This window comes from Tatumella terrea (genome assembly GCF_039523755.1).
Classification (GTDB): domain Bacteria; phylum Pseudomonadota; class Gammaproteobacteria; order Enterobacterales; family Enterobacteriaceae; genus Tatumella; species Tatumella terrea.
Window position 1 is genome coordinate 1 of the sequence record NZ_BAAAFX010000018.1, and the last position, 115343, is coordinate 115343.

The 115343-nt window shown below is 53.1% G+C and carries 104 protein-coding genes, 1 tRNA gene, 1 other RNA gene and 1 pseudogene; 37 read left to right on the plus strand and 70 right to left on the minus strand.

Features of this window, described 5'->3' with window-relative positions:
* Positions 1 to 76 precede the first annotated feature (76 nt).
* Together dadX and ABD035_RS13235 are read right to left on the minus strand one after the other, a co-directional pair.
* Positions 77 to 1147, minus strand: coding sequence for a catabolic alanine racemase DadX (gene dadX, locus ABD035_RS13230; RefSeq protein ID WP_343870699.1), 1071 nt, complete (start codon positions 1145 to 1147; stop codon positions 77 to 79).
* Between the two features lie 16 nt (positions 1148 to 1163).
* Positions 1164 to 2462: a D-amino acid dehydrogenase gene (locus ABD035_RS13235; protein ID WP_343870700.1), complete on the minus strand. Its 1299-nt coding sequence runs from the start codon at positions 2460 to 2462 to the stop codon at positions 1164 to 1166.
* A 479-nt stretch (positions 2463 to 2941) separates the two neighbouring features.
* Between ABD035_RS13235 and ABD035_RS13240 the strand changes: the two genes are divergently transcribed.
* Positions 2942 to 4477, plus strand: a complete 1536-nt coding sequence (locus ABD035_RS13240) for a SpoVR family protein (protein ID WP_212712577.1) — start codon at positions 2942 to 2944, stop codon at positions 4475 to 4477.
* A gap of 31 nt (positions 4478 to 4508) precedes the next feature.
* Here ABD035_RS13240 and fadR read toward each other — a convergent pair whose 3' ends face one another.
* Positions 4509 to 5228, minus strand: coding sequence for a fatty acid metabolism transcriptional regulator FadR (fadR, locus tag ABD035_RS13245; protein ID WP_343870701.1), 720 nt, complete (start codon positions 5226 to 5228; stop codon positions 4509 to 4511).
* A gap of 259 nt (positions 5229 to 5487) precedes the next feature.
* On the opposite strand from fadR, the gene dsbB reads away from it, so the two are divergent.
* On the plus strand, positions 5488 to 6003 hold the full coding sequence (gene dsbB / locus ABD035_RS13250) for a disulfide bond formation protein DsbB (RefSeq protein ID WP_343870702.1): 516 nt from the start codon (positions 5488 to 5490) through the stop codon (positions 6001 to 6003).
* 35 nt (positions 6004 to 6038) lie between these two features.
* Here dsbB and ABD035_RS13255 read toward each other — a convergent pair whose 3' ends face one another.
* The 3 genes from ABD035_RS13255 to ABD035_RS13265 all read right to left on the minus strand — a co-directional run bounded on the left by ABD035_RS13255 (position 6039) and on the right by ABD035_RS13265 (position 7755).
* On the minus strand, positions 6039 to 6485 hold the full coding sequence (locus tag ABD035_RS13255; protein WP_212712645.1) for a YcgN family cysteine cluster protein: 447 nt from the start codon (positions 6483 to 6485) through the stop codon (positions 6039 to 6041).
* Positions 6486 to 6552: 67 nt separating this feature from the next.
* Positions 6553 to 7212 (minus strand): fumarylacetoacetate hydrolase family protein, encoded by a 660-nt coding sequence (locus ABD035_RS13260; protein ID WP_212712574.1) that lies wholly within the window; start codon positions 7210 to 7212, stop codon positions 6553 to 6555.
* A gap of 270 nt (positions 7213 to 7482) precedes the next feature.
* Positions 7483 to 7755: a YcgL domain-containing protein gene (locus ABD035_RS13265; RefSeq protein WP_212712573.1), complete on the minus strand. Its 273-nt coding sequence runs from the start codon at positions 7753 to 7755 to the stop codon at positions 7483 to 7485.
* Between the two features lie 157 nt (positions 7756 to 7912).
* On the opposite strand from ABD035_RS13265, the gene minC reads away from it, so the two are divergent.
* From minC to minE, 3 genes are read left to right on the plus strand one after another with little or no spacing between them, the layout of a single operon-like run.
* Positions 7913 to 8641 (plus strand): septum site-determining protein MinC, encoded by a 729-nt coding sequence (minC, locus tag ABD035_RS13270; protein ID WP_212712572.1) that lies wholly within the window; start codon positions 7913 to 7915, stop codon positions 8639 to 8641.
* Between the two features lie 33 nt (positions 8642 to 8674).
* A complete protein-coding gene (minD, locus tag ABD035_RS13275; RefSeq protein ID WP_025903025.1) occupies positions 8675 to 9487 on the plus strand; it encodes a septum site-determining protein MinD in 813 nt (270 codons plus the stop codon).
* Between the two features lie 3 nt (positions 9488 to 9490).
* On the plus strand, positions 9491 to 9760 hold the full coding sequence (gene minE, locus ABD035_RS13280; protein WP_212712571.1) for a cell division topological specificity factor MinE: 270 nt from the start codon (positions 9491 to 9493) through the stop codon (positions 9758 to 9760).
* Between the two features lie 53 nt (positions 9761 to 9813).
* Here the strand turns inward: minE and rnd are convergent, their stop codons facing one another.
* The 5 genes and pseudogenes from rnd to yoaA form a co-directional block, all read right to left on the minus strand.
* The gene (rnd, locus tag ABD035_RS13285) at positions 9814 to 10935 is read right to left on the minus strand and encodes a ribonuclease D (RefSeq protein ID WP_343870704.1); all 1122 of its coding nucleotides are present in this window, start codon (positions 10933 to 10935) and stop codon (positions 9814 to 9816) included.
* 319 nt (positions 10936 to 11254) lie between these two features.
* Positions 11255 to 11360 (minus strand): annotated as a pseudogene (locus ABD035_RS13290) (IS200/IS605 family transposase); the annotation flags it as partial.
* Positions 11361 to 11545: 185 nt separating this feature from the next.
* Positions 11546 to 12145 carry a Slp family lipoprotein gene (locus ABD035_RS13295; RefSeq protein ID WP_371813018.1) on the minus strand — a complete coding sequence of 200 codons (600 nt, stop codon included), beginning with the start codon at positions 12143 to 12145 and terminating at the stop codon, positions 11546 to 11548.
* A gap of 59 nt (positions 12146 to 12204) precedes the next feature.
* Positions 12205 to 12915 (minus strand): tRNA (adenosine(37)-N6)-threonylcarbamoyltransferase complex dimerization subunit type 1 TsaB, encoded by a 711-nt coding sequence (gene tsaB, locus ABD035_RS13300; RefSeq protein ID WP_212712569.1) that lies wholly within the window; start codon positions 12913 to 12915, stop codon positions 12205 to 12207.
* 160 nt (positions 12916 to 13075) lie between these two features.
* On the minus strand, positions 13076 to 15010 hold the full coding sequence (yoaA, locus tag ABD035_RS13305; RefSeq protein WP_343870705.1) for a DNA repair helicase YoaA: 1935 nt from the start codon (positions 15008 to 15010) through the stop codon (positions 13076 to 13078).
* Between the two features lie 125 nt (positions 15011 to 15135).
* Between yoaA and ABD035_RS13310 the strand changes: the two genes are divergently transcribed.
* Positions 15136 to 15480, plus strand: coding sequence for a RidA family protein (locus ABD035_RS13310; RefSeq protein ID WP_212712567.1), 345 nt, complete (start codon positions 15136 to 15138; stop codon positions 15478 to 15480).
* A 6-nt stretch (positions 15481 to 15486) separates the two neighbouring features.
* Here ABD035_RS13310 and ABD035_RS13315 read toward each other — a convergent pair whose 3' ends face one another.
* Positions 15487 to 15681, minus strand: a complete 195-nt coding sequence (locus ABD035_RS13315; protein WP_212712566.1) for a YoaH family protein — start codon at positions 15679 to 15681, stop codon at positions 15487 to 15489.
* A gap of 114 nt (positions 15682 to 15795) precedes the next feature.
* Here ABD035_RS13315 and pabB point away from each other — a divergent pair, with 114 nt between their 5' ends.
* The 3 genes from pabB to ABD035_RS13330 all read left to right on the plus strand — a co-directional run bounded on the left by pabB (position 15796) and on the right by ABD035_RS13330 (position 19255).
* Positions 15796 to 17172 (plus strand): aminodeoxychorismate synthase component 1, encoded by a 1377-nt coding sequence (gene pabB, locus ABD035_RS13320; RefSeq protein WP_343870706.1) that lies wholly within the window; start codon positions 15796 to 15798, stop codon positions 17170 to 17172.
* Positions 17165 to 17728: a CoA pyrophosphatase gene (locus ABD035_RS13325; protein ID WP_343870707.1), complete on the plus strand. Its 564-nt coding sequence runs from the start codon at positions 17165 to 17167 to the stop codon at positions 17726 to 17728. The genes pabB and ABD035_RS13325 overlap by 8 nt, the downstream gene beginning before the upstream one ends.
* Positions 17729 to 17890: 162 nt before the next feature.
* Positions 17891 to 19255 (plus strand): L-serine ammonia-lyase, encoded by a 1365-nt coding sequence (locus ABD035_RS13330; protein ID WP_343870709.1) that lies wholly within the window; start codon positions 17891 to 17893, stop codon positions 19253 to 19255.
* A gap of 61 nt (positions 19256 to 19316) precedes the next feature.
* On the opposite strand, the gene ABD035_RS13335 is transcribed toward ABD035_RS13330, so the two are convergent.
* The 6 genes from ABD035_RS13335 to ABD035_RS13355 form a co-directional block, all read right to left on the minus strand.
* Entirely contained in the window at positions 19317 to 20882 is a 1566-nt protein-coding gene (locus ABD035_RS13335; protein WP_343870710.1) for a TerC family protein, read from the minus strand.
* Between the two features lie 276 nt (positions 20883 to 21158).
* Positions 21159 to 21974, minus strand: a complete 816-nt coding sequence (gene rlmA, locus ABD035_RS13340) for a 23S rRNA (guanine(745)-N(1))-methyltransferase (protein ID WP_425579726.1) — start codon at positions 21972 to 21974, stop codon at positions 21159 to 21161.
* 133 nt (positions 21975 to 22107) lie between these two features.
* The gene (gene cspE / locus ABD035_RS13345) at positions 22108 to 22317 is read right to left on the minus strand and encodes a transcription antiterminator/RNA stability regulator CspE (protein ID WP_001062678.1); all 210 of its coding nucleotides are present in this window, start codon (positions 22315 to 22317) and stop codon (positions 22108 to 22110) included.
* Between the two features lie 42 nt (positions 22318 to 22359).
* Positions 22360 to 22473, minus strand: a complete 114-nt coding sequence (locus tag ABD035_RS17680; RefSeq protein ID WP_111678560.1) for a DUF2627 domain-containing protein — start codon at positions 22471 to 22473, stop codon at positions 22360 to 22362.
* Positions 22474 to 23620: 1147 nt separating this feature from the next.
* Positions 23621 to 23755 carry a hypothetical protein gene (locus ABD035_RS13350; protein WP_343870712.1) on the minus strand — a complete coding sequence of 45 codons (135 nt, stop codon included), beginning with the start codon at positions 23753 to 23755 and terminating at the stop codon, positions 23621 to 23623.
* A gap of 218 nt (positions 23756 to 23973) precedes the next feature.
* The gene (locus ABD035_RS13355; protein WP_212712559.1) at positions 23974 to 24261 is read right to left on the minus strand and encodes a YebO family protein; all 288 of its coding nucleotides are present in this window, start codon (positions 24259 to 24261) and stop codon (positions 23974 to 23976) included.
* Between the two features lie 215 nt (positions 24262 to 24476).
* On the opposite strand from ABD035_RS13355, the gene ABD035_RS13360 reads away from it, so the two are divergent.
* Positions 24477 to 24731, plus strand: a complete 255-nt coding sequence (locus tag ABD035_RS13360; RefSeq protein WP_343870713.1) for a YobH family protein — start codon at positions 24477 to 24479, stop codon at positions 24729 to 24731.
* A 25-nt stretch (positions 24732 to 24756) separates the two neighbouring features.
* Here the strand turns inward: ABD035_RS13360 and htpX are convergent, their stop codons facing one another.
* The 4 genes from htpX to ABD035_RS13380 all read right to left on the minus strand — a co-directional run bounded on the left by htpX (position 24757) and on the right by ABD035_RS13380 (position 30297).
* Positions 24757 to 25638 carry a protease HtpX gene (gene htpX / locus ABD035_RS13365; protein WP_343870714.1) on the minus strand — a complete coding sequence of 294 codons (882 nt, stop codon included), beginning with the start codon at positions 25636 to 25638 and terminating at the stop codon, positions 24757 to 24759.
* Positions 25639 to 26961: 1323 nt separating this feature from the next.
* Positions 26962 to 29001: a carboxy terminal-processing peptidase gene (gene prc / locus ABD035_RS13370; protein ID WP_343870715.1), complete on the minus strand. Its 2040-nt coding sequence runs from the start codon at positions 28999 to 29001 to the stop codon at positions 26962 to 26964.
* Between the two features lie 19 nt (positions 29002 to 29020).
* Positions 29021 to 29701 carry an RNA chaperone ProQ gene (proQ, locus tag ABD035_RS13375; protein WP_343870716.1) on the minus strand — a complete coding sequence of 227 codons (681 nt, stop codon included), beginning with the start codon at positions 29699 to 29701 and terminating at the stop codon, positions 29021 to 29023.
* Between the two features lie 95 nt (positions 29702 to 29796).
* Positions 29797 to 30297, minus strand: coding sequence for a GAF domain-containing protein (locus ABD035_RS13380; protein ID WP_212712554.1), 501 nt, complete (start codon positions 30295 to 30297; stop codon positions 29797 to 29799).
* Positions 30298 to 30518: 221 nt separating this feature from the next.
* Here ABD035_RS13380 and yebS point away from each other — a divergent pair, with 221 nt between their 5' ends.
* The 3 genes from yebS to rsmF all read left to right on the plus strand — a co-directional run bounded on the left by yebS (position 30519) and on the right by rsmF (position 35866).
* Positions 30519 to 31763, plus strand: a complete 1245-nt coding sequence (gene yebS / locus ABD035_RS13385; RefSeq protein WP_343870717.1) for a membrane integrity lipid transport subunit YebS — start codon at positions 30519 to 30521, stop codon at positions 31761 to 31763.
* A complete protein-coding gene (locus ABD035_RS13390; RefSeq protein ID WP_343870719.1) occupies positions 31732 to 34359 on the plus strand; it encodes a PqiB family protein in 2628 nt (875 codons plus the stop codon). The genes yebS and ABD035_RS13390 overlap by 32 nt, the downstream gene beginning before the upstream one ends.
* Before the next feature lie 79 nt (positions 34360 to 34438).
* Entirely contained in the window at positions 34439 to 35866 is a 1428-nt protein-coding gene (gene rsmF / locus ABD035_RS13395) for a 16S rRNA (cytosine(1407)-C(5))-methyltransferase RsmF (RefSeq protein ID WP_343870721.1), read from the plus strand.
* Positions 35867 to 36049: 183 nt separating this feature from the next.
* On the opposite strand, the gene ABD035_RS13400 is transcribed toward rsmF, so the two are convergent.
* Both ABD035_RS13400 and copD read right to left on the minus strand, forming a co-directional pair.
* A complete protein-coding gene (locus ABD035_RS13400) occupies positions 36050 to 36388 on the minus strand; it encodes a DUF2511 domain-containing protein (RefSeq protein WP_343870722.1) in 339 nt (112 codons plus the stop codon).
* 38 nt (positions 36389 to 36426) lie between these two features.
* Positions 36427 to 37299 (minus strand): copper homeostasis membrane protein CopD, encoded by an 873-nt coding sequence (gene copD, locus ABD035_RS13405; protein WP_343870723.1) that lies wholly within the window; start codon positions 37297 to 37299, stop codon positions 36427 to 36429.
* Positions 37300 to 37531: 232 nt separating this feature from the next.
* Between copD and ABD035_RS13410 the strand changes: the two genes are divergently transcribed.
* Both ABD035_RS13410 and exoX read left to right on the plus strand, forming a co-directional pair.
* Positions 37532 to 37765 carry a DNA polymerase III subunit theta gene (locus tag ABD035_RS13410; RefSeq protein ID WP_212712548.1) on the plus strand — a complete coding sequence of 78 codons (234 nt, stop codon included), beginning with the start codon at positions 37532 to 37534 and terminating at the stop codon, positions 37763 to 37765.
* Positions 37765 to 38439: an exodeoxyribonuclease X gene (exoX, locus tag ABD035_RS13415; RefSeq protein ID WP_343870724.1), complete on the plus strand. Its 675-nt coding sequence runs from the start codon at positions 37765 to 37767 to the stop codon at positions 38437 to 38439. Before ABD035_RS13410 ends, exoX begins: the two co-directional genes overlap by 1 nt.
* Positions 38440 to 38443: 4 nt before the next feature.
* Here exoX and ABD035_RS13420 read toward each other — a convergent pair whose 3' ends face one another.
* A complete protein-coding gene (locus tag ABD035_RS13420; protein WP_343870725.1) occupies positions 38444 to 40501 on the minus strand; it encodes a S9 family peptidase in 2058 nt (685 codons plus the stop codon).
* A 277-nt stretch (positions 40502 to 40778) separates the two neighbouring features.
* Here ABD035_RS13420 and purT point away from each other — a divergent pair, with 277 nt between their 5' ends.
* Positions 40779 to 41957 (plus strand): formate-dependent phosphoribosylglycinamide formyltransferase, encoded by a 1179-nt coding sequence (purT, locus tag ABD035_RS13425; protein WP_343870726.1) that lies wholly within the window; start codon positions 40779 to 40781, stop codon positions 41955 to 41957.
* 134 nt (positions 41958 to 42091) lie between these two features.
* Here purT and ABD035_RS13430 read toward each other — a convergent pair whose 3' ends face one another.
* Both ABD035_RS13430 and zwf read right to left on the minus strand, forming a co-directional pair.
* Positions 42092 to 42667, minus strand: a complete 576-nt coding sequence (locus ABD035_RS13430) for an Ail/Lom family outer membrane beta-barrel protein (protein ID WP_212712544.1) — start codon at positions 42665 to 42667, stop codon at positions 42092 to 42094.
* 487 nt (positions 42668 to 43154) lie between these two features.
* Positions 43155 to 44630 (minus strand): glucose-6-phosphate dehydrogenase, encoded by a 1476-nt coding sequence (zwf, locus tag ABD035_RS13435; RefSeq protein WP_212712543.1) that lies wholly within the window; start codon positions 44628 to 44630, stop codon positions 43155 to 43157.
* A gap of 562 nt (positions 44631 to 45192) precedes the next feature.
* Between zwf and pyk the strand changes: the two genes are divergently transcribed.
* Positions 45193 to 46635: a pyruvate kinase gene (pyk, locus tag ABD035_RS13440; RefSeq protein WP_343870728.1), complete on the plus strand. Its 1443-nt coding sequence runs from the start codon at positions 45193 to 45195 to the stop codon at positions 46633 to 46635.
* Between the two features lie 78 nt (positions 46636 to 46713).
* Here pyk and lpxM read toward each other — a convergent pair whose 3' ends face one another.
* The 3 genes from lpxM to znuA all read right to left on the minus strand — a co-directional run bounded on the left by lpxM (position 46714) and on the right by znuA (position 50113).
* Positions 46714 to 47676 (minus strand): lauroyl-Kdo(2)-lipid IV(A) myristoyltransferase, encoded by a 963-nt coding sequence (gene lpxM, locus ABD035_RS13445; RefSeq protein WP_343870729.1) that lies wholly within the window; start codon positions 47674 to 47676, stop codon positions 46714 to 46716.
* 118 nt (positions 47677 to 47794) lie between these two features.
* The gene (gene mepM, locus ABD035_RS13450) at positions 47795 to 49129 is read right to left on the minus strand and encodes a murein DD-endopeptidase MepM (protein WP_343870730.1); all 1335 of its coding nucleotides are present in this window, start codon (positions 49127 to 49129) and stop codon (positions 47795 to 47797) included.
* 15 nt (positions 49130 to 49144) lie between these two features.
* Complete coding sequence (gene znuA / locus ABD035_RS13455; protein WP_212712539.1) at positions 49145 to 50113, minus strand: zinc ABC transporter substrate-binding protein ZnuA; 969 nt, start codon at positions 50111 to 50113, stop codon at positions 49145 to 49147.
* Positions 50114 to 50190: 77 nt separating this feature from the next.
* Between znuA and znuC the strand changes: the two genes are divergently transcribed.
* Positions 50191 to 50943 (plus strand): zinc ABC transporter ATP-binding protein ZnuC, encoded by a 753-nt coding sequence (gene znuC / locus ABD035_RS13460; protein ID WP_212712538.1) that lies wholly within the window; start codon positions 50191 to 50193, stop codon positions 50941 to 50943.
* The gene (gene znuB, locus ABD035_RS13465) at positions 50943 to 51728 is read left to right on the plus strand and encodes a zinc ABC transporter permease subunit ZnuB (RefSeq protein WP_343870731.1); all 786 of its coding nucleotides are present in this window, start codon (positions 50943 to 50945) and stop codon (positions 51726 to 51728) included. Before znuC ends, znuB begins: the two co-directional genes overlap by 1 nt.
* 28 nt (positions 51729 to 51756) lie before the next feature.
* Here the strand turns inward: znuB and ruvB are convergent, their stop codons facing one another.
* From ruvB to aspS, 6 genes are all read right to left on the minus strand, one after another.
* Positions 51757 to 52764 (minus strand): Holliday junction branch migration DNA helicase RuvB, encoded by a 1008-nt coding sequence (gene ruvB, locus ABD035_RS13470; RefSeq protein WP_343870733.1) that lies wholly within the window; start codon positions 52762 to 52764, stop codon positions 51757 to 51759.
* An 8-nt stretch (positions 52765 to 52772) separates the two neighbouring features.
* On the minus strand, positions 52773 to 53390 hold the full coding sequence (ruvA, locus tag ABD035_RS13475) for a Holliday junction branch migration protein RuvA (RefSeq protein WP_212712535.1): 618 nt from the start codon (positions 53388 to 53390) through the stop codon (positions 52773 to 52775).
* Positions 53391 to 53483: 93 nt separating this feature from the next.
* On the minus strand, positions 53484 to 54005 hold the full coding sequence (gene ruvC / locus ABD035_RS13480) for a crossover junction endodeoxyribonuclease RuvC (protein ID WP_343870734.1): 522 nt from the start codon (positions 54003 to 54005) through the stop codon (positions 53484 to 53486).
* Between the two features lie 33 nt (positions 54006 to 54038).
* The gene (locus ABD035_RS13485; protein ID WP_212712533.1) at positions 54039 to 54782 is read right to left on the minus strand and encodes a YebC/PmpR family DNA-binding transcriptional regulator; all 744 of its coding nucleotides are present in this window, start codon (positions 54780 to 54782) and stop codon (positions 54039 to 54041) included.
* A gap of 78 nt (positions 54783 to 54860) precedes the next feature.
* Positions 54861 to 55307 carry a dihydroneopterin triphosphate diphosphatase gene (gene nudB / locus ABD035_RS13490; protein WP_343870735.1) on the minus strand — a complete coding sequence of 149 codons (447 nt, stop codon included), beginning with the start codon at positions 55305 to 55307 and terminating at the stop codon, positions 54861 to 54863.
* The gene (gene aspS / locus ABD035_RS13495) at positions 55307 to 57097 is read right to left on the minus strand and encodes an aspartate--tRNA ligase (RefSeq protein WP_212712531.1); all 1791 of its coding nucleotides are present in this window, start codon (positions 57095 to 57097) and stop codon (positions 55307 to 55309) included. Before aspS ends, nudB begins: the two co-directional genes overlap by 1 nt.
* A gap of 239 nt (positions 57098 to 57336) precedes the next feature.
* Here aspS and ABD035_RS13500 point away from each other — a divergent pair, with 239 nt between their 5' ends.
* From ABD035_RS13500 to cmoB, 3 genes are all read left to right on the plus strand, one after another.
* Entirely contained in the window at positions 57337 to 58158 is an 822-nt protein-coding gene (locus tag ABD035_RS13500; RefSeq protein WP_343870736.1) for a DUF72 domain-containing protein, read from the plus strand.
* A 150-nt stretch (positions 58159 to 58308) separates the two neighbouring features.
* Positions 58309 to 59037, plus strand: a complete 729-nt coding sequence (cmoA, locus tag ABD035_RS13505; protein ID WP_212712529.1) for a carboxy-S-adenosyl-L-methionine synthase CmoA — start codon at positions 58309 to 58311, stop codon at positions 59035 to 59037.
* A complete protein-coding gene (gene cmoB / locus ABD035_RS13510) occupies positions 59034 to 60002 on the plus strand; it encodes a tRNA 5-methoxyuridine(34)/uridine 5-oxyacetic acid(34) synthase CmoB (protein WP_343870738.1) in 969 nt (322 codons plus the stop codon). Before cmoA ends, cmoB begins: the two co-directional genes overlap by 4 nt.
* Before the next feature lie 699 nt (positions 60003 to 60701).
* On the opposite strand, the gene cutC is transcribed toward cmoB, so the two are convergent.
* Complete coding sequence (cutC, locus tag ABD035_RS13515) at positions 60702 to 61442, minus strand: copper homeostasis protein CutC (protein WP_343870739.1); 741 nt, start codon at positions 61440 to 61442, stop codon at positions 60702 to 60704.
* 94 nt (positions 61443 to 61536) lie between these two features.
* Between cutC and ABD035_RS13520 the strand changes: the two genes are divergently transcribed.
* Positions 61537 to 62694: a MalY/PatB family protein gene (locus ABD035_RS13520; protein WP_343870740.1), complete on the plus strand. Its 1158-nt coding sequence runs from the start codon at positions 61537 to 61539 to the stop codon at positions 62692 to 62694.
* Here ABD035_RS13520 and ABD035_RS13525 read toward each other — a convergent pair.
* Positions 62687 to 63256 carry a VOC family protein gene (locus ABD035_RS13525; protein WP_343870741.1) on the minus strand — a complete coding sequence of 190 codons (570 nt, stop codon included), beginning with the start codon at positions 63254 to 63256 and terminating at the stop codon, positions 62687 to 62689. The two genes, ABD035_RS13520 and ABD035_RS13525, sit on opposite strands and share 8 nt — an antisense overlap.
* Positions 63257 to 63526: 270 nt before the next feature.
* On the opposite strand from ABD035_RS13525, the gene argS reads away from it, so the two are divergent.
* Positions 63527 to 65257 carry an arginine--tRNA ligase gene (gene argS, locus ABD035_RS13530; protein WP_212712524.1) on the plus strand — a complete coding sequence of 577 codons (1731 nt, stop codon included), beginning with the start codon at positions 63527 to 63529 and terminating at the stop codon, positions 65255 to 65257.
* Here the strand turns inward: argS and ABD035_RS13535 are convergent.
* From ABD035_RS13535 to otsB, 16 genes are all read right to left on the minus strand, one after another.
* The gene (locus ABD035_RS13535) at positions 65235 to 65714 is read right to left on the minus strand and encodes a flagellar protein FlhE (protein WP_343870742.1); all 480 of its coding nucleotides are present in this window, start codon (positions 65712 to 65714) and stop codon (positions 65235 to 65237) included. The genes argS and ABD035_RS13535 overlap by 23 nt on opposite strands.
* A 3-nt stretch (positions 65715 to 65717) precedes the next feature.
* Entirely contained in the window at positions 65718 to 67796 is a 2079-nt protein-coding gene (gene flhA / locus ABD035_RS13540; protein WP_343870743.1) for a flagellar biosynthesis protein FlhA, read from the minus strand.
* Positions 67789 to 68928 (minus strand): flagellar biosynthesis protein FlhB, encoded by a 1140-nt coding sequence (flhB, locus tag ABD035_RS13545; protein ID WP_343870744.1) that lies wholly within the window; start codon positions 68926 to 68928, stop codon positions 67789 to 67791. The genes flhA and flhB overlap by 8 nt, the downstream gene beginning before the upstream one ends.
* Positions 68929 to 69699: 771 nt before the next feature.
* A complete protein-coding gene (cheZ, locus tag ABD035_RS13550; protein WP_425579731.1) occupies positions 69700 to 70344 on the minus strand; it encodes a protein phosphatase CheZ in 645 nt (214 codons plus the stop codon).
* 7 nt (positions 70345 to 70351) lie between these two features.
* Entirely contained in the window at positions 70352 to 70741 is a 390-nt protein-coding gene (gene cheY, locus ABD035_RS13555; protein ID WP_212712519.1) for a chemotaxis response regulator CheY, read from the minus strand.
* A gap of 28 nt (positions 70742 to 70769) precedes the next feature.
* Entirely contained in the window at positions 70770 to 71819 is a 1050-nt protein-coding gene (locus tag ABD035_RS13560) for a protein-glutamate methylesterase/protein-glutamine glutaminase (RefSeq protein WP_343870746.1), read from the minus strand.
* The gene (gene cheR / locus ABD035_RS13565; RefSeq protein ID WP_343870747.1) at positions 71819 to 72688 is read right to left on the minus strand and encodes a protein-glutamate O-methyltransferase CheR; all 870 of its coding nucleotides are present in this window, start codon (positions 72686 to 72688) and stop codon (positions 71819 to 71821) included. Before cheR ends, ABD035_RS13560 begins: the two co-directional genes overlap by 1 nt.
* 129 nt (positions 72689 to 72817) lie before the next feature.
* Entirely contained in the window at positions 72818 to 74485 is a 1668-nt protein-coding gene (locus ABD035_RS13570) for a methyl-accepting chemotaxis protein (RefSeq protein WP_343870748.1), read from the minus strand.
* Positions 74486 to 74618: 133 nt separating this feature from the next.
* Complete coding sequence (cheW, locus tag ABD035_RS13575; RefSeq protein ID WP_343870749.1) at positions 74619 to 75098, minus strand: chemotaxis protein CheW; 480 nt, start codon at positions 75096 to 75098, stop codon at positions 74619 to 74621.
* A gap of 28 nt (positions 75099 to 75126) precedes the next feature.
* The gene (gene cheA, locus ABD035_RS13580; RefSeq protein WP_343870750.1) at positions 75127 to 77085 is read right to left on the minus strand and encodes a chemotaxis protein CheA; all 1959 of its coding nucleotides are present in this window, start codon (positions 77083 to 77085) and stop codon (positions 75127 to 75129) included.
* An 11-nt stretch (positions 77086 to 77096) separates the two neighbouring features.
* Positions 77097 to 78434: a flagellar motor protein MotB gene (gene motB, locus ABD035_RS13585; protein WP_343870752.1), complete on the minus strand. Its 1338-nt coding sequence runs from the start codon at positions 78432 to 78434 to the stop codon at positions 77097 to 77099.
* Positions 78431 to 79315: a flagellar motor stator protein MotA gene (gene motA, locus ABD035_RS13590; RefSeq protein WP_343870753.1), complete on the minus strand. Its 885-nt coding sequence runs from the start codon at positions 79313 to 79315 to the stop codon at positions 78431 to 78433. Before motA ends, motB begins: the two co-directional genes overlap by 4 nt.
* Positions 79316 to 79435: 120 nt before the next feature.
* A complete protein-coding gene (gene flhC, locus ABD035_RS13595; protein WP_343870754.1) occupies positions 79436 to 79999 on the minus strand; it encodes a flagellar transcriptional regulator FlhC in 564 nt (187 codons plus the stop codon).
* A gap of 29 nt (positions 80000 to 80028) precedes the next feature.
* Positions 80029 to 80346: a flagellar transcriptional regulator FlhD gene (gene flhD / locus ABD035_RS13600; protein ID WP_343870755.1), complete on the minus strand. Its 318-nt coding sequence runs from the start codon at positions 80344 to 80346 to the stop codon at positions 80029 to 80031.
* Between the two features lie 798 nt (positions 80347 to 81144).
* A complete protein-coding gene (otsA, locus tag ABD035_RS13605) occupies positions 81145 to 82524 on the minus strand; it encodes an alpha,alpha-trehalose-phosphate synthase (protein WP_343870756.1) in 1380 nt (459 codons plus the stop codon).
* Between the two features lie 12 nt (positions 82525 to 82536).
* Complete coding sequence (gene otsB / locus ABD035_RS13610; RefSeq protein WP_343870757.1) at positions 82537 to 83301, minus strand: trehalose-phosphatase; 765 nt, start codon at positions 83299 to 83301, stop codon at positions 82537 to 82539.
* A 485-nt stretch (positions 83302 to 83786) separates the two neighbouring features.
* Here otsB and msrA point away from each other — a divergent pair, with 485 nt between their 5' ends.
* The 3 genes from msrA to ABD035_RS13625 all read left to right on the plus strand — a co-directional run bounded on the left by msrA (position 83787) and on the right by ABD035_RS13625 (position 84756).
* Positions 83787 to 84320, plus strand: coding sequence for a peptide-methionine (S)-S-oxide reductase MsrA (gene msrA, locus ABD035_RS13615; RefSeq protein ID WP_343870758.1), 534 nt, complete (start codon positions 83787 to 83789; stop codon positions 84318 to 84320).
* Between the two features lie 170 nt (positions 84321 to 84490).
* A tRNA-Ser gene (locus ABD035_RS13620) sits at positions 84491 to 84578 on the plus strand.
* Positions 84579 to 84630: 52 nt separating this feature from the next.
* Positions 84631 to 84756, plus strand: a non-coding RNA gene (locus ABD035_RS13625) — RtT sRNA.
* A gap of 435 nt (positions 84757 to 85191) precedes the next feature.
* Here the strand turns inward: ABD035_RS13625 and ABD035_RS13630 are convergent.
* Positions 85192 to 86124, minus strand: a complete 933-nt coding sequence (locus ABD035_RS13630; protein ID WP_343870759.1) for an alpha/beta hydrolase — start codon at positions 86122 to 86124, stop codon at positions 85192 to 85194.
* 422 nt (positions 86125 to 86546) lie between these two features.
* On the opposite strand from ABD035_RS13630, the gene ABD035_RS13635 reads away from it, so the two are divergent.
* The gene (locus ABD035_RS13635) at positions 86547 to 86669 is read left to right on the plus strand and encodes a hypothetical protein (RefSeq protein WP_256437040.1); all 123 of its coding nucleotides are present in this window, start codon (positions 86547 to 86549) and stop codon (positions 86667 to 86669) included.
* A gap of 80 nt (positions 86670 to 86749) precedes the next feature.
* Here the strand turns inward: ABD035_RS13635 and ABD035_RS13640 are convergent, their stop codons facing one another.
* The 6 genes from ABD035_RS13640 to putP form a co-directional block, all read right to left on the minus strand.
* Entirely contained in the window at positions 86750 to 87604 is an 855-nt protein-coding gene (locus ABD035_RS13640) for an SDR family oxidoreductase (protein ID WP_212712505.1), read from the minus strand.
* Positions 87605 to 87702: 98 nt separating this feature from the next.
* A complete protein-coding gene (locus tag ABD035_RS13645) occupies positions 87703 to 88248 on the minus strand; it encodes a hypothetical protein (RefSeq protein ID WP_343870760.1) in 546 nt (181 codons plus the stop codon).
* Positions 88249 to 88866, minus strand: coding sequence for a glycoside hydrolase family 19 protein (locus ABD035_RS13650; protein ID WP_343871023.1), 618 nt, complete (start codon positions 88864 to 88866; stop codon positions 88249 to 88251).
* A 474-nt stretch (positions 88867 to 89340) separates the two neighbouring features.
* On the minus strand, positions 89341 to 89808 hold the full coding sequence (locus ABD035_RS13655; RefSeq protein ID WP_343870761.1) for a nuclear transport factor 2 family protein: 468 nt from the start codon (positions 89806 to 89808) through the stop codon (positions 89341 to 89343).
* 118 nt (positions 89809 to 89926) lie between these two features.
* Positions 89927 to 90715: a phosphate starvation-inducible protein PhoH gene (gene phoH / locus ABD035_RS13660; RefSeq protein WP_212712502.1), complete on the minus strand. Its 789-nt coding sequence runs from the start codon at positions 90713 to 90715 to the stop codon at positions 89927 to 89929.
* Between the two features lie 1170 nt (positions 90716 to 91885).
* The gene (putP, locus tag ABD035_RS13665) at positions 91886 to 93370 is read right to left on the minus strand and encodes a sodium/proline symporter PutP (RefSeq protein ID WP_343870762.1); all 1485 of its coding nucleotides are present in this window, start codon (positions 93368 to 93370) and stop codon (positions 91886 to 91888) included.
* A 407-nt stretch (positions 93371 to 93777) separates the two neighbouring features.
* Here putP and putA point away from each other — a divergent pair, with 407 nt between their 5' ends.
* The gene (putA, locus tag ABD035_RS13670; RefSeq protein WP_343870763.1) at positions 93778 to 97731 is read left to right on the plus strand and encodes a trifunctional transcriptional regulator/proline dehydrogenase/L-glutamate gamma-semialdehyde dehydrogenase; all 3954 of its coding nucleotides are present in this window, start codon (positions 93778 to 93780) and stop codon (positions 97729 to 97731) included.
* Positions 97732 to 97750: 19 nt separating this feature from the next.
* Here the strand turns inward: putA and ABD035_RS13675 are convergent, their stop codons facing one another.
* From ABD035_RS13675 to ABD035_RS13700, 6 genes are all read right to left on the minus strand, one after another.
* Entirely contained in the window at positions 97751 to 98008 is a 258-nt protein-coding gene (locus ABD035_RS13675; RefSeq protein ID WP_343870764.1) for a hypothetical protein, read from the minus strand.
* A 72-nt stretch (positions 98009 to 98080) separates the two neighbouring features.
* Complete coding sequence (locus ABD035_RS13680; protein WP_343870765.1) at positions 98081 to 98605, minus strand: flagellar regulatory protein FliZ; 525 nt, start codon at positions 98603 to 98605, stop codon at positions 98081 to 98083.
* A gap of 32 nt (positions 98606 to 98637) precedes the next feature.
* Positions 98638 to 99357, minus strand: a complete 720-nt coding sequence (locus tag ABD035_RS13685) for an RNA polymerase sigma factor FliA (protein WP_343870766.1) — start codon at positions 99355 to 99357, stop codon at positions 98638 to 98640.
* Between the two features lie 114 nt (positions 99358 to 99471).
* Positions 99472 to 100281 carry a glycosyltransferase family 2 protein gene (locus ABD035_RS13690; RefSeq protein ID WP_343870767.1) on the minus strand — a complete coding sequence of 270 codons (810 nt, stop codon included), beginning with the start codon at positions 100279 to 100281 and terminating at the stop codon, positions 99472 to 99474.
* Positions 100278 to 104000 carry a glycosyltransferase gene (locus ABD035_RS13695; protein WP_343870768.1) on the minus strand — a complete coding sequence of 1241 codons (3723 nt, stop codon included), beginning with the start codon at positions 103998 to 104000 and terminating at the stop codon, positions 100278 to 100280. Before ABD035_RS13695 ends, ABD035_RS13690 begins: the two co-directional genes overlap by 4 nt.
* 77 nt (positions 104001 to 104077) lie before the next feature.
* Complete coding sequence (locus tag ABD035_RS13700) at positions 104078 to 104896, minus strand: flagellin N-terminal helical domain-containing protein (protein WP_343870769.1); 819 nt, start codon at positions 104894 to 104896, stop codon at positions 104078 to 104080.
* Positions 104897 to 105128: 232 nt separating this feature from the next.
* On the opposite strand from ABD035_RS13700, the gene fliD reads away from it, so the two are divergent.
* Genes fliD through ABD035_RS13715 form a run of 3 tightly spaced genes read left to right on the plus strand, consistent with a single transcriptional unit; the run spans position 105129 to position 107276 of the window.
* Complete coding sequence (fliD, locus tag ABD035_RS13705; protein ID WP_343870770.1) at positions 105129 to 106559, plus strand: flagellar filament capping protein FliD; 1431 nt, start codon at positions 105129 to 105131, stop codon at positions 106557 to 106559.
* 10 nt (positions 106560 to 106569) lie between these two features.
* Positions 106570 to 106980: a flagellar export chaperone FliS gene (gene fliS / locus ABD035_RS13710; protein ID WP_343870771.1), complete on the plus strand. Its 411-nt coding sequence runs from the start codon at positions 106570 to 106572 to the stop codon at positions 106978 to 106980.
* Positions 106977 to 107276 carry a hypothetical protein gene (locus ABD035_RS13715; RefSeq protein ID WP_343870772.1) on the plus strand — a complete coding sequence of 100 codons (300 nt, stop codon included), beginning with the start codon at positions 106977 to 106979 and terminating at the stop codon, positions 107274 to 107276. The genes fliS and ABD035_RS13715 overlap by 4 nt, the downstream gene beginning before the upstream one ends.
* Positions 107277 to 107312: 36 nt before the next feature.
* Here the strand turns inward: ABD035_RS13715 and yedD are convergent, their stop codons facing one another.
* Positions 107313 to 107786 (minus strand): lipoprotein YedD, encoded by a 474-nt coding sequence (yedD, locus tag ABD035_RS13720; RefSeq protein WP_343870773.1) that lies wholly within the window; start codon positions 107784 to 107786, stop codon positions 107313 to 107315.
* 184 nt (positions 107787 to 107970) lie between these two features.
* On the opposite strand from yedD, the gene ABD035_RS13725 reads away from it, so the two are divergent.
* The 3 genes from ABD035_RS13725 to proX all read left to right on the plus strand — a co-directional run bounded on the left by ABD035_RS13725 (position 107971) and on the right by proX (position 110159).
* A complete protein-coding gene (locus ABD035_RS13725) occupies positions 107971 to 108294 on the plus strand; it encodes a DUF6388 family protein (protein WP_343870774.1) in 324 nt (107 codons plus the stop codon).
* A gap of 130 nt (positions 108295 to 108424) precedes the next feature.
* Positions 108425 to 108529: a small membrane protein YniD gene (yniD, locus tag ABD035_RS13730; protein WP_249213400.1), complete on the plus strand. Its 105-nt coding sequence runs from the start codon at positions 108425 to 108427 to the stop codon at positions 108527 to 108529.
* A gap of 634 nt (positions 108530 to 109163) precedes the next feature.
* Entirely contained in the window at positions 109164 to 110159 is a 996-nt protein-coding gene (gene proX, locus ABD035_RS13735) for a glycine betaine/L-proline ABC transporter substrate-binding protein ProX (RefSeq protein WP_212712489.1), read from the plus strand.
* Positions 110160 to 111451: 1292 nt separating this feature from the next.
* On the opposite strand, the gene ABD035_RS13740 is transcribed toward proX, so the two are convergent.
* Entirely contained in the window at positions 111452 to 111655 is a 204-nt protein-coding gene (locus tag ABD035_RS13740) for an ogr/Delta-like zinc finger family protein (protein WP_212712641.1), read from the minus strand.
* A 1067-nt stretch (positions 111656 to 112722) separates the two neighbouring features.
* On the opposite strand from ABD035_RS13740, the gene ABD035_RS13745 reads away from it, so the two are divergent.
* Both ABD035_RS13745 and ABD035_RS13750 read left to right on the plus strand, forming a co-directional pair.
* On the plus strand, positions 112723 to 113373 hold the full coding sequence (locus tag ABD035_RS13745) for a LexA family protein (RefSeq protein WP_212712487.1): 651 nt from the start codon (positions 112723 to 112725) through the stop codon (positions 113371 to 113373).
* Between the two features lie 270 nt (positions 113374 to 113643).
* Positions 113644 to 113970, plus strand: a complete 327-nt coding sequence (locus ABD035_RS13750; RefSeq protein ID WP_343870775.1) for a transcriptional antitermination N peptide — start codon at positions 113644 to 113646, stop codon at positions 113968 to 113970.
* Positions 113971 to 114154: 184 nt separating this feature from the next.
* Here the strand turns inward: ABD035_RS13750 and ABD035_RS13755 are convergent, their stop codons facing one another.
* Positions 114155 to 114628, minus strand: a complete 474-nt coding sequence (locus ABD035_RS13755) for a phosphatase domain-containing protein (RefSeq protein WP_343870777.1) — start codon at positions 114626 to 114628, stop codon at positions 114155 to 114157.
* Positions 114629 to 115343 lie beyond the last annotated feature (715 nt).

A 115343-nucleotide genomic window follows, 5' to 3' on the forward strand; every position in this document is an offset into this window, starting at 1 on the left:
AGGCCCAAAAAGCCAAAATATCCCTTAAAAAACAATGCCGGTCACCTTAAGTGACCGGCATTAGGCTGTTGGCCGGTTAAAGGATACGAAATGGCACCCGGGGGGCGACTGCGCACATCAGTTCATACCCTACGGTATCGGAAGCCGCGGCCACATCATCGATATGCACCTGCTCTCCCCACAGTTCGACCTTCGAGCCAATATGAGCCTCAGGACAGGGAGTGAGATCCACCATAATCATGTCCATAGAGACACGGCCCACGGTGCGGGTCAGAATACCGTCGACGGCTACCGGGGTCCCGGTAGGTGCATGACGCGGGTAGCCATCGGCATAACCACAGGCCACCACGCCAATCCGTTGCGCACTTCCGGCATGGTAACGGTAACCGTACCCCACGCCTTCCCCTTGCTGTAACTGCTGGATACCGATGATCTCGCTGTGCAACTGCATGACCGGTTGCAATCCGGTATCGGCGATATCCTGCCAGCGACCCGAAGGCGATGCGCCGTAGAGAATAATGCCAGGCCGGACCCATTGATGATGGGTATGCGGGTGCCACAATGTCGCCGCCGAGTTGGCGAAACAGCGTGGCAGTGCCATCCCCTCTGCTGCAGCATCGAGCAGAGCCACCGGCTCTGTCACGCCGTCCGGCTCTTCACCGCGGGCGAAGTGCGTCATCAGGGTCATTTCGCCGACATTAGGCAGCGCTGCCAGCCGCCGCCAGACATCTTTCAGTTGTTCCGGACGAAAGCCCAGACGATTCATCCCGCTGTTAATTTTGACATAGATGTTCAGCGGCGCGGATAGCCGGGCATTCGCCAGAGCCTCAATCTGCCACTCACTGTGTACGCTGGTGGTCAGACGATAGCGGTCCAGCAAGACCAGGTCCTCAGCTTTAAAAAAGCCTTCCAGTAACAACACCGGTTTCTGCCAGCCCTGCTCACGCAGCAGGATGGCTTCTTCATAGTTCAGCAGCGCGAAACCGTCGGCAGAACTCAGGGCCTGATAACATCGGGAAATACCGTGCCCGTAAGCATTGGCTTTAACCACTGTCCAGATGTTGGCGTCCGGCGCTTTTTTTCTGATAATCGCTAAATTCTGTTCTAACGCCTGTTGATTTACCGTGGCGATAATCGGTCGGGACATCTTACTCTCCTGAAACTCAACTGACGGCTCTGATACCAGACAAGGATGACCGGCCATCAAAACCCGGCAAGTAGCGCATCACCGACAAGTCATCCACCGCAATATCCGGGGTATTACCGGAAATAATATCGGCAATCAGCTTTCCGGAACCACACGCCATCGTCCATCCCAGTGTACCGTGCCCGGTGTTCAGGTACAGATTCGTCAGCGGTGTCCGGCCAACGATCGGAGTACCATCCGGAGTCATCGGGCGCAAACCGGTCCAGAATGTTGCCTGTTCAACAAATCCGCCTTCAGGATAGAGATCCCTGACCACCATCTCCAGTGTTTCTCTGCGAGCCGGTAACAGTTTGGTGTTAAAACCAACAATCTCAGCCATCCCCCCGACCCGGATACGGTTATCAAAGCGTGTCACTGCGACTTTATAGGTTTCGTCCAGGATGGTGGATTCCGGTGCGCCGTCCGCGTTTTTCACCGGAATCGTCAGAGAGTACCCTTTCAGCGGATAGACAGGGACTGAAACGATGTCTTTCAGCAACGGGGTAGAATAGGAGCCACACGCCACAATATAACGATCAGCGGTAAGGATTTCCGCACCGCATTTCACCCCGCTGATGCTATTGCCGTCGCGCAGCAGCTGGTCGATCGTCACGTTATAGCGGAAGGTCACACCGGCCTGTTCGGCCATTGCTGCCAGCCGGCGGGTGAATAACTGACAATCTCCGGTTTCATCATTCGGTAACTGTAACCCGCCGGTCAGTTTATGCTGCGTGGCTGCCAGCGCAGGTTCAATGCAATGCAGCTCACCGGACTGCAGCAACCGGTAAGGAACACCTGCCTCCTCCAGGACTTTGATATCCTTAGAGGCACTCTCAAACTGCTGTTCGGTACGAAATAACTGCAGGGTTCCGCCCTGACGGCCTTCATAACGGATACCGGTGGTCGCCCGCAGATCTTTCAGGCAATCCCTGCTGTATTCTGCAATCCGCACCATACGGCTTTTGTTTTGCTGGTAATGTGGCAGGGTGCAGTTCTTCAGCATCTGCAACATCCATTGCAGCTGGAAGGTGGTCCCGTCCGGGCGAATCGACAACGGGGAATGCTTCTGGAACATCCATTTGACCGCCTTCAGGGGGATCCCTGGCGCTGCCCAGGGCGAAGCGTATCCGGGAGAGATCTGCCCGGCATTGCCGGCACTGGTCTCTTCTGCCGGTCCGCTACTACGATCGATGACCGTGACTTCATGACCTGCCTGCGCCAGATACCAGGCGCTCGTCACCCCGACGACACCACTTCCAAGAATCAAAACCTTCATACCACCCCCGCAGCATAATAAACCTGATAAAGACCTTTGGTGCAGTGTTATCAACTAACACTACCCCTATGACCCGATTCAGGCTATTTCACCTTTTTTTTACTTCTCTGGTAACTAAAATCAGCACTAAAGTGAATATTCAGTAGTTAAATCGGTTTAATATTAAAAATTAGTAGTTAATTATGCGGATATGCGCTTTACGAAAGGTTGCCAGAATTTTTAAATGTTGCCATAAACTTACCTTATATACAGGACATTATCCTGTTTTAATGACCAAAATTCAGCTTTCAGACACAAAAATAGTCCGTAAGCGGATTCAGCCTTTTTTTGTCGCCATTTTTCTCCTGCCATCGTTACTGCCCCGCTAAACTATCGACTATCCTTAAATGGTACCTGACAGGTACGCAACCGTTTCTTTCATCAGGATGATGGTGCCGGTTCGCCGGAAGATAATTCGCTGCAGAAAGACGAGGTGCGCTATGACAACCTTTTTTGACCGACCAGTCCTGCGGCCAGAGCGCCTGAGTGATGGCCCGGACTGGACGTTTGATTTGCTCGAACAATACCTGTCTGAAATTGACAGAGTCGCTAAGCATTACCGCCTGGAGACCTATCCTCATCAGATAGAAGTCATTACCTCAGAACAGATGATGGATGCCTACTCCAGTATCGGTATGCCGATCAATTACACCCATTGGTCCTTCGGCAAAAAATTTATTGAAACCGAGCAACTCTACAAACACGGACAGCAGGGGCTGGCCTACGAAATCGTCATCAATTCCAATCCCTGTATCGCGTATCTTATGGAAGAAAACACCATGACCATGCAGGCCCTGGTGATGGCCCACGCCTGCTACGGACATAACTCTTTCTTTAAAAATAACTACCTGTTTCGTAGCTGGACGGATGCCGGATCGATCGTCGACTATCTGCTGTTCGCCAGAAATTACATCGCAGACTGTGAAGAAAAATACGGTATCGATACGGTGGAGCGCTTACTGGACTCCTGCCATGCCCTGATGAACTATGGCGTCGACCGCTATAAGCGCCCCCAGAAGATATCTCTGCAGGAAGAGAAGGTGCGCCAGCAGAGCCGGGAAGCCTACCTGCAGAGTCAGATAAATACTCTGTGGCGCACCTTACCGCGCAAAGAAAAAGAGACGGCAGAAGCCTCTGTCCCCCGTTATCCGACAGAACCTCAGGAAAACCTGCTATATTTCATGGAAAAAAATGCCCCGTTGCTCGAGCCCTGGCAGCGCGAGATTTTACGCATCGTCCGTAAAATCAGTCAGTATTTCTATCCGCAGAAACAGACCCAGGTCATGAACGAAGGCTGGGCAACGTTCTGGCACTATACCCTGCTGAATCATCTGTATGACGAAGGTAAAGTCACTGACCGGTTTATGCTGGAATTTTTGCATAACCATACCAATGTGATCGCGCAACCGCCCTACAACAGTTCGTGGTATAGCGGAATTAATCCTTATGCGCTTGGATTTGCCATGTTTCAGGATATCAGGCGCATCTGTGAACAGCCGACGGAGGAAGATAAGCGCTGGTTCCCGGATATCGCCGGTAAAGACTGGCTGGAAACACTGCATTTCGCCATGCGGGAATTTAAAGATGAAAGTTTTATCAGCCAGTTTCTGTCGCCGAAACTGATTCGGGATTTCAGGTTATTTGCGGTGGCCGATGACTATCGAAAGAACTATCTGGAAATTTCCGCCATCCATGACGACGAAGGGTATCAGACCATCCGTCAGCAATTGTCAGCACAATATAATCTGAGTCAGCTGGAACCCAATATTCAGGTATGGAATGTGGATTTGCGGGGTGACCGGTCATTAACACTGCGCTATGTACCACAAAAAAAAGTCTCTCTGGCGGAAAGCAGGACAGAAGTCATGAAGCATATCCACCGGTTATGGGGATTTGATGTCCTGCTGGAACAGGAAAATGAAGACGGTAGTGTGGAATTACTTGAACGCTGCCCTGCCCGTGCCCCTCATCAGTAATGTCAGCGCCGGGAGGACCGGCGCAACGCATTCACGGAGACTCTGCGGTACTCTTCTGCAGGGAGGACTGCAGCGCGTGCCAGATTTCCGCGCTGCGCCGGCCGTAATCGCGGATCGTCTCCGCCACCTCTGATTTATTCACCCCGGCCAGGCTCAGTTCATAAAGCTTATGATAAAAACTGTAGGCCTGCTGTCGCGCTTCATCCAGCGAGAAATACTGACGTCCTGCCCGGGTGAACAGCCCTTTCAGGCCGTTAATGATCAGACCATAGATAGGATTGCCGGAGGCAAAAGCAAGCCCCTGGAACAGCTTATAGTCGATGTCGGTATACTCTGCGCTGTCAGCCGCTGCATTCAGGGCTTCGCTCAGCACCTGTTGTGCCTGCTGCGGGTTTTGGGTAAATGCCCGGCTGATAAAAATACTCGCCATACTGGTGCGCACCGCAAAAAGATTATCGATCATTTGCGGAACACTTTCATGGTCAAGGTGTGCCAGCGTCTCAAGCAGATTAAGACCGGACGTTTCCCAGAAATTATTCACCCGCGTCGGTTTCCCGTGGCGGATAGTCAGCCAGCCATCCCGGGATAAGCGTTGCAGAACTTCACGGAGCGTTGTTCGGGTCACACCGATAAGTTCCGACAATTCGCGTTCGGCAGGCAAATAAGTTCCTGGCGGAAAACGACTGTTCCAGATGCTTTCGATAATATATTCTTCAGCAAATCCTGCAGGAGTCTGCGCCTTAATCACCATAACGTTTCTTTCTCTTCACCTGACGTGCTTTTGACGAAAAAAATATCATAGCAAAAGCCTGTCCGGCGACATAGCATCCGGATAACTAAAACGGGATCAGCATCATCAATTCACAGGGGGTCTGATCATTGCGGAGTCGTTTGTCAGAAAAAGTGGTCGTCCTCTGACAACTTCTGTTGATACTATCCTCACAGAAAGATGGCATATCTGAAGTTTTGGTTTACACTTCCGGACATCCGGATTAAATAAGGAAAACAGTATGTTAGTAATGTTAAATCGCTGTTCCAGAGGCCGCAGCGCCTGGCTTCTGCTGGCCCTGACAGCGCTGGCGCTTGAACTCACCGCGCTCTGGTTCCAGCATGTCATGGGTCTGAAGCCCTGCGTGATGTGTATTTATGAGCGCTGTGCATTATTAGGCGTACTGCTGGCAGGCATTGTGGGTGCTATCGCCCCGGCAACTCCGCTACGCTTTGCCGGGATCATTATCTGGCTGGTGGGTGCGACTGAAGGACTCAGGTTATCCTGGGAACATACCATGCTGCAGATCCATCCCCCGCTGTTCGCGACCTGTGACTTCAAAGCCCGTTTTCCTTCATGGCTGCCACTGGATCAGTGGGTGCCGGGAATGTTTGTCGCAAACGGTAACTGCCTGGATCGTAGCTGGACGCTTTTCAACCTCAGCATGCCTGAGTGGCTGGTCGGTGTGTTTGCCGCCTATCTGCTGGTCGCGGTTGTGGTGTTAATTGCCCAGATAAGCCTGTTCAGAAGGAAATAAGCCGGGCGGGACGTCCCGGCCAGGGTGCAGTCATGTTAGCAACCCCTGTCGGGACGTTCGATGATATGATCTTCCCAGTTCTGCACTTCACTTTCCCGCACGGCAATATATCTGACCGAAATACGATTCGCATGCATCTCTTTTGCAGACCCGGTACGCAACGGATGCCAGGCGGGTAAGGGTTTCCCTTCAGCCAGTAACCGGTACCCGCACGTCCGTGGGAGCCATGAAAAGGTCGGCAGATTTTCACGCGTCAGCTTGATGCAATCGGGTTCATATTCGAAACGATTTTCATAGTGCCGGCAACGACAGCTTTTGATGTTCAGTAAATTACAGGCCACGTTAGTGAAGTAAATTTCATCCGTATCGGCGTCCTGTAATTTATTCAGACAACACTGTCCGCAGCCATCACAGACGGATTCCCACTGCTCATCGGTCATGTCTTCAAGGCGCCTGGTTTCCCAGAATGGGGCGTTTGTCATCATTAGCAATTTCTCTTTATCCGTTTCAGGCGCCCGTTATAAAGAGTCATCGCCCGATATGCAAGCCCTACGCGACCCGCGTCGTTATCGCATGTCCGGCGAATGAGACTGTCAGCGCATCGCCGGCAGTCAGTGGTCCGACGCCCTCCGGAGTCCCGGTGAGAATAATATCGCCGGGCCGCAGAGTGAAAAAACGTGACATATAGGCGATCAACGGCACTATCTTGTGGATCATGTCGCGGGTATTCCCTGACTGACGGACTTCTCCGTTGATCTCCAGCTGCAGCGCGGTGTTTTGCGGATCACTCGCAAATTCCGCCGCAGGGACGAACCCGGAAACGGGGCAGGAATTATCAAAGCCTTTTGACTTTTCCCACGGCTGCCCTTTCTTCTTCAGACCTGCCTGCACCGAGCGCAGGGTCAAATCCAGCGCAACACCGTAACCGGCAATCGCCGGTAAGATCTGTTCTTCGTCAGCCTGTTGTAAAGTGCTACCTATCAGCACGGCCAGCTCGGTTTCATGGTGGATCTCGCCAAAACCGGTAAGCAGATGTAGCGGCTGCCGTAAATCACAGAGTGCAGTTTCCGGTTTAATAAAGACAACCGGCTCTTCCGGGGTAATACTGCCCATTTCACTGATATGCTTCGCGTAGTTACTGCCAACACAAACGACTTTGCCTGCCGGAAGATCCAGTAACTCTCCCTGCCAGTTCCGATGCTGATACATGTCGAGCCCTCGTTACAAAAAGTGAACAATTAGCGGACTATAATTATCAGGAAAACATAGAAAAGAAAATAGTTCTCAACCTGCTAAGCCAATCTTTGCCGGAGAAACCGGTAACAAACTCTTATCCCGGATTACCGTTAATGAAAATCTGCTGCCCGGTGAGAGATAAAAATACGGGGTAACGATGGGGTTCATACAGAAAATGTGAAACGGGATGCAAGGCACACCCCGAAAATAATACTGGTTATAATTACAGAGTAATCTTAATAATTAATTTTTCGCAGAAGCCAGATGTGTTTTAAGTAAGTTTTCAACCGGCGGCGGCACCTGTAAATAATAGCCTTTTTCCTGCAACTCCTGCTTCACTTTATGGATATCTGCACTGCCTAATTTTTCCCGTCCGGCCAGGGATAGCACCATTGCCAGCACTGGCTTGCCAAAACCTTTCAGGAGTTCCTCAGGGACACGGGAGAAGTCATCTTTTTTTTCAATATACAGATAGGTCTGATCCCGTAATGAACTTCTGTAGATGGCACATAACATATTTTTCTCCGAATTAATCTCTGTGGTGACTTGCCCTAATAATAGTGTAACTATAACATGACAAGAGTCATTCGAATATTGAACCTTCTGGGCCAATGGCGGATATTTAAACGCCTGTTCAGAAATGAAACTGTAAAAACAGGACTGGTCAGGACAGATGTCGCAAACGCCAATTGAACTTAAAGGAAGCAGTTTTACTTTATCTGTTGTACATCTTCACCACACACAGCCCGAAGTGATCCGTCAGGCGATTCAGGAAAAAATTGATCAGGCTCCGGCATTTCTTAAAAATGCCCCGGTCGTGCTGAATATTTCCTCGTTAACCGCCGACGTTAACTGGCCGCAAATCCAGTCTGCGATCACCTCGACGGGCTTGCGTATTATGGGTGTCAGCGGTTGTAAAGATGAACAGCTAAAGCAACTGATTCAGGCTGCAGGTCTGCCGGTATTGACCGAGGGAAAAGATGTACGCAAGGCCCGTGAGAGCGAACCGGCACCTGCCCGCGCAGAACCCCCGGTGGTAGCCCCTCCTGCGGTGAGTGAGGGAGAGAAATTTACCCGTACGCGGATTATTAACACTCCGGTACGCTCGGGCCAGCAAATTTATGCTAAAAATGCCGATTTGATCGTCACCAGCAGTGTCAGCGCCGGTGCAGAACTTGTAGCAGATGGTAATATTCATATCTACGGAATGATGCGGGGCCGCGCCCTGGCGGGAGCCAGTGGTGATCAGAGCGCCGAAATTTTTTGTACCCATTTAGCGGCAGAACTGGTGTCCATTGCCGGTGAATACTGGATCATGGACCAGATACCGTCAGAATATTCCGGACAGGCCGCACGCTTGTCGTTAACTGACGGTGTACTGTCGATTAAAACACTTAATTAGACCCCTTTTCTATTGTTAAGGAAATCATCATATATGGCACGCATTATTGTAGTTACATCGGGCAAAGGGGGCGTTGGCAAGACCACGTCAAGCGCGGCCATCGCTACCGGTTTAGCGCAGAAAGGGAAAAAAACCGTCGTTATCGATTTCGATATCGGTCTGCGTAATCTGGACCTGATCATGGGATGCGAACGCCGGGTTGTCTATGACTTTGTTAATGTTATCCAGGGTGATGCCACGCTGAACCAGGCATTAATCAAAGATAAACGTACCGAAAATCTGTTTATCCTGCCCGCCTCCCAGACCCGCGATAAAGATGCCCTCACCTATGAAGGTGTCGAGAAAGTACTGAACGAACTCTCTGACCTTGATTTCGACTTTGTGGTGTGTGATTCGCCTGCCGGTATCGAAACCGGAGCGCTGATGGCTCTCTATTTCGCCGATGAAGCTATCATCACTACCAACCCTGAAGTCTCTTCTGTCCGTGACTCTGACCGTATCCTCGGGATTATCGCCTCTAAGTCACGCCGTGCAGAAAAAGGTGAAACACCTATCAAAGAACATCTGCTGCTGACCCGTTACAACCCGGGCCGTGTCAGCCGTGGCGATATGTTAAGCATGGAAGACGTACTGGAAATTCTGCGTATCCCGCTGGTAGGTGTGATCCCTGAAGACCAGTCAGTGCTGCGTGCTTCAAACCAGGGGGAACCTGTGATTCTGGATACGATTTCAGATGCAGGTAAAGCCTATGCTGACACCGTCGATCGCTTACTCGGCGAAGAACGTCCCTTCCGCTTTATTGAAGAAGAGAAGAAGGGTTTCCTAAAACGCCTGTTCGGGGGATAAGACATGGCATTACTTGATTTCTTTTTATCCCGGAAAAAACATACTGCAAATATTGCTAAAGAACGCCTGCAGATCATCGTCGCGGAACGGCGTCGTGGAGACAGTGAACCCCATTACCTTCCGCAATTGAAACGCGATATTCTGGAAGTGATTTGTAAGTATGTGAAGATTGATCCGGAGATGGTTACCGTTCAGTTGGACCAGAAAGGGGATGATATCTCGATTCTTGAGCTTAACGTGACATTACCGGAAGCCGAAGAAGCCGCGAAATGAGTCTCTGCAACCGATAGTGAATGCCGCGCTGACCTGCGGCATTCACCGGTTTATTATTTACCGTCGATAATGGCGGTAATTTCCTGTCCCATCAGTTTACCCCGCCAGCCTTTCAGTAACTCCGGCGTACGACTCACAGGTTTAATTTTCCAGTGTTCACTCAGTACCTGGTTTATCTGCCGGCGCGAGGCCAGCAGTTCCTGGCTGAAACCAGTGCGGTCACTGACCGATTTAATGCAGGCTTTCAGATCCTTAAACAGGACTTTATAGCCAGGGCATTCGATCAGATTTTTCAACGGTAACGGATAGCTCTCTTCCGGGGCTTCTTTGGCCGCGGCGACCAGACGAAGCAGCGTTTCACCATGGAAACGTATTTCAGGGCCAGCGAGCCCCATCTGTTGTAACTCTCCCAGTGAACCCGGCAGATAACGGGCGACTTTCCAAAGGTTTTCCTCTTTGACGACGAAATTAACCGCCATATCTTTACGCCGTGCATAATTCAGTCGCCATTCTGCCAGCTTCTGCAGCGCCGCCAGTTGTAACGGCCGCAACTGCCAGGCCTGACTGATATCAATCCATGCCTGATCCGCAGGCAGAATATCTCTGCGTCTGTCGCACAGCATCGTGCATTCACTGAGCGCATCCGCCAGGACCTGTTTTTCTTCGGCCTGCTGATGCAGTTTCTGCGCGATCGGCAACAGATACCAGACATCTGCCGCCGCATAATCGCACTGGCGTTCACTGAGAGGCCTGGCCAGCCAGTCAGTACGTGATTCACTTTTATCCAGCGTCACGCCCTCGAACTCTGACACCATCGCTGCAAACCCCAGTGACATCGGGAAGCCCAGGAACGCCGCCAGGATCTGGGTATCGACCATAGGTTCAGGCAAAACGCCGAAACGGTTCAGGAAGACTTCCAGATCTTCTCCGCCGGCATGCAGATATTTCACCACCTGAACATCACTCAGTAAGGCTTTAAAGGGCGTCCAGTCGCTGATATCCAGGGGGTCAATCAGCGTCAGGGCATCGCCGTCAAACAACTGGATCAATCCCAGTTGCGGGTAATAGGTCCGGGTCCGGACAAACTCGGTATCCAGGGCAACGGCAGTTTTCTGTCTGGCAGCGGCACAAACCTCTGCCAGTTGCTGGCTGGTATGAATTAATTGATAGTTCAAAGCAACATTCTCTCTTACTGTGGAAATGCATCACAGCGATAATGAAAAAACGCCAGACTGATCCGGCGTTGATATAAAATAGTCCGGGATCCACCGAAGGGGGTATTGGCGGGGCCTGTGCCTGACCGGCGGAACCGTGCCGGCCAGCCGAAGAGTCCGGCATCCGGGGTCAACATTCTTCGGCGTCTGTATACCCTGTCAGATTATTACAGTCAGGGTCAAGTAACACTTTGCACGTCTGCCCATTATCTGTTGTGCAGCACCCGGTCTTATCAATTTTTTGCCATCCCGGGGGAGAAATATCACGCATTAGCTGGACCCGGCGAAGCTCTCCATAAAAAAACCGGTCTTCGGTACTTAGGCGCGAAAATTCTGTGATATTTACAGTTCGATCGGGCAGGCGCTAAGCTCTTTTCGGCCCTCATCGGGACCCCTTTTGATTTCCTGTTAAACCTTTGCAGTGGCCAGACCGCAAGGTGTTTTAACAAATCAATAGGGGTTTTTATCCGCGACCCAACGCTGAAAGCTTTACGCCCCCCCGGCCTGCCCGGGGGATTTCCAAAGACAGAAGACCGTGGCCGGCAGGCCACGGTCTTTATCACCGAATCACTTATTCCGTCAGATAAGACTGAACCGTGGCCGGCCCCGGGTTATAAAATCCCCACCAGGGGTTCGCGACCCAGTAACCATGACGATACCGTCCGGGGCCAGGGCCATAAACAAACCACGGATCCATCGGTTGCGGCGGAGTCATCACCTGTCTGACCAGATGCCAGCGCTGATAACCTGTGACATCAATGACCAGGAATTTATAGGAGGCATTACCGACTTTACCTTCATCGGTACCGCGGATATTCCCCAGAACCGTCAGATACTGGTTATTCAGGTTCACCGGGTCGACAAAGGCAGGTACGTCCGCGTAAATCCGGCCGATGGATGCCGCCCCCAGTACCGGCCGGGCAGTATCATCCAGGGGTTGTACGGCCAGCTCGATGCGTGTCAGGCCATTGGTATTGTTCACGCTGACCACTTTACCGCCGAACCGTGACTCCTGACCGACATAGAGCTGAGGCGCATTCATCACCTGTACCAGATTCTGCTGAGGCAGCGCTGAATGACCGCGGATGCTCTGCGGCACCGTAGCACATCCTGACAACAGTAATACCGAGGCCAGCATCATTGCCGGGCAATGTTTAATCAGTTTCATCATGATTATCTCCTGAATGTTAGCCGTTGCCGCACATCATCCGAATACCTCTGCTACCGGCATTATCTGCCGGGCAATTTTTTCCATGTCACTTCATTACGCAGATACACCGGTTCAATGTCTGCTGCCTGTGACACTTCCCCCCGCTGAAGGAGCACGGTGGCCAGGGGCAGCATATCTTCTGCCGCCGGTAATTCACTGGCACCGTCTGTCAGTTGCAGGGTATGCCCCTGCTGTAATTCCGGATAGGCCTGCCACCCTGTACCTGCCATTGCCCAGCGGCCTGAAAGTGACTGCATGCGCAGAATGGCCTGAGCCGGGCTTAACACGGCTTCGCTATCGCCGCCCTGCCACTCACCGGAGGCATCACGCTGATACTCTGCCCAATAGACCTCACCCATGCGGGCATCGATAGCGGCCAGCACTCTGTCCGCCTGACAGCGTCTGAAGGCTCCCTGTGCCAGAGTGGCCAGGGTAGAGACGCCGACCATCGGCAGGCCGGCACCGAGCGCCAGCCCCTGAGCAATACCAATGCCAATACGGACACCGGTAAAACTGCCTGGCCCCCGACAGAACACCAGGGCATCCAGAGCATTCAATGCCAGATCCTGTCCCGCCAGTAATTCCGCCACCAGCGGCAGGATCTTCCGGGTGTGGTCACGGGGAGCGATCTCAAACCGTGCATCCTGCTGCTGTTGATTCAGGATGGCTGCCGAACAGGCTTCTGTCGCAGTATCCAGGGCTAAAAGTTTCAGTGTTGAGATATCTTGCATAATTTTTCGTTATTAATAAGTGTGAACAACCGGCGAGGATCGCTAAGGCATTTCTCCTGTCCGCCCTCTTCCGGTAAGACTATTCTACACCGCTGCGGTGCAGGGATACATTGCTGTAACATCAGGGAATGCCAATGATTCGCAACAAAATAAGACAGGCTTAAGTTTCACCGCTCTCCTCCGTGACCTGCGGAGCCCCGGCCGTAATAAAGGCTTCCGCCCGGGCGAGATCCCGGGTGCGGGGTGTGTCGGGCAGGCTATTAAGGAAAAGCTCACCGTAAGGTCTCGACACCAGTCTCGCATCACAAATGACCAGCACTCCGCGATCCGTCACATCACGGATCAATCGTCCGGCCCCCTGCTTCAGCGTAATGACCGCATCCGGCAGTTGTACTTCATCAAAAGGATCCAGCCCCCGGTGACGTGCATCTTCCATCCTCGCCTTCAGTAATGGGTCTTCCGGTGAGGTAAAGGGGAGCTTATCGATAATGACCAGAGACAACGCATCACCACGGACATCCACCCCTTCCCAGAAACTGCTGGTCGCCACCAGCAAGGCATTGCCTGCCTCAATGAACTGCTGCAGGATCCTGCCTTTACTGGTTTCTCCCTGCAACAATACCGGCAGGGTCAGTAACTCCCTGAATTCTGCCGCCAGTTCCCGCATCATCTGATAGGAGGTACATAAAAAGAAGCAGCGCCCCTGGTTAGCCTCAATTAACGGCGCAAGCATGGCGGCCAGTTGTTTCGCCGCACCGGGCCGCTGGTTTTCGGGCAGATTTCGTGGCACACACAGCAGTGCCTGCTGACGATAATCGAAAGGACTGCTGAGGATCAGTTGCCTGGCACCGCTTACCCCAAGCCGGTCGGCGAAGTGGTCCATTTTACCGTTAACCGACAGGGTAGCAGAGGTAAAAATCCAGGCGGCTTTACGGGCATCCATCACCTCACGGAAGCGTTCTGCGACCGAGAGCGGTGTCAGTGCCAGCGTAAAATGACGGGCATTACATTCATACCAGTAACTGAACCCTGCCTCACTGGTCTGACTGATGCGTTTAAGCCGCGTCCGGTATTGCGCCGCCCGTTCAAAAGCGGCATCGAGTAAGGCTGAACGGCCAAGGCTGAGTTTGATGACGTCGTAGCATAGCTCCAGCGCATCATCCAGCAAGACCAGCATGCGTGAGACATCGGGACGCTGTAACACCTCCCGCAGATTACCGCGATAGCCAGGATCTCCCAGCATCAGGCGAAAGTCCTGACTGGCCTGTACCAGCCGGTCGGCGGCTTTCTGTAACTGCTGTACATCCCGCACCTCGGTACGATACGCAATGGTGATATCGCGCGACAGATCCTGCAACTGGCGTCCGGAAATTTGCTGCCCGAAATACTGGCTGGCAATATCAGGAAGCTGATGTGCCTCATCAAATATCATCACATCGGCCTCGGGGATCAGCTCGGCAAAGCCGCTCTCTTTGACCACCAGATCAGCAAGGAAGAGATGATGGTTAACCACCACCACATCTGCATCCATCGCCCGCTGACGCGCTTTGACCACGAAGCAGTCACTGTAGCGCGGACAGTCGCTGCCCAGGCAGTTATCATTGGTACTGGTCACCAGCGGCCATAAGCTGCTGTCTTCTGCCACACTGCCGCAACTGCTGATATCCCCGTCGATAGTCAGGGACGACCAGCCGCGGACACTGGCTAAATCACTTAATGCCTGTACCGGCAGGTCGCCGCCGGAGAGGTTTTGCTGATCCATCCTTTCCAGACACAGGTAATTCGACCGTCCTTTCAGAAGCGCGGTTTTACCTTTATAGGACAGGGCATTGACGATGGTCGGAAGATCCCGGGTATAAAGCTGGTCCTGTAATGCACGGGAACCGGTAGAGACGATCACTTTTTTACCGGAGCGCAGGGCCGGAACCAGATAAGCGAAAGTCTTGCCAGTACCGGTACCGGCCTCCGCGACCAGCTCCTTCCCTTCGGTAATTGCGGCAGTGACAGCCTGAGCCATTTCCCGCTGGGCCTCGCGGGGCCGGAAACCCGGAATGGCATCGGTCAGGACCCCTCCCGGGGAAAAATCTTCAGTCACATCGCCTCTCTCGTCATTCGGTTGCACCCCGCAATTATGTCAGTAATCCCGCCTGCTCACCACCAGGGATGACATATTCCTCCTGATATGGCAGGCTGACGGACATTGTTACTAAGGAGTTGTCAATGACCATTACACGAATCGATCCCGAACACCGTATGTCCGAAGCCGTAATTCACGACCAGACGGTGTATTACACCAGTGTCCCGGAAGATCTTGACGGCGATGCGCTGGCACAGACCGCCGATGCGCTGGCCGTTATCGATAAGATACTGACCCGCGTCGGTAGCGATAAAAGCAAAATCCTCGACGCCACTATTTTCCTGACCGATAAGGCCGATTTTGACGCCATGAACCAGGCCTGGGATGCATGGGTCTCTCCGGGTAATGCCCCGGTCCGCTGCACCGTACTGGCCGGCCTGATGCATCCGAAATACAAAGTAGAAATTAAGGTGATCGCCGCGTTATAACCGGCACTATTCCTGTTCGTCTTCTTCGTCTTCATCTTCGAAACGCGCCAGGCTGATCCCGCCCTGGTGCGTTTCACGAATTTCTGCAGCAACCTGTGCGATAGCCTCACCACTGGACATGCCATCGGCAATCAGTTGATGAATGCGTTCGACGGCCTGTTGTTGCTGTTCAACCGAAAGTGCCGGTAATCCTTTAAACATAATAACCTCTGTCAGACAACGGCCCGGTGCAGGATGCACCAGATAACGGATGTCAGTGATAAAAAAATATGTCAGGCTATAGTCAGTTTAGTTTCTGACAACGCCCTGACACTTATGACCCTGAAAACAATTTCCCTGCCATACACTCCGGATGCGCTCACCGGCTGGTTTTCGCGTGTTGCTGAATTGCCGTGGGCTATGCTATTAAGCTCTTCCGCGGCCGATCATCACGACAATCGCTTTGATATTTTCAGCGCTGACCCGCGACTGACACTGACCACCCGTGGCACTGAAACCACGATTGAAGACGCTGAGGGCCGCCGGCTATCCGGCCGGGATCCGCTGACGCTGGTACAGGAAGCCCTCGAACAGTTACCGGCTATCGACACCCCCGATGCAGATCTTCCTTTTACCGGCGGGGCGCTGGGTCTGTTTGGCTATGATCTGGGACGACGCTTTGAACACCTTCCCCGACGGGCGATCAACGATCTGCAGACACCCGATATGGCGGTCGGCATTTATGACTGGGCGATGATAGCAGATCACCATCTGAAACGCCTTACTCTGCTCAGTCTGGGCGATGTCAGTCACCGTCTGCACTGGCTAAATGAACGCCCCTCGTCCGCCCGGCCTGCGTTCCGTTTACTGAGCGAGTGGGAAAGTAATTTATCGGCTCCGGACTATGCCCGATGTTTCGGCCGGGTAAAAGAGTATATCCATGCCGGTGACTGTTACCAGATAAATCTGGCACAACGGTTCAGTGCTGCTTATGAAGGCAGTGAGTGGCAAGCCTGGGAACATCTGAGTCATGAAAACCGTGCACCTTTCAGTGCCTTTATTCGTCTTGAGTCGAGCTGTCTGCTGAGTCTCTCCCCGGAACGCTTTCTTAAGGTCTCGGGGAGTGAGATAGAAACCCGGCCGATTAAAGGAACGCGCCCCCGGATGAGTGATCCGCACGAAGATGCCCGGCAGGCCGCAGAACTCGCTATCGCAGAGAAAGATCGGGCAGAAAACCTGATGATTGTCGACCTGCTGCGTAACGATATCGGCCGTATTGCCACACCAGGCAGCGTCACCGTGCCTGAACTGTTCGTCGTAGAACCTTTCCCGGCGGTGCATCATCTGGTCAGCACGGTTCGCGGAACCCTGCCGGCCGGGCTGCACCCGACAGATCTGCTACGGGCCTGCTTTCCTGGCGGTTCGATTACAGGAGCACCGAAAATCCGGGCCATGGAAATCATCGATGAACTTGAACCGCATCGGCGCAATGCCTGGTGTGGCAGCATCGGTTATCTCAGCCGCTGCGGTACGATGGACACCAGTATCACTATCCGGACACTGACCGCAGAAGGCGGAAAGCTTTACTGTACGGCAGGCGGAGGTATCGTGGCCGACAGTGTGCTGGAACAGGAGTATCAGGAAACCTTTCATAAAGTACAACGGATCCTGCCGGCACTGCAGCGTTTGTCCGCAACGGCCGGCAATGAATAGCGCGGAGTTCCGTCAGCGGTTCCTGTTGCTGTTACCTCCGGAAAGTCCACCGCCCTCCCCGGTGGGCCGTGAGGCGGCCGTCTTAGTGCCGGTGGTGACCTATCCTGAACCGCGCCTGTTGCTGACCAAACGAGCCACACATTTGCGACATCATCCGGGACAGGTCGCCTTCCCCGGCGGTAAACGGGATCCGGCTGACCGATCACTGATGCAGACCGCCCTGCGGGAAACCGGTGAAGAACTGGGGCTGTCTCCCTCTCAGATCGAGATTATCGGCACCCTCCCCGCCGTCAGCAGTCAGACCGGCTTCCATGTGACCCCGTTTGTGGCGTTATTAAGTCCCGGCACCCCGCTGACACCCGAACCGGGGGAAGTAGCACTGAGCTTTGAAGTACCGTTAGCCGCCCTGCTTTCGCCTGCGAACTTTTTCCGGCTGGAGGTGTTGCGTAACGGACATCCCCATAGGGTGTGGGTGGTGGATTACCAAAAGCATTTTATCTGGGGCATGACTGCAGGTATTATTCGCAGCCTCGGAAAACAGATAACCGGTGAATAACCGTTTTCAGCGATAATCCCTGTCTTTATCTCCCTTTTCCGCCGATAATTATTCCGGGTGCCACACCCGGAACACATTTTACTGTGCTGATGTGCGGATCTGCCTGCAAAGCGATCGCGATCAGCCGGATATCGCCAGTTTGACCAGAGTACGGGAGTTTTTGTGATAAGTGTCTTCGACATGTTTAAAGTAGGTATCGGTCCTTCCAGTTCTCATACGGTAGGGCCTATGAAGGCGGGCAAAGAATTTGCTGATGCGCTGATTGCCGAAGATAAACTTACCCTGACGACCCGCATTTCAGTGGATGTCTATGGTTCACTCTCCCTCACCGGACACGGACACCATACGGACATTGCCATCATCATGGGGCTGTCCGGGGCGGCCCCGGATACCGTGGATATAGATGCCATTCCGGCGTTTGTAGCCGATGTCGGCCAGCGACAACGCCTGCCGATGGCCGGCGGTACACATGAGGTGGATTTCCCGCGGGAAGGCGGCATGACCTTCCGCAGCGATAATCTGCCGCTGCATGAAAACGGGCTGACCCTGACCGCCTGGCAGGACGACATGTGCCTGATGAAGAAGACCTACTATTCCGTGGGCGGCGGTTTTATCATTGAAGAGGCGCAGTTCGGACAACCGGTTCTCGATGAGGTTGAAGTGCCCTATCCGTTCAACACCGCCCGTGAATTACTCGAAAGCTGCCATCGCACCGGTCAGTCCGTTTCCGGTCTGGTCCTGAAAAATGAGCTGGCGCTGCATAGCCGCAGCGAGATTGAAGACTATTTTTCTACCGTCTGGCAGACGATGCAGGCCTGTATCGACCGCGGCTTAAATACCGAAGGTGTATTGCCGGGGCCGTTGCGTGTTCCGCGCCGTGCCGCCTCTCTGCGACGCCTGCTGGTTTCCGGCAGTCAGCATTCCATTGACCCGATGAATGTGATCGACTGGGTGAATATGTTCGCCCTGGCGGTGAATGAAGAGAATGCGGCCGGTGGCCGGGTGGTGACCGCTCCGACCAACGGGGCCTGCGGGATAATCCCGGCGGTGCTCTCATACTACCATCAGTTTGTCTCGCCGGTCAGTCAGGAAGTGGCCTTGCGCTATTTTCTTGCCTCCGGGGCTATCGGGATCCTGTATAAAATGAATGCCTCTATTTCCGGCGCCGAAGTCGGTTGCCAGGGCGAAGTTGGTGTGGCTTGCTCGATGGCGGCTGCCGGTCTGGCGGAGCTGTCAGGGGCCAGTCCGGAGCAGGTCTGTATCGCGGCTGAGATAGGTATGGAACATAACCTCGGACTGACCTGTGATCCGGTGGCAGGCCAGGTTCAGGTTCCCTGTATTGAACGTAATGCTATCGCATCGGTGAAGGCCATCAATGCCGCACGTATGGCACTGCGCCGTACCAGTGCCCCGCGGGTTTCGCTCGATAAGGTGATCGAAACGATGTATGAGACCGGAAAAGATATGAATGCAAAATATCGTGAAACTTCCCGTGGCGGGCTGGCGATAAAGGTGCAGTGTGATTAACGACGCAGCATAAGCCGCAACAGACGATGAAAGGCCCCGGGAGTATACCCGGGGCCTTTTTTCAGGCCGCCACCTCGTCCGGGTCGACCGGACGAGTGCGGGTGACACGAACCAGATCAATCCGGTAGTCCGTGGCTTCTGCGATAGTAAAGCTGAGGTCATCGAGGGTGATCACCTCTCCGACCTGCGGGATCTGCCCCTTCAGGTCGATAAGCCGTCCCGCCAGAGACGCATGGTCTTCCCCCTGGACCACCAGGCAATGAACATCCAGCAACTGTTCTAGCGAGTGCAGGTCCGTCCCGCCTTTCACCAGCCATCCGTCACCGTCGGGAATAATATCCGGCGTTTCGTCTTCGTCCGGGAACTCACCGGCAATCGCTTCCAGCACATCCAGCGGCGTGATCAGTCCCTGAACCACCCCAAATTCGTTGCTGACAATCACACAGCTTCCGCGGGCTCTGCGCAGCACACCGAGCAGATTTATCGGGTCCAGCGTTTCCGGCACAATGATAGCCGGCGTCGCTGCCGCAAACTGAGCCACATCGACCCCATGATCCAGCGCTACCAGCAGTTCTTTCGCCCAGACCACACCAATAATTTCATCCAGCTCTCCCCGGCCGACCGGGAACAGGCTGTGCGGGGTATCCAGTAGCTGCTGACGAATGTCATCGATCGGACTTTCCGCATTAACCCAGGAGATTTCGCCGCGTGGCGTCATCAGGCTACGGATCGAACGCGAGGCAAGGGTCAGTACGCCGGTGATCATATAGCGTTCTTCATCCTTAAACGCTTCGGTCCCGGCGGGTCTGACTTCCGGACGGGCATCCTCATCTGTCGGGTGCTGGCCCCGGTTCCCCCCCATCAGACGTAGGATCACCTCTGCAGTACGTTCCCGCATCGGTCTGCGCGCCTGATGACGGATAAAATTACGCCGTGATATCTGGTTAAAGAACTCAATGATTATCGAGAAGCCGATGGCCGCGTAGAGGTAGCCTTTCGGAATATGGAAACCAAAACCTTCCGCCACCAGGCTAAGACCAATCATCAGCAGGAAGCTGAGGCACAGTACGACCACCGTCGGATGCGCATTGACGAATCGTGTCAGAGGCCGTGAGGCCAGCAGCATGATGCCCATGGCGATGACCACTGCCGTCATCATTATCCACAGATGACTCACCATCCCCACGGCGGTGATCACCGCATCCAGTGAGAATACCGCATCCAGTACCACTATCTGAATAACGACGACCCAGAAACTGGCATAGCTCTTGTTACCGTCATCGGTTTCCGGCCGGTTCTCCAGCCTTTCATGCAATTCTGTGGTGGCCTTGAACAGCAGGAAGATCCCGCCAGCCAGCATGATTAAATCGCGTCCTGAGAATCCGAAACTGCCCACATGGAATAAGGGCTTTGTCAGCGTCACCAGCCATGACATCAGTGACAGCAAAGCCAGTCGCATCACCAGCGCCAGACTCAGGCCGATGATCCGGGCCTTGTCGCGCTGCTTCGGCGGCAGTTTATCGGCAAGGATCGCGATAAAGACCAGGTTATCGATGCCGAGAACAATCTCCAGCACGATTAAGGTCAGCAGCCCTGCCCAGACAGAAGGATCGAGAAAAATTTCCATTAGTGGCTCCTCAGGGACATTAATGTCCTGACCACAGCAGGTCGCCGGCAAACAACCGGTGTTAGCGAAAACTGAACGGGAATTTGTGAGAAAAGAGAACCGGAGGTGTTGCAGTGCAACCCTGAGATGAACATTGAACGACGTCGGTGACGATCCATAACCCGGGCTAAGCCCATTACTCCTGAATAATAAACAGGGTGTTAATGTATCAGTTACAGCAACGCCGTCAAAAATAATTTTTACATTTACAAATTTACTGACATTTATATACGCTTTTCAGCGTTTACGTTGCCATAACCGCAGACGGAAATCCGCCTCGCAGGTAAAGTCTTCAGAGGCAGCCAAAGTTTCACGTACCGTTTCTGTCGCCCGCCAGGCAAAAGGGGTCATTTGTAACAGGTCCAGCGAGGCTTGTGGTTGCAGAGACATCGGATAACTGAGCCGTTGCTCCTGCACACAGTCAAAGGCGTCCAGCGGATGTTCATTTTCCTCATGCAATTTAACGTCCTGATAGATGAGGGCTTTGAGTTGCATCAGATGACGCGATGCCGGAGTCACCGTCAGCAGATAGCCGCCGGGAGTCAGGGTTCTGGCGAGTTCTTCGTCTTTGCAGGGTGCATAAATGCGTAATACCGCGGAAAGACTGTTATCGGCGAAAGGCAGACGATAACTGGAGGCGACACAAAAACGAATCGCTTTATAGCGTTTAGCGGCCGATTTTATGGCAATTTTTGCCACATCCAGGCCATAGATTTCCGCGCCGGGGCGGGATTCAAATGCCGCAGCCATACCGGCGGTATAATAGCCTTCGCCACACCCGATATCGAGGATCCTGACGTCGGGGCCGGGCAAATGTTCTGTCAGCATCGCCGTGACGGCATCACGCAGCGGCTGATAATAGCCGGCATCCAGAAAATTACGCCGCGCCTGCATCATCTCCGGACTGTCGCCAGGAATTTTGGAACCTTTATGTTGCACAGGGAGAAGATTCACATACCCTTCCCGGGCCTGGTCAAACTGATGATTACCGGCGCATCGCCATCCACCCTGCTGCTTTTCAAGCAACTGCTGGCACAACGGACATATAAACACTGCTGTTACCCCACTCATAAAATCAGCGGGCAGTGTACCTGTTCATTGCCGGACTCAAAAGAAAAAACCCCGCTCATTGAGCAGGGTTTCGCAATTCATCCTGTCAGGGGTGACCCTGAAAGAGTGTCGCTTATCAGATTGCAGTAACGTTTACTGCAGCAGGACCTTTCTGACCGTCCTGGATTTCGAACTCAACGTTCTGGCCTTCAGCCAGAGTTTTGAAGCCGTTACCCTGGATTGCAGAGAAGTGTACGAACACGTCTTTGCTGCCGTCAGCAGGAGTAATGAAACCAAAACCTTTAGACTCGTTGAACCACTTAACCTGACCTTTAATCTTTGCCATTTTGCAAATTCCTTAAAATGTTTATTTTGCCCGAAGGCGATATTACAGAAAAACGCGGGACTCACTGAATGAGGCACTAATATTAGGTTCGGCAAAGGAAGCAGTTCTAACGATAACGTCTTTACTCATAACTTCTTTACTGATAATGCCATACATATACAGAATCGTACCTCGATTAATCTATCAATTGTTATCACATATCCTTTAATTAATGGCAAGCCATTTTTAATCCTGAGAGGGAACAATGACGATAATTATTGATATGAGGCACAATTTAGTCTTCCGGAGGTTGCCGCGCTCCCCTGTCAACCGGCGACTTAGCGTCATTCAGTCGCCGGAAACCTCAGCGGATAATACCCTGACGATACTATTTCAGTGATTTTAACAGTGTAATATTATAAATATATAACCGCATCGCCTAATCGCAGTAAAGTGATAGTAATCACTGACATACATTTTTTCTATTGATCTGCAGATTATTCACTCCAAAAATTAACAAAAATAATACCTCTGCAAAACTGTCAGCACGGTTATATTCTTTTTTTATGAAGTAATCATAAATAAAACTTAGTATCACTGACCTGTGAGCGATATTGATTCATTGGTGGACGCCCTTCACCGGGGAAGCAAACTGCCTTGCAGTCAGTCATTCATCAGCCGGGGTATATTGGCATTCTGTTCATCTATGCGGCGTTTCGCTGAGCCTTGTTCACGCGCCGGCTGAATAACCGGTCATTCCGGCGGCCCTTAAGACACAATAATCCGCCGTATTGCGTGGAAAAAATGAGCGAAATGGCAGACTCCCGGCGGTCCGTTTCGCGGATATTTGATAATAATCCGTTGCTCGCCACGAATACCGGCTGCTGCTTCCCCTCGTCAGGACAAACCGCCTCCGTCAGCCTGCTGGCTGCCCGTCTCTCCCTATCACTGAAGCCGGTCAGGCCTGGCCCGGACGATAATTCCCTGATGGAGCGAGCCCCCGGGGTATTCATGGCAGGAGTGATAGCTGGCAGACCCCGTGTCGTAGCCTGTGCAGACCCGCTCTGCCGCTTTTCACGGGGAGGTTGATGCCTGCAAAAGCGCGAAAGCTTGTCGGCTGCGTCGCCGGCCCCAACGGCAGAGGAATGTAAATGAATGATAGTCGCTTTACTGTACAACATGTTACAGGTGTACATAGCGAGGGTACGTGCGGGCCTGTGATTGCCGGATTAATGATAACTGAGTGGTGGCAGGTGGGCCCGAACCGTGGAGATGGACAGAGCGACAGGAAATAAAGAGTGAGCCGCACAGCCGGACAGAGGACTCACGACTCAGGGCTCCACAGGCTCCACAGGCTCCACAGGCTCCACAGGCTCCACAGGCTCCACAGGCTCCACAGGCTCCACAGGCTATTTTCCGGTAAGGCCTGCGCCGGGCAAAGCGTTTTCCGGCAGAACATCGTACATCCGCAGTCTCTGCCCGCCCCGCACAGACAAGGGAGGGATAATGACGGCAGGCGACTGACGCAAATCACCGCCGGTAACGTTGATTACCTGCCCGGGGAAAGAGAACGCCAGAGATAACCGGCAATGTCTGTTCCGGTTATCTCCTTCCCGCTTCCGGTGGCCCCTGGTCTGTTGCGATCAAGGGGTCACCATTGATATTGATTTCGGCTGATTAGCGTTCCGGTACAAATTGCAGGTATTCATTGCCTTCCGGCTCAGCCACCACGGGCGGTTCCCCGGCAACATCCGGTACCACAGGCATATGATATTCAACCAGCCGCTTTAACAGCGCATTCTGCTTTTTTTGTTCCCTGAGCAGTGCCTCGAGCAATTGTATCTTGTCATTGGCTCGAACGCTGGCACGGTTAACAAAGAACCAGATAATCAGCGCAAAAATAACCGCTAACGCGATTAATGCCGGCAGAACAAACGGCCCCGGTCCCGACGTAAAATCATTCATACATTTGCCTCAAAACACCCTGTGTTACTTCATGAGAAACTGAGCCGACATTCTACTCTGCAATAAAAAAATGATCATCCGATGTTATGCACAATTGCGGGAGGGTCTGAAACACTTTCAGTGTTCTCTGATCCCTTTCAGGGAGGGCTTCGCCCATGCTAAAGGTGAGTCAGCAAAGAGTGGATACGGTTCAATCTTTCGGGGATGGAAATGAAATGCTCATACGCAGTCTGCTAATTCTGGCCCTTCTGTGGCTGATCATGTTGTTCTCCGGTTACGGGGTGCTGACCGGGAGCCATAAAATTGCTTTCGGGTTAGGTCTCAGCTGTCAGTACCTGACGGCAAAGGGCATGACGGTATCGCGTTATCTGCACTCGGAGGGAGGGGTCACTGGCAAAGCGGAGTGTCCGCTGTTCAGGAAATATGAGGATGCTCCCCTGTCCGGCGGCGGTTCCCTGAACATCAACTGACCGCCGGCGAACCGGCGGACGAGGGTTACTTCAGATAATCACCACGGCGCAGTGCTTCGATACGCTTGTCCAGTGGCGGGTGAGACATAAATAACTCACTCAGCGACTTCCCTTTCCCGTTAATGCAGAATGCCATCATATTACCAGGCTCCTGTGGCTCATAGCTGGTTTTCAGACGCTGAAGTGCGGCAATCATTTTTTCACGCCCGACCAGTTTTGCAGAGCCGGCATCAGCATGAAACTCACGATACCGCGAGAACCACATGGTGATCAGACTCGCCAGCATACCAAATACCAGTTCCAGGACCGTTGCCACCGCAAAATAGACCAGCGGATTGCCATTACCGTTCTCTTCAGAATCCCGGTCAGAGGACATAAAACCGGAAGCCAGCTGGGCAATGATACGGGAAATAAAGATGACAAAGGTATTCACAATCCCCTGAATCAGCGTCATGGTCACCATATCACCGTTTGCGATATGACTGATTTCATGGGCCAGCACGGCTTCGGCTTCATCGCGGTTCATATTTTGTAAAAGACCGGTCGAGACCGCCACCAGAGAGGCATTCCGGCGTGCACCGGTAGCAAACGCATTAATATCGGGTGCATGATAAACCGCGACCTGCGGCATGGCGATGCCGGCGGCGCGCGCCTGCTGTGCCACCGTATTCATTAACCAGTTTTCGGTTTCATTGCGCGGTTGTTCAATAACTTCACCGCCTACAGAACGTAATGCCATCCATTTAGACATCAGCAGCGAAATAAACGAACCGCCAAAACCAAACAGGCCCGCCATGATCATTAGCCCCTGTACACTGGCGGAGCGGATGCCCGTCAGGCTCAGTATGAGTCCGAACACCAGCATGACGGCCAGGTTCGTTAGCAAAAATAGCGCGATACGCATCATAAACGTTTATTTTCCTCATTATTTACGCAGGTTATCTGCCCCATATCCTATGTGCATTAGCGGGCATTTCAAGCGGCGATTGAGTGTAGCTCCCTGAAAAGACATAACTTTACATTCTGACAGACATATTACGTCAATACTCCCGTCGTTCCTGACAATACACGGGTGAAGTCGTCGTTATTTTTATCTTTGCCAGACGGTTTACGGGCGTCTTACCTGCCCTTCCGTAAAACGTTATCCGTGATAGCCTGTCTCTTCTGAGAGGCTTTACCCGGGGCAGACGTTACTGCCCGAAGCAGCCCTGATTAACCGTCACCCACGGCCGCCCCCGCGAGCACTTAACACCACGACAGGTATTTCGTTACCGCACGTGTCACTCCGGAAAAGCGTTACTGACTGCCAGTAGTCCTTCATAACAATCACTGATAACACAGGGAGCCTCTTGTTAAAGTCACCGCAGGATTTTTCGTTGACCGGTAAATCCCCCAGGCGTTAACGCCCGGGAACTGCCCTGATTAATCGTCATCTACGGCCGCCCCCGCGAGCACTTAATATCACGGCAGGTATTTCGTTACCGCACGTGTCACTCCGGCAAAGCGTTACTGACTGCCAGTAGTCCTTCATAACAATCACTGATAACACAGGGAGCCCCTTGTTAAGGTCACCGCAGGATTTTTCGTTGACCGGTAAATCCCCTAACAGGCGTTAATGCCCGGGAACTACCCTGATTAATCGTTACCCACGCCCGCCCCCGCGATCACTTAATATCACGGCAGATATTTCGTTACCGGACGTTTCATCAGGGCCGGGGACGGCGCTGATTACCTTCCCTGCTCCCCGCTTATCATGTCCCCGGGGCTAAACCGGTCATACTGAGGGCTGTCAGCAGACGAATATTAACTTCCCTGTGGTTTCGTTCCGGAAACTAAAGGCGGCATTAACAGGGGCACAATAGCCGGAGTATGATGGAATACGGGAGCCGGCATTGGGGAAATCGGGTCAGGCGGGTAGTGATGTTACCGGTACAGCGATAACAGAAATAAGTGAGGCGGATCCGACGATAACAGGACCAGAAATGCAGCCGTCGCTGTGGCCAGGCACCACTGAGCAGAACCAGGCCGACGGCCGATGATGTCACGACTAAAAGCAACGGACCTGTTTCCTGTGACTTAACCGGTATCATCAGCCTGCTGACCCGCCAGTGAGTGCAAAAAACTATCGCCGGACTGTCCCTGGTTCCTGCCCTTTCTTCCCGGAACCGAACGGGCTCTGAGAATATAAAAAAAACACCGGATAACCGGTGTTTTTTCAGGCTGACTGCGCTTACTCGCTCGCTTTGGTCGCAGGTGATGCGTCTTCAAGCTGCGCAAGATCGTTGGCAATATCCACCGTCTCATCCAGGTAAGGATCAGGTTCTTTGTAGTCTTTTGGCAACTGATCAAGACTCGCCAGCGGTTTCTTACCTTCTGCCTGCAGACGGGCATTAATGCGGTCCAGACGCAATGCATCATCTTCTTTGTTTTCTTTATCACGCTTAGCATAATTCAGAGAAACAATATCAATTTTGTCCTTCATACTATCGAACCGCTTAATATCCTGCAGGATGTACTGGAATTCGCGATCTTTAGCGATACGGGCATTATGATCGGCCAGCAGTGCCGGCAGATAAGGCTTCAGGTCACCGTATTTCTGGTATTTAGCCGCCGGGATGCTATCCCATGGCAAGGCATTATCTTCGTACTTTTCACCGGTTTTTACCGTTTCAACACCGGTCGGCATCAGCAGATCCGGGGTAACCCCTTTCAGCTGGGTACTGCCACCGTTGATACGGTAGAATTTCTGGATGGTGTACTGGACAGAGCCCAGGGCAGGCCATTCAGGGCGCAGCATCTGGTCATAGATACGGTTCAGTGAACGGTATTGCTGGACGGTCCCTTTACCGAAGGTCGGCTCACCGACAATCAGCGCACGGCCATAATCCTGCATTGCGGCTGCAAAAATTTCAGATGCCGACGCACTGAAACGGTCGACCAGAACCACCAGCGGGCCTTTATAGTAGACAATGCCATCGGTATCACTGTCCTGACGGATCTTACCGGTATTATCACGCACCTGGACGACAGGTCCTGACGGGATAAATAACCCGGAAAGTGACACCGCTTCTGTCAGTGCCCCGCCACCATTGGTGCGCAGATCAATAACAATGCTGTCAACATGCTGTTTTTCCAGTTTCTGCAACTGGATCTTCACATCATCGGTCAGGCCGACATAGAATCCGGGAATATCCAGCACACCGACTTTATGCGTGCCCACGTTGTGCACAGACATCTGCACGGCACGATCTTCCAGACGGATCTTTTCGCGCGTCAGGGTGATGATGCGGGTTTTAGTCCCCTTACCGGCCGGTAGAATCTCCAGGCGAACGCGGCTGCCCTTAGGTCCCTTGATTTTCTCAACCACATCATCAAGGCGCCAACCGATAATATCTTCCATCGGTTTGCCTGGCTCACCAACGGCAACAATACGGTCACCGACCGACAGCAGTTTACTCCGTGCCGCAGGACCGCCGGCAACCATCGAGTTGATCATGACGGAATCATCATCGTCAGACTGCAGAACCGCACCGATACCTTCCAGAGAAAGGCTCATTTCGGTATTAAATTGTTCGGTGTTGCGTGGCGACAGATAGTTAGTATGTGGATCTATCTGATGCGCGAAAGCATTCATCGCCATCTGGAACACATCTTCACTGTTGGTTTGTGTCAGACGACGAATGGCAAATGTATAACGCCGGGTCAGCGTTTCCCGGATTTCCGCCTCGGTCTTACCGGCCAGCTTAAGATTCAGCTCGTCAAATTTGACGCGGGCATCCCACAGACTGTTCAGTTCAGCCTCTGAGACCGGCCACGGTGCCTTGCTGCGGTCCAGGTTGATGCTGTCATGCCCGGTAAAGTCCATCGGGCGCTTCAGGACTTCCAGTGCATACTCATAACGTTCAAAGCGACGTTTCTGCGAAAGATTGAACAGATCGTAGAAAATATCCAGTTTACCGGTTTTAAGCTCATCCCCGACCGTTCCTGCTTTGTCAGAAAATTTAGCAATATCGGACGCCAGTAGCACGTTATGGTTGTAGTCCAGCATGTTCAGATAGCGATCAAAGATTTTTTCTGAAAAAGCACTGTTCAGGTCGATCTGCCGGTAGTGGGATTGCGTGAAACGCGTAGTCACACGTTCACTGACCGTCACATGCTGAGGTTCCTCATGCAATACCGGGATCTGATCTTCGCGGGTAATGGTATCTGACGCGAAGGTCTGGCCTGCAAAAAGCAGGCCAGCAATCATACTTAACTTAAAGGTGTTCATGCCCTGGTCATTCTCCGTTTCAGAACTGCAAGTGTTCTGCGCGTACTATCATTGCCATGCCGGATGCAAGCTGAACCCGAACACCCTCTTTTGATACTTCAAGGACAGTGGCATCCATTGCGTTTTGCCCGGCCTTGACTTTAATAGGCTGGCCTGCGTGCAGTGCAGAAGTATCTGTTACCGGTTTCAGCGGTGCTGCAGCCGGTTTGGCTGAACGAGGGGTAGCAGATTTCTTAGCATTATCGCGAGGTTTGCGTGGCGCATCTGCCGATGGGGTCGCACGGGATGCTGCTTTACGTGGCTTACGGGGTTCGCTGTCGGTTTCACCATTTTCCGCTTTACGGACACGCTGCTGTGCGCGGTGGGCCTGTACACGGGCTTTGGCTTCTTCCAGCTGTTTACGTGCGTGCTCGACATGTTGCTCATCAAGCTCACCGCAGGCGTTGCCATCCAGGTCAACGCGTTTCGCACCGGCTTTGATACCGTGCAGGTAACGCCAGCTGGAGGTATATAAGCGCAGTGCTGAACGCAGCCGGGTTTTACTGATCTGCGATTCTGCCGGTACACGTTCAACAATATCCTGAAAAATACCGATTTTCAGGGGCTTCGCTTCACCTTCAATGCAGAAACATTGCGGGAAACTCTCGGCCAGGAAGGCGATGACTTCTTTACTGCTATTCAACTTAGGTTGATTTTCCATGAAATTTCCTGATTACAACGGTTTTGCCGACCAACGCGGACATGAACAGGCGTCATTATAATGACAACGTTGCTAAATGCTATGCATCCTGTCAATTAGCTGCCGTTCTGTTGCAAAAATCTTTCGATTTCTGTCCCGGGCAGTGCCGCCGACAGGCTTTCGGCCAGCTGACACAGCCCTTTTTCGTCTTCCGCATCGAAGCGGTCATATTCCGTACTATCGATATCCAGTACTCCAATCACCCGGCCATTAACGGTGACCGGCAAGACGATTTCAGAATTACTGGCTGCATCGCAGGCAATATGACCGGCAAATGCATGGACATCTGCCACCCGTTGAACCGCATTTTCGGCCACAGCCGTGCCGCAGACCCCCCGGCCGACAGGAATACGCACGCAGGCAATTTTTCCCTGGAACGGTCCGAGTACCAGTGTGTCAGGTTCACTCAGCAAATAAAATCCGGCCCAGTTAACCCCTGACAACCGCTCAAACAGTAAGGCACTGCAGTTTCCCAGCAGGGCCAGGAATGATGTTTCACCGGAGGTCAACGCGTTGAAATCCCGGTTAAGCTCATCATAAAATGCTTGTTTGCTCATAGACCAACCATATACATTAACAAAGTATTACTTTCTTCCGTATGTTTCTGAATAGCACAAAAACATACACAGGCATAATGAATCAATAGCAGAGTTACTATACTCTTAGCAATCCGTTGTCCGGGAAATCTCTTCACTATCGTCCGCAGTAATATAGCAGACTACCCCTGGGATAATTCAGGATTTTTAACAACTCCACCGGATAACCATAAATTTCGTTTATGAAAATTAACACAATCAGGCCGGCATTATCCCCTGTCGCCGCCCACCGGTGCCCTCAATGTGATCTGGTTTTCAACCTGTCACCGTTAAATGCGCACGAAAGTGCTTACTGCCCCCGGTGTCTGGCTAAAATTGTCAGCGGCAATGCCTGGCCCCTCTCCCGTCTGGTGATCCTGGCCATTGCGATGATGATCCTGATGCCATGTGCTTTCAGCTGGCCATTGATCAGTATCCGTTTGCTGGGCATGAATATCAATGCCAGTGTGCTCGGGGGCATTTATCAGATGGTCTCTGCCGGCAATGTCCTCACCGCGGCAATGGTCACTTTCGGTGCGATTGGCGCCCCCGTCACCCTGGTACTGGCCATTCTCTATCTGCGTATCGGTCACTGGCTTGGCATGAATCTGCGGCCGGTCTTACTGATGCTGGAAAAACTGAAAGAATGGGTGATGCTGGATATTTATCTGGTCGGGATCGCCGTTGCCGCCATCAAGGTGCAGGATTACGCCGCACTGAATGCCGGCTACGGGTTGGCTGCTTTTATTACACTGACCGTACTGAGCCTGCTGACCCTGATCAATCTGAACCCTCAGTCACTGTGGCAAACGTTTTACCCGCAAACGCCCGTCGCTGCCGCCCCGGATAAGATAAGCATCTGTCTGCATTGCCATTTCAGCGGGTTACCCGATCACCGTGGCCGTTGCCCGCGCTGCCATACGCCGCTGGATAAACGTCGCCCCTACAGCTTACAGAAGACCTGGGCGGCACTGATTGCCTCGATTGTGCTGCTTTTCCCGGCCAACCTGCTACCGATTTCGGTGATCTACCTCAACGGCTCTCAGCAGGCCGATACGATCTTTTCCGGTATTTTATCCCTCGGCGCCGGGAACCTCCCGGTGGCGATGGTGGTATTTATCGCCAGTATTCTGGTGCCGTTCAGTAAAGTTTTAATTATGATTTCTCTGCTACTCAGTATCCATTTTCGCTGTGTTCAGGGGCTGAAAACGCGGATCCGCCTGCTCAGAGCCATCAAATGGATTGGCCGCTGGTCAATGCTCGATCTGTTTGTCATTTCGCTGACGATGTCACTGGTCAATCGTGACCAGTTATTAGCTTTTACTATGGGGCCGGCCGCTTTCTATTTTGGCTCCGCCGTTATACTTACCATACTGGCCGCCGAATGGCTTGACAGTCGATTACTCTGGGACGCCCATGCAACAGGAAACGCCGAATATGCCGATTAATTCAGCGGTGACAAAGAAACGCAAGATCTCCCCCTTCTGGTTACTGCCGCTGATTGCCCTGCTGATCACTGGCTGGCTGTTGTGGCAAAACTATCAGGACCGGGGAACGACCATTACCATTAATTTCCAGTCTGCGGACGGTATTGTCCCGGGGCGCACGCCAATCCGCTATCAGGGGGTGCAGATTGGTACGGTCGAAGGGATTATCCTGAGCGATGATTATCGCACCATCCGCATTCGGGCCAGCATCAAGAACGATATGAAAGATGCGTTGCGCCAGAACACCAAATTCTGGCTGGTCACACCGCAGGCTTCACTCGCCGGGGTTTCCGGACTGGATGCCCTGGTCGGCGGAAACTATATCTCGATGATGCCGGGCGACGGTAACCGTCAGGAAAACTTTACCGCGCTCGACTCTCAGCCCCGCTTCAGTACCAACACCACCGGTTTGTTACTGCATCTGAATGCACCGGATCTTGGCTCACTCTCCACCGGCTCTGTGGTCTATTACCGCAAAATCCCGGTCGGTAAGGTGTATAACTACAGCATCAATAATGATAATCACGGTGTCGTCATCGACCTGCTGATTGAACGCCGCTACAGCTCGCTGGTGAAAAAGGATAGCCGGTTCTGGAATGTGTCAGGCGTTGACGCAAGCTTCAGCCTCAGTGGCGTAAACGTAAAAATGGACAGCCTGCCGGCCCTGATCAATGGCGCTATTGCCTTTGATTCACCGTCGGACAGCCAGCCTGCCCGTGCCGATGACCGTTATCAGCTTTATCCGAATCTGGCAGAGAGCCACAGAGGGGTAAAAATTCAGCTGGATCTGCCGGATGGCAACAATCTGACGGCCGGATCTACCCCGCTGATTTATCAGGGCTTACAGGTAGGTACCCTGACCCGTCTGAACCTGGCTGATCCGCAACATGTCAGCGGCGAACTGATTATTGACCCTTCAGTGGCCGGACTGATGCGCAGTGAAACACGTATCGAACTGCATAGCCCGAAACTCGGCCTGACGGATACCTCACTCAGCAGTCTGCTGACCGGAGATACCCTCGAACTGGTGCCTGGAGGGGGACAGCCGCAAACGCGTTTCAGTGTCTATCCCGCCACCCAGACTCTGATGCATACCCCGGGCAGCCTGAACATCCGTCTGAAGGCCTCCGACAGTTATGGCATTGCTCCGGGTCAGCCCGTGGTGCTGAATGGTGTCACTATCGGGACGGTCTCCGAACGGCAACTGACCAATGACGGGGTCAGTTTTATCGTCTCCATCGCGCCGGATTATCGCCGCTTTGTCCATGGCAACAGTAAATTTGTTGCCGACAGTCAGATCCGCGTGAATGTCAGTCCGGACGGTATCCAGATGGTCGGTGCTACCCCGGGCCAGTGGCTGCAGGGAGGCATCCGGCTGGAAGCGGGTGACCGTGGGGCTCCGGCGGCCAGCTATCCGTTGTATGCCGATGCCGGTAAAGCCGCCGAAGGTGTGACCGGTGATAACCCTTCCACCACTCTTACACTGACGGCCAGCAGCCTGCCGGATATCCAGGCCGGGTCGGTTGTGCTTTACCGCCGCTATCAGGTCGGCGAAATTGTGGCCGTGACCCCGCATGCCGATAACTTTGAGGTGGCGGTACATATTTCCCCGGCATACCGTAAGCTGATCACCCGCGATACCGTGTTCTGGGCTGAGGGCGGAGCCCGCGTGCAGATCAATACCAGCGGTATTACCGTGCAGGCGACCCCGCTTAACCGGGCCCTGAAAGGGGCGATCAGCTTCGATAACGTACCGGGCGTCGTACATCAGCAGGGGCAGACACGTACCCTGTTCCCTTCAGAGACAGCCGCCCGCGCCATCGGCAGTCAGATCACCCTGAAGACCTATGACGCCAGCAAACTCTCCAACGGAATGCCCATCCGGTATCTGGGCATTACTATCGGTCAGATAGAATCCCTGTCTCTGAGTGCCGATAATAACCAGGTGCTGGCAAAAGCCGTGTTGTACCCGGAGTATGTGAACGATTTTGCCCGGACCGGCAGCCGGTTCTCGGTGATCAGTCCCGAGATCTCATCCACGGGTGTCAGTCATCTGGATTCCCTGTTACAACCTTACGTTAACGTGGATCCGGGTAAAGGCGCATCAATGCGTACCTTCGAACTGCAGCAATCAACGATCACCGATTCACGGTATCTGAACGGGAAAACCTTCTTCGTCGATGCGCCGGAAGCCGGTTCGCTGACCATCGGTACGCCGGTTCTGTTCCGTGGTGTGGAAGTCGGGACGGTCACCGGTACCTCACTGGGAGCCATGGCAGACCGGGTACAGATTGCGATGCGTATCAGCCAGCACTATCAGTATCTTGTACGCAATAATTCTGTGTTCTGGCTGGCATCCGGCTACTCGCTGAACTTCGGTTTAACCGGCGGTGTGGTAAAAACCGGGACCTTCCAGCAATTTATCCGCGGCGGCATTCAGTTTGCTACCCCGCCAACGGTACCGCTGGCACCGGAAGCCACAGCCAGCAAGCATTTCCTGCTGCTGAGTGAGGCACCGAAAAACTGGCAGCAATGGGGGACTGCAATCCCCCGCTAAGCCGGTGTGATGATAACGGGAAGCAGCGCTTCCCGTTATCATGTTACACTGCGGCATTATTTTCTGACGGAACTCCGCTGTGTCCGATTCATCCCTTTTTTTACCTGACGATTTCCTGGCGCAGATGCAACAACTGCTCGGTGACGGGGCATCTTTTGAAGATTTCAAAACCTATTGCCGGTTACCGCTGCGCCGCAGCATTCGCGTTAATACCCTGAAAATCTCTGTCGCTGCATTTCTGGATAAGGTCGCCGGTTATGGCTGGCAACTGACGCCGGTTCCCTGGTGTGAAGAGGGATTCTGGATCACCCGTGAAGATGAATCCCTGCCACTGGGCAGTGTGGCTGAGCATCTCAGCGGACTGTTTTATATTCAGGAAGCCAGCTCAATGCTGCCGGTTTCCGCCCTGTTTGCCCATTGTGAACGCCCTCAGTCGGTTATCGATATGGCGGCCGCTCCCGGTTCCAAGACCACCCAGATCGCTGCACGAATGGGCGACGATGGTATGATCCTGGCGAATGAGTATTCGGCCAGTCGGGTCAAAGTACTGCACGCAAATATCAGTCGCTGCGGTGTCACCCGTGCGGCTATCACACATTTTGATGCCGCCGTCTTCGGGCCGGCCTTGCCGGAGTATTTTGATGCTGTACTGCTGGATGCCCCCTGTTCAGGCGAAGGGGTTATCCGTAAAGATCCGAAGGCCCTGAAAAACTGGAGCCCGCAGAGCTGTGAGCAGATAGCCGGCACTCAGCAGGGACTCCTGGAAAGTGCTTTTCAGGCCCTGAAACCGGGAGGAACACTGGTCTATTCGACCTGCACCCTGAACCGGCTGGAAAACCAGCAGGTGATCGACTCACTGCTCGCCCGTTATCCGGATGCGGCAGAAGTTGTCCGGCTTGATACCCTTTTCCCTGGCGCAGAACAGGTCGCCACCCCGGAGGGTTATCTGCATGTCTTTCCGCAGATATTTGACAGTGAAGGTTTCTTTGTTGCCTGCCTGCGCAAAACCGGCAGTGTTCCTCCGCTGCCGGCACCGACTTATAAAGTCGGCAAATTCCCGTTTTCCCCGTTATCCCGTAAACAGGCAGAAGAAGTACGTCAGCTGGCGGCCGCTTCCGGGCTTATCTGGCCGGCAGACCTGGAACTCTGGCAACGGGATAAAGAAATCTGGCTTTTTCCTCAAGCGACCGTCCCTTTGTTTGGCCGGATCCGCTTTTCGCGTATCGGAGTGCGGCTGGCAGAAACGTTTGCCAAAGGTTACCGCTGGCAGCATGAGGCGGTGATCGCGCTGGGAAACCCTGACCATTCACTGATCTACACCTTCTCTGATGAAGAAGCAGAAGAGTGGTATCGGGGACGGGATATTCATCCTGACGGTCCGTTACCGGGTAATGAAATGCTGGTGATGCATCACGGACAGCCACTGGGCCTGGCTAAAAAGGTCGGCAACCGGATTAAAAACAGCTATCCGCGGGATTTAGTCAGGGACGGACGTCTGTTCCGCTGACAGTGCCGAAAAAAAGACCGGACACAACTCCAGTGACCGGTCCAGGGAAATGGCTCAGAGAGCCGTGCGCTAAAAAATGATGAGCGGTAACCTATGGCAGTTGCATGGGTTAGTATCAGTAATCATAGTTCAGATCCTGATAATTTCCAGCGCCCCCCTTTTTCAGGCCATCCGGGCAGTCAGTTAATGACCGCACAGCCCGCCGGCTTTATCAATCAGCGGCTGCAGGCTCATCTTTTGCCCGCTGTGTGCTTTATCGTCCAGCACCAGCGGCGCAATAGACTCCCCGCTCGCCAGTCCCTGACTGACTTTCTGTTCCGCCTTTGCATTCAGCGGATAGTTCATCAGAGTGGATGGATTGATCGCAAATAACGACCCATCTTTTTCACAGGTCAGCATGATTTCTTCGCGGTTAAGCGGCCAGGTGGCCTTTCCGGTTTCAAAACGACTCACGGTGATGACCTGGGTCGCCAGCACAGGCGTGCTCAGTGCCAGCAGCAGCCAGGGTAATTGTTTCTTCATTTCAGTCTCAGCCTTTAATATCACATAATAAAACAGAATCAGCCCGGTGACAGTGTAGCAAACAGGCTGACGACCGCGATGGCGCCCAGCGCCAGTCCCATTTCGGCCTGTGTCAGACGAATAAACCGGCGCCGACTCTCTGCCGGAGAGTGCCTGAACCGGGGAACCAGCCAGTAGCGATTCAGTAATGCCAGCGTCACCATACCCGCCACCAGCACACTCTTAACCAGCACCCCCGTTAGCCAGAACGAAAAATGTCGGGGGATCCCGGAGATTAGCAGGGTATTACTTACGCCACTGAGAATAACCAGCGCGACCGCCCAGTGACCATAGCGGGAGAATTTCATCATGGTTAAAACGGCCGTGTTATCTTGCGGGTCCCGCTGTCCTTGCTGCATCAGCAATAAGAGCGGATACAGGCCGCCACACCAGAAAGCGGCGGCGAGCACATGCAGGCTCTGGCTTACCTCTCCTGCCACACCACGCCAGCCATCATGCATCGCGGCATGGCCTGTCATTGCTGTCAGGATCAGTTGCAGTATCAGGGTGACCAGCAGCAGATAACGGGCGGCCTCCCCGCCGGCCCGCAACAGCATGACCGACACGGCGGCAAGGATCATCTCCGGCAGCCAGGCATGGCCGAAACGCGTACCCGCCACCGCTGACCAGATATCAGGCTGACTAAGGGCGGTAATTTCACCGCTCATCATGACCGTCTGCAGTGCAAACAGGGCGATGGCAGAGAACAGTGCCACCCCTGCACTGCTCCGCAGGGCTGGCGATAAGCGTTTTTCCAGGCGGTTTCTGTAACCGGCTGGCGTCAGCAGCATCAGATATGTCAGACATCCGGTCAGCAGCAACAGACTACTGAAATGAAAAAATCGCAGCAAAATGTTTAAAAAATTAGTCACCGTCACTCCGGCTACGGGGTGTAATGAAGCTATAATAACCTGTCTGTATCCACGGATAAAATTCGTTTTTACTGCCTGAGACACCGGATCCCACAGGTAATTTGCCGCCGGTGCGCCGGTTTTCGTCAGGAACACGCTGCTGCCCTGTGCGTATCGGCTTTGCGGAGGCAGGAAAGGGTTGATCGCCCCGACAGAAAACATTATTTTTGCGGCTGATAACATGGAGTCTACGATGAGCTTTAATTTAGCCCTACTCAGTGCAGAAGAAAAAGATCGCATTAATACTGACTTAGCCGCCTCCGGCGTGGCGTTCAAAGAGCGCTACAATATGCCGGTAGTCGCAGAGATTGTTGAGCGGGAACAGCCGGAAGCCCTGCGTGAATATTTCCGGCAGCGGCTGGGCGTTTATCGTCAGACGGCGCTGACCCTTTCCCGCCTGCCTTACGAACCTAAACAGAGAAGCTGATGTTCAGGGTCATTGATACGGAAACCTGTGGGTTAGAGGGCGGCATTGTTGAAATTGCGTCGATAGACGTCATCGACGGAAAGATGATGAACCCGATGAGCGATCTGGTCTGTCCTGACCGGCCCATCAGCTCCCGGGCGATGGCTATCCATCGGATAACCCCGGCAATGGTTGCCGGAAAACCCTATATTGAGGATGTCATCGGTCGTTATCAGGGAAGCCCCTGCTACGTGGCACATAATGCCAGCTTTGACCGCCGGGTGCTGCCTGAAATGGGCGGCGAATGGCTGTGCACGATGAAAATGGCACGGCAACTCTGGCCGGGCCGGAAATACGGTAATCAGGCACTGCGCCACAGTCTGCAACTTGATGTGACGCCACCTGCCGGACTGCATGCCCACAGAGCCCTGTATGACTGTTATGTCACCGCGGCACTGCTACTGCGCATTATGGAAGAGTCAGGCCAGCAGTTAACTGGCCTGCGTACGCTGTCTCAGCCCGCCTCCCGGGACGTGGCCGCCGATATTTTCCCGTTCGGGAAGTACCGGGGTCAGCCGGTCGCCCTCATTGCACGCAAAGATCCCGGCTATTTACGCTGGATGCTGGATAACCTGACAGATCTGCGTCCGGCGTTTCGCCAGACGCTGCAACGCTATCTGAAAGGACAACCCTGAGCCCTCAGTGGCCCAGAGTGCCCTCCGCCAGCCCCAGCAGGAATGCCATTTCCAGCGCAATATCTTCATAGGCTTTAAAACGGCCTGACTTCCCGCCGTGACCTGCCTCCATATCGGTCAGCAGCAATAACAGCCGATCATCCTGTTTAATCTCACGGAGTTTTGCTACCCATTTGGCGGGTTCCCAGTATTGCACCTGTGAATCATGCAGTCCGGTGGTCACCAGTAAATGCGGATAACTGGCCGGGGCAATATTATCGTACGGGCTGTAGGCGCGGATGGTCGCATAATCTTCCGCCCTGTTCGGGTTACCCCATTCATCATATTCACCGGTGGTCAGCGGAATACTCTCGTCCAGCATGGTGGTCAGCACATCCACAAACGGCACCTGTGCAACAACGCCATGATAGAGCGACGGTGCCTGATTGATCACCGCGCCCATCAGTAACCCGCCTGCACTGCCGCCCATAGCGTAGCAGCGGGTAGCCTCCCCGTACCCCTGCGCCAGCAACTGCCGGGTGGCACCGGTAAAATCGCTGAAGCTGTTCTGTTTATTGGCCAGACGTCCGGCGTCATACCAGGCCTGTCCCAGCTCCCCGCCGCCACGGATATGTACCAGCGCATAAACGAAACCACGGTCCAGCAGGCTCAGACGACTGCTGCTGAAATCTGCCTCCATACTGCTGCCATAGGCCCCGTACCCGTATACCAGTAACGGATTTTTACCTGGTGAGAACAGGGATTTCCGATAAACCAGGGAAACCGGAATACGACAGCCATCTTCCATGGTCAGCCACAGATATTCACTTTGATAGTGTTCACTGCTGAAGCCTTTGACCGCCGATTGTTTCAGGATCTGGCGTTCACCGCTGTCCAGATCCAGCTGATAAGTGGTGGCCGGGGTGGTCATCGACGAGTAACCGTAACGTAATTGTGAGGTTTCCGGTGACGGGTTATACCCAAGCCAGGCTACCCGCGTAGGGTCATCGAAGGTAATCTCCCGTGTTTCATCCCGAAAGCGGTGATACTGTGTCAGGCAACTCAGTCCATTTTCACGTTCCCCGGTGACCAGCCAGTCACGGAAGATCTGAAAATCTTCCAGCACCCGATGTTCACGGGCAGGCAGCAAGGTTTGCCAGTGTGATTCCTGAGGTGTCGCCTCTTCTGCCATAAACAACGCAAAGTTGATCCCTGCCGAATTTGAACGGATATAAAAATGGTTCTGATAGTGGTCAAGGTCATACTCATGGTCTTCCCGGCGCGGCAGGAAGCAACGGGCGGGTGCGGACGGCTGTCCTGCATCCACCAGCCAGATCTCGCTGGTCGTCGTGCTATCGATAATGATTTCAATAAACGCTTCGGACGTGGTTTTCCCCAGGCTGACATAAAAACTATCATCCGATTCCTCATACACCAGCTGGTCATCGGTGACCGGGGTATCGGTCTCGTGACGCCACACCTGCCACGGCAAAAGTGTGTCGGGATCCTGCCGGACATAGAATAAGGTTTTGCCGTCATTGGCCCATATCAGCGAAGGCGACACCCCGGTCAGTACCTCCGGCAGCCAGCAGTTTTGCTGTAAATCATACAGGCGGATCTCATACTGACGTCGGGACAGAAAATCTTCAGCCACCGCCATCAGCCGGTTATCAGAGGTAATATCCAGCGCCCCGAGATTATAAAACGGATGATTTTTCGCCCGCTGATTACAGTCAATCAGACATTGCCAGTCCGGCTGTAATCCCTCTTCATCGGCCGCACGGAACCAGAGTGGATACTCCCCCCCTTTTTCGTAGCGCTGCTGATAAAGATAACCATTCTTGCAATAAGGCACCGAGTGATCCTTTGGCGGGATCCTGGACACCATTTCTTCATAAAGTTTCCGCTCCAGCGGCGCCACGTCGGATAGCTGTTGCCGGCAGTAGCTGTTCTCAGCCTGCAGATAAGCCAAAACGTCAGGATCCGAGCGCTCGTCATCCCTGAGCCAGTAATAATTATCGACACGGGTTTCGCCATGAAGGGTCATGGTATGGGGGTGTTTCGCTGCTTTAGGTATTGTCATTCTCTTTTCCTGGTCATCGTATGGCCTGTCCACCGGGGCCAGCCATTCAGGGAGGGTCCCGGGCTGCGTGTGACTGGCTATGACGGTATCATTCTGGCGATTTCTGCGCGCCGCCGGGTGCCTGTCTGCCCGTTTATGTGACAACGTCACCTGGATACGCACGGCCCTCTGCTGCTGAATGTAGCATTATAAAAAAGAAATCGCCCGTTAATGCCTGCGCAATCGTTTTCGTTTATACTGCCCGCCGTGTTTATGATCAGATTTAATGGGTGGAACAATGGTAACTCTTGGCACGGCACTGCGTCCTTCAGCTACGCGCGTAATGTTATTAGGCTCAGGTGAACTGGGAAAAGAAGTGGCGCTGGAATGCCAGCGACTGGGAGTGGAAGTGATTGCCGTCGATCGCTATGCGGATGCCCCGGCAATGCATGTGGCGCACCGTAGCTATGTCATCAATATGCTTGATGGTGCAGCACTGGCGGAGATCATCGCTAAAGAGAAGCCGGATTATGTAGTACCGGAAATTGAGGCAATTGCCACCGATACTCTGCTGGAACTGGAACAGCAGGGACAGCGCGTGGTGCCGTCGGCACGGGCGGCAAAACTGACCATGAACCGTGAAGGGATCCGTCGTCTGGCAGCCGAAGAGCTGCAACTGCCAACCTCCGGTTACCGCTTTGCCGACAGTAAAGAGGCCTTTTTTGCCGCCGCACAGGACATCGGTTTTCCCTGTATTGTCAAACCGGTAATGAGCTCCTCCGGTAAAGGTCAGAGCTTTATTCGTGATGCTGCCGGACTAGAAAAGGCCTGGGATTATGCACAGGAAGGCGGCCGCGCCGGGGCCGGACGGGTGATTGTGGAGGCGGTTGTCGCTTTCGATTTTGAAATTACGTTACTCACCGTGCAGGCGTCAGACGGGATCCATTTTTGTGACCCCATCGGACATCGTCAGGAAGACGGCGATTACCGGGAATCCTGGCAGCCTCAGGCGATGAGCCCGGCAGCCCTGCAACGTGCTCAGACAATCGCCGCTTCTGTGGTCGGCGCACTGGGAGGTTATGGACTGTTTGGTGTGGAACTGTTTGTCTGCGGTGATGAGGTTATCTTCAGCGAAGTCTCTCCGCGGCCACATGATACCGGTATGGTAACGCTGATTTCCCAGGATCTATCAGAGTTTGCCCTGCATGTCCGTGCTTTCCTTGGCCTTCCGGTCGGCGCCATCCGTCAGTATGGTCCGGCGGCTTCCGCCGTGATCCTGCCTGAACTGAACAGTAGTGACGTCCGCTTTGCCGGGGTAGATCAGGCCCTGTCTGCCGGGGGACAACTCCGTTTATTCGGAAAACCGGAAGTGGCCGGCCGGCGTCGTATGGGTGTGGCACTGGCCTGTGCCACCACGACCGACGAAGCTGTCAGCAAAGCCATTGCCGCCGCCCGGGCGGTAACCGTCAACGGCTGATCCGCTCCCGGGGCCCGGGAGTCGCCGTCCGGCCGGAAATTTCCGGCCGGCACCTCACCCTTTCCTGCCTGCCTGCCAGTAATGGCTTGTTAAACCGTATCAGACAAATTTCTGTGTCCGCAGGGTCGCACCGGTCAGAATGCCACCCCGGCTCCGAGATTAAAGCTACTGAAGGTCTTCGTCTCTCCCGATACCTTCGGCCGGGCAATGTCATAGGACAGGTCGAGGACGATACGGTTAAGCGGGTTAATCTGCGTCCCCAGGCTTACCATCGGCACCGTTGAGCGACTTTGTTTGTGGAACATATAGGCCAGCCCTCTGTTTAACGGAGGAGTAAACACATTCAGCCAGTTAACTTCCGTTTTATTGACGGTGATCCCTGCCTGACCGTAGACACTGAAGAATTCATTAAACCGCCAGGCGGGACCTGCCAGGAATGAATATTCCCGGATGCGGGTTTTGCTCTCATAGGACTGGTACAGGCGATGATGTTCATAGTAGGTCGTGGATTTCAGGTAACTGGCTGAAACAATGAGGCTGAGCGGGGTATTCCATTCATAACGGTATTTCAGGTTAAGACCGCGCAGATTATTCACATCTGCAACCTTCGCACCGGTATAACCCAGAGAAACGCTATGCCGGGCCGCATTTACCGGCATCGTCACCAGTACGCCGGCTACCAGCGTCAACAAGACAGAGTATTTTTTCATTCGTTATCATCCATAATCCTGAATACATCAGGCCCGGCGTCGGGCTTCCTTTAACGCAGGCAATTGCTCTGGCTCTGACCGTGGTCAGGCCGGACGGGCTGGCATACTGTCACTCCCCTTACCCCGTCCGGGGATAACGCGCAATCGCTGCATTGCGCTCATTATATAAAGCTGACTCCGGGAGTCATTAGCTAACCTGCTAATAACAATGAAAATAATTTTATCGTTACCGGAGTTTCTCCGTTTAACCGGTTAACGGTGGCCCGCAGAACCGCGATCCGTATGGCGGAGGTTCCCACTGGGGCCGGTGCGGTAAAGGCGAATGACGATACCCTCAGGTCGTGGAGAACAGAACATCGTCTTCTGACTCCAGAGAAACCGAAGAGGCCGGGTCTGGCAGTCAACCCTTCGGGAGAGTCTTCATAGGCTTAAATAAAAAACGGCCTGCTTAGCAGGCCGTCAGTGAAATCATACGCAGAGGCAGATGTTATTCAAATTCGTTCCAGGAACGTCCGTCACGGGTGATCATCGCGACTGAGGCTACCGGCCCCCAGGTGCCAGCCTGGTAAGGCTTCGCACTGTCGCCATCGGTTGTCCAGGCATTGATGATGGAGTCAACCCAGGTCCATGCGGCTTCCACTTCATCACGGCGGACAAACAGCGCCTGAATGCCACGCATGCTCTCCAGCAACAAACGCTCATAAGCATCCGCCAGGTGAGATTCGTTGAAGGTTTCTGAGAAGCTGAGATCCAGTTTGGTGGTCTGCAGTTTATGTTTATGATCCAGACCCGGGACTTTGTTCAGGATCTCGATATCCACCCCCTCGTCCGGCTGCAGGCGAATGGTCAGTTTGTTCTGCGGCAGCTCTGAATAGGAATCTTTAAACAGATTCATTTCCGGATTTTTAAAATACACCACTACTTCCGAACACTTAGCTGGCAGACGTTTTCCTGTTCTCAGGTAGAAAGGGACCCCGGCCCAGCGCCAGTTATCGATATCCACACGGATAGCGGCAAAAGTCTCTGTGCTGCTGGTTTTATTCGCGCCCTCTTCTTCCAGATAGCCCGGTACTTTCTTGCCCTGTACAAAGCCCGCAGTGTACTGACCACGTACCGTTTTCTCACGGACGTTGGTTTGATCAATCGGACGTAACGAACGCAGGACTTTCACTTTTTCATCACGAATGCTGTCCGCACTGAGATCAGAAGGCGGAGACATCGCAATCATGGTCAGGATCTGCAGCAGATGGTTCTGGATCATATCGCGCATCTGACCGGCTTTATCAAAATAGCCCCAGCGCCCTTCAATGCCTACCTCTTCAGCGACCGTGATCTGTACATGATCGATCGTCCGGTTATCCCAGTTATTCACGAAGATGGAGTTTGCAAAGCGCAGCGCCAGCAGGTTCAGCACCGTTTCTTTACCCAGGTAATGGTCGATACGGAACACCTGACTCTCATCGAAATACTCGCCCACGCTGTCATTGATTTCACGCGAGGTTTCCAGTGAGGTCCCCAGCGGTTTCTCCATAACAACACGAGCCGGTTTTGCATTCAGTTTTGCCTGACCCAGGCCCTGACAGATGGCGCCAAAGGTCCCCGGCGGCATCGCGAAATAGTTGATGGTGACACGTTTTTTCTGGTCCAGCATTTTACCCAGACGGGAGAAGTGTGCGGCATCGTTCACATCCAGATTACAAAAATCGAGACGACTGCTGAGTTTATCCCACAGCGCTTCATCGATTTTTTCTTTCATGAAGGTTTCCAGTGCTTCACGCACTACTGCGACATACGCTGCTTTATCCCAGTCTGCACGGCCTACGCCGATAATGCGGGAATCGTCATGGATCTGACCGGCTTTTTCCAGCTGATACAGGGAAGGCAACAGTTTGCGGCGTGCGAGATCGCCTTTGGCACCGAAGATGACCAGATCACATGCCTGGGCCTGATGGGTTACCGCCATTCTACTCTCCTCATTGCAGAGTTACCGTCACGGTCTGCTGATAGTGCCGGTCTCTTTTCACTTTTAATTTATTTGCGTGACACTGTACTTCTTTTTAGGCCATCAGGTAAATACACAGATAGTTACCTGGTGTGTGAGTCTGTTCAGCCAGTCGGATAATCTTAACACACTGACCGCACTGAAAATTAACTAACGTACACCGCCACCTGTCGAGCGCGTCCTGTACCGGAGTTTACCATCATCCTTGCAGGGTGGCTTTCAAGGGAACACTGTTATTCCCTTTTTGAATAATAGACGAGGACATTCAATTGCGGAGAAATTGCCGTTATTTTCCATTTTTAGCGCCTGTTCCGCACGAATCCTCCCCTATCCACCGATATGTTGTACCGTATCAAAGAACTCATGCGGAAATGGAGTTGAGATAAGTACTAAGAATACTGCGCGAAATGTTAACAAAATAACAACATTTAAGCTCGAAACAGCACTTCCGGATCAGTTAGAATGTGATCCGGTTGCCCGGCGCAGACCACTCATGCTGCTTTATTCGCCAACGGAGTCTTTCATGCCAAGACGTCTCAGAAGAACCAAAATTGTTACTACCCTCGGCCCCGCCACTGACCGCGATAATAATCTGGAAAAGGTCATTGCTGCCGGGGCGAATGTTGTGCGTCTTAATTTTTCTCATGGCAGTGCCGTGGATCATCAGACACGGGCTGATAATGTGCGGGCAATTGCCCGTAAGCTCGGCCGTCATGTGGCTATTCTTGGCGATCTCCAGGGCCCTAAAATTCGCGTCTCGACCTTTAAGGATGGCAAAGTTTTCCTGAATATCGGCGATGATTTTGTGCTGGACGCCACGCTGGACAAAGGGGAAGGCAATCACCAACAGGTCGGGATAGATTATAAAGATCTGCCACGGGATGTGGTGCCTGGAGATATCCTGCTACTGGATGATGGCCGTGTGCAGCTTAAAGTGACACAGGTGAACGATGTTCAGGTCTTCACCCGCGTGACCGTTGGCGGCCCGCTGTCGAATAATAAAGGCATTAATAAACTGGGTGGCGGACTGTCGGCGGCAGCACTGACCGAAAAAGATAAAGCCGATATTCATACGGCCGCCCTGATCGGCGTCGACTATCTGGCGGTATCGTTTCCACGTACCGGAGAGGACCTGCGCTACGCACGTCAGCTGGCGGAGGCGGCAGGATGCGATGCCCAGATAGTGGCAAAAGTTGAGCGTGCCGAGGCGGTTGCCAGCCAGCAGGCCATGGACGATATTATCCTTGCCAGCGATGTGGTGATGGTGGCCCGTGGCGATTTGGGGGTCGAAATCGGTGACCCGGAACTGGTTGGTATTCAGAAAACACTGATCCGACGCGCGCGCCAGCTCAACCGGACCGTCATTACGGCCACTCAGATGATGGAATCGATGATCACGAACCCGATGCCGACCCGCGCCGAGGTGATGGATGTGGCTAATGCGGTACTGGATGGCACCGATGCGGTGATGCTCTCTGCAGAAACCGCCGCAGGACAGTACCCGGCGGAAACCGTCAGCGCGATGGCGAATGTCTGCCTGGGGGCAGAGAAGATCCCCAGTGTGAACGTCTCCCGACACCGGCTTGACGTACAGTTTGATAATATCGAAGAAGCCATCGCCATGTCAGCGATGTATGCAGCCAACCACCTGAAGGGGGTGACGGCTATTATAACGATGACCGAGTCGGGCAGAACAGCGCTGATGACCTCCCGGATCACCTCCGGATTGCCGATTTTTGCGATGTCGCGTCACCCGAAAACGCTGAGCCGGACGGCATTATACCGGGGGGTGACGCCGGTAGAGTTTAAGAGTTATACCGATGGTCTGGCTGCCGTGCATGATGCCATCACTCTGTTGCGCGAAGAAGGGTATCTGATGTCCGGCGATTTAGTCATTGTAACTCAGGGAGATGTGATGGGTGCCAGCGGGACGACAAATACCAGTCGGGTACTGCGGGTGGAATAATTTCCGGCTACCGTGCTCCACGCAACGCTAAGCGTCCGGGAGCACGGATCCTGATCAGAGACTCAGGTTCAGGCCGGGTTATAAATCCTTGCGGACATAAGGTTCAATGTCCCCTTCCCGCCGCGTTTTCAGCAGCTTCAGTATCCAGGTATATTGTTCCGGATTCGGACGAACAAAAACTTCAACCTCTTCATTCATCCGGCGCGCCAGCGTTTTATCATCGGCGTCCATCAGGTCATCCATCGGCGGGCGGACATAAATATCCAGCTGATGTGTCTTGCCGTTGTAAACCGGAAATAACGGGACGACCCGGGCGCGACAGACCTTCATCAGCCGCCCGATAGCCGGCAGGGTCGCTTTGTAGGTCGCAAAGAAATCCACAAACTCACTGTGTTCGGCGCCATGATCCTGATCGGGAAGATAATACCCCCAGTATCCCTGACGGACTGAACTGATAAAGGGTTTTATTCCGTCATTGCGGGCATGCATCCGGCCGCCATACACCCTGCGCAGACGGTTCCAGACATAATCCATTAACTCATTTTTCTGGTTATGGAACATAGCGGCCATTTTTTGGCCTTCAGAGGCCAGCAGCATCGCCGGAATATCAACACCCCAGCCATGCGGTACCAGAAAAATGACATTCTGCTGTTCATCCTTCATCTGCCGGATAATGTCATAACCATGCCACACGACGCGTTTGCGGATCGCTACCGGATTTTTGATTGCCAGTTCGGCCATCATCACCATCGCCTGGGGGGCGGTGGTAAACATCTGGTCGATGATCTGCTCACGCTCCTGTTCAGGGAGCTCCGGCAGACAGTAATGCAGATTAATACGCGCCCTGCGCCGGGCACTCTTCGCCACCCGACCAACCCATTTGCCCAATGTCCCCAGCACCGGGTCACGCACGGTCACCGGCAATAATGCCATCGTGCCTAATGCGGCTATCGCCAGCCAGTTACCCCAGTAGACGGGTTTCAGAAATGCCGGTCTGAAAACCGGAATAAATTCTTTCGCGTTTTTCTTATCATTCTTCATGCACTGACCTCTGTTTTGACCGGCTTATGATAGTGCTGAAGGGATTATTTGCAATATTCATCTGCACAAATGCAAAAAGCCGGGTAAAAATACACCGGCTTTTCAGTGAGTCACAGGATCAGTTCAGGGTTAGGCGCGACTGCCAGTCATTCACCTGTGCCAGATACGCTTTACGGGATTTACCGCTGAGACCTTCCATTTCCGGTAAACGCGCGGTCAGCGGATTGACCGCCTGGTTATTGATCCAGACCTCAAAATGCAGGTGCGGGCCGGTCGAACGTCCCGTATTACCCGAAAGCGCGATACGATCTCCGCGCTTTATCTTCTGGCCTGGTTTTACCAGCAGACGACTAAGATGCATGTAACGGGTCATATACTGCCTGCCATGACGCAAGGCTATATAGTTGCCGGCCGCGCCGCCATTCTTAGCCACCATGACTTCACCGTCACCGACGGCCAGCACCGGTGTACCTATCGGCAGGGCAAAATCCACTCCCCGGTGCGGTGCAATACGACCGGTGACCGGGTTCAGCCGGCGCGGGTTAAATCCGGATGAAACCCGATACTGTTTCACCGTCGGAAACCGCATAAAGCCCCGCGCCAGGCCCGACCCGCTCCGGTCATAATATTTGCCATCGTCGGCCCGGAACGCATAATAATCCTTACCGCCGGAACGCAAACGTACGCCGAGTAACTGGCTCTGCATCGATTTTCCGTCGAGGTTTTCCCGTGATAACAGAATGCTGAATTTATCGCCGGCACGCAGTTTACGGAAGTCCAACTGCCACTGCAGCGCCTTCACGACGGCACTGGCTTCGGCAGGGCTCAGCCCTGCTTTCTGCACACTGGCCCCGAAACTCCCCTTTACCGCGCCCTGCAGGACCGTATCCTGCCAGACACCCTTCTGGACAGACGGGGTCATAGTAAAGCCACCCCGGGCATCCCGCTCATAATTACGGGTTTCCCGGCGGGAAATTTCCCAACTCAGCGACTGTAACTGCCCCTCGGTATTCAGTGACCAGCTCAGGTTTTGGCCGACGTTCAGATTACGCAGATCCTTATCGCTGGCCACCAATGCATTGATATCCTGCAGATCGATGCCATACTGATTAAGTACGCTACTGAGGGTATCACCGGATGACACGGTATAGTCGCGGGTCGCCGGGACATCATTGTCCTCCGGCGTATCCGGCGGAACATCGTCTTCCGGAGCCGGTGTACTTTGATCTATGGGCTCACTGGCCTCCGGTAACATGGTGCGTAAGCGATCGGTATCGCTTTCAATATTCCTGACAATCGTTCCTGTGACATCAGTGGGTTCCTGATGATGATAAAACGGTGGCCGCCAGACGGCGACGGCCAGAGTCACCACGGTCAGCGACCCCAGAATAACACGATGGGGACGCGGCAAATTATTAAATGCCAGGGCGACAGAACGGGCAATCTGTTGCACTTATCTGATTTCCTTCTATGCTCCTTTCAGGCAGCTCTCATACTGGCCGGACAATTGGGACAGGAACCTGACGTAACTATCCTGTGTCAGACTGATGCCCATACCCAGAGGATCCAGCGTGCCTTTGCGGACATGAGTACCTCTGGCTACCGCATCAATGACGGCTGGCCTGAATTGTGGCTCAGCAAAAACGCATACCGCTTTCTGCTCAACCAGCTGTGTTCTTATCTGATGTAATCGCTGGGCTCCGGGCTGTATTTCCGGATTCACGGTAAAGTGGCCCAGCGGTGACAAGCCAAAGGTGTGTTCAAAATAGCCATAGGCATCATGAAACACAAAATAACCTTCCTGCGAAACCGGCGACAGGCGCTGACGGATTTGTTTATCTGTCAGCGACAGTTGTTGCCTGAATAATTTCAGGTTCGCATCCAGTTTGTCTCTGCGATCCGGCATAAGTTCCGATAATTTATCGTGAATAGCAACCGCCGACGCTTCAGCTATCTGCGGAGACAGCCAGATATGCATATTATATTCACCATGATGGTGATGACTATCAGAGTTCTCCCGGCCTGCTTCTTCGCCGTCATGGTCATGATGTTCATGTTCATGCCCGTGATCTTCGTCATCATCCCCTTTCATCAGCTGGCTTTGCACAGACGGTAACGCCGCCAGTTGCAGGGTGTTTTCCGCCGGGAGAGAAGCAGACACCGGGGTGATAAAGCTTTCCATTTCCGGCCCCACCCAGACCAGTAAGTCTGCGTTTTTTATACGTTTTACGTCAGAAGGCCGCAGTGAATATTCATGCTCAGAGGCGCCGTCCGGCAGGACCACTTCTACCGGTGTCACCCCGTCCGCGATGGCTGCAGCAATAAAGCCCAGCGGGCGGATGGAGGTCACTACCGCACTGTTCGCCATAGCCGGTAAAAATGAGCCGATTCCGGCCGCCAGCAGAGCCGGTAAATATCGCCGCTTAAAATGTAACATTTTAATTCAATCCTTCGTAGAACCGTAAGAAAGTGTGATATTATAACATAATGTTTCTGTTGCAAACTGTAAATACTATGTCTGCCTTAGTCGCACTGGATAATATCTCTGTTTCTTTCGGACAGCGTAATGTGCTCAGCCACATTTCCTTGTCCCTCGCGCCCGGACGTATTCTGACCCTGTTAGGTCCTAACGGCGCGGGTAAATCGACACTGGTTCGTATTGTGCTCGGGTTACTTACGCCGGATGAAGGCAGGATAACCCGAAGTCCCGGGTTACGTATCGGCTACGTACCACAGAAGCTTCATATCGACCCGACATTGCCGCTGAATGTCACCCGTTTTATGGCGCTATCCCCGGGCGTGAGTAAATCCGAAATACTGCCCGCCCTGGAACGGGTTCAGGCCGGTCATCTGGCCCGTTATCCTTTACAGAAGCTTTCAGGCGGCGAAATGCAGCGGGTACTGCTGGCCCGTGCCCTGCTGGGTAATCCGCAGTTACTGGTGCTGGATGAGCCCACTCAGGGCGTGGATGTGAATGGTCAGGTCGCACTCTATGATTTGATCAATCAGTTGCGCCAGCAGATGAACTGCGGCGTGCTGATGGTTTCTCACGATCTCCATCTGGTGATGGCCAGAACCGATGACGTCCTGTGCCTGAATCACCATATCTGCTGTTCCGGGAAACCGGAGGTCGTTTCACAGCATCCTGAATTTATAGCGATGTTTGGTCCGCGTGGCGCACAGGAACTGGCCATCTACCGGCATGACCATAATCACCGTCATGACCTTCACGGCAGGATCGTACTGAAAAAAGGGAACAATCACTGATGCTGGAATTACTGCTTCCGGGCTGGGCAGGTGGCATGCTGCTGGCACTGGCCGCCGGCCCGCTCGGCTCGTTCGTCGTCTGGCGCAGGATGTCCTATTTCGGGGACACGCTTGCCCACGCCTCATTACTGGGCGTCGCGTTTGGTTTACTGCTGAATATTAATCCGTACTACGCGATTATTGCCATTACCCTGTTACTGGCTCTGCTGCTGGTGCTGCTGGAACACCGGCAGCATCTGGCGATCGATACCCTGCTGGGGATTATGGCGCACAGCTCACTCTCGCTGGGTCTGGTGGTTGTCAGTCTGATGTCGAATATCCGCGTGGATCTGATGGCCTATCTGTTCGGTGACTTACTGTCGGTCACCCCGCAGGATCTCTGGCTTATCGGTACCGGCGTGGCGGTTGTGGTGGGGATCCTGCTCTGGCAATGGCGCTCACTGCTGTCGATGACTATCAGCCAGGAACTGGCTCAGGCAGACGGGATCAATTTACAACGTTGCCGTTTGTTGCTGATGCTGGTCACCGCACTGACTATCGGGGTGGCCATGAAGTTTGTCGGCGCGTTGATTATTACCTCATTGCTGATCATACCGGCCGCGACCGCACGCCGCTTTGCCCGCTCCCCGGAACAGATGGCAGGTTATGCCGTACTGTGCGGAATGCTGGCGGTTACCGGCGGAATGGCATTTTCAGCGGGTTATGATACACCGGCCGGCCCTTCGGTCGTGCTCTGTGCCGCCGCCCTGTTTGTGCTGAGTATGATGAAAAAAACGGCCAGCTAGGGCTGGCCTGCGGGCGCGTCGCCGGTGATCAGGTTTCATCCCGGACGATACTAAAATGGCGATAGGCATGTTGTGTCGCCATTCTTCCCCGGGGGGTACGCTGAATAAAACCCTGCTGGATCAGGTAGGGTTCAATCACATCTTCGATGGTTTCCCGCTCTTCACCAATCGCTGCCGCCAGGTTATCCAGTCCGACCGGACCGCCGGTAAATTTATCGATGATCGCCAGCAGTAACTTCCGGTCCATAAAATCAAACCCTTCGCTGTCAACATCCAGCATATCCAGCGCACTGCCGGTGACAACACCGCTCATCTCACCGCTGGCTTTCACTTCGGCATAATCCCGTACCCGGCGTAAAAGCCGGTTAGCAATACGCGGGGTACCCCGCGCCCGGCGGGCAATTTCCAGTGCGCCTTCACTGCTCAGTGGCAGCCCCAGACAGGCCGCACTGCGACCGACGATATGCTGCAGATCACTGACCTGGTAAAACTCCAGACGCTGAACGATCCCAAAACGGTCCCGTAACGGCGACGTCAGAGAGCCAGCCCGCGTCGTCGCACCAATCAGGGTAAACGGCGGCAGGTCGATCTTGATAGAACGTGCTGCTGGGCCTTCACCGATCATAATATCCAGCTGATAATCTTCCATTGCCGGATACAGTACCTCTTCCACCACCGGCGACAGCCGATGGATCTCATCGATAAACAGCACATCATGAGGTTCCAGGTTGGTCAGCATCGCCGCCAGGTCGCCGGCTTTTTCGAGCACCGGTCCGGAGGTGGTCCGCAGATTCACGCCCATCTCATTGGCAACAATATTGGCCAGAGTGGTTTTCCCGAGCCCGGGAGGCCCGAAAATCAGCAGGTGATCCAGTGCATCATTACGCATTTTGGCAGCCTGGATAAAAATTTCCATCTGCTCACGGACCTGCGGCTGCCCGACATACTCTCCGAGTAATTTAGGCCGGATAGCACGATCCAGACTCTCTTCTTCGGTCTGAGGTGTCGCAGAGATCAGTCGGTCAGCGTCAATCATAACGATCCTTATATCGCAGCACGTAATGCTTCACGGATTAATGTTTCGCAGTCAGCGCCCGGCTGACCCACCTTACTGATCATACGGCTGGCTTCCTGAGGTTTATAGCCCAGCGCCACCAGCGCCGCCACCGCTTCTGATTCCGCATCATTATTACCTGCAGGGGCCGATGAAGGTGCCGATAACTCAAAGGGGGTTTCCCCGGAGAACAGATCGCCGTGCAGACCTTTGAAACGATCTTTCATTTCGACCACCAGACGTTCCGCCGTTTTCTTGCCGACGCCCGGTAGCTTGACCAGCGCACCGATTTCCTGATGCTCAACCGCCTGAACAAACTGTTGTGCCGACATCCCGGAAAGGATAGCCAGCGCCAGTTTCGGCCCGACGCCGTTCACTTTGATCAGTTCCCGGAACAGGGTCCTCTCCTGCTTGCTGTTAAAGCCAAACAGCAGCTGTGCATCTTCACGTACCACAAAGTGGGTAAAGATGGCAGCTTCCTGATGCAGTTCCGGCAATTCATAAAAACAGGTCATTGGCATATGGACTTCATAGCCGACACCATTGGCTTCAATCAGAACCAGCGGCGGTTGTTTTTCCAGAATGAGACCCCGTAGACGACCAATCACTGTGCATATCCTTCTGTTATCTTCACTGAACAGGGTTATAACATAAAAAAGGCTGGATGAATATCCAGCCTTAATCACTGACGTGCGACAGACTCAGCGTAACCGTCCCCTCGCCATCAGCAGAGGATTCTCACTGACCCGCAGGCTGTTCTGACTGATATGGCAATGGGTAATGGCTATCGCCAGGGCATCGGCGGCATCCGCTTGCGGATTCGCAGGCAGTTTCAGCAGGTTACGGACCATATGCTGCACCTGCGATTTTTCCGCTGCCCCGGTGCCGGTGACAGTTTGTTTCACCTGCCTGGCCGCGTACTCAAAGACCGGCAGCGCCAGATTGACCGCCGCCACGATGGCGGCGCCGCGGGCCTGTCCCAGTTTAAGTGCCGAATCTGCATTCTTCGCCATAAACACCTGCTCGATGGCGAAGTAATCCGGGGAGAATTGCGTGATAATTTCGCTGACTCCCGCATAGATAAGCCGCAGTCTTTCCGGTAACTCAGTGGTATTGGTCCGGATACAGCCACTGCCAAGATACGTGAGTTGTCTGCCCGTCTGGCGGATAACACCATACCCGGTGATCCTTGACCCCGGATCGATACCCAGAATTATCGCCATACATACTCTCGCTCGGTCAACGCCTCAGACCGGTTACAGCGTCGCCGCAACCTCATCAGAAATTTCACCGTTATGGTAAACTTCCTGTACATCATCACAATCTTCCAGCATATCCACCAGACGCAGCAGTTTTGGTGCCGTTTCGGCATCCATTTCCGCTTTGGTCGACGGGATCATGGTGACTTCAGCGCTGTCTGCCGTCAGACCGGTCGCGTCCAGTGCATCACGGACTTTCCCCAGTTCTTCCCAGGCAGTGAAGACATCGATAGCGCCATCATCGTAGCTGACAACGTCTTCCGCACCGGCTTCGAGTGCCGCTTCCATTACGGTATCTTCGTCCTGGCCCGGCGCATAAGAGATCACCCCTTTCCGGCTGAACAGATAAGCGACAGAGCCGTCGGTTCCCAGGTTACCGCCGGTTTTGGTGAAGGCATGACGCACTTCAGATACCGTACGGTTACGGTTATCACTCAGACATTCCACCATGATCGCACTGCCGCCCGGACCATAGCCTTCATAAACGATGGTTTCCATGTTGGCATTGTCTTCGCCACCGGCACCCCTGGCAATCGCACGATCCATAGTGTCACGGGTCATGTTATTAGATAATGCTTTATCCATCGCCGCACGCAGACGCGGGTTGGAGGAAGCATCCGCGCCCCCCAGTTTGGCTGCAGTCACCAGCTCACGGATAATTTTGGTGAAAATTTTACCCCGTTTAGCATCCTGAGCCGCTTTACGGTGTTTGGTGTTAGCCCATTTACTATGTCCAGCCATATTAATTCTCTCACTATCTCGTTATTAGATAATCGGGTACAGCGCGCTCTGCAGAACCACAGGGACTTTATCCCGGCATCATGGCGGATCCATCAGGAATCTTTCGATAGCCTCACGGTTACTCCAGGATTTTGTCAGCACCGCCGCCTGTTCCGCAGGTAACCACTGACAGGATAAATGTTCGGTCAATGTCACCGGTAAGCCGGTGGGTAACGGTAACAAAAACCAATGCTCCTGATTATGAGTCACCCCGGGGGCATAACGGTGCCGGTAGTGGGGGAAGATCTCAAAAGTAATCTCCTGCCGGCAATCCACCAGCGGAAACCCTTCGGCATCGATATCGAGGCCTGTCTCTTCCCGCACTTCACGGCGGGCCGCCTGCGCAGGGCTCTCCCCTGGCTCCAGGCTGCCGGTGACCGACTGCCAGAAACCGGCGTCATCCCGGCGCTGTAACATCAGCACCCTGCCGGTATCCTGCGCATAAATGACGACCAATACCGAGACCGTGTGCTTATAATTTGTCATCAGTGACCGGCCGGTTCCGCGGGTTTTTTCTCTTTTTTCACTACCTGCAATGCCAGCTCTTCCAGAGCCTCCGGATTTGCTTCGCCCGGAGCATCGGTCAGCAGACAGGCAGCAGCCGTGGTTTTCGGGAAGGCAATAACATCACGGATGTTATCTGTTCCGGTCAGTAGCATGGCCAGACGATCCAGACCGAAGGCCAGACCGGCATGCGGTGGTGCACCATATTTCAGCGCATCCAGCAGGAAGCCAAATTTCTCCTGCTGCTGTGCTTCATCGATGCCCAGCAACGTAAACACAGCCTGCTGCATGCTGCCATCGTGGATACGGACCGAACCGCCCCCGACTTCATAGCCGTTGATGACCATGTCATAAGCATTCGCGATCGCTTCTGCTGGCGCAGCCATCAGCGCCTGTGGCGACAGATCACGCGGTGCGGTGAACGGATGGTGCATGGCCGCCAGGTGCCCTTCACCATCATCCTCGAACATCGGGAAGTCAACCACCCACAGCGGCGCCCAACGGGAAGTTTCGGTGATCTCCAGATCACGGCCGGTTTTCAGACGCAGCGCGCCCATGGCGTCGGCTACCACACCGGCTTTGTCTGCGCCGAAGAAGATCAAATCGCCATCGGTCGCTCCGGTACGTTGCAGGATAGCTTCGAGGATCTCTGCACTCAGGAACTTCGCCACCGGGCTCTGAATACCTTCCGGCAGCGCATCACGCTGGTTCACCTTCATCCAGGCCAGGCCTTTCGCACCGTAGTTACCGACAAATTTCGTATATTCATCAATCTGTTTACGGGTCAGCTGAGCACCGCCTGGCACACGCAATGCCGCCACACGGCCTTTGGTATCATTGGCCGGTCCGGCAAAGACAGCAAATTCAACGTCTTTCAGCAGGTCAGCCACATCTGTCAGTTCCATCGGGTTACGTAAATCCGGCTTATCAGAACCGTAACGGCGCATGGCTTCTGCGTAAGTCATCTGCGGGAAATTGCCCAGATCGACGTTGAGAATTTCCTGCCACAGTTCACGGATCATACGCTCCATGATTTCACGAACCTGAGGCGCCGTCATAAACGAGGTTTCCACGTCTATCTGAGTGAACTCAGGCTGACGGTCTGCACGCAGGTCTTCATCACGGAAGCATTTCACTATCTGGTAATAACGGTCGAAGCCGGAGATCATCAGCAATTGTTTAAACAGCTGAGGAGACTGCGGCAGCGCGTAGAACTCACCTTTATGAACACGGCTCGGCACCAGATAGTCACGTGCGCCTTCCGGTGTGGCTTTGGTCAGCATCGGAGTTTCAATGTCGAGAAACGCATTATCGTCCATAAAGCGACGTACGAAGCTGCTGATACGGGCACGGGTCTTGAAACGCTGAGCCATTTCAGGACGACGCAGGTCCAGGTAGCGATATTTCAGACGGGCTTCTTCAGAATTGACGTGGTTTGAGTCCAGCGGCAGAGGTTCAGAACGGTTGATAATGGTCAGGCCGGTAGCCAGCACTTCCACTTCACCGGTCGCCATTTCGCTGTTTTTATTACGCTCATCACGGGCACGAACCACACCTTCCAGCGAGATGCAGAACTCGTTACGCAGTTCTGACGCCAGAGAAAAAGCCTGTGCATAGTCAGGGTCGAAGAAGACCTGAACGATACCTTCACGATCGCGCATATCGATAAAAATCAGGCTTCCCAGGTCACGGCGGCGGTTTACCCAGCCGCAAAGAGTGACTTTCTGTCCTACATGGGACAGGTTGAGCTGTCCGCAATATTCTGTACGCATTACGCTATCCTTTTTGACCTTGCCGCAGCGGTCTGAAAATGTGTCCGGAGTGTGTGCCGGCAAATCAGCCGGCTACAAAATGGGGCGTATTATACTGGAAAATCTGCCCGAGGATAAGTAGAGGCGCGTGAAAGCGGTTGATTCCTCGCCATTCGGTCGCAGCCCGTTTCGCTGCCGGCAGGATCCGGGCTATTCTTGCGCGATATTTTATCTGGTCAGTCACCGAAGAAGGATGCCCCGTGAGTCTGCGCATCGGATTACCTCAATGGCAACACCCGAACTGGAAACGGGCGGGCCTGCATACTTTGGAAGAGTATGCCCGGCATTTTAACTGTGTGGAAGGGAATACCACGCTTTATGCTCTGCCGGAGGCAGAAACCGTCCTGCGCTGGAAAGCCATGACGGGAGAGGACTTCCGCTTTTGCTTTAAGTTTCCGGCCTCCGTCAGTCACCACGCACAATTACGTCACTGTGACGATTTGCTCAGTGAGTTTTTACGTCGCATGGATCCGCTCAGCGAGCGTATTGCTCAATACTGGTTACAGTTACCGGCGAGCTTCGCTCCTGCTCAGTTACCGGATTTATGGCAGTTTCTGTCTGCCCTGCCCGGGGCGTTCAGCTACGGGGTGGAAGTCCGTCATCCGGAGTTCTTTGCCCGGGGAGAGGCCGAACGGATGCTGAACCGGGGACTGGCCGATCGCGGTGTCAATCGGGTGATCCTCGACAGCCGGGCGGTACATGCGTCACCCTCCCAAACCGCAGCCGCACGGGATGCCAAAGCCAAAAAGCCGAAAGTCCCGGTTCATGCCGTACGGACCGCCGACGCCCCGATGATCCGCTTTATCGGCAGTGATGATGTCAATGATTCCGCCGCTCTGTTTTCTGACTGGTCCGCACGGTTACAGGAGTGGCAGGCAGCCCACTCGCCGCTGCTGTTTATCCATACCCCGGAGATGGGTGACGTTTTTCCGCTACTGCACCGTTTATGGCCGCAGATCCAGCCATACAGCGACGGGTTACCGCCCCTGCCCGAATGGCCGGACCAGGCGACCCTGTTCTGAGACGTGCCCGCTACAGCCCGCGATAAAAGCGCTGTTTTTATTCGCTGCAGCCTGAATTGACGCTGAGATGCGTGAAAAGTCACGCAGGTGGGTGCAGGCTGCGCCAGTTTCTGCGAGAATAGTCGTTTTCTGGACCTTGCGGATAGTGTGATGTCTGACCGTGATACCCTTTTTTCAGCACCTATTGAACGATTAGGTGACTGGACTTTTGATGAACGGGTTGCCGAAGTCTTCCCGGATATGATCCAGCGCTCAGTGCCCGGATACTCAAATATTATTTCCATGATTGGGATGCTGGCAGAACGTTTTGTCCGCCCGGATAGCCGTGTCTATGACCTGGGCTGTTCGCTGGGGGCCGCCACCCTCTCCGTCCGCCGTAACATTCACCATCCCGGGTGTGAAATTATCGCCGTGGATAACTCCCCCGCCATGGTGGAGCGCTGTCGTCGTCATATCGATGCTTTCAGGGCAGAGACACCGGTACAGGTGATTGAGGACGATATTCGTTCTGTCGATATCAGTAATGCGTCGCTGGTGGTGCTGAATTTCACTCTGCAGTTTCTTGACCCCGCAGAGCGTCTGCAACTGCTGGAAAAAATTTACCGGGGTCTGAATCCCGGCGGTGCGCTGGTGTTATCAGAAAAATTCAGTTTTGATGATCAGAAGACCGGTGAGCTGTTGTTCGATATGCACCATGACTTTAAACGTGCCAACGGTTACAGCGAACTGGAAATCAGTCAGAAACGCAGCATGCTGGAAAATGTCATGCTGACAGACAGCGTCACGACACATAAATCACGGCTGGCACAGGCCGGATTCCGTCATGCGGAACTGTGGTTTCAGTGTTTTAATTTTGGTTCACTTGTGGCTTTAAAATGATTGATTTTGGACGTTTTTATCAGCAAATCGCCACGGGGCCTCTGGCACCCTGGCTGGAAGTGCTGCCGGCTCAACTGAGCCAGTGGCAGCGTGAAAGTTTACATGGTCATTTCCGTCACTGGAAAAAAACCATTGACCACTTACCGTTGCTGACACCACAACGCCTGGATCTGGTCAACGGCGTCACGGCGGACCGCGATGACCTGACACCACGTCAGCGCCAGGGGATCGAGACGTTACTGCGCCAGCTGATGCCCTGGCGCAAAGGTCCTTTCGCGTTGTACGGCACCGATATTGATACGGAGTGGCGTTCAGACTGGAAATGGGATCGGGTACTGCCGCATATTTCCCCGCTGGAAGGACGGATGATTCTGGATGTCGGTTGCGGCAGCGGTTATCACATGTGGCGGATGCTGGGCGCCGGCGCTTCGATGGTGGTCGGTATCGACCCGATGCAGCTGTTTTTATGCCAGTTTGAGGCGGTGCGTAAACTGCTGGGTGATGACCCGCGTGCGCATCTGTTACCGGTGGGTATCGAGCAGTTACCTGAACTGAATGCCTTCGATACCGTGTTCTCGATGGGCGTACTTTACCACCGCCGATCTCCGCTGGAGCACCTGTGGCAACTGAAGAGCCAGTTGGTCAGCGGTGGCGAACTGGTGCTGGAGACGCTGGTCATCGAAGGTGATGAAAATGCGGTCCTGGTACCGGGTGAGCGATATGCACAGATGCGAAACGTCTATTTTCTGCCCTCCGCCGCAGCGCTGAAGCACTGGCTGGAGAAATGTGGTTTTGTGGATGTGCGGATTGCCGACCATGCGCTGACCTCGACCGATGAGCAGCGCCGGACCGGATGGATGACCAGCGATTCACTGGCAGAGTTTCTTGACCCTGAAAACCCGCAACTGACCGTTGAGGGATATCCTGCGCCGTTACGTGCAGTGCTGATTGCCCGTAAACCCTGATACTGTTAACGGAGCCCGTCTGGCGGCTCCGGACGGGTTGCCGGTGAGGTGACCCGTCGTTCGTCAGGCTGTTACCCGGCAGTTTCCGGACGTATTGGTACAAACCCCGGTCGAACTTTCTTGGCCCGCGCTCACCCTCCCGTCTTTCGGCAATCACGGTGCCTCCATTCTTTCTGCGTGACACCGGCAAATAAAGTGACAACGTCACCACCACCCCGGCCTCTTCTCACTCTGTCGTCACAATACCCGCCTTGCAGCGTTATTCCGCCCGTACTGCGGGGAGAGGCCTGCCGGATGACAGCGCTATCACCCGCGGGATCCACCACAGCAGAGCGTTAGACGATAAGACAGCAAGACAGCAAGACAGCAAGACAGCAAGACAGCAAGACAGTAAGACAGTGAATCGGTTTGCTACACACGGTCAACCGCAAACGTCACCGGACGACCGTCAGCCATACTGTGAGTGCTTTACTCAACCCCGTAGCACCTATGCAGCCGGACCCTTTGCCCTGCCCGCCAATATAAGTGACGCTGTCACGTAAATGCTCAGAAATATCCTCCCTGCCCGTGCTTTCAGCGCCGTCGGCAGAACGGTCAGACTGTCTTTGCTGATAACCTGTCGCCAGCAGATCAGTGAAGGATTACATTCAGGTAAACCGCCATCGCCGGCAACCCGCTGTTCGATGGCCGGAGACAGCTTTACTGCAGCATACTCTTCATCGCCGACACCATCTCTTCATCAACGACATAGCGGGTAAATTCATCGGCCGGCCCCAGGGCACTCATGCTGACCCCCGCTTTACGATAATGCATCGGTGAACTGACCGGTTTCCCGGCTGAACTGTGAACTTCGGTCAGTCCGGCATCCACAAACCGTTGCAGGTTACTGAGCCTGACGCCGGCACCGGCCATAATCACCGGTCCGCCCATGGCCTGACTCCACTGGTTCAGCGCGGTTAACAGCACCAGCCCGTTTTCGGCACACTCCTGCTGCCCGGAGGTCAGTATCCGGTCCACACCCAGTCCGGACAACTCTTCCAGTGCGCGGTAAGGGTTATGACAGAGGTCAAAAGCCCGGTGGAACGTGACCGAAATCCCGTCGCAAAGAGTCATTACCTCTTCCATCCGTTGCAGGTCGATATGCGCGCCGGCATCGAGCAGACCAATCACCAACCCCGGGAACCCCATTTCACGCACCAGTGCGATATCTGCTTTCATCACGCGGAACTCCGTTTCGCTGTAACAAAAATCGCCCCCCCGCGGGCGGATGATAGGGTGTACCGGGAGGGTCACCTGAGAAATGACCGTCTGCAGAAGGCCATAGGAGGGTGTGAGGCCACCCTCCGGCGGGGCTGCACATAACTCGATACGATCAGCGCCAGCCTGCTCAGCATTCAGGGCACACTCCGCACCGTAGCAACAGATTTCCAGCGTAGCCATGACATTCTCCTTATAAAAGTTCGGGCTGATTGTTACAGTGTGATATTGATGCGAGGAATAACGTTTAGCCGTCCTGTAAACGGGAGGAGTAATAATGACATTCAATTTCAGGGAAAGGATCGACCGGGTTCACAGTGATAGCGTTAAATGGGCGAAATATGCCGGAAAAGATATTCTCCCCCTGTGGATCGCCGACAGTGATTACCGGACCGCTCCCTGCGTCATTGAAGCCTTACAACAACGGGTCGCGCACGGTATTTTCGGCTACCCGGTCGCGCCGGAAAAAGTGGCTGAGGCCTGTATGGCCTGGCTTGCCCGGCATCACCAGTGGCAGGTGCCGCGGGAATGGCTGGTCGTGCTGCCGGGGACACAATGCGCGATTGAGATAATTCTGCGCTATCTGAGTCGTCCCGATCAGGCGTCAATCACAACCTCCCTGCACTACCCGCCTTTTAGTCAGTTCGCACACCGCCTTCAGCGACGGCAATCTCTGATGCCGGTCAGGCAATCGGGTCAGCACTGGCAGATGCCGGTCTCTGTTCCGGAAACAGAGATGCGGGGTGACGAAAAATGGCTGTTCCTCTGTAATCCGCACAATCCCGGCGGCTATGTGTATGAGCGCGAAGAATTACTGCAGCTGCAAGCGTTTGCCCGCCGCCATGATCTGCTGGTGTGCAGCGATGAAGTTCATGCTGACCTGGTACTGACCGCGGGTAAAAAACATCAGCCGTTTGCTGCGCTGAATGAAGATGCCGCACAACGGACCATTACCCTGTTCTCGCCGGCAAAAACCTTTAATATTGCCGGGCTGGGGCTCTCGGTCGCCATCATCGCTGACCCGCATTTACGTGGCCGCTTTTTACAGGCTACAGAGGGCCTGTTGGCGCCGCCGGCAATCACGGGAATGATTGCCGCCGAAGCCGCCTGGGAGCACGGCGATGACTGGTTACAGGCTCAGCAGGAGTTTCTGCGTATTAACCGTGACCAACTGGCCGATGCGGTCGGGAAAATCCCTGGCATTAACATGATCACCCCGCAGGCCACCAGCCTGGCCTGGATTGATGCGCGCGGTCTGGCGGTGGACTTTCCGGCACTCTGGTTCGAACAGCACGGGCTGGGGTTTAGCGCCGGTGGCCCCTTCGGTGACCCGCAATGCGTTCGGATGAATTATGCCTGCCACCCGCAAACCCTGGCACAGGCTATCGGGCGGCTTGCCCTCGCGGCACAGGCGGCAACCGGCTGCATTAGTTAGCCTGCTCGCTGGCGACGATGGCTTCCAGCGTATGCGGATGGAATTTGAGGGTGGTTTTACCATCCGTCACCGCCAGGGTGGGATTAGGCAGCACATCCTGATCCCCTGCCGGGCGACTGGTTTTAAACGAAATCCCCGGGGCGGTCAGCCCGTGATCGGCAATCAGAGCCATCGCCCGTTGCCCCAGAGTCTCAGGATCGCCCGGCAGGACCACCTCAATATGTTCCCACCCTTCATGCGGGTAACGTTTATTGCCGGGCCAGGGTAATTCCACCACCCGAATCTGCCAGCCCAGTAAACTGATCGGTTGGTGCAGGCGGAACAGACAAATCGGCCGCTGATTAATTTCAGCCTGTGAAAACATCTCCCCCAGTTGTGAGAATCCCGCAGCCCAGCGTTCTGCGGTCGTGTTCTGATGGCAACGCACAGAAATATGATCCGGCTGTAATTCTGTCAGGGATAATCCCAGTCGCTCCGCAAGCGTGGTCAGGTCACTGGAAAAACGGGTTAAATCGGCTGCCAGGTCCGGCAGGCATTGGGAAAAAGTTGGCTTGTCAGTCATCGTCGTTTATCAGAATAGGATCCGGGGCGCTATTTTTGCGGCTTACCCGCCGTATGTAAAGCCACCGGATAAAAATCGTGTCGTCCCGGCGACAGGCCGGTACAACGCGGCGCGGCAGGAAGACACCATCAGACTACTGACGTCACCCGCGGTTTCACGTATACTGCCGCACTAAATTTCGATTAACACCCTTTGCGCTTTTTTGCATGCGTGCGCCTGCCAGTCTTTTGCTGTCGGGTCAGGGGTTTAACAGCTTATGAAGGTAATTCGGTGAATATTCAGGCTCTTCTTTCAGAAAAAGTCAGTCAGGCAATGATCGCAGCAGGAGCTCCTGCTGACTGTGAACCGCAGGTACGTCAGTCTGCCAAACCACAGTTCGGTGATTATCAGGCCAACGGTATTATGGCTATTGCTAAAAAACTGGGTCAGGCACCGCGACAATTCGCAGAGCAGGTTCTCAGCCATCTGGATCTGAAAGGTATCGCCGGAAAAACTGAAATCGCCGGTCCGGGCTTTATTAATATTTTCCTGGAGCCTGCCTTCCTGGCAGAACAGGCGGAGCTGGCACTGAGCCACGATAAACTGAATATTTCTCCGGTAGCCACACAACGTATCGTTGTCGACTATTCTGCGCCGAATGTCGCCAAAGAGATGCATGTCGGTCATTTACGTTCCACCATTATCGGCGATGCTTCCGTACGGACGCTGGAGTTTCTCGGCCATGACGTGGTCCGTGCCAACCATATCGGTGACTGGGGAACTCAGTTCGGTATGCTGATCGCCTTCCTGGAAAAGAAACAACAGGAACAGGACACAGAAATCGCCCTCGCCGACCTGGAAGCATTTTATCGTGAAGCCAAGCAGCTTTACGACCAGGATGAGGCCTTTGCCGAACGTGCCCGCGGTTATGTCGTTAAACTGCAGGGTGGCGACGAATACTGTGCGCAGATGTGGAAAAAGCTGGTGGATATCACCATGGCTCAGAACCAGCACAACTATGACCGTCTTAACGTCAGCCTGACCCGTGACAATGTGATGGGTGAAAGCCTGTATAACCCGATGCTGCCGGGAATTGTTGCTGACCTGGAAGCAAAAGGCCTGGCCGTGGAAAGTGAAGGTGCCGTGGTTGTTTTCCTTGATGAGTATAAAAATAAGGAAGGCGAACCGATGGGAGTGATCATCCGTAAAAAGGATGGCGGCTACCTGTACACCACCACGGATATTGCCTGTGCCAAATACCGTTATGAAACGCTGAAAGCGGACCGCGTGCTTTACTATATCGACTCCCGTCAGCATCAGCACCTGATGCAGGCATGGACCATTGTCCGCAAAGCCGGGTATGTACCGGAAAATATCCCGCTTGAACACCATATGTTCGGGATGATGCTGGGCAAAGACGGGCGTCCGTTTAAAACACGTGCCGGCGGTACCATTAAACTGGCTGACCTGCTGGATGAAGCACACGATCGCGCACTGACGCTGGTCAGAAGCAAAAACCCGGAAATGGGCGAAGACGAACTGCAGAATCTGGCGGAAGTCATCGGGATTGGTGCGGTAAAATATGCTGACCTGTCGAAAAACCGTACCACGGATTACATTTTCGACTGGGATAATATGCTGGCCTTTGAAGGCAATACGGCCCCTTACCTGCTGTATGCCTATACCCGGGTGCTGTCCGTGTTCCGTAAAGCCGGTGCCGATGTGCAGACCGTGGAAGGTGATATTCTCCTGACCGAAACCCGCGAAGCTGCGCTGGCGACCCGCCTGTTACAGTTCGAAGAAACTCTGTTGCAGGTAGCCCGTGAAGGGACTCCGCATGTGATGTGTTCTTACCTGTATGACCTGGCTGGCCTGTTCTCCGGGTTCTATGAGCATTGTCCGATCCTGGCCGCCGCCGACGAGAAAACCCGTCAGAGCCGCCTGAAACTGGCAAGCCTGACCGCGAAGACCCTGAAGTGCGGTCTGGAGACTTTGGGCATCAGAACGGTTGACCGGATGTAACTGCCGTCGTCGCCCCGGCCTTTACCGGGGCTGACTGCTGACCGGCAGCCGATCGCTGCCGGTAACTGATCGTCACCCCTGCACTGATCACCCGCAATTGCGGACGGATAGCCTCACCACTGAGGACCCGAAAGCTGAACCGGAAGCTTCCCGATACCGGAGCATCGGTAAAATACCCCGTATTTCCCCGTCCACTGTCCAGTGCGATACATACCGTCCCCCTGCATAACTGCGCCTGAAACCCCGCGGGGATCGGGCCATTTAACCGGTAAAACCAGCGGGTCTGTTGTATTCGGCCCTCCGGTGGGCCCCTGAAAACCAGCGGCTGTGACGTGGCCCATTGTCCGCGCACACTTAATGCCGGCCCGGCCAGTGTCTTGCTGAGTGTGATATCGGCCGCCAGCGCTGGCGCAACGGCCAGTAACCCCGCCGACAGCCACCTGCTGAGCCGTCTCATCCCTTAGTCCCCCAGTGATGCGGTCTGACGGATAGGTCGCCGGGCGTTCAGTTCCGCGACCGACAGCACGACCAGTTGCGGATAGCTCCGGCGCAGAGAGCGGGATAACATCGCCCGTAGCGGATGCTGAACCACCAGTACCGGAGTCACCCCCAGCGTTTCCTGGTGTTCGATCGCTATCGCCGCGCGGCTGTCAAGTTGTCCGGCCAGCCCCGGCTCCAGAATCCCGCCATTCTGTTCGATTTGCAGCAGTAAAGTTTCCATGTTCGGGCCCAGCCCGATGATCTGCATTTCATCCTGGCCCGGAAACCAGTGCTGGGTTATCGCCCGTCCCAGGGCAATACGCACCACGGCCGTCAGTTGTTCAGCATCGGTGGTCAATGGGGCATGTTCTGCCAGGGTTTCCAGAATAGTACGCATATCGCGTATTGAGACCTGCTCCTGCAGCAGATTCTGCAATACCTTGTGCAGCAGAGTCAGCGGGAACACCCCGGGTACCAGGCCCTCGGTCAGTAATGGCATTTCACGGCTGACTCTGTCCAGCAGTTGCTGGGTTTCCTGACGTCCCAGCAGTTCGCTGGCATACTGACCAATCAGATGATTCAGATGGGTCGCTACCACCGTACTGGCTTCGACGACGGTATAGCCCAGAGTCTGCGCCTGCTCGCGTAATGTTCCGTCTATCCATCGGGCTTCCAGACCGAATGCCGGATCCCGGGTGAGCTCTCCCGGCAGTTCTCCGGTCGCACCGCCAGGATTAATTGCCAGCCAGCGTCCCGGCCAGACATCGCCGCGGCCGATCTCCACACCTTTCATCAGAATACGGTAAGCCGGGGCTGCCAGGGTCATATTGTCGCGGATATGCACCGCCGGCGGCAGAAACCCTGTCGAGGCGGCAAATTTTTTACGAATACCGCGGATACGGCCAGGCAAATCCCCCTGCTGCAGTTCGTCCACCAGCGGGATCAGCCGGTAACCGACCTCCATAGCCAGTGGATCTTCCGGAATGACATCCTGCCAGGTGACCTCCGGTGCCGGCGGCAGGGCAGCCTCTGTCTGCCCTGACGAACCCGGGGTATTGAGGCCGGCTTCTTTTCCTTTCAGCCACCAGGCAAGGAACAGCAATATCCCTGTAAAAAGTAAAAATACCAGGTTGGGCATACCAGGCACGATCCCCAGCAGGCCCAGCACTGCGGCACTCAGCAGCATCACCCGCGGATGGGTAAACAGCTGAGTCACCATCTGCTCGCCGACATTGCTGTCGGTGCTGACCCGGGTCACGATCACCCCTGCCGCCGTCGAGATAACCAGCGCCGGTATCTGGGCGACCAGACCGTCTCCGATGGTCAGCAGTGTGTAACTGGTCGCTGCCTGGCCGATATCCAGCCCGTGCTGGACGACGCCAACCAACAACCCGCCAATGATGTTAATGACCATAATCAGTATGCCGGCAATCGCATCTCCCCGCACAAACTTACTGGCTCCGTCCATCGAGCCATAAAAATCAGCTTCCTGAGTTACCTCGCTGCGGCGGGTTTTAGCTTCATCTTCGCCGATCAGTCCGGCATTGAGATCGGCATCGATCGCCATCTGCTTGCCGGGCATCCCATCCAGGACAAAACGCGCTCCGACTTCCGCGATACGTCCGGCTCCCTTGGTGATCACCATAAAGTTAATCACCACCAGGATCACGAACACCACGATACCAATAGCAAAGTTACCGCCGACCAGGAAATGGCCAAATGCCTCGACGACCCGGCCGGCCGCGGCCGCCCCTGTATGCCCCTGCAGCAGAATAATACGGGTGGAGGCGATATTCAGGGCCAGCCGAAGCAGGGTCGCAAACAGCAGTACGGTAGGAAAAGCCGCAAATTCGAGGGTTTTACGGGTAAACATCGCCACCAGTAACACCATAATCGACAGCGCAATATTAAAGGTAAACAGCATATCCAGCAGAAACGGGGGTAACGGCAGCACCATCATGGCTAAAATCATCAGGATCAGCACCGGGCCTGCCAGAATCTGCCACTCAACCTCTTTCCAGTGAGCAGGAAGGCGCAGCTTTTTAGCCAGATTATCCATGGGGTTCTGTGACTCCTTTTATATCCATCTCTTCGGGGACCGGAACATGATGCGGGGTAGCCGGCTTTTCTCCGCCATCGGTTTTCCAGCGACGGACTTGCCAGACCCAGGCGAGCACTTCAGCCACCGCACCATACAGCGCGCCAGGAATAAATTCCCCGGGTTCCGTATGACGGTAAAGGGCCCGGGCCAGTGGCGGGGCTTCAAGGGTGGGGATACGGTGCTCACTGGCGATATCGCGGATCCGCGCGGCCACCTTATCCGCACCTTTGGCAACTACCTTCGGGGCCTGCATTTTGCCTTCCTGGTATTGTAATGCGACAGCAAACCGGGTCGGGTTGGTCACGACAACATCGGCTAAGGGCACAGCAGCCATCATTCGTTGCCTGGCAGCCGCTCGCATCTGTTGCCGGATACGGCCCTTGACCTGGGGATTACCTTCCTGCTGCTTATACTCATCACGAATATCCTGACGTGACATACGGAGCTTTTTAAAATAACTATAGAATTGCCAGAAAACATCAAACACCACCATCGGGATCATCCCCAGCACGACCCACAGTGCACAGGGCAACAGCAACTGTAACCCCCGCGGGATGGCACTACTCAGCGGCAAACGGATTAGCAGCAGATAATCCTGCAGGTGCTGATACAGATATTCCCCCGTGATCACCATCGCGATAATCACTTTCAGTAAGGCTTTACTTAACTCAGCAAAAATTTGCCCGCTGAAGAGCCGCTTAATCCCACTGACGGGGTTCATGCGGCCCGGCTTTAAAGTCAGAGACGAGGCACTCAGCGAAAATCCGCCAATGAGCATCGGGGTACAAAGCGCCACCAGCATTGTCCCCAGCAGTACCGGAAGTACGGCAAACACCACCTGCCATATCAGTACAACATTCAGTTGCCCGGGTTCACCCGCAGCTAACCCTGCCCCCAGAAACCCGCGCATGGCCCGGGTTAAGGCATCCGCCAGTGCGCTGATATTACTGCTCAGCAGCAAAAAACCGGCCAGTAGCATCAGTAATGATGTCAGCTCCCTTGATCGCGGGATATCCCCTTCCTCACGGGCTTTTTCTATCCTGTGGGCGCTGGGCGCTTCTGTCTTTTCTTCCTGGTTTTCGTCGGCCACGGCATTATCGGTTCCGTCACTAAAAGACCAGCATGCCAGAGAACAGGCCCGGTTATCGGTCCTTCAGTCAGCAAAGCCTGGGGTTATTTCCGGGATAAGCCCGTACGGCGCACAAGCGAAGAACACTGAATAGCCACACCCTGTAAAAGCTTTCCGGTTACCCGTGCCATTCTGTGAATGGCTCTGCGGATAGCGCCGCGGCGTGGATCCATCAGAGGAACCCCGGCAGGTTGCGGCGGGATCGTCGTGTGGAAACCCTCCGGGCTCTGGCCCGGAAGCACAACCGCGCACGGGACAAAATTTCAGCTGGACCCTTTTCTGCAACGAAATAATTTAAGCACCTTAGAACGCCGGGATCCTCCCCTGGCCTCTGCCCTGTAAAACCCACGCGCACGTGACAAAACTTCAGCCGAACCCTTTTCAGCAGCGGAATAAAGTAAGCGCCTTAGAACGCCGGAATCCCCCACTGGCCTCTGCCCTGTAAAACCCGCGCGCACGCAACAAAACTTCAGCCGTAACCTTTTCAGCAGCGGAATAAAGTAAGCGCCCTGGAACGCCGGAATCCCCCACTGGCCTCTGCCCTGTAAAACCCACACGCACGTGACAAAACTTCAGCCGTACCCTTTTCAGCAGCGGAATAAAGTAAGCGCCCTGGAACGCCGGAATCCTCCCCCGGCCACTGACCGGGAATAAACCGGTGCAAACAACACTGTCCGCACCGGATCAGAGTGAGGCAAAGATTGTCAGTCGTACGACACCGATGGGGGTGTTTCAGAACCCCAGACTGTCGAGTAAATCATCGACCTGGTCCTGATTAGCGATGACGCCGCTGACATTGCTATTGATTTGTGGCCCGTTCAGTAAGGCATCTTTTTCGGTTTTCGATGACAGCGCAGACTCCGGAATATTATCCAGCAGCACCATCAGCAACTGATGCTCTATTTCCTGAATCACTTCCATCATCCGTTTGATGACCTGCCCTGTCAGATCCTGAAAATCCTGCGCCATCATTATGGATAACAGTTGCTGACTGGTGAAGGTCGTATATTCTCTCGTCTCTGTAAGAAAACTGCGGGTGTCGGTTACCAGTTGCTTTGCTTCAGCCTCTTCGAACGGCGCCTCAAACCAGTTATCCCAGCGTGAACTGAGAGCCGTTGCCTGCTGTTGCATACTGTCCTGACGAGGCTGGGCGGCTTCGACGCAACTCAGTACCCTGTCTGCGGCATGGGCTGTCATCTGTACGACGTAATCCAGCCTGTCGCGGGCATCGGGAATAGCTTCAGCAGCATCCGCTATCGCCTGCTCCAGACCCATTTCACGCAGATTATGCCTTAACATACGGGTCAGCGAGCCGACCTTACTGATGATTTCCTGCACGGCTCTTTCACCCTCAGGGAGTGGTATACGGTTCATGATCCCCCCCTTACATTCCGAGTTTTTCGAAGATCTTGTTGAGCTTCTCTTCCAGAATGGCGGCGGTAAACGGTTTAACCACATAGCCACTGGCGCCGGCCTGTGCCGCCGCAATAATGTTCTCTTTTTTTGCTTCGGCTGTAACCATTAATACCGGCATCGCTTTTAACTGTTCGTCGGCACGAATATTTTTCAGTAACTCGAGCCCGTCCATATTGGGCATATTCCAGTCGGTTATGACAAAGTCGCAGGTCGTCGTCCGTAGTTTATTGAGCGCATCGGCACCATCTTCGGCCTCTTCAACGTTGGTAAAACCGAGTTCTTTCAGAAGATTACGGACAATACGCCGCATGGTATTAAAATCATCTACCACTAAAAAATGTAAGTTACTGTCTGCCATAATAGATACCTTAGACTTCCTTTAAAGACTAGATACGGAGCGCTTGTCCGTGACTGATATGGGCCAGCATCTGCTGACTGATATTTTCAAGGTCGACCACATCGCAAGCCGCATCGAGCAATATGGCTTCCCGCGGCATCCCGAAAACCACACAGGTCGCTTCACTCTGTGCTATCGTCCAGGCATTGGCCTGACGCATTTTCAGTAAACCGGCGGCCCCGTCACTGCCCATCCCTGTCAGGATGACCCCCACGGCATTTCTTCCGGCATATCTGGCCACGGAATTGAACAGGACATCGACAGATGGCCGATGGCGGTTAACGAGGTCGCGTTCATGGAGATGGATCTGATAGTTTGCCCCGCTACGGCATAGTTCCATATGTAAGGATCCGGGCGCGATATACGCAAAGCCGGGTAATACGCGTTCGCCATCCTCCGCCTCTTTCACGGTGATCTGACAGAGACGGTTCAGGCGTTCGGCAAAGGAGTGAGTAAATCCGGGGGGCATATGTTGAGTGATCAGTATCGCCGGAGAGACCGCCGGCAAACGTTCCAGCACCCGACGGATCGCTTCAGTGCCTCCTGTCGAGGCACCGATAGCGATCAGTTTCTCACTGCTGAGAATAGGGGTAGCCGCCAGTAAGCCGGCAGGCCTGGTCCGGGCTGGTTTCTGTAGCCGTGCACGGGCCGCAACGCGAATTTTTTCCGCAATGGTCTGGCAATAGGCCAGCATCCCGTCCCGCAGGCCCAGCTGCGGCTTAGTCACAAAATCCACGGCCCCCAGTTCCAGCGCTTTCAGGGTCACCTCTGACCCGTTACCAGTCAGCGAAGAGACCATGATCACCGGCATGGGCCGCAAACGCATCAGCTTTTCAAGAAACTCCAGACCATCCATCCGCGGCATTTCCACATCCAGCGTCAGCACCATCGGATTGAACTGCTTAATCAGCTCTCTGGCTACCAGTGGATCCGGTGCCGTGGCAATCATCTCCATATCCGGCTGGCTGTTCACGATTTCAGTCATCAGCTGTCGCATCAGTGCTGAATCATCCACACTCAGTACAGTAATTTTACTCATCACTTTTCCTTTGCCAGACTGTAGACCGTTTTACCCCGCAACCAGAATGCCCGGGTTATCTGACTGAAGTTTTCAGAATGCCCGGCGAATAACAGGCCACCGGGTTTCAGCGCGCGCTCCATCTGACGAAGGATCCTTGCCTGTGTTTCTTTATCAAAATAAATCATGATATTACGGCAGAAGATGGCATCGAATTTCTCCGGTAACTTCCAGTCAGGACTTAGCAGATTCAGTTGTTCAAACCGGACCATCCCCGCAAGTTCCGGACGAATACATACCTGGCCCTGCCGGGTGCTCTTTCCTTTCAGGAAATAGCGCTGTAATTTCTCCGGTGACAGCATATCCAGCGCCTCCTGCCGGTAAATGCCTTGCTGCGCTTTACCGAGCACCTGCGTATCAATATCTGTGGCATAGACAAGAAACTTACCCGGAGCCATCCCCAGGGTCTCAGCCAGCGTCAGCGCAATAGAATAAGGTTCTTCCCCGGTCGATGCGGCACAACTCCAGGCACTATAACTGCCTTGCCTGGCGGCGGCATGTTCAGCCAGAATTGGAAAGTGGTGGGCTTCGCGAAAGAACGAGGTCAGATTGGTGGTCAGTGCATTAATGAATTCCTGCCATTCACCGCTGGCCGGCTGACTTTGCAGCAAAGCCAGATAGTGACTAAAATCATGCATCCCCAGTAAACGTAACCGGCGCATCAGGCGGTTATACACCATCTCCCGTTTATGGGGCGCCAGGACAATACCTGCACGCTGGTAAATAAGCTGACAAATACGCTGAAAGTTCGCTTCAGATAACACCAGCTTTGGGGCGTTACTGCCGGTGGTTCTCTTCGGCTGCGGGGAGTTATCCGGTAATTTGGCCATCGGTGCAGGGCTACCTTTTTCTGTCACACACAAACGTCCACTCGCCCGGAGCGGCAGACGCCGTCATACCCACCGGCCGGTCTGAAGTGATGCAACGGACCGGCCCGGCGGATAACTACCACAACGGGGTCAGAACGTTTCCCAGTTATCTGCAGAAGGCAGCGCTGCCTGTTCCGGACGTACCGGTGCTTTCTGACTTTCACTGTTAGCCAGTAATTTCACTTCATCCTCCCCCCGCTGTGTCTGCCCGATACGGAAGACGGCAACGGCTTGTTTCAGTAATCCGGCCTGCTCTTCGAGCTTCGCCGCTGCTGACGCGGATTCCTCGACCAGGGTTGCGTTTTGTTGGGTAACCCGGTCCATTTCGGTCACTGCGGTACTGACCAGGTCGATTCCCCTGCTCTGCTCTTCGGAGGCTGACGCAATTTCGCCCATGATATCCGTCACCCGCGTCACCGCAGTGACGATCTCACCCATGGTTATTCCTGCGTTTTCGACCAACTGAGATCCCGAATCGATACGATTGACTGAATCTTCGATCAGCGTTTTGATCTCTTTTGCGGCCTGGGCACTGCGTTGTGCCAGATTACGCACTTCGCCGGCGACAACGGCAAACCCCCGTCCCTGCTCACCGGCACGTGCCGCCTCAACGGCCGCGTTAAGGGCCAGAATATTAGTCTGAAAAGCAATGCCGTCTATCACACTGGTTATGTCGGCAATCTTTTTCGAACTGCCGGCAATGTCTTTCATTGTCAGTACCACATTATCAACGACCGAACCGCCGTGACGCGCGGTTTCCGAGGCATTCAGAGCTAACTGAGACGCCTGACGGGCGTTTTCGGCATTCTGTTTCACGGTCGCGGTCAGTTGCTCCATACTGGAAGCCGTTTCCTCCAGAGAGGCCGCCTGCTGCTCGGTCCGTGCTGACAGATCACTATTTCCGTTAGCAATTTCGCTGGCGCCTGAAAAAATCGACTCGGAACTGTCACGTACCAGACCGACCGTATGCCGGAGTTCCTGTTGCATATACCTGACGCTATTCAGTAACTCACCCATTTCATTTTTTGTCATGACATCAATGGGATGCGTTAAATCGCCGTTCGCCACCTGACGGATATGCTCAATACTTTCCCGCAGTGGCCTGATCAGGATACGGTGTAACCCTATCCAGACCATGATCACCACAATCAGGGTGATTATCAGCACACCGATGATCATCCATAGCGCATGCTTATAATCGTTCTGCCCCTGAGAGATGCCTTTATCTGTCAATGCGTCATTAGCCTTTACCCAGACAGCAAGGGCATTTTCGAACGTCGTTTGTTTATCCACGACCGGTAAGGATAAAAGACCGCTGATATTTCCGCTCTCTGCCATCGATAACAACTCTGTCAGCCCGCTGCGGTAATCCTTGTAAGCCTTACTGAGTTCCTGCTGACGGGGGTCACGAACTCCGCTTTCTGTCAGCGCATTTCTGTAGGCATCAAAACCTGTATCAGCTTTTTTGAGTTCCTTTTCGGCATCTTTCAGCATCCCTTTTATCTGCTCAGGTGTCTCTTCATCACCGCTTTGCAAAATACTGATGACGGCCAGACTGACATTATTCCTGCTTTGCAGCAGCGCATTATTGACTCCGGTAATATATTGTTGCTGATCTCTTAATGCCTGACTAAATCCCGATTTTTCATTACTGTTACTCAGCATATGAAAAAATATTCCACTGCTGGCAAACTGAAATATTGCCATCAGGCAAATGACGCACAATAAACTGGTGACAATTTTTATCCGACTGAACATAACGACCTCTGTGATAAGCATGACGATGCATATATCGGACTGTTGCTGAAAATCTTTATGATCCGGAGAAAAATATGCGAATGCGGTGCCGGGGAAAGGCACACATAGGTTGTCTCATTGAGCATCACCACCATCAGTCTTGATTCAGATTATCCACCAGCGCCATTTCATCGCTGTTCAGCAGCTTTTCAATATCGACCAGGATAAGCATCCTCTCTCCCCGGGCACCCAGCCCGGTCAGATATTCCGTCGACAACGTCACGGTAAATTCCGGGGCCGCTCGTATATCATCTTTACTGAGTGCTAATACATCAGACACGCCGTCAACGACAATCCCCACGACACGATTTTTAAGATTAAGTACAATGACGACCGTATTTTCATTATAAGAGACATTATTTTGCAGAAATTTAATCCGCATATCGAGAATAGGTACAATAACGCCCCGTAAATTCGTTACCCCTTTAATAAACGCCGGGGTATTCGCAATCCGGGTCACATGATCATAACCCCGTATTTCCTGAACTTTAAGAATATCAATTCCGTATTCTTCTTCTCCCAGTGTAAAAACAAGGAATTCCTGCGCTGCAATTTCTTCGGCTTTATTTTCCACATTCACTCCGCAAACGGATCGGTAACGATTAACCGGCATTCGCCGCCAGGCACTTATCGCGATTGAAAGACTGAAGTACGGCAATATCAACAATTAATGCCACGCTGCCATCCCCCATAATCGTTGCCGCAGAGATACCTGCGACTTTGCGGTAATTACTTTCCAGATTTTTTACCACAACCTGATGCTGCCCCATCAACTGATCAACCAGTAAGGCATAACGTTTACCCGCGGTTTGTAAGATGATGGCTATCCCCCGGGTCGGATCCTGATGTGCATTACTGACCTCGAACACGCCGGACAGGGACACCAGCGGCAGATATTCGCCTCTGACCTCTAAAACACGCTCCCCTCCCGCCAATGCTTTAAGATCCTGACTTTGCGGCTGAAGAGACTCCATCACCGCATTCAGCGGCAGAATAAAGACCTCCTTGCCGACCCGGACTGACATTCCGTCGAGGATAGCGAGTGTCAGCGGTAACAGGATGCGGATGGTTGTCCCGGCACCTTCCCGGGAATTAATCTCCACATGGCCGCCCATTTGCTGGATATTCCGTTTCACGACATCCATGCCCACACCACGCCCGGAAACGTCGGTAACCTGCTCGGCCGTGGAAAAACCAGGCGCAAAAATCAGCAGCCCCACCTCTTCATCGGTCATATGGTCATGCACAGGAATACCGGAGGCTTTAGCTTTGCTAAGGATTTTTTCACGATTCAGCCCGGCACCATCATCCGTCACTTCAATGCAGATATTACCGCCGCGGTGCTCAGCAGACAGTATCAGATTACCGGCGGCTGTTTTACCGGCTTTCAACCGTTGTTCCGGTAACTCAATTCCGTGATCAAGGCTGTTGCGGACCAGATGTGTCAGCGGGTCGACAATTCGCTCTATCAGGCTCTTATCCAGTTCGGTCGAACTTCCCTCCAGGGTCAGCTCGATTTTCTTTTCCAGCCTGGCCGCCAGGTCACGCACCAGGCGGGGAAAGCGACTGAAGACATATTCCATCGGCATCATCCGGATAGACATCACGGATTCCTGCAGGTCGCGGGCATTCCGCTCCAGCTGGCTCATACTGGTCAGCAGGTCACCATGAATTCCGGCTTCCAGCGTATTCGCGTGCTGTTGTAACATCGACTGGGTGATCACCAGCTCCCCCACCAGGTTGATCAGTTGATCGACCTTCTCAACGGCCACACGAATACTGGCTGACTCGCTGACTTTGACTGCCACGGAGGGTTGTCTGGCCGTTCTCGCGGAAGGGCTTCCCCCGGCTGTGGTCGTTTCATCCGCAGGATCCTCCGCGCGTGCGACCGGCAACGGCGGAAATGTGACCTGCTCTTCATCCACGATAAAACAAAGCACCGCCATCAGGTCATCCGCGCCTACCCCGGTCATGGTGGCTTCCAGCCGGTTTTCCTGCTGACAGATATCACTGACCTGACCGAGGTTACGCATCTCTTCCAGCAACCGACCCGGTTCTCCGTCTTTCAGATCACTCAGACATACCCGAAGTCCGCAGGACGTTTTCGCCGGCATCGTCGCCCCGGGGGCGTTATCTTCTGAACAGAGTAACATCGGGGAGTCTTCATGAGGGTCAGACGTTGTCAGGGCTATCTGACGCAACATATCGCAGATATAGCGAAAACTCTCTTCGTCGGGTTGCTGTGAGTTTTTGTAGGCATTCAGCTGTTCTTGCATGATGTCTTTTGTTTCCAGAAACAGATTAATAATATTACTGTTCAGGATCTGTTCACCGCGACGAGCGGTGTCCAGAATATTTTCCAGAATATGGGTCGTTTCCTGTAACACACTGAATCCGAACGTGGCTGCCCCGCCCTTGATGGAATGTGCTGCCCGAAAAATAGCATTCAATTGTTCCGCATCCGGCGCCCCGGGGTCGAGGTCCAGAAGATGTTGTTCCATATCCGCCAGTAATTCGTCGGCTTCATCAAAAAAAGTCTGGTAAAAATCACTGATATCCATAGTCCGATTGACTACCTCTGTGGCGCAATAGGGAGGGTGGCAGGGGACGACGCCGGACTCTGCCGTTGATTCTCAGCCGGAAGAGCGCTCGCCGGAGGGCGCTTCTCCCCTCCGGCGGGGGGCATCTCCGCCGTAACCGACACTGGCGAACCGGTCGGGGAGGCTGCAGATACCGCTTGTGCCGCCGCCGGGTCAGCCCGTTCTCCTGACGCGGAAAGTGGCGGGGTCGCTACTGACCCGGGTGACGCATCCGTGGCCACGACTGACGGGTGCGCTACGGATCCCGGCGATGCAACGGGGGCCGGAACTGGCGGGGTCGATACCGGTCCCGGTGTTGCAACCGCGGCCGGGACTGACGGGGTCGATACGGATCCCGGCGATGCACCCGGCCCCACGACTGACGGGGAGGTTACCGATCCCGGCAGCCCACCGGTCGCCGGTGCGGTAGCACTACTCTCAGTTTTCGAAGATAAATGAAGTTCAGCAGGGTCAGAAAGTGTGATTCCCTGCCCCTCTCTGTTTTCTGCTTCAATTGCATGTTCAGCCTGCAGGTTTAAAACCAGAAGACTAATTCGCCGGTTCTGGGCCTCGTCACCCTGCCGGTGACTCAGTTTCATGGTGTCCGCCATCCCCAGCACTCTGAGCACTTTACCGCTGTTAAGCCCACCCCGGACCAGTTCACGACGTGAAGCATTCGCTCTGTCGGCTGAGAGTTCCCAGTTACTGAAGCCTTTATCACCGCCCTGATACTGATAATCATCTGTATGCCCGGCAATACTGATTTTGTTCGGTACATCGTTCAGTATGGGCGCTATCGCCCGGAGAATGGTGCGCATATAAGGCTCAACGTCGGCACTGCCACGACGAAACATAGGCCGTTGCTGGCTATCGATAATCTGTACCCGTAGCCCCTGGCTGGCCATGGTGATCAGTAAATGCGGTCGTAACTCTTTGAGTCGCGGGTCAGAGAGCAATAAAGTTTCCAGCCGCTGTTTCAGTTTCTTTAACGGTCGATCCTCAGCACGGCGTACGCGGCTTCTCGCTGCGTCTGTTTTATCGACCTCGCCTTTCTTACGCGTAACATCCTGCCCGCCCCCGGGCACCGGACTTTCACTGTCGCTGCTGCGCTGACCGCCCGATAAAGCGACGCGGAGGGGCATGCGAAAATATTCCGCGATCTTCTCTAATTCTTTCGGCGTAGAGATAGAAATCAGCCACATCACCAGAAAGAAAGCCATCATCGCTGTCATGAAATCCGCATAGGCAATCTTCCAGGAACCATGTTCTTCCTGGTGAGCTGAGGATCGTTTTTTCCTGACAACCACGATCCTGGATTCATTCTGCTTCATGCATCCTGTTCCGCTGAAGTTTTAACCGATTTATTATCCCGCACATATTCTTCCAGCTCACTGAAGGAAGGACGCTCGCTGGAATATAAGACTTTACGGCCAAATTCCACCGCAATTTGCGGCGGATACCCATGCATGCTGGATAATAAGGTCACTTTTATACACTGCATCATCTTGGTATTTTCAGCGTATTTCTGCCGTAATACCGCCGCCAGAGGAGAGACAAAACCATAGGATAATAGAATACCTAAAAACGTCCCGACCATCGCACGAGCAATTAATTCTCCCAGTTCGGCTGCAGGCCGGTCTGCGGAGGCCAGTGCATGCACGACTCCCATCACCGCCGCAACAATACCAAACGCCGGCAGCCCATCACCGGCTGCAGACAGACTTTTCGCCGGGCCGTCACTTTCATATTCGTAGGTTTCTATTTCCCCATCCATCAATGATTCGATTTCGAAAGCATTCATATTTCCGCTAATAATCAGACGAAGATAGTCCGTAATAAAATTAACGATCATCTCATCTCCCAGTAAGGCCGGGTAGGATTTAAATATCTCGCTGTCCGCCGGGCTTTCAATATCTTTCTCCAGCGCCAGCACCCCCTGCTGCCGGGCTTTAGATAACAACCGGAACTGTAATGTCATCAGATCAAGATAATGTTTTTTGGTATACTTTGAGCCACGAAATAATAACGGAATCGCCTTCAGTGTTTTATTGATCGATTTTCCACAGTTACCGACAAGGAAAGCCCCTGCTCCCGCGCCACCAATGATGAGCAATTCTGTAGGCTGAAATAATGCGCCCATTTCGCCACCTACCAGCGTGTAACCTCCCAATACGGAACCGATAACTACAATATATCCCAGAATAATTAACACGGAGACTCCCTTACACCCTCGTTCTGTTATGCAAAATATCCCTATGCTGGCAGGAATGGATTACACTCCCCGGTTCCATACGGATAACTGACGATTAAAACAATCTTTTATTACCGCGAGTTATTTATCAGCAGGTAACTTATCCAGGTTATCGGCACCGTCTTCGGGAAGTTTACGCCTTTTCACCGCCCTGGAAGGTGGCTGGCATAAGCTACAGATAAAACTCCCTTTTGGCTGGTGTGCATGATTGATAAACTGGCCGTGACAACAGCGACATGCCACCAGTTCAAGCATTCCGCTTTCCGTAAACCGGATCAACGTCCATGCCCGGGTCAGAGCCAGTAATGGTCCGTTTTCCCCGGGCGGACACTGCTCAAGATACAGATGGTAAGCCGCTATCAGCGCATCCACACCCCGGGTAAGATGAGTTTTTTGCATAAATAGCCAGGCATGGAAAAATACCGTTGCATGAATGTTATGCTCCCAGGTCATAAACCAGTCGGTGGAAAAAGGAAGCATGCCTTTAGGCGGCGGACAGCCCTTAATTTCTTTATATAATTTAATCAGACGCCCGCGACTCAATATTGTTTCATTTTCAAGTAATTGTAGTCTGGCACCCAGATGAATAAGTTCAGTCGCCAGCTGAATATCATGACCTTCCTGTATCACACTGTGTGTTTTCATACTGTTCTCCCGTCATTGCTTCGGAATATCTAAGAAAACGACTGTAAGAGATTGCTGGCCAGCATAATACCGGTATGAATTTGCTGAAGATCATCGACTCGCGAATCCTGCGTCAGACGTTCAATATCCAGATAATCATTGAACCGGATTTTACATATCAACTGGTTAGTCTCTGCAAGTTTAACCAGTCCCTGAAGTGTGAGTTCTGACAACTTATCTGCCATTAACTCATCAATGCCCAGACGAAACATTGCAGAGGACTTATCCAGACGGATCAATTGTTGCGCAAGTAATAAATATGAAAGATTTATATCATAAATATTTTTAACCAGGTTGGCCGAATTCATTATAGTTTCCTCTGCGTTTGAAATTATATTCCGGGAAATAGAGCAACGACATGTATCGACTATCTCTCTGTAAAATATGCCAGAAATTTACCTCTGGTTACCGGGATAAGGAAGAGCAGGTAATAAAAACCCTCACAGAACACTCAATATATCCTCACTTATTGTTAGTCTGATGATTCAAGTCTTCTCTTTTTACAAATCGTTGGGATTTATCTTATTTGAATTTAACCGCTTAATAGCCGTCATACAATGATTTTTTTCATTCATTTGCTGTGGGAATTGATACAGATCATCAACGACAGCGGGATAATTATTTTTAAAGAGTCATTTATCTATTTATATTTTTTTATCAAAACCTGCTGCCCTCTTAAAGAAAATAACCACACAAAATATCAGGTCTCTTGTCCGTACAAAGTAACATTAAAATATTCTACTTCTTGATATTTATAATAAACAAAACTGGCTAACGACCGCATTGAATAATCATTCATACTTATTTAAAGAAACAGAATAGCTTTATTTATTCTCCGGAAATAAGAATAGATTATGAAAAGAAAAGGTTTTAACTAAAATCGCATGGGTATTTTAATTGAGTAACGTTGGAAAACGTTAACGCAGGGCAAGCAGATCATTAATGAAATAAAATCGTTAGATTGACCGGTGGGGCAACAGATTCTGCCGGAAGACACGTGAGCCAGTAAATCATCAAAGAGGTTTGTGAAACTTTGGAAGATGTGGTCGTTTCTTTAGACAGCCAGGCCCCGTTCAGCCGGAGCCTGGCTGTGATTGATGACTCAGTCAGACAGCCAGCGAGCGGAGATCCTGCAGGAAAACATCCCGCCAGCGATCTATCGTCTGATGCGTCAGTACCGCCATCATCTGCTGATAACGTTCGATACGTTCACTGAGGGGCATCGTCATCGCCTGGTCGATGGCAGCAGCCACTTCCCCGCGATCGTATGGATTCACTATCAGCGCTGAGGTCAGTTCACAGGCCGCCCCGGCAAAGCGCGACAAGATTAACACACCAGGGTTTTCAGGATCCTGTGCGGCAACATACTCTTTAGCTACCAGGTTCATCCCATCCCGGAGCGGCGTGATCAGTGCAATATCAGTCAGGCGGAATATTTTCATCAGCAGACGTCTGTCGAAGTGCTGATTAAGATAATACAGAGGTGTCCAGCTTAGGGTTCCGTATTTACCATTAATCCTTCCGGCTTCGGTTTCCAGTTTATGACGGATTTTCTGATACGCCTGGACTTCCCCTCTGGAAGTCGGTGCTATCTGGGTATAGCGGATATGACCACGGTGATGGGGATAATGCTCCAGCAGGGCTTCATAGGCCAGAAACCGCTCCGGTAAGCCCTTGGAATAATCCAGTCGTTCGCAGGCGATAATATTTTTCGCATCCCCCAGTTCTTCCCGGATTGCCACCATTTTCGGTGGTAAAGGCCCTGAGGCGATGCGCTGAATACTGTCAGGCTCGATCCCGATAGGGTAACACGCAACGCTGAAAGTCCGGCCAAAGGCCTGATAGCGGCCCTCCTGCGTCGTACTCAGTTCGGTGACCTTTGACAGGCTGCTCAAAAACGCGTGCTTATCATTTTCCGTTTGAAAGCCCAGCAGATCATAGCTGCAGAGCATTTCAAGGATAATTTTATGATCCGGCAATGCATTAAAAACATCCGGGGCCGGGAAAGGAATATGCAGAAAAAAACCAATGGGTGGGTTTTTACCGGCCTTACGTAATTCTGCGGCAAAGGGCAATAAGTGATAATCATGGGCCCAGACAATATCATCGTCATTGAGTAAAGGGCTAAGCCGTTCGGCCAGTAACTTATTGACCCGGCAGTAGCCTTCCCAGGCTGTCCGCTGATAGTCGACCAGGTCCAACCGATAGTGAAAAGCGGGCCAGATCACCGTATTAGAGTACTGGCTGTAATAGAGGTCATAATCATTCTGATTAAGGCTGAATGAAGCATAACTGATACCTTCATGTGATATCAGTGTCACCGGCTCCTCTTCTCCGGAAATTTCCGCTATTTCACCATTCCAGCCAAACCATAATCCACCGTTCTTTTTTAATGCATCCAGAATGCCCACGGCCAGCCCGCCTGCACTACTTTTTCCGTTAACCGGCAAGGCTATCCGGTTAGACACTACGACTAATTGACCCATCCTGAAGACTCCTTATGAGTGAGGATTACCGGCACCAGGTGAAAGCAACCGCTTTATCCAGGTGTAAACAGCATCGTTATTCTGCAAACGGTAGTGTGCGTGTGTAGGTCCCTCACCAATTTTCACCGAGATCCCTTTTAACTGGTTAACCAGAATGAACCCCTGCTCGTCAGTCAGGTCATCTCCCAGGAATACCGGTACCCTGCCCGCAAAAGGCGGACTTTCCATAAATTTTTTAATAGCGACGCCTTTATTGACACTTTCAGGTTTAAGCTCGATAACACATTTCCCCTGCTGAACTTCGAGTGCCGGAAAATGTGCCGCCACCTGTGTTGCCAGCGCCCGGACGGCGTCCCTGTGCCGGGGGGCCTGCCGGTAATGCAACGCAAAAGCGACGCGTTTTTTTTCCAGTACGACCCCCGGTAACGGGATAATGCCTTCGGTGAGCGAGTGTTCAATAGCGGCCAGTATGCTACTACCGACCGGGGTACCGGTCAGCCTTCCATCGGTTTCACGACGCTCCGCGCCATGGATCCCTGCCGCAGGCAAGCGTAAAGGTGCAAGCAAGGCATCAATTTGCGCCAGCGGGCGACCGGAGATAATGGCTAACGCACCGGACGTGTTCCGGTGAAGAAGACAAAGATCATCCCTGACATGTCCGGGAACCGAGACCAGATCAGGTTCCGGTTGCAGGGAGGCAAGAGTTCCGTCCAAATCGAAAAAGAATGCTGCATGTTCACTGCTAATCTCTGGCAGAGCCTGTTGACTCTCTTGCACAATTTCCTCCCGGTGGAAGCCGTCGCTTTGTTATATTGAAATTCACAGGGTTTCAGGCTTCCTGAGCCACTCTTCCGCCCCACGCGATAACGATATCCGCGAGGGCCATTTCGGCTGGCCTGTCGACGGGCTTAAGTATTAAACATTGCAGGACGCCACGATAAACTACGGCGTTCAGAAATGTTCACCTGCGCTTAACTTTTGTTACTTTATTGTTAATAATAGACTGCTTTCCGGAATTTATCCTGTCACAGGCGTCTGTTCTTTCCGCTGCGTGGCGACAGAACAGTGACTGACCGGCGACATTTCCTGCGCGGATAGGCAGGATCCAGTGTGCTGGAAAACTGATGAAAAATCGTTCAGATAACACCGGAAGTCCGGACTGCTGACGGCATTTAATGCCGGAACGGGTTGAAAAACGGGTTATTGCGCGCATCTGATATACTCAGAAGCACAATGAAGCAGTACACAAGAGAGAATTAATTATGACTATTGAATATGCAGTAATTGCCGGGGGCTGCTTCTGGTGCACCGAAGCGGTATTTAAAAGCATTAATGGTGTGGTTTCGGTCGAAAGCGGTTACACCGGCGGAACCACCGTGGATCCGACCTACCAGAAAGTCTGTGAAGGCACGACAGGCCACGCTGAAGCCATCCGTATCGGCTTCGATCCGGCTCTGGTCAGCTACGGGGATCTGCTGGATATCAGTTTTGCGACTCATGACCCTACCCAGCTAAACCGCCAGGGGAATGACATCGGTACACAGTACCGTTCTGCTATTTTCCCGGCCAACCCGGCGCAGGAGCAGGAAGCAAAAGCCGCCATCGCCCGCGCGGCCTCTGAGCACAGTGCGCCGATAGTCACCACGGTGGAACCATTACAGACCTGGTATCCGGCTGAGGATTATCATCAGAACTACTGGGATGGTGAAGGTCAGCGCAACGGTTACTGTCTGGCCGTGATCCCGCCTAAACTTCAGAAACTGCGTAAGCGTTATTCTGAACAACTGAAAGACTGAGTTGGCAACCGCAATTCCTGCGTGAAAATGCAGCGAATTGCGGTCATATAAAGCAATTCGTTCATTCGCTAACCGGGTAAAACAAAAGAGAAAAATAATTCTTGACCGTTTGCGACTGACTCCCTATAGTAGCGCCCCGTTAGCCGCTACAGCGACTGACAACAAAAAGTGGTGAGGTGTCCGAGTGGCTGAAGGAGCACGCCTGGAAAGTGTGTATACGGCAACGTATCGAGGGTTCGAATCCCTCCCTCACCGCCATCATTTTTTAAGAGAGCCTGAACGAAAGTTCAGGCTTTTTTATTGCCTGTCAGCAGGCACTCTCCCGGGAGGGTGAGAACCCTCGCAGGGTTCGACAAAACCTGCCGGGTTTTGCAGGGCCTCCGGTCCCCCGAAGGGCGAGGTGCAGCGCAGCGAGTGTATCCCTCCCTCACCGCTATCCGGCCATCTCTCTGTATTTTTGAATAGGAGATAGCGTGCAGAAACCTTACTTCCCGGAACCCGCATCTGTTCCTGCTGTTCATAACAATATTAATGTTTGCTTCTTACCTGATTTCAGCACCGCGTTAAGGGCGACATGACGCCATTGAGTGGGAAAAGGTACCACGCAGCGAAGGGTTGGCTTATTGCAAAGCGGAGCGTGCAGAGAATACGGCCAGGCGCCCTTTTCCCGGTCGGCCACATCGGGGCAAAGGCGGTATGGCTGACAATGCAGCGAACGGAATATTCACCGGGATAAACCGAATAAACCACAAACTGAAAACTCAGCAGCCTGGTATCAAAAACCTTCGGACAAGTGGGATATTCATCCCTCTGATCCTGCAAAACCTCAGTTCCCTGCCTGTTCACTCAGAAGAAAAATCTCTCCTGCCCCTTAATTTTCAGCACGCCGCCAGGCCGCCAGCCACTGCGCATAATGTGCAGGCCACTCCACCGTCGGTGTGCAGGGTTTTCCCATACCAAATCCATGCCCGCCCCGGGAATAACGAAACAACTCCACCGGGACATGTTCACGCTGACAGGCAGCCTGCATGATCAACGTATTTTCGGGATCTGACACCGGATCATCTTTTGCCTGTACCAGAAAAAACGGAGGAGACTGCGGCGTTACAAAATTCTGTACTGACCACTGAGCATCCTGCCGCAGAGAAGCCCCGGTCCCGGCGAGAATACGATGGGTAGAGGTATGTGTATAGGGTGGTTCGAGCGTGATCACCGGATAGATTAATGCGGCCCGGTCAGCTTTTGCGGGAAGTGTATCGATAGCATCTGTCGAAGGGTAACTGACAAAATCACTGCGCACAGCGGCCAGCCCCAGTAAATGTCCCCCGGCAGAAAAACCTAATACACTCAGATGCTTTTCCCGTTGCCTGATAATACGTAATGCCCGTTGCGCATCCTGCAGCGCAACCAGCGATCCCTCACCCCAGCCTTCGTCAGGTAACCGATAGGTGAGAACATAGGCAGTAAAGCCACGAGCTGTCAGCCAGGCCGCGGCGGGTAATGCTTCTTTACGCATCTCTATTCGTTTGTAGCCACCACCGGCAGCAATCAGGACCGCATAACCATTTGAGCGGGCCGGCGAATAAACACTCAATGTAGGGTGGGCAATATGGCTCAGTGCGCCACCCGCGGAGCTTATCAACCTGCCATCGGGGCCTCCGCCTCCCGGGGGGGTTCCGTTCCAGAGTGGTATCACTTCTGCAGACGACAGTGGCACGGCGTCTGCCTCACTGGCGGAACTCAGGCTCTCTCGCCCGGTGATCACAGCGGCGATAACATACGCCAGAAAAGAACGACGATGCATAGCGGGATTTGTCCAGTTCGAGTGTCAGTTCTGCAATATACCGCGCTATTACAGTCATGACATCGCTTTATTACAGCACGATCCGGTACGCCGGGTAAGTTTTCAGGCGATATTCTATACTGTATTCAGCCATCACGGTTCTTCAGCCTCCGGTAACCGCAATGCTCGCAAAAATACCCGGAATACGCTGAATTTCACAGATTACAAAGTCCTCCTCCCCTTTGCTGCATCGGGGCGCAGACCCGAACCCGCGGCATGATCAGGTAAAGATCACTGTGTGCACCCTCCGGCAGAATGTGAAATTAAGACAACCCCTCACAGACATCCGGAAGTAAAGAAAATATTGTTTTGTCAGCGAGTTATGTCTAAGACCTCTGATTTAAAAGCTGAAATTTCACTTTCCAACACTAAGGCACATTCATATGATGGACTATCTGCTTCTGGTAATAGCCATACTTCTGGTGATCGTGGCCGGCGTACTTCTGATCTCCTATCTGCGGGATAAAAGTAAAACCACGTTCTCCCGGGGCAATAAACGTCGTTAGTTCGGTAATAACATGAATTCAGAGGCCGTATTCTGCAATCTTAAGTGGATACGGCCTTTTCTGTTGGCTCACAGGATCGGTTATTTCCCGTTCGGGGTTTCCGGGCGAAGTTCATACGCTTTTTGTACCAGCGGATCCCGCTCTGCGCGTCCCGTCACTTTTCGTTCCCATATTTCATCCATCTGGCGGCGCGTATCGTCGGTAATCTCTTGCGGAACAACATTCCGGTAATGTGTTTCTTCACCGGTCACGACTTTTACAATCAGTTCAGAGACCTGATGTGGCTGATATTGTTCATGCGGGAAAGCAATTTCTGAATAGTCGAAGACCGTATCTTCTTTGTCTTCCGGCCACCAGTGTTGCCACGCTTCAAACATACGGTCATTAAATCCGGTCAGAATCGGCCCCGGGTTTACCGTTGCCACCTGAACACCAAACTCGCGCAATTCTTTGTGTAACGCTTCGGCAAAGGCCTCCAGCGCATGTTTACTGGCCGAATAAGCACCGGCAAAAGGATCCGTGGTGATCCCCGCGACAGAAGAAACAAACACAATTTTGCCCTCTTTCCTGTCAATAAACTGCCGGGCAAACAACTGGGTAAGAAGAATGCTCCCGAAAACATTCACCTCAAACTGGCGACGTAGTTTTTCTTCGGGGAGATCTACCACCGCCCCGCCTTCGGATATCCCGGCATTGTTCAGCAGAATATCGACCGGCCAGGTGGCGGCCAGCAGGCGGTCATTCTCATCAGTGATGTCCAGCTTTTCCACCCGTAACTCCAGTCCCTGCTGCCGGGCTGTCTCTTTCAGCGGCTGGATTTGAGCAACGGTTTCCGTCGCGGCAATGACCTGATAGCCGGCCTTAGCAAGCAGCAGCGCACTTTCTTTGCCGAATCCGCTACCGGCACCGGTAATAAGTACAGTCTTCTGTGGCATAACGTTTTCCTCTGCTGAATCGTGTTGCTTACAGTTCAGTATAGAACATCCTTGTTTTCCGGCAGAGATAACGCCTTTTGCCCGCACGCTCTGAGCCATTATTGCTGACCGGAGGTCTCGCGGTCCCGGAGTTTATCTGCCTGTGAAATGGCCTGTAACTGATGGTTTGCAGTATCAATCGCATTCAGTAACGGGTAGATCCACAGTACGGCCTGACAATAATTCAAACGCTCGGCGGTAACGGTACCGGCACGGGTTGCAGTAGTGCCGCCGGCAGGGGCTGGCATTGTGCCGGCACGTAAATCTTGTGTGTAGCGGTACAACCGCTGAGCAATAGCATCAGGCACAGGGAGATCACAGGTTTTCTGACGGCGGAGAAGAGTCCGGAATTCATTAATATTTTCCTCATTTTGCGCACTGGCGCGTAAATTCGTTTGCAGAGCTTTTTCAGAAAGTGCGTTCAGTTGCTGCCACTGCCCATTCTGCATTCTGATAATCTGCGCCTGATACTGCTGTTCTTGCTCTGCCTGATGTTGTGCAGTAACAGCACTTTTATAGCGGTAAGCCACCACAGCACTCATCACCACCGTCAGTAACCAGAAGATGCCAATCAGGATGGCCAGAATTGATTTCAGTTTCATCATTTACACCTGCTGCAATGCAGTCAGTGCGGTCTGCAAACGCACAGCCCTGTCAGCGAGACCGTTACTGCCACCGTTGATAATTTCCGTCACTTTCTCAAGATCTCCGGAACACGCCAGGCATCCCTGTGAGGCGAAATACCAGGCCGCGGAAAGTGCTGCGGGCGTATCGCTTGCCAGAAGATCCGGGTGGCTGAGCAGTGGCAGGTCAATGCCAGAGGCACAACGACAATAATTATCCCGGCCGGTGACCTGAATCAGCCCCCTTCCACGATAAATCCAGCCTTCCATCGGTGACAGGTTACCCAGCCGCTGTCCATAGAGTCGTTCTGCAATTCGCGGTTGCTGTGCAGGCTGCTCCGCGGTCCGTCCCAGCGCCGTAGCTTGCTGCGGGGTAAAATAAGCCGGAAAGAGTTGCTCTAACGCCTGCGGGGTATAGTTAAAACTTTCTGTCAGGGTGGTAAACCCTTCTGACTCATGGGCGGTCTGAGCAATAAACATGGCCTGATCCATGGGATGAATAATGGAAAAACGTTCCATCGCTTCTGTTACCGGCTCAAGCCAGCGTGATGCCAGTTCCGCGCTGATACCGGCGGCAGCGGCAAATTGTTCTGATTGCATCATCAAAAGACTCCTGCTTCATCGCGACCCTGAGGGGTCAAAAATAAGGTGAGCCCTGACAGTAAATCTCCAGCCAACAGGCCACCAGCGGCGGAAGTTGTGCCCTGTAACAGCCAACAAAATGCTATACATAGCGTCAGAAAAGCGCAGAAAAGGCCCGGAGACGGGCGGAGAGGAGGTGGAAAAGAGCCGTGTCGTGCCAGCTATTCCGTTCTCAGTGGGTTGTGGGTTGTGGGTTGTGGGTTGCGGGTTGCGGGTTGCGGGCGATAGTTAGCCTGTGCAGAAAGATCGGAAAGCACCAAAAACATCCGTTCCAGACTGTCCGGCGGTATCAGAAATGACGGGAGTCACAGCTATGCGGTCTTGGTAAAGAGAATCCCGGCCCTGGTGACAGGCAGTGACCGGGAGATAAGTACCTCCCGTCGGGGGAACCGTTCCACCCAACCCAGGCCGGAGAGTAATACCTGCGTGGGGTCAGAGCCCCAGACTGTCCAGTTCAGGATGGTCAGCAGGCCGCTGAGTGCCGGACCAAAAGAAAAGGCGTTCTCCGGTACTGATAGGTAAATCATTGATACAGGCGAAACGCTTAACCATTAATCCCTGTTCATTAAATTCCCGGTTTTCGTTGCCATAGCTACGAAACCAGTTCCCCGCCTCATCATGCCATTCATAGGCAAAACGCACGGCTATCTTATTGTCCGTCCAGGCCCGGAGTTGTTTAATCAGCCGGTAATCCATTTCTTTACGCCACTTTCGCGTTAAGAACTGAACCACTTCCTCGCGACCACGGACTTCTTCGTTACGGTTGCGCCAGTATGTCTGCGGGCTGTAAACCAGACTTACCCGCAACGGGTCACGACTGTTCCAGGCATTTTCCGCCATTCTGACCTTTTCTGCCGCCGTCCCGGCCGTAAAAGGCGGTAGCGGATGACATAATTCCATAGGTTCTCCGGTGACATTGCACGGTAAAAAAAGAGGTCGCCGCGTTTCCGCTGAGACCTCTCTGAAATCAACTCTCTCTGCCGGTGGTCATTACCCCCGGTGACATTGCCGGAATGGCTTAGCTGTAAGCCTCTAACGTACGCTGGCACAACTCAGAACGGACACAATCCTGTTTATCGAAGCGGATTAAACCTACCAGGTCATCTTCTTCAAAGCGCTGTAAAGCATCGGCCAGGCCGGAGGTTACCCCCCGGGGTAAATCACACTGAGTAATATCACCGTTAACAATCACCGTCACATTCTCGCCCAGACGGGTAAGAAACATTTTCATCTGAGCCGCAGTAACGTTCTGGGCTTCATCCAGAATCACAAACGCATTCTCGAACGTCCGCCCACGCATATAAGCAAAGGGAGCAATTTCAACTTTACCGATTTCCGGGCGCAGACAATATTGCATAAAAGAGGCCCCCAGACGTTTAACCAGCACATCATAAACCGGCCGGAAATACGGTGCGAATTTTTCAGAAATATCACCGGGCAGGAAGCCCAGGTCCTCGTCTGCCTGCAGCACCGGTCGTGTGACGATAATCCTTTCAACGTCTTTATTGGATAACGCCTCTGCAGCTTTCGCTGCACTGATCCAGGTCTTACCGCAGCCGGCTTCACCGGTGGCAAATATAAGCTGCTTGTGTTCGATGGCTGAAAGATAATTCGCCTGTGCGTCGTTACGTGCTGCAATCACAGAACGGTCACGACTATCGCGGGCCATACCAATCGAATCCATACCGCCCATTTGTACCAGCGAGGTCACCGATTCTTCTTCACGCTGACGATGACTACGGGAATCATTACGGATCACCCGGCGCGCTTCACGACGCGCTTTAATCACTGCTTTCTGTCTTCCCATGTTGGCACCTTACAGTTGGTTTCATTTTCCGGCCTGAATAACAGGCGCGTATACGTGAACGCTTTAGAGGTTTACAGGCTTCCTTCTGAGCCACGAACAGCCATTGAGAACAGTACACCGCTGAAAAAACGGGTACCGGTTAAAGAGACATGAAGTAATGAATTTAAGCAGAATAAGAAAAGTGAATTTTGAGTATACCGCATTCCCACGTCTGGCGACGTAAGTGAAATGTTTCTGATGTCATACCGACAGTCACAATTCATGTACACTCTCCGGAGAAACTTCGTAATACTGAAACTCTCAGGGAATAACTTGTACCAGCGCCCCGGGGAATGCAACAATATTTTTACTTATCCGGCATAAAAATAGTCATCTCTCTGCCTGACACTAATGAAAGAAAAAACAATTATCCATTTATAACAGTGAGATGGATTATTTGTGGTTATTTTTTACCCACTCGCAAATAGTGCGAAAAAAACAGAACTCTCCTCCGGTTTTCCCGGCATAGCAAAAAGAGGCGGTATTTTTCATCCCCGCCAGCCGGCAGGATTTACTCACTCTCCTCAGGTAACACAAAAAAGAATATCTGCCAGCCGAAAGAAAAATATATCTGATGCAGGGAGGCAGGGATAAATACTCCGGCTGACGTTTACGATACCGCAGATAACCTCATGGTCGTATTTCATTTCCTGCTTAGCGGTTAGGGTATTCATAAAATACCCATCAGGGTGTCGTACTATTAAATGACCATCCCCGCTATCCGTCCGCATAATTCCGTTGATATACGCTGAGATATTACCGGGCCCTGCCAGGCTCCGGACTGACCCTAACCATTAAACGACGTCAGAGGCTGACGTGGTGAGCTGAGAAAGTGGCAGCCCCGACAGAAGAGAATATTTGTCCGTGGTGAGACCTGCGCCAGAGATCATCCACACAGCGGTTTCATCCGCTACCGCAGGTCCGTTGTGGTCCGCAGATAAGAAAACCTGTGAACCCTTTCTCAGGACCTGGCCGGGAACAGGGATTAAAGTTTACCGGGGTGCACAGGACCAGTGGAGGCGGTTGCACCGGTCCGCCAGCCTCACTCGGGACCGGTGCAGAGCCAGTAAAAAGAAAACCCTGTGAGGTTATCTCACAGGCTTCACGGACAACACTTATGCCACAGCAATCTCAGTCGCTGAGAAATTCCTGCCGCGCATTCTCAAAACGCTGTGTCGCCGCCGTGGAAGGTCGTTCACCCACAAAACTGAAAATCACGATGGCCAGTAAGCCGGCGATAAAACCCGGAATGATTTCGTAAAGCCCGAATAGAGCATACTGTTTCCAGATAATCACCGTTGCCGCTCCGGCAATCATCCCCGCCAGAGCACCATTGCGGGTCATACGCTTCCAGCAAAGACTTAACAGCACCACCGGGCCAAAGGCTGCACCGAAACCTGCCCAGGCATAGCTGACCAGCCCCAGGACTTTATTGTCCGGATCCCGGGCCAGCAGGATGGCAATAACCGCCACCACCAGGACCATTAGCCGGCCAACCCAGACGCGTTCCTGTTGCCCGGCATTTTTACGGAAGAATGCCCGATAGAAATCTTCGGTCAGCGCACTTGAACACACCAGTAACTGACAACTCAGGGTCGACATCACCGCGGCCAGAATTGCCGACAGTAAAACCCCGGCAATCCACGGGTTAAACAGAATTTTGGCCAGCTCGATAAAAATCCGCTCGCCATTACTGTTCACCGCCCCTGCCAGCGCAGGGTTATTATCAAAATAAGCAATACCGAAGAAACCGACGGATACGGCACCGGCAAGGCACAGGATCATCCAGGTCATTCCGATACGCCGCGCCGTTTTCATCGAACGGTGTGAATCTGCAGCCATAAATCGTGCCAGAATATGCGGTTGTCCGAAATACCCCAGTCCCCAGCCCAATAAAGAGACGATGGCAATCACATCCATTTTGTTAAAGATATCGGTAAAGCCGGGACCATGATGTTCGATCACCGTCATCGCTTGCGGAATACCGCCCACGGCAAAAATAACCATTAACGGGGTCAGCAGGAGCGCGAAAATCATCAGACTGGCTTGCACCGTATCAGTCCAGCTGACCGCCAGAAACCCGCCCAGAAACGTATAGACGATAGTCGCGGCAGCACCGGCCCATAGCGCCGCTTCGTAGCTCATCCCAAAGGTACTTTCGAAAAGTCGGGCCCCTGCTACAATCCCGGAAGCACAATAAATAGTGAAAAACACCAGAATGATCACCGCAGAGATAATCCTTAACAATTTACTGCGGTCTTCAAAGCGACTGGTAAAATAGTCCGGCAGGGTTAACGCATTATTGTGATGCTCCGTATGAACCCGAAGTCTGCCGGCAACAATTTTCCAGTTCAGCCAGGCACCGATAATCAGCCCGATGGCAATCCAGCTCTCCGATATACCGGAAAGAAAAATCGCACCCGGCAGCCCCATCAGCAGCCAGCCGCTCATATCCGATGCACCGGCAGAGAGCGCTGTGACCAGGCTGCCTAAACTCCGGCCGCCGAGGATATAGTCATCAAAATTTTTGGTGGAACGCCAGGCAAAAAAGCCTATCAGAAGCATGCCAAAGATATAAATTACAAAGGTTACTAATAAAGGGGTACTGACGGTCATAGTTATCTCCATTTCCTGTTATTATCAGGCTAAATCCCCGCAAATAGCACGCAATAATCGTGGACAACCCCGTTGTCTGACGGGAAACCGATCATTGCGTCTGTTATTCACCCACCCTGATTTAACAACGAAGTAACATTTTAAGCCCACAGCTGCACCCGCTTTTTTCCAACAACCTGCGACCGATCATGTTTTTTCTGCCGGAATTTATGCACCTCTGACCTACGGAAGTGAATAATTATGGCAAACCCCCCCGGATAAACCCCTCATGACTGCACACCGAATTTGTGCCAGCGTTGCGTCGGGTAACACTTTTCGGTTTCATAAGTTTTTCATAGTTGCAACAGGTTGCAACATGATGGATATTGAGGTGCAACCCTGCCTGATAACAACTGACGGAGAACTGTATGGCAACGACCACCACGATGGGTGTCAAACTGGATGAAGAGACGCGGGAGCGCCTGAAAAAGGCCGCTCAGAAGATAGACCGGACCCCGCACTGGCTGATCCGCCAGGCCGTATTTAACCTGCTTGAAGCGATAGAGTCCGGTCATACCCCGTTTTTTTCTGAACTCTCTGCTCCTGGTAATGAACCGGAAAAAGCGACAGAGAAAGAGGAACCGGTACAACCTTTCCTGGATTTTGCCGAACAGGTACTCCCTCAGTCAGTGATCCGTGCCGCCATCACGGCGGCCTGGCGTCGCCCGGAAACCGATGCGGTGCCAATGATCCTGGAGCAGGCTCGTCTGACACCCGCATTATCTGAAAAGACCCACCAGCTGGCTCATCAGCTGGCCGAAAAACTGCGCCAGCAAAAAACGACCGGAGGCCGGGCCGGAATGGTTCAGGGGCTGTTACAGGAGTTCTCCCTGTCATCTCAGGAAGGTGTCGCACTGATGTGCCTTGCTGAGGCGTTATTAAGGATCCCCGATAAACCGACACGGGATGCGCTGATCCGCGATAAAATCAGCCACGGAAACTGGCAGTCACATCTCGGGCGCAGTGCCTCGTTGTTTGTCAATGCCGCTACCTGGGGCTTACTGGTCACCGGCAAACTGGTCGCAACCCACAACGAAGCCAGCCTGTCCCGATCGCTTAACCGAATCATCAGTAAAAGCGGTGAACCGGTGATCCGCAAAGGGGTGGATATGGCAATGCGCCTGATGGGCGAACAGTTCGTCACCGGCGAAACCATTTCCGAAGCATTGGCGAATGCCCGTCGCCTTGAGGATAAGGGGTTCCGCTACTCCTATGACATGCTGGGTGAAGCAGCTCTGACCCGTAAAGATGCCGAAGCGTATCTGCTCTCGTATCAGCAGGCGATCCATGCCATTGGTAAAGCCTCAAATGGCCGCGGGATCTATGAAGGCCCCGGCATTTCCATCAAGCTCTCGGCCCTGCACCCGCGTTATCAGCGGGCGCAATATGACCGCGTCATGGAAGAGCTTTATCCGGTACTGAAGTCGCTGACCCTGCTGGCCCGGGAATACGATATCGGGATTAATATTGATGCTGAAGAAGCCGACCGGCTGGAGCTGTCACTCGATCTGCTGGAAAAACTCTGTTTTGAACCGGCACTGGAAGGCTGGAACGGTATCGGCTTTGTTATCCAGGCGTATCAGAAACGCTGTCCTTTTGTCGTGGATTCCCTGATTGATCTGGCCCGTCGCAGCCATCGCCGGCTGATGATCCGCCTGGTTAAAGGGGCATACTGGGACAGTGAAATTAAACGGGCGCAGACCGAAGGGCTCGAAGGTTATCCGGTTTATACCCGCAAAGTGTATACCGATGTCTCTTACCTGGCGTGCGCCCGTAAATTACTGTCGGTCCCAAATCTGATTTACCCGCAATTCGCGACCCACAATGCACAGAGCCTGGCGGCCATCTATCAGTTAGCCGGCAATAACTATTACCCCGGCCAGTATGAATTTCAGTGCCTGCATGGGATGGGTGAACCGCTCTATGAGCAGGTCGTCGGTCCGTTGTCTGAAGGTAAGCTGAATCGCCCCTGCCGCATTTATGCGCCGGTAGGCACACATGAAACCCTGCTGGCGTATCTGGTTCGCCGGTTACTGGAAAACGGAGCGAATACCTCATTTGTTAACCGTATTGCCGATAAGAACCTGTCGCTGGATGAGTTAATTATCGACCCGGTACTGGCTACCGACACGCTCGCTGCCGAAGAAGGTACCGCTGGCCTGCCACATCCGAAAATTCCGCTACCCCGTGAGTTATACGGTGACACTCGCAAGAACTCTGAAGGACTGGACCTGGCAAACGAACACCGCCTGGCCTCCTTATCCAGTGCCTTACTCAATAGTGCCTCCCGCCACTGGCTGGCTGAGCCACTGATCGATGCGCCACCGGAACCCGGACAGCACCCTGTGCTGCCGGTAGTAAATCCGGCCGCACGCCGGGATGTGGTGGGCAGCGTACGTGAAGCGACCTCACAGGAAGTAACGGCAGCGATTGCTGCCAGCACCCATGCCTGCTCTATCTGGTTTGCAACCCCCCCGCAGGAAAGGGCCGCTATACTGCAGAATGCTGCCGTCCGTATGGAAGGACAGATGCAGGTGCTGATGGGGCTGCTTATCCGTGAAGCCGGAAAGTCTTATCCGAACGCTATTGCCGAAATCCGCGAGGCGGTAGATTTTCTTCGCTATTACGCTGCCGCTGTCCATGAAAGTTTTGACAATGAAACTCATCGCCCACTGGGCCCGGTCGTCTGTATCAGCCCGTGGAACTTCCCGCTGGCCATTTTTACCGGACAGATTGCGGCGGCATTAGCCGCCGGTAACGCCGTACTGGCAAAACCAGCCGAACAGACGCCATTAATTGCCATGGAGGCCGTACGGATCCTGCACGAAGCCGGCGTTCCGCGCGGTGTATTGCAGTTGTTACCTGGCGCCGGGGAGCGTGTCGGTGCCCAACTGGTCGCAGATAAGGCCATCCGCGGGGTGATTTTCACCGGTTCTACGGCGGTGGCCGCATTACTGCAACGTAATCTTGCCGGACGTCTGGATCCATCAGGCCAGCCGGTCCCCTTGATTGCCGAAACCGGCGGCATGAATGCAATGGTCGTCGACTCTTCGGCATTGACGGAACAGGTCGTACTGGATGTGGTGGCTTCTGCCTTCGACAGTGCCGGTCAGCGGTGTTCTGCCCTGCGACTGCTCTGTCTGCAGGAAGATGTGGCTGACCATACCCTGACGATGCTGCGTGGCGCGATGGCGGAGTATCGCACCGGGAATCCGGAATACCTGTCCACGGATATCGGTCCGGTGATCGACGATGATGCCCGCCGGATGATTGAAGAGCACATTTCAGCGATGGCGGAAAAAGGTTTTACCGTGTCGCGTATTACTCATCCCGCATCGGAGAAAGCGGCCCGTCTCAGCCAGGGACACTTTGTTATCCCGGCCTTAATCGAAATCGACTCGCCTGCCGACCTTAAGCAGGAGATCTTCGGTCCGGTATTGCACGTTGTGCGCTATCCCCGTCATGGTCTGGCGAAGGTACTGGAAAGCATTAACAGTTCGGGTTACGGGCTGACCTTTGGGGTACACACCCGTATCGATGAGACGATCCACCAGGTCACTTCGGGGATCCATGCCGGTAATCTGTACGTCAACCGGAATATGGTGGGTGCTGTCGTTGGCGTGCAACCGTTCGGGGGGGAAGGCCTCTCGGGTACCGGGCCGAAAGCCGGCGGCCCTCTGTATCTGTACCGGTTATTATCCTCACGGCCTGACGATGCGATAAAAGTGACCCTGTCACATTTGCCTTCACTCCTGCCTGAGTCAGAGATTACCTTACCGGCACCGTTTGTCGCCCTGGCCTCCTATGCCCGGAGCCACGAAAACCCACGCCTGACAGAGCAATGCCAACGTTTTGCGGAGGAAAATCAGAGCCAGCGCGTCAAAATCTTAACCGGTCCGACGGGGGAACGTAACAGCTATACCCTGCTTCCCCGTGAGCGCGTCTTATGCCTGGCGGATACTTCGGAAGATGCGCTGTGCCAGCTGGCACTCACCCTCTGTACCGGATGCCGGGTGCTGTGGCCTGACGATGAACTCCACCGTCAGTGGCTGAGCGCCTTACCGGCCGGGGTAAGCGGAGAGGTCGATCTCAGTGCATCGGCGATCGAAGACGCCTATGATGCGGTGATTTTCCATGGGGACGCGGATCAATTGAGCCTGCTGTGTCGTCAGGTGGCGCTACGTAACGGCCCTATCGTCTCGGTGCAGGGATTTGCGCGGGGAGAAACCTCTCTGTTAAGTGAGCGACTCTTGATCGAGCGCTCAGTAAGCGTCAATACGGCGGCGGCCGGAGGTAATGCCAGTCTGATGACCATCGGCTGATCGCTGATCTGTGGCCCGGTCACCGGGCCACAGTCATGGTTCTTCCTCCGCCTCCCGCCTGAGCCACTGCCTTTCCCGCCCGTCTGCCAGGCATCGGCTGAATCCGCCCGGCATTGCTTCTGCTGCCCCGGTAATAGCTGCGATGCCAGCCAGAGCCGGTAACGTATTCCGACAGGGTGACGGCGTTTTGCGGTAAAGTCAGCCCACTTGCGATACGTTCGGTGTGCATCGCTCCGGCGGCAATGTCATTATCAGACGATAGGAATGGGCGCGTCATGCGCCCTGAAATGACCGCGGCCCGGGTTAAGCCGGGCCGCGGTCTTCAGAAGGGTCACATACCTTTACGGCTTCAGACAGAGCCCTCTGCTTCATGGGCGGTGTCGCTCAGTTTCTCCGCGTAACAGGCATATTTGGTCAGTGCAATGCGGTAGTTAATCCGGCTTTTATCAGGCAGCAGCCTTTCCCATTGTGACGGGGAACCAAAATCAGGCAGCCGTGCAACTGTCAGCCCCTTTCCGGTCAGTATCTGGTCAAGTCGTCGCATCCGCATCACATATTCCCTGACCGTGGCGAGACACAAGGTATTATCACTGACCAGATGCGCTTTGAACCCTTCAATATCAAACAATGTCGCTTTCCTGCCTGTGCAGATCGTCGAGCAGAAACGGCAGACGGGTTCTAATTGCGCCATAAATTCCTGCCACTCTTCCGGACTTACCGGATGATCCATCGCCATAATATCTTTGTGCGTGATCAGTTTTCCGGAAAATAATAAGCGCACCCGGCTCAGTTCATTACCGCAGCTGCTGCACTTATGTTGCGCATATTTATAATCCCGTATATAACGGCTCAGACGCTGATAAGTCATTTTCATAGTTATTACGTGCTCCGGCGTAGAATATTCCGTTAATCGTCCTTCAGACGAGCGCGTAACCGCTTTATCGCCTGGCTATGCAACTGGCTGACGCGTGACTCCCCGACATTCAGAACCGCGCCAATTTCTTTCAGATTCAGTTCATCCTGATAATAAAGACTCAGCACCTGCTTCTCCCGATCTGGCAGCCCGTCAATCGCCTTCAGTACCTGTTCACGTAACTGCCTGTCCTCTAGCTGGCGGAAAGGGTCCGCTTCCTCAGAGTGCGGCATGATCCGTTCTGCACTGTCCCCGCTCTCATCACACAGCGTTTCCAGCGAAAACAACTGACTGGTGTTAGTTTCCAGCAGGATCTGCCGATAATCGGCCAGGCTTATCTTCATCCGGTCGGCAATATCCTGCTCTCTCACTGGCTGAGCAGAAATCTGTTCCAGCGCGGCAATCGCCGATGCAACCTCACGGGCTTGCCGGCGAACGCGGCGGGGAACCCAGTCACGGCTCCTTAGCTCATCCAGCATCGCCCCGCGAATACGCTGTACCGCGTAAGTGGTAAAGGCGGTGCCCTGACCGGCATCGTAGCGGTCGAGGGCATTCAGTAGCCCGATGCCTCCGGCCTGGATAAGATCATCCAGGTCAACACAAGCGGGAAGCCTGACCTGTAAACGCAGAGCTTCATGTCTTACCAGGGGAATATATTGCCGCCAGAGGGTTGGCTTATCCGCTTCACCTTCTGCGGTATATAAGTTCTCCACGGTTACCGTCCTGAATCTGTGAGACCGTGAAGAAATTATCAATCGCAAGACACCGCAGCCATCGATCAAATAACGACTTAAAATTCAGTTTATTAACCGGCTGAGACCCGGGTCTCACCGGCCGGTCATAGCAAAACGCTGGCGGATACTGCGCAGGGACTTCAGCACCTCCTCTTCACCGACAATCGGTTCATCTTTAAGCTGATGTCCGTGCTTTTCGCGGAATTGCATCGCTGCGGCCAGGCAAATCGCACGGAAGCTCGCTTGCCGGCAGATAGTGGACTGATTCATACTCCAGCCCTCATCGCCGAGATAATCTCCGGATGCTTCAATATCAGCGAAGTAGGAATAAGGAGGATGCATACCGGCGCGGATGATGCGCCAGCTATGTTCCACATGCTCCAGCGCATTGTAAAAATCCTCATCCATCAGACCGACATGTTCCAGACACTGCCGGCTGTAGTAGGAAAATGCCCCCACACAACTCGGGTACAGAGGTAAGCGTAATGACGGGTAATTCACCTGATAGCGTGGGCGGGGATGGCCTTCTTTATTCACATTGTATTGTCCGTGCAACGCGAAATTAAAATGCTGTATACCTGTTTCAGCCGCGGCGTTGATATACCGTTCGAAGACCCGCTCATCTTTCAGATAAATGTCATCCTCTATCAGAAAATAATGCTCAATATTCTGCTGCTGCAGATAGCGCAATGCGGTATTCTTACTGCGCCCGACCCCCTGATTTTCGGGGTTTTGCACCAGTTTAACCTCCAGATCATGATAATCTTTTTCCGGCTGGCCATCATTGACCACAATCACAGCCTCCAGCAGGTGTCGTGGTAAGGAGTGGTACAGCTTCAGTAATCCCTCCCGACGATTACAGGTAACGATGCCGACACCAATACGACCGGGAGGTGTTTTCATGATTTTTGCTCCTGATGTTCCAGCCACGCATACTGCCACTCATCCACTGCTGACGGTGTCATTAACCAGTGGCGACGTACCGCCTGCTGAAGCAGGATGCCCTGCCGGTCGAGGGCCTCTTTATCGGCCAGATGCTCCCGTATTGCACGTAACCAGTGGCGGAAGTGATTTTTGACCCGCGTGACCGGTAATGCCCCCCGGTAAGGTTCAATATCACTGCAGATCACCGGAATGCCGCAGGCTCCCAATTCCAGCAGTCGGAGATTACTCTTACATTCATTGAAAAGATTGATTTCCAGCGGCACTAATGCCAGATCCAGTTGCAGGCTGGCCAGCTTTTGCGGGTACCATTCAAACGGGACCCCCGGATGGAATTCACACCTCGCACTCTGCGGTTTCATGCCCATAAATACCCAGTCCACCTCATCCGCCAGTTCACAGATCAGCGGCTGAAGGATCTGAAGGTCGCCGGTGTGACTGTTTCCGCCGGCCCAGCCGACGCGGGGTTTTTTCCCACGCCGTCGCGTTGCGGGTAACCCGCCCCATAATTCCGGGTCCAGGCGGTTCAGCGCTACGCGGATATCCGGATGAAATCCGGCATAGGCCTCCGCCAGCGCCGGGGTTGACACCACCAGCCGATCTGCAAGGCTCACTGTACGGCGCAACTGGCTGACAATATTTTTGGGAAGTTTTCCGCGATGGTGGTTTTTTAACGGCAGATTAATGAAATAGTCGTCATATTCCATGATGATCTTCGGAGAACAATATTGTTTCAGATGCGTGATCCGCTGTTCTATCTGCGGGTCAAAGGGCATCTGCAGCAACACAATATCCGGGGAAACACCTGCCGCATCTATCGCTGCCGGCAGACCATGGATTAATCCGCCTTCGGCGCGCAGTTGCTGCTCCAGCAACCGGTAAGGCTGAATTACGCGATAATGGCCGCAGCCGGTCTCATTGATATGACCGGCCACGATCACCGGTAGCGGGCGTCCGGGTAAGGGTGACTGAAGTCTGTCGGTCACCCGTGAGAGGCTGAACAGCGAGCCGCTCCGGCTAAGATGCCGCTGATACCGGATGTCCTGACATAATCCGGTTTTCCAGCGCGTGCGTAGGGCGGCACGACACCGCTCTGCCGCCTGCGGATCCGGTGTGGAGAGTGCCGCAGATAAACGGGTTGCCCCACCCATATGACTGACGGTCGCCTCAGGGGTCCACAACACCAGGTAGCCGGCCTGCCGCATCCTGAAACATAAATCGACATCCGCCAGATCATAATCGAAATTTTCCGCATCGAAGCCGCCCAGTGTTTCGAACAATGTTCGCCGGACTATCATGCAGGCAGCACTGACCGCTGAAACCTCATGGGTGGCCTGCAGACAGTGAAAATAGCCTTCCGCCGTCGTACTCTCACCCTCGTAGATCGCGGTCACTGAATCCTCAGGGCCGGCAATAAACCCTGCATGCTGGAGCCGCCCATCCGGATAACACATTCTGGCCCCTGTGATCCCGACTTCCGGTCGTTGTGCCAGTTCGGTCAGTGCGGTCAGCCAGCCGGATTCCGTCACCTCACAGTCATTATTCAGAAATAAAAGATATTCGCCCTGCGCTTGTGCCGCCGCAAAATTACAGAGGGCAGCGAAGTTAAACGGAGCTGACCAGTGCAGGATACGGAGATTACTCAGCTTAAGTGCCTGTAACTGGCCCAGATACTCACAGGCTCCGGGCTGCGAGGAGCCGTTATCAACGATCAGGATTTCAATACCCCCTTCCGGTGTCAGCCCGGTGACAGAGTCAAGACAGCGCTTTAACAGACTCTGATGATCTTTAGTGGGGATAATGATGCTGACCTGCGGCCTGGCAGACTGCAGGTAGCGGACACGATCCGGCGCGTTGTCCGGACCGGCCGTCACCACCCCGTCAATGCCACAGCGCGCCAGATGCCGGCGAACCTCGTCACGGCGTGCCTCACCGTTATCCGCCGGCGGAGATCGGTCCGGGATCAGTAGCAATGCCTCCGTCAGATGACCCAGAGTGCCCGGCCCGTACGTTTCGATAGCGCGCCACATCAACTCAGCCATCGGCAGAGGAGAAGGACCGGCAGACTCCGGCAGAAAACGGCTAAGACAGGTACCGGTGACCAGTAATTCCTCTCCGGGATAGTGACAGGCCCGTAACAGATCAATATTACAATCCGGCTTCAGGCTCAGACGGGCATCAGCCATCTCTTCCCCTTCCAGCGTATCACTGTAACAGAGTGAGGTGTGCGGATGTTCCAGCAGGTAAACGGCGAATAGTAGCAGCGTATCCGGCAAACACCTGGTCCCCGGCTGCAGCATCAGCCAGCTATTCGCCGTTGATTGTCCGATGACCTCCAGCAGTTCACGGCGTCCGGCTGAAGCCGGAAGCAGGCGGTCGGTAAGATGACTAAACCCCGCAGAAACCTCATCGGTCAGCAACACAACACTCTCCGGCGGCAGGCTCTGTTGCTGCACGGAGAGTAACGTCCGCTCTGTCGCGCCACTCTGCGACTGCGGGCCGGTGATCATCACCCCGATCCGTCCGGTGCCCGGATGGGCGGCAACCATGGCAGAAAGAACCGCCCGCCGTGTTTCCGACAAACAGCGGTGTTTCAGCCAGCGTTCCAGAGGCTGACGCTTAACGGCCAGACTGGCCAGGACACCCTGGGCCAACCGCCATTCTTCGGCAGCGACGGTATCCGGCACCCGTAATTCCGGGGCGGGCAGCCTGGCCAGCAACGGAGGTAATAGCGCAGAATAAGACCAGCTTTCACACGCCTCTTCCCGAAAATCCGCCGCTCGCTGCAGGGCGGCCTGATATCCGCTGATCAGCGCCTCTGCCCACTGCCCGCATTCCATTGGCGGGCAGTCAGCCGCGACGAAAAAGTTATCCGCGGCCGCCAGTAAATCATCGTGTGCCGGATACCCCTGCCAGCCGGCTTTTCCGGTAATGCAGGCAGGGATCCCCAGACAGAGAGCTCTGGCTATCAGCTGATGTTCACCGGCGACCACCTGATAGCGCGTGAGTTGCTGATTCGTCAGTTCCCCCGCGCTTTCCTGACCGCAAATAAAGTCCACGCGGATCCCTCGTCGCGTAAAGTCCCGGCCAAGGGTGTCCTTCTGTGCAGCCGTAAGTTCGCCGGCCCAGAGCACCCGCTGCAGATCCCCCGCCGGCTCCTGCGGTTCGTCATCCGATACGGGATCGGTGTCATTATAAGCCAGTGGCAGTAATGTCAGCGCCGGGGGCGTGATCCCCCCCAGGGCCAGTGATGCATAGTGGAAGGCAGAGTCCGTCAGGGTACGCCATGATAGCGCTTTTTCGGTGGCACACTGATGGTACTGTGGCTTCAGGGGCCAGGAGATATGCTGGAACAGAAATTGTCCGCGCAGACAGCGTTGTTGCAGACTGTGCAGGATCCCGCAGGCGAGATAACCGTTACAAACCCAGACCAGGTCATAGGTTATTTCACCGCTATCGCTGAACGGTGTCACGCCCTGTTCCGGCGCATCAGTAAAACAACGGACCTTCCCGTGGTCGGAAAGCGCTGACAGACGCTGCTGATACTGACGACTGATGACTCTGGCGCAGACATCCACCGTCCATCCCTGGCGGATAAACCAGCCCGCCAGCCCGAAAACGGTCGCTTCGGCCGCCGTGGCCCCCTGCAACCCGTCGATTGAAAAAAGTATTTTCTGCATGCCTACCCCTGACACTCTGCGCGAACCAAAGACAAAACCCCGCACTGCGGGGTTCCGGGAAAATCTGACAGCGTTGATTAGTTTTGCAGTAAAGAAAGCACTGTCTGCGGGACCTGGTTGGCTTTAGAGAGTACTGAGGTACCTGCCTGTTGCAGAATTTGTGCCCGCGACATACTGGACACTTCGGTCGCATAGTCCGCATCCTGGATACGCGACTGAGAGGCTGACAGGTTGTTGATGGTCGCATTCAGGTTATTGATGGTAGATTCAAAACGGTTCTGGATAGCACCCAGACCACTACGGGCAGCATCCACAGAAGCGATACGGGCATCAATATCAGACAGACCGGACGCACCGCTCACGCTGAAATCACTTCCCAGTGTAGTGGCTTTAAAACCGTCATCAGACAGAGAAATCGAAATAACATTCGCACCAGCATCGTCATTAGCACCGACCTGAATATCAATACCTTTACCCTTACTATCAAATAACTGGATGTTGTTAAAGGTAGTGGCACTTCCGATTCGTTTGATTTCCGCCAGACGGGCATCGACTTCAGCCTGGATAGAGCTGATATCATCGGCACTGTTGGTACCATTTTTCGCCTGCACTGTCAGCTCACGAACACGCTGCAAGTTGGTGTTGATTTCTTTCAGTGCACCTTCCGCCGTTTGCGCCAGAGAGATACCATCATTGGCATTACGGGTTGCCTGAGTCAGGCCGCGGATATTAGATGTCATACGGTTAGCAATTGCTTCACCTGCGGCATCATCCTTCGAACTGTTAATACGTAAACCAGAAGATAAACGCTCAATGGCGGTACCCAGTGCTGACTGTGCTTTGTTAAGATTGTTCTGGGTAGTTAACGACATAATATTCGTGTTAATAACAGCCATAATTTATATCCTTCAATAAAGAAATATTCATTGGATAAGCAAAACGGTTGAATCATTTTGCGTTCATGACTGATATCGGAAATGCCGGGGCGAACTTTAGACATCAGGCTAAAAAAAGCATCAGGTACTCCCGGTAAGTCTCAGCCCCTGCTCTCTTTCCCGGGACGAAAAATAAATATTTTTTTCCTCTTGCCGATACTCCGGATATCCCCCCACGACAGGAAATATAAGCATGAATGCAATCAGTAATCTGGATATCGGTTCAGGATTAGACTTGTCAGAGCTGTACAATAATTTGCAGAACGCAGAAATGGCTAAACTGGCGCCCATTACCAGTGAGGCGACCGCCTGTAAGAACAAAATTTCTGCATTTGGCCAGCTTAAAAGTTGCCTGCAAAGTTTACAGAGTGCGATGGAAGCTCTGACAAAGTCCTCATCTTTTAATTCCACGGCAGTCAACAGTACCAATACGGCGTTTACCGCCACCACTGGCAGCAACGCCGTGCCCGGCAATTATCAGATCAATGTGGAACAACTCGCCACGGCACAATCGTTGCTCTCCGGTAAAATAAGCAGTCACTCAGAACCCCTCGGTAATATCAACGGAGGCACCCGTACACTAACCCTGAAGACCGGTGACGGCGAACCCGTTGAAATTACGTTATCAGACGATGAAACGTCGCTGGATGGTATCGTCAACGCTATCAATAAAAGTGATGCCGGGGTAACCGCCACCAGTATCCGGGCCAGCGATGGCGAGTATTATCTGTCGCTGACCGCCAAAGATACCGGCGCTGACAATACTATTTCGGTCAGCGTCAGTGGTGATGATACGCTGCAAGGTGTCATTGGCTATTCTGCAGGGGACGACACTTCAGGGATGAAACTGACCGATGCCGGGCAGAATGCGAAACTGACGGTAAATGGTATCGAAGTCGAAAGTAAAAGTAATACAGTGACCAACGCGCCTGATGGCGTCACCCTGAACCTGAAAGCGGTATCAGCTCAGGCTGAGACGCTGGAAATCAGTACCAACAGCGATGACAGCGTAAAAGCGATTAAAGACTGTGTTGCCGCCTATAACAAACTGCAATCACTGATCAGCAGCCTGACCAGTTTCGCTGGCACCGGGGCAGCCACGAACGACACCAGCAGCAACGGACCGCTGATGGGGGATAATACGGTCAGAAACATTCAGTCCCGTCTGCAATCGATGCTGTCAGAATCACAGGGGGGAGACTTTTCTATCCTCGCCCAATTAGGGATCACTATCGACCCGACGAAACAATCTGACGGTTCGTCCGGTGCGCTGATGGTGGATGATACTCAACTTGAAAATGCCCTCAAGGATAACCCTCAGGCCGTGGCTGCATTTTTCACCGGCGATGGTAAAACCTCCGGTTTTGCCACTCAAATGAACAATACTCTTAACGACATGCTGAGCGATGCTAACGGTAAAAAAGGAATGCTGGCCAATGCCATCGACTCACTCAACAGCAATTATGATGGCTTAAGTAAGCGCTATGACGCCATGCAGTCCTTTATCGATGCCACTATGGCACGGTATCAGACGCAATTTACTCAACTGAATAAACTGATGTCGCAGATGGATCAGACCCGCCAGTACCTGGCATCTCAGTTTGATGCTTCATCGGATAAATAAGGAACTCCGCATGAAAAGCATGACCGGTGCCAATGCTTACGCAACGATAAGTGTGGAAAGTGCGGTGCTCAGTGCCAGTCAGTCACAACTGACCACCCTGTTATTTGAGGGAGCACTCAATGCACTGGCTCAGGCGCGCCTGTATATCGATGATGGCAACATCAAAGGTAAAGGCCCGGCCCTGTCCCGGGCGATGAATATCATCGAAAATGGCCTGAAAGGGCCATTGCTGGAATGGCGTGAAGATCCGCTGGCAGCGCAACTGATATCGCTGTATGACTATATGGTATTCCGGTTACTGCAGGCCAGTCTGCACAACGATGCCGCAGCAGTCAGTGAAGCAGAACGCTTGCTGAAGGATATCACCAGCGGGTGGAAACAGAGTCTGCAATTACAGAGTGGTCAGGAGGGTTCCCTGTGAGCCCCCGGCGCTGGCTGGTCAGGGTCAGTTCTCTGAACCAGCAGTTACAGCAACTGGCTTCAGAACAACGCTGGCCGGAGATGGAAACACTGGTCAGGGAATACCAGCAACTGACCATGCATTGTCCGGTGACGGACAATAACGGTGACACGATAAGTCCGGGTGAACAGCAGGTATTGCTGCAGGCCCATGAAGCACTCACCCGCCTTATCGCAGACGCCAGGCACACAACCGGCCTGAACGTTCGGGAAACATGGCAGCAGCAACGGGTGGCTAAAGCCTATTTTTCGGTGTAACTGACCTGCCGTTGTATGTCAGACAGGTCACATCACTTAACCGGCGGTACTGCCATCCGCAAAATGGTTCTGCATCAGGGCCGGCTGTATATCCTGAATGACCGGTTGCTTAGGGTGATCTTTAGATTCTGACAGGGCTTTACGGCACTCACCGGTCGGCTGACTGACTTTCTTCAGGGTCAGACCATCATAGTGCATGACCCCGTCTATCACCATGACCGGCATCACGCGTAGCTGGCGGTTAATATTGACCAGTTCATCATCAATCCTCGATAACTTTCCGGGCTTGGCAATCACCCGCTGCCACTGGCGACAATCCAGAGTATCTCCCTGCGGGCTGATCAGCAGAGAGGCCATTGCCTGAGGACTGACCAGCGCTGATTGCGGACCGTCACTTTGCCAGACTCCTGCCAACCCCGACGGTGCCGGCACTTTTGCGGCCTGCGGGTAATTATCAATCTGCGCACAGCCAGCTAATGCCAGCAAAGGTAATAACATCCATCTTTTCATATACTTTCTCTGTTAACCCGTCACCGATACCTGTTACGCGGACATTATATAGCGTCCTCATGCTATTGCAGCCCCCGAATTGCAAATATCCCGCAGTGAATCCGCCTGCATTACCTGAATTTACCCTGACATTCGTCTACAGAGCAGATACAATTGCGTGATGTTTGATTCAATGAAGAATACTATGAAAACGCCTGAACAATATTATGTGATTGCCCGCGACATGTTTTTCTCGGCTCATCCTGACTTTACTCATGCCCTGAACGAAATCACAGAAGAAGAAGCAAAACAAGCGGGTATGGACCTTGAAACCTATCGTGCGCTTCAGGCCGAACGTATTTATGCCGCGTTTCTGCGTCAGAAAAAACTGGATGGGATGATCTTTTCTATCCAGCTGGCGGAGCCGGATAAAGAAGTGGCAGCCACAGCGATTGAGAATTATCTGAAAAGTCATGCTGAGGCGCTGGGTATGACCTGGGAAGAGTTTCTGATTAAAAATGAACTCTGACCGATAGCTGCCAGATAAGCAGTATGAAAACACAGGGGAAAGCTATCCCCTGTGTTCTGTTGATTGTCTGTTATGATCGCTTCTGATACTGTAAACCTCAGTCTGAAACTGACCACCGGGAACTCGCTGAATGGCAAATCACCGAAGTAAAAAATACGGGAAAATGGTACTGGTTCTGGTATTTATCTGTCTGGGTCTGCTGATGTTGCGCTGGGCTGCGATGATTTGGGGATAACCCCGGGCCTGCCCCCTGCTGCCACGATTCGGTTATCTGTCAGGCAACATACATCGCCTGCCAGTCTGCACATATCCCCCACAGGTTCTGCAGCGTTGCTCTTATTGCAGAATAATACCCTGGTCACCCCCCCTTTTTTACCAGATGAATCTGCCGGAAAAATGCCGGAGATTATTCTGCAGCGTTAAATGATCAAATCCGCTTCTGATATTGGCCCTCCCTGCAGAGATACGGATTATCTTCTGTACGGCGTATTCAATTTCATTTCATGAAATAATGCAGAGAAAAACGATATTCTGTCATGATATTAATTTCAAGCGTTGCCCCCCAAGGCCAACGGTTTCCCGGGAGAAACGCCTTTTCCTGAAGGTTAACTATTAGTTGGTATAGCGTATGATATTTGGCCGATATTACTGCCGGAACTACTTCCGCTGGTGATAATAAGCTGAGGAATATTCCAGGGTATTATTCACTGCCCCGTTGCCTGTTTAAAAAGCCCATCCTGTTTGCGGATATCATGTATTCCTCGGGAAAAATAGAATATTTATCTGCATCGCGGGGTTGAGGTAATTAAATTTGATTTCCGCGCCAGGGATTGTTAGCGTAAATAAGATCTGAACAACAGGAGCCACATGTGAATAAAAAAATAATTCTCCCTGCATTAATATTCTCTCTTTGCGGAACTGCAGCAGCACAGGATCTTCCGGGTAAAGGAATTTCTGTACAGGCGGTAAAAAGTCCGCTGGCGGAGGAATCGTTCCAGACTGAATTAGCGAACCGTGCGTTAGCTAAATTAGGCTATGATGTTAAGCCAACTCAGGAAGTCGACTACAGCGTAGCTTATGCTTCGGTGGCCAGAGGGGATGCCACATTCCTGACCGTCGACTGGGAGCCGTTACAAAGCGATATGTATAATTCCGCCGGTGGGAGTAAAGCCTTCTTTCGTGCCGGCCCTTATATTACCGGTGCAGCCCAGGGTTATCTGATTGATAAAAAGACGGCTGAGAAATATCACATCACCGACATCTCGCAATTAAAAGATCCTAAAATTGCCCGTCTGTTTGATGATACCGGTGACGGTAAAGCCTCGCTGACCGGATGTGAGGCTGGCTGGTCTTGCGGTAAAGTCATCGACGCCCAGATTAAAGCCTACGGCCTGAGTCAAACCGTGGAACAGGATCAGGGCAGCTATTCAGCGATGATTGCCAACGTGATATCCCGCTATAAAGCAGGAAAACCTATCCTGTATTATACCTGGACGCCTTACTGGGTGAGTTATATCCTGAAGCCAGGTAAAGATGTCGTCTGGCTGACAGTACCGTTTTCTGCGGCCCCTGCAGGTCAGCCAAATACAGATACACGTTTACCGAATGGTAAAAACTACGGGTTCAATGTCAACGTCGAAAATATTTTGGTGAATAAAGCCTGGGCTGATAAAAACCCGGCCGCCAAAAAACTCTTTAGCGTCATGAAGATCCCGTTACAGGATATCAGCCAGCAAAACATGAGCATGCATAATGGTGAAAATACCAGTGCGGATGTCTCAGCACAGGTTGACGGATGGATCAAAGCACACCAGGCCGAATTTAATTCCTGGATTGCAGCAGCAGAAAAAGCCGCAAAACAATAATCCTCCGCCCCGGGGGATAGCAGCATCCCCCGCCTCCTGTCGTGAGTCTTCACGGCAGGAGTATTTTCCCGAAGTCCACCGCAGTGACTTACCCGGCTGGCAACGTCAGAATAATAAAAGCATTCCGGCACTGAGGGCGACCGGTAATGTATCGATTTTAGTAATGAAAACAGACACAGACTACTGCTGACTTTTTTCCGACAGAAAGATGAGTGCTCTATTGTTCCACAAAAAGCAGGCAGAAGAATTTAAAAGCAGGTTATTCCCGAAGTTGTCCGTCGCTGTCTGCAGACTTTAAGGCAGTGACCGTCGGATGAACACGCTGATTCAAATATATATTTCAGGGGAATCCCTTCCGTTATTTTTATTCTGTCAGTCATCTCGCTAATCGCGTTAGATGTACTCCGATGTCAGCAGTTAACTTGAAGTCTATTCAGTTAACGTTTCCGCTCCCGAACATCATTTCTGAAATCTCGTTAAAATTATAATTCGTTATCACCGGAAGGGGCTGACCTTCGATGAAAATTCGGGTTTTATTACCAAACCCCTCGACCTTCACAACTTTTAATTTATTTATTATCAGTGGCTTACCATGAACATCTTCGAGCTTTAACATATTTCCCCCAAAAAAAATACCAAAAATCATTCTGATTGCGGTGTGGATAATAAGGAAAAAAACAGATTTAGCAAAGATTAATTCCCCAAAAACCACTCACAAATACTTTAGACAGGAAAGTAAACTAAAAAAGCATCAGAAACTGGTTAATTATTATAACCTCGTGGCAAAATTCATTTCATCCCGTTAAAATTCGTCTCATATTCTGTATTTAATTCTGCGATCAGGATTTCGACGAAATATTGTTCTCTGGCCCGGATATCCGTCGTGATCCGGAAATAGCATCCGGGTTAAATATACACTTGCTCTCGTCTCTCCCTTCTCTTTTGCCAGATAGCATACCGCGCAGTTCAACCGATACATTGTTCTGCGGAACCACACTCCGTTTGGGTATGGAACAGACGCCTTATGAAACACACGTTATCAGGCCGATAACTGCTGCAGATATCGGTTATCCTTGTCCGGCACCGTTCACCTACCCGCTTACCCCAGGACTCACAGGCAGGGACTGCGTTATCCAAACGAAGTCAGCCGGTGAATATATTCTGCTGTTTACATTAGCGCTAAACGATAGCGACTATTTCTTCATTGCAGCCATGAAAGATAAGGCGGACATGTATGCTTCCCCTGGCCTGCCCTCTGCAGACGTTGAAAGCATTTATCCGCTCTTTAAGCCTCAGTCATAGCCTGCGGGCCGGGTACCCGTCGCTGAAGCCGGGATTGCCGGAGCCGTGATCATTTTATCCAGACTTTCGATGGTCTTGAATGTGCATGAGCAATCTATATTCCGGCACTGGTAGTACGTTTCTTTGGTAGTTTCGGTCAGGTAACGGCTGGTTCGCGTATGCGAATTTTGCCGGCAGACAGGGCAGCGCATCATCATTCTCTCCTTCTTTATTCAATTAAAACCCCACTGGCGGGGGAAGATTCAGACTTCCGGCGGTCGGTCAGTAACAGCAACCTCCGGTAACCGGCCCGCTATCGTGTGACCGGCCATTTATCAGATTCCTTTACGGGGTGATACCCACGGTGCGTGTGGCCGGCATACCTCATACGGGCAGTTGGCCTATGCCGGTCGTTGTTAAAAAAAGACTCCCGGCGGGGAAAATCAGCTCAGTGATGGGATAACTTCACCGTCAGGGCGATGGACGGACAGAACTCCCCGCTGTCAGGCCGACACAGGCATGGATTCACACCCGGCTCAGACCCGGGCTGGTTCACAGGGAGTACTTTATTCAGCACTATGGCGTGCGCAGATAAAAAGTAAGAAAACACAGACAGGCAGAAAAAGCATTTTCGACAGGAAGTCGTAATTCAGGCCCGGAGAGGACAGACGAAAAAAAACCCCGCCGTAGCGGGGTGGATAATATTAGCAAACCAGATGCACCCGGTAATTCGCTGAATCATGGGGAACATCCCCCGGCAACCCACTCAGTATTTTCTGGGTGTCGTCGCCGGCCCCTTATATCTACCCCCAAAAGCGGGCCGGGTCAACCTTATTAACATGCCAACTTATTGATTTGTTGTATTTAAAGACAATTCGCATCGGAAAATACTTTCCCTGAAAACAAAGAGCTATGAAAGTATTATGCCGCTTATTTTTATCACCAGGATAATCATCAGGCTTAAATAATGTCTGTGAAGGCGAAAGAAGCCTTCTCCGTGGCACTCGCCGGGCAGGGTCAGAGAAGCCCGGACCCGGCGTTGATAGATTTCGCTTTTCAGCGACGCAGGCGGAAGCCGTTGTTAAAGAGCAGATAAATCCTGTAGGTTATCTTTTTATCTTTCCTCCGGGCAGGATCACCAGATGCCGTGCAAACAGAGTCTGCTGACCGGGTCCTCCTGTGATGAAGCTGCGTAATTTTGTCTCCGGCCACCTCATCTTAAGTTTTCTTTAAATGTAAAGATGAAGGAATCTTAAGTCAAGATAATTTAAGATAACTTAATATGAAAAATGAAACCATCGGCATGCGTATCCGTAAGCGCAGAAAAGAGCTCAGGCTCACTCAGGCCGCCCTCGGGAGTAAAATCGGGGTGAAAGGCGGTGCTATCTCACAATGGGAAGATGATAAAACCAGTCCCAAAGGGGAGAATCTGATTGCGCTATCACAGGCAATGGGGTGTGTACCTGAATTTCTGCTCTATGGAGAGAATTCCGCCTCTAACGTCGAGCCTGCGCATGCTGATATCAGACATATTCCTGTGATCAGCTACGTTCAGGCGGGAGAATGGACCCCTGAGTCGTCGATAAGGAGCCTGGAGGGTAACATAGAGTACTTGCAGACGAATCTGGACTTATCGTCATCCGCATTCACCCTGATTATAAAAGGCTGCTCTATGGAGCCTGAATTCAGCGAAGGGGATGCGGTGGTAATCGATCCCAATGTTTTCCCGCTGCCCGGGGATTTTGTTGTTGCAAAAAACGGTGAAGATGAAGCGTTATTCAAAAAATATCGCCCCCGCGGGATCATCGCTGGCAATGAAGTTTTTGAACTGGTTCCGTTGAATGATGATTATCCGGTACTTCGATCCGATTCATCGGAAATCCGCATTGTCGGCACCATGATGGAGCATCGTAAATACCGGCGACGGAGATAAACTGCCCGGAGTCCGGATCCACCCGCCACTGGCGGGTTTTTTTTGCGCTGATTTTACGGTTTCTTAAATTAACCGGAACTTTGAATAATCCTTTACTTAAAATAATAGTTGCACCATGACTTAAGATTACTTAAGTTATTCCTGTAACAAGTTCTCGTCGCGGCTGAACTGATCGGATACACCCCATGGCACGGTCTGACTGCAGACGGTGGTGCGGTATCTTCAGCGCTATCCGGCAAAATTCGCAAATCTGATTTTCAGGAGGTCACAGTGACACGCAAAACCCCTTTTAACGGCTCTGCCGCAGGCAGGCGTCGCCAGCGCCGTGCTGCGCTGCAAAGCGATGCCAGTAACAGTACAGAGCTTTTGCATCGCCCTTCCCCTTCCCTGTCACTGAGCCGCAAAACACGGCCGAATACCGAACGTGCGATAACGCCGGCCGGTTCGGAACAGTTACAATTGTACCGGCAGAAAATGCTGACCTATGCCATGACCTTCGCGCCCCGGACCCGCCCGGTAAGACAGTCACCGCCAGCCTCCGCCGTTATCACCTGTCAGGCACGGGAAAAACGACGGAACGTGCCGGCCCCTGCATAGGATGACTAAGAAGTTAACCGCTTCTTTCCGCAGACTCCGGCACCCTTACATTACAGGGAAATCGCCAGCGGTAGCGCTGACCTGCCGCCAGCCCTTCGCCTCCGGTCCGCCGGGTCATGACAGTCCCGATGTCACCTCCGGGAGAACACATCCGTTCCGGCGAGCCGGCGTCATCTCTCTGTGACTACGGAGTCAGTACCACCGAAGAACAACGGGTAACCGGCTGAAAAGTAGCAATTTTTTCATGATGATACATTTCAACGATCTGTGGATCATCATCAATCGCAAACAGGATCTCGTATCCCTGGGCCTTCAGATCCCGTACGGCGTGACGTTTAAACTCTGCCGGAGGACGGTGATCGTCATTACTGCGATATATAATCTCAGGAGCCTGGCGTCCGCAGACTCTGCCCTCCAGCCACTGACCGGTCTGCTGACTGAAGTTTTCCTGTCTGCTGGTGATAATAAAAACGGGGAAGTTGCAGAGTAACGCGTTCAGCATGGTGAGACCCGCATTAATTGGTGCATCGTTGACGCATTCCGCCACAAATGGATGCCATGCTTCGTTGCAATGGCGCTTGTCTTCCGGCGGCACCAGATGTGCCCGATGACTGCTATCGCAAATAACCCCATCGAGATCCATAACAATAATTTTCAAATAAGCTCCTGCGCAACAGGCCGGGGTACCTTTACCCTTGCCCTGAAACTGTCGTTAACAGGGATATCTACATCATCCTGCAAGTGATGAACAGCATTTTCGCAGCCATCTCCGGCGTGAACAGCTGGCCTGATGCCATTCACTGAATATCTGTCAGATGCCGCTGCAGCCTGAATTATCTCCTTCTCAGCAGAAGGCTGACCGGCGGGAGAGATGAACCGAAAGATTAAGAAAAGTTTTTGCCGGCGCGTCAGACGGACAACCGTCAGGGTAAAACGCTGTACCGGAAAACATTTAACAGCAGTTGAGCGACATGCACTCAGGTGCCCGACACCTGACCTGCTGATAACGGGTTCCCCCTTTGGCAACACAGATTCGGTACAAGCGTTATAAAGTCAGCACCCGGGTTTTTCAGGATAGCGTTCAGCTACCTCCCTGTATCGGGGGACCGCCGCCCTGACTGACGAAAATTATGCATACTCTGTCAGTGACAGCCCGACCGGAGAAATCCGGCAAGCGATATCATTGCTGCTGTCGTCTGCCAGGGGTCAGTAGTCAGTAGTCAGTAGTCAGTAGTCAGTAGTCAGTAGTCAGTAGTCAGTAGTCAGTAGTCAGTAGTCAGTAGTCAGTAGTCAGAAAACAATAAACGGCCTGTAGAGTGAAGTCATATTCAGATGCAGGTCGCCGGCATCCATAAATTAATTAAAATTACCCT

Coding starts and splice junctions, on each gene's coding strand:
- dadX (WP_343870699.1), bottom strand. CDS start 1,147: ATGTCCCGACCGATTATCGCCACGGTAAATCAACAGGCGTTAGAACAG.
- ABD035_RS13235 (WP_343870700.1), bottom strand. CDS start 2,462: ATGAAGGTTTTGATTCTTGGAAGTGGTGTCGTCGGGGTGACGAGCGCC.
- ABD035_RS13240 (WP_212712577.1), top strand. CDS start 2,942: ATGACAACCTTTTTTGACCGACCAGTCCTGCGGCCAGAGCGCCTGAGT.
- fadR (WP_343870701.1), bottom strand. CDS start 5,228: ATGGTGATTAAGGCGCAGACTCCTGCAGGATTTGCTGAAGAATATATT.
- dsbB (WP_343870702.1), top strand. CDS start 5,488: ATGTTAGTAATGTTAAATCGCTGTTCCAGAGGCCGCAGCGCCTGGCTT.
- ABD035_RS13255 (WP_212712645.1), bottom strand. CDS start 6,485: ATGACAAACGCCCCATTCTGGGAAACCAGGCGCCTTGAAGACATGACC.
- ABD035_RS13260 (WP_212712574.1), bottom strand. CDS start 7,212: ATGTATCAGCATCGGAACTGGCAGGGAGAGTTACTGGATCTTCCGGCA.
- ABD035_RS13265 (WP_212712573.1), bottom strand. CDS start 7,755: ATGTTATGTGCCATCTACAGAAGTTCATTACGGGATCAGACCTATCTG.
- minC (WP_212712572.1), top strand. CDS start 7,913: ATGTCGCAAACGCCAATTGAACTTAAAGGAAGCAGTTTTACTTTATCT.
- minD (WP_025903025.1), top strand. CDS start 8,675: ATGGCACGCATTATTGTAGTTACATCGGGCAAAGGGGGCGTTGGCAAG.
- minE (WP_212712571.1), top strand. CDS start 9,491: ATGGCATTACTTGATTTCTTTTTATCCCGGAAAAAACATACTGCAAAT.
- ABD035_RS13295 (WP_371813018.1), bottom strand. CDS start 12,145: ATGATGAAACTGATTAAACATTGCCCGGCAATGATGCTGGCCTCGGTA.
- tsaB (WP_212712569.1), bottom strand. CDS start 12,915: ATGCAAGATATCTCAACACTGAAACTTTTAGCCCTGGATACTGCGACA.
- ABD035_RS13310 (WP_212712567.1), top strand. CDS start 15,136: ATGACCATTACACGAATCGATCCCGAACACCGTATGTCCGAAGCCGTA.
- ABD035_RS13315 (WP_212712566.1), bottom strand. CDS start 15,681: ATGTTTAAAGGATTACCGGCACTTTCGGTTGAACAGCAACAACAGGCC.
- pabB (WP_343870706.1), top strand. CDS start 15,796: ATGACCCTGAAAACAATTTCCCTGCCATACACTCCGGATGCGCTCACC.
- ABD035_RS13325 (WP_343870707.1), top strand. CDS start 17,165: ATGAATAGCGCGGAGTTCCGTCAGCGGTTCCTGTTGCTGTTACCTCCG.
- ABD035_RS13335 (WP_343870710.1), bottom strand. CDS start 20,882: ATGGAAATTTTTCTCGATCCTTCTGTCTGGGCAGGGCTGCTGACCTTA.
- cspE (WP_001062678.1), bottom strand. CDS start 22,317: ATGGCAAAGATTAAAGGTCAGGTTAAGTGGTTCAACGAGTCTAAAGGT.
- ABD035_RS17680 (WP_111678560.1), bottom strand. CDS start 22,473: ATGTATGGCATTATCAGTAAAGAAGTTATGAGTAAAGACGTTATCGTT.
- ABD035_RS13350 (WP_343870712.1), bottom strand. CDS start 23,755: ATGTTCTGCCGGAAAACGCTTTGCCCGGCGCAGGCCTTACCGGAAAAT.
- ABD035_RS13355 (WP_212712559.1), bottom strand. CDS start 24,261: ATGAATGATTTTACGTCGGGACCGGGGCCGTTTGTTCTGCCGGCATTA.
- ABD035_RS13360 (WP_343870713.1), top strand. CDS start 24,477: ATGCTCATACGCAGTCTGCTAATTCTGGCCCTTCTGTGGCTGATCATG.
- htpX (WP_343870714.1), bottom strand. CDS start 25,638: ATGATGCGTATCGCGCTATTTTTGCTAACGAACCTGGCCGTCATGCTG.
- prc (WP_343870715.1), bottom strand. CDS start 29,001: ATGAACACCTTTAAGTTAAGTATGATTGCTGGCCTGCTTTTTGCAGGC.
- proQ (WP_343870716.1), bottom strand. CDS start 29,701: ATGGAAAATCAACCTAAGTTGAATAGCAGTAAAGAAGTCATCGCCTTC.
- ABD035_RS13380 (WP_212712554.1), bottom strand. CDS start 30,297: ATGAGCAAACAAGCATTTTATGATGAGCTTAACCGGGATTTCAACGCG.
- yebS (WP_343870717.1), top strand. CDS start 30,519: ATGAAAATTAACACAATCAGGCCGGCATTATCCCCTGTCGCCGCCCAC.
- ABD035_RS13390 (WP_343870719.1), top strand. CDS start 31,732: ATGCAACAGGAAACGCCGAATATGCCGATTAATTCAGCGGTGACAAAG.
- ABD035_RS13400 (WP_343870722.1), bottom strand. CDS start 36,388: ATGAAGAAACAATTACCCTGGCTGCTGCTGGCACTGAGCACGCCTGTG.
- ABD035_RS13410 (WP_212712548.1), top strand. CDS start 37,532: ATGAGCTTTAATTTAGCCCTACTCAGTGCAGAAGAAAAAGATCGCATT.
- exoX (WP_343870724.1), top strand. CDS start 37,765: ATGTTCAGGGTCATTGATACGGAAACCTGTGGGTTAGAGGGCGGCATT.
- ABD035_RS13420 (WP_343870725.1), bottom strand. CDS start 40,501: ATGACAATACCTAAAGCAGCGAAACACCCCCATACCATGACCCTTCAT.
- purT (WP_343870726.1), top strand. CDS start 40,779: ATGGTAACTCTTGGCACGGCACTGCGTCCTTCAGCTACGCGCGTAATG.
- ABD035_RS13430 (WP_212712544.1), bottom strand. CDS start 42,667: ATGAAAAAATACTCTGTCTTGTTGACGCTGGTAGCCGGCGTACTGGTG.
- zwf (WP_212712543.1), bottom strand. CDS start 44,630: ATGGCGGTAACCCATCAGGCCCAGGCATGTGATCTGGTCATCTTCGGT.
- pyk (WP_343870728.1), top strand. CDS start 45,193: ATGCCAAGACGTCTCAGAAGAACCAAAATTGTTACTACCCTCGGCCCC.
- lpxM (WP_343870729.1), bottom strand. CDS start 47,676: ATGAAGAATGATAAGAAAAACGCGAAAGAATTTATTCCGGTTTTCAGA.
- znuA (WP_212712539.1), bottom strand. CDS start 50,113: ATGTTACATTTTAAGCGGCGATATTTACCGGCTCTGCTGGCGGCCGGA.
- znuC (WP_212712538.1), top strand. CDS start 50,191: ATGTCTGCCTTAGTCGCACTGGATAATATCTCTGTTTCTTTCGGACAG.
- znuB (WP_343870731.1), top strand. CDS start 50,943: ATGCTGGAATTACTGCTTCCGGGCTGGGCAGGTGGCATGCTGCTGGCA.
- ruvB (WP_343870733.1), bottom strand. CDS start 52,764: ATGATTGACGCTGACCGACTGATCTCTGCGACACCTCAGACCGAAGAA.
- ruvC (WP_343870734.1), bottom strand. CDS start 54,005: ATGGCGATAATTCTGGGTATCGATCCGGGGTCAAGGATCACCGGGTAT.
- ABD035_RS13485 (WP_212712533.1), bottom strand. CDS start 54,782: ATGGCTGGACATAGTAAATGGGCTAACACCAAACACCGTAAAGCGGCT.
- nudB (WP_343870735.1), bottom strand. CDS start 55,307: ATGACAAATTATAAGCACACGGTCTCGGTATTGGTCGTCATTTATGCG.
- aspS (WP_212712531.1), bottom strand. CDS start 57,097: ATGCGTACAGAATATTGCGGACAGCTCAACCTGTCCCATGTAGGACAG.
- cmoA (WP_212712529.1), top strand. CDS start 58,309: ATGTCTGACCGTGATACCCTTTTTTCAGCACCTATTGAACGATTAGGT.
- cmoB (WP_343870738.1), top strand. CDS start 59,034: ATGATTGATTTTGGACGTTTTTATCAGCAAATCGCCACGGGGCCTCTG.
- cutC (WP_343870739.1), bottom strand. CDS start 61,442: ATGGCTACGCTGGAAATCTGTTGCTACGGTGCGGAGTGTGCCCTGAAT.
- ABD035_RS13520 (WP_343870740.1), top strand. CDS start 61,537: ATGACATTCAATTTCAGGGAAAGGATCGACCGGGTTCACAGTGATAGC.
- ABD035_RS13525 (WP_343870741.1), bottom strand. CDS start 63,256: ATGACTGACAAGCCAACTTTTTCCCAATGCCTGCCGGACCTGGCAGCC.
- ABD035_RS13535 (WP_343870742.1), bottom strand. CDS start 65,714: ATGAGACGGCTCAGCAGGTGGCTGTCGGCGGGGTTACTGGCCGTTGCG.
- flhA (WP_343870743.1), bottom strand. CDS start 67,796: ATGGATAATCTGGCTAAAAAGCTGCGCCTTCCTGCTCACTGGAAAGAG.
- cheY (WP_212712519.1), bottom strand. CDS start 70,741: ATGGCAGACAGTAACTTACATTTTTTAGTGGTAGATGATTTTAATACC.
- ABD035_RS13560 (WP_343870746.1), bottom strand. CDS start 71,819: ATGAGTAAAATTACTGTACTGAGTGTGGATGATTCAGCACTGATGCGA.
- cheR (WP_343870747.1), bottom strand. CDS start 72,688: ATGGCCAAATTACCGGATAACTCCCCGCAGCCGAAGAGAACCACCGGC.
- ABD035_RS13570 (WP_343870748.1), bottom strand. CDS start 74,485: ATGTTCAGTCGGATAAAAATTGTCACCAGTTTATTGTGCGTCATTTGC.
- cheA (WP_343870750.1), bottom strand. CDS start 77,085: ATGGATATCAGTGATTTTTACCAGACTTTTTTTGATGAAGCCGACGAA.
- motB (WP_343870752.1), bottom strand. CDS start 78,434: ATGAAGCAGAATGAATCCAGGATCGTGGTTGTCAGGAAAAAACGATCC.
- flhC (WP_343870754.1), bottom strand. CDS start 79,999: ATGAAAACACACAGTGTGATACAGGAAGGTCATGATATTCAGCTGGCG.
- flhD (WP_343870755.1), bottom strand. CDS start 80,346: ATGAATTCGGCCAACCTGGTTAAAAATATTTATGATATAAATCTTTCA.
- otsA (WP_343870756.1), bottom strand. CDS start 82,524: ATGGGTCAATTAGTCGTAGTGTCTAACCGGATAGCCTTGCCGGTTAAC.
- msrA (WP_343870758.1), top strand. CDS start 83,787: ATGACTATTGAATATGCAGTAATTGCCGGGGGCTGCTTCTGGTGCACC.
- ABD035_RS13630 (WP_343870759.1), bottom strand. CDS start 86,124: ATGCATCGTCGTTCTTTTCTGGCGTATGTTATCGCCGCTGTGATCACC.
- ABD035_RS13635 (WP_256437040.1), top strand. CDS start 86,547: ATGATGGACTATCTGCTTCTGGTAATAGCCATACTTCTGGTGATCGTG.
- ABD035_RS13640 (WP_212712505.1), bottom strand. CDS start 87,604: ATGCCACAGAAGACTGTACTTATTACCGGTGCCGGTAGCGGATTCGGC.
- ABD035_RS13645 (WP_343870760.1), bottom strand. CDS start 88,248: ATGATGAAACTGAAATCAATTCTGGCCATCCTGATTGGCATCTTCTGG.
- ABD035_RS13650 (WP_343871023.1), bottom strand. CDS start 88,866: ATGCAATCAGAACAATTTGCCGCTGCCGCCGGTATCAGCGCGGAACTG.
- ABD035_RS13655 (WP_343870761.1), bottom strand. CDS start 89,808: ATGGAATTATGTCATCCGCTACCGCCTTTTACGGCCGGGACGGCGGCA.
- phoH (WP_212712502.1), bottom strand. CDS start 90,715: ATGGGAAGACAGAAAGCAGTGATTAAAGCGCGTCGTGAAGCGCGCCGG.
- putP (WP_343870762.1), bottom strand. CDS start 93,370: ATGACCGTCAGTACCCCTTTATTAGTAACCTTTGTAATTTATATCTTT.
- putA (WP_343870763.1), top strand. CDS start 93,778: ATGGCAACGACCACCACGATGGGTGTCAAACTGGATGAAGAGACGCGG.
- ABD035_RS13675 (WP_343870764.1), bottom strand. CDS start 98,008: ATGACGCGCCCATTCCTATCGTCTGATAATGACATTGCCGCCGGAGCG.
- ABD035_RS13680 (WP_343870765.1), bottom strand. CDS start 98,605: ATGAAAATGACTTATCAGCGTCTGAGCCGTTATATACGGGATTATAAA.
- ABD035_RS13690 (WP_343870767.1), bottom strand. CDS start 100,281: ATGAAAACACCTCCCGGTCGTATTGGTGTCGGCATCGTTACCTGTAAT.
- ABD035_RS13695 (WP_343870768.1), bottom strand. CDS start 104,000: ATGCAGAAAATACTTTTTTCAATCGACGGGTTGCAGGGGGCCACGGCG.
- ABD035_RS13700 (WP_343870769.1), bottom strand. CDS start 104,896: ATGGCTGTTATTAACACGAATATTATGTCGTTAACTACCCAGAACAAT.
- fliD (WP_343870770.1), top strand. CDS start 105,129: ATGAATGCAATCAGTAATCTGGATATCGGTTCAGGATTAGACTTGTCA.
- fliS (WP_343870771.1), top strand. CDS start 106,570: ATGAAAAGCATGACCGGTGCCAATGCTTACGCAACGATAAGTGTGGAA.
- yedD (WP_343870773.1), bottom strand. CDS start 107,786: ATGAAAAGATGGATGTTATTACCTTTGCTGGCATTAGCTGGCTGTGCG.
- ABD035_RS13725 (WP_343870774.1), top strand. CDS start 107,971: ATGAAAACGCCTGAACAATATTATGTGATTGCCCGCGACATGTTTTTC.
- yniD (WP_249213400.1), top strand. CDS start 108,425: ATGGCAAATCACCGAAGTAAAAAATACGGGAAAATGGTACTGGTTCTG.
- ABD035_RS13740 (WP_212712641.1), bottom strand. CDS start 111,655: ATGATGCGCTGCCCTGTCTGCCGGCAAAATTCGCATACGCGAACCAGC.
- ABD035_RS13745 (WP_212712487.1), top strand. CDS start 112,723: ATGAAAAATGAAACCATCGGCATGCGTATCCGTAAGCGCAGAAAAGAG.